The organism is Amycolatopsis sp., from assembly GCF_035546795.1.
Lineage (GTDB): Bacteria > Actinomycetota > Actinomycetes > Mycobacteriales > Pseudonocardiaceae > Amycolatopsis_E.
This window is the reverse complement of record NZ_DASZWC010000055.1, coordinates 1-112556: the sequence shown is the minus strand read 5'-3', so window position 1 is coordinate 112556 and position 112556 is coordinate 1. Positions and strand designations below refer to the sequence as shown.

120 protein-coding genes and 1 rRNA gene (1 of these 121 running past the window's edge) are annotated in these 112556 nt (G+C 69.7%); 58 read left to right on the top strand and 63 right to left on the bottom strand.

Annotation, left to right across the window (positions count from 1 at the left end; genetic code table 11):
- From VHD82_RS28745 to VHD82_RS28735, 3 genes are all read left to right on the top strand, one after another.
- Positions 1–827: part of a magnesium transporter MgtE N-terminal domain-containing protein coding region (locus tag VHD82_RS28745; RefSeq protein WP_414637588.1), annotated on the top strand (this coding region is incomplete at its 5' end). Its footprint begins 515 nt before the window's first position; the window shows 827 of its 1342 annotated nt.
- Positions 820–1338: a DUF1003 domain-containing protein gene (locus tag VHD82_RS28740; protein ID WP_325710862.1), complete on the top strand. Its 519-nt coding sequence runs from the start codon at positions 820–822 to the stop codon at positions 1336–1338. The genes VHD82_RS28745 and VHD82_RS28740, both read left to right, overlap by 8 nt.
- Before the next feature lie 9 nt (positions 1339–1347).
- Entirely contained in the window at positions 1348–2493 is a 1146-nt protein-coding gene (locus VHD82_RS28735; protein WP_325710859.1) for an Mrp/NBP35 family ATP-binding protein, read from the top strand.
- A gap of 459 nt (positions 2494–2952) precedes the next feature.
- Here VHD82_RS28735 and tatB read toward each other — a convergent pair whose 3' ends face one another.
- The 4 genes from tatB to sigE all read right to left on the bottom strand — a co-directional run bounded on the left by tatB (position 2953) and on the right by sigE (position 6303).
- Positions 2953–3354, bottom strand: a complete 402-nt coding sequence (gene tatB, locus VHD82_RS28730; protein ID WP_325710856.1) for a Sec-independent protein translocase protein TatB — start codon at positions 3352–3354, stop codon at positions 2953–2955.
- A 50-nt stretch (positions 3355–3404) separates the two neighbouring features.
- Entirely contained in the window at positions 3405–4934 is a 1530-nt protein-coding gene (locus tag VHD82_RS28725) for a S1C family serine protease (protein WP_325710852.1), read from the bottom strand.
- A gap of 80 nt (positions 4935–5014) precedes the next feature.
- Positions 5015–5683 (bottom strand): hypothetical protein, encoded by a 669-nt coding sequence (locus VHD82_RS28720; protein ID WP_325710849.1) that lies wholly within the window; start codon positions 5681–5683, stop codon positions 5015–5017.
- The gene (gene sigE / locus VHD82_RS28715; protein WP_325710846.1) at positions 5680–6303 is read right to left on the bottom strand and encodes an RNA polymerase sigma factor SigE; all 624 of its coding nucleotides are present in this window, start codon (positions 6301–6303) and stop codon (positions 5680–5682) included. The genes VHD82_RS28720 and sigE overlap by 4 nt, the downstream gene beginning before the upstream one ends.
- Positions 6304–6477: 174 nt before the next feature.
- Between sigE and VHD82_RS28710 the strand changes: the two genes are divergently transcribed.
- On the top strand, positions 6478–7119 hold the full coding sequence (locus tag VHD82_RS28710; RefSeq protein WP_325710843.1) for an O-methyltransferase: 642 nt from the start codon (positions 6478–6480) through the stop codon (positions 7117–7119).
- Here the strand turns inward: VHD82_RS28710 and VHD82_RS28705 are convergent.
- Positions 7069–8304 carry an MFS transporter gene (locus tag VHD82_RS28705; protein ID WP_325710840.1) on the bottom strand — a complete coding sequence of 412 codons (1236 nt, stop codon included), beginning with the start codon at positions 8302–8304 and terminating at the stop codon, positions 7069–7071. The two genes, VHD82_RS28710 and VHD82_RS28705, sit on opposite strands and share 51 nt — an antisense overlap.
- A 35-nt stretch (positions 8305–8339) precedes the next feature.
- On the opposite strand from VHD82_RS28705, the gene VHD82_RS28700 reads away from it, so the two are divergent.
- On the top strand, positions 8340–9284 hold the full coding sequence (locus tag VHD82_RS28700; protein ID WP_414637587.1) for a LysR family transcriptional regulator: 945 nt from the start codon (positions 8340–8342) through the stop codon (positions 9282–9284).
- Here the strand turns inward: VHD82_RS28700 and VHD82_RS28695 are convergent.
- Together VHD82_RS28695 and VHD82_RS28690 are read right to left on the bottom strand one after the other, a co-directional pair.
- Entirely contained in the window at positions 9275–10702 is a 1428-nt protein-coding gene (locus tag VHD82_RS28695; RefSeq protein ID WP_325710834.1) for a leucyl aminopeptidase family protein, read from the bottom strand. The genes VHD82_RS28700 and VHD82_RS28695 overlap by 10 nt on opposite strands.
- Before the next feature lie 74 nt (positions 10703–10776).
- Positions 10777–10944, bottom strand: a complete 168-nt coding sequence (locus VHD82_RS28690) for a DUF3117 domain-containing protein (RefSeq protein WP_081617745.1) — start codon at positions 10942–10944, stop codon at positions 10777–10779.
- A gap of 175 nt (positions 10945–11119) precedes the next feature.
- Between VHD82_RS28690 and VHD82_RS28685 the strand changes: the two genes are divergently transcribed.
- Positions 11120–11914: an enoyl-CoA hydratase-related protein gene (locus VHD82_RS28685; protein WP_325710830.1), complete on the top strand. Its 795-nt coding sequence runs from the start codon at positions 11120–11122 to the stop codon at positions 11912–11914.
- A gap of 270 nt (positions 11915–12184) precedes the next feature.
- Here VHD82_RS28685 and VHD82_RS28680 read toward each other — a convergent pair whose 3' ends face one another.
- The 8 genes from VHD82_RS28680 to VHD82_RS28645 all read right to left on the bottom strand — a co-directional run bounded on the left by VHD82_RS28680 (position 12185) and on the right by VHD82_RS28645 (position 14920).
- Complete coding sequence (locus tag VHD82_RS28680) at positions 12185–12580, bottom strand: hypothetical protein (RefSeq protein ID WP_325710827.1); 396 nt, start codon at positions 12578–12580, stop codon at positions 12185–12187.
- A 78-nt stretch (positions 12581–12658) separates the two neighbouring features.
- Positions 12659–12820 carry a hypothetical protein gene (locus VHD82_RS28675; RefSeq protein ID WP_325710823.1) on the bottom strand — a complete coding sequence of 54 codons (162 nt, stop codon included), beginning with the start codon at positions 12818–12820 and terminating at the stop codon, positions 12659–12661.
- A complete protein-coding gene (locus tag VHD82_RS28670; RefSeq protein WP_325710820.1) occupies positions 12817–12999 on the bottom strand; it encodes a hypothetical protein in 183 nt (60 codons plus the stop codon). Before VHD82_RS28670 ends, VHD82_RS28675 begins: the two co-directional genes overlap by 4 nt.
- Positions 12972–13217 (bottom strand): hypothetical protein, encoded by a 246-nt coding sequence (locus VHD82_RS28665; RefSeq protein ID WP_325710817.1) that lies wholly within the window; start codon positions 13215–13217, stop codon positions 12972–12974. Before VHD82_RS28665 ends, VHD82_RS28670 begins: the two co-directional genes overlap by 28 nt.
- A gap of 55 nt (positions 13218–13272) precedes the next feature.
- The gene (locus tag VHD82_RS28660) at positions 13273–13839 is read right to left on the bottom strand and encodes a DNA-3-methyladenine glycosylase I (RefSeq protein WP_325710814.1); all 567 of its coding nucleotides are present in this window, start codon (positions 13837–13839) and stop codon (positions 13273–13275) included.
- Complete coding sequence (locus VHD82_RS28655) at positions 13836–14291, bottom strand: SRPBCC family protein (protein ID WP_325710811.1); 456 nt, start codon at positions 14289–14291, stop codon at positions 13836–13838. The genes VHD82_RS28660 and VHD82_RS28655 overlap by 4 nt, the downstream gene beginning before the upstream one ends.
- Positions 14288–14590: a DivIVA domain-containing protein gene (locus VHD82_RS28650; RefSeq protein WP_325710808.1), complete on the bottom strand. Its 303-nt coding sequence runs from the start codon at positions 14588–14590 to the stop codon at positions 14288–14290. The genes VHD82_RS28655 and VHD82_RS28650 overlap by 4 nt, the downstream gene beginning before the upstream one ends.
- Positions 14591–14647: 57 nt before the next feature.
- The gene (locus VHD82_RS28645; protein ID WP_325710805.1) at positions 14648–14920 is read right to left on the bottom strand and encodes a hypothetical protein; all 273 of its coding nucleotides are present in this window, start codon (positions 14918–14920) and stop codon (positions 14648–14650) included.
- 126 nt (positions 14921–15046) lie between these two features.
- Between VHD82_RS28645 and VHD82_RS28640 the strand changes: the two genes are divergently transcribed.
- Positions 15047–15718 (top strand): lysophospholipid acyltransferase family protein, encoded by a 672-nt coding sequence (locus VHD82_RS28640; RefSeq protein WP_325710802.1) that lies wholly within the window; start codon positions 15047–15049, stop codon positions 15716–15718.
- On the opposite strand, the gene VHD82_RS28635 is transcribed toward VHD82_RS28640, so the two are convergent.
- The 3 genes from VHD82_RS28635 to dapE are packed head-to-tail and all read right to left on the bottom strand — an operon-like array spanning position 15719 to position 18137.
- Positions 15719–16285, bottom strand: coding sequence for a TIGR00730 family Rossman fold protein (locus VHD82_RS28635; protein ID WP_325710799.1), 567 nt, complete (start codon positions 16283–16285; stop codon positions 15719–15721).
- The gene (locus VHD82_RS28630; protein WP_325710795.1) at positions 16286–17053 is read right to left on the bottom strand and encodes a TIGR00730 family Rossman fold protein; all 768 of its coding nucleotides are present in this window, start codon (positions 17051–17053) and stop codon (positions 16286–16288) included. It lies immediately after the preceding gene.
- Between the two features lie 16 nt (positions 17054–17069).
- Positions 17070–18137: a succinyl-diaminopimelate desuccinylase gene (dapE, locus tag VHD82_RS28625; protein WP_325710884.1), complete on the bottom strand. Its 1068-nt coding sequence runs from the start codon at positions 18135–18137 to the stop codon at positions 17070–17072.
- Between the two features lie 88 nt (positions 18138–18225).
- Here dapE and VHD82_RS28620 point away from each other — a divergent pair, with 88 nt between their 5' ends.
- Complete coding sequence (locus VHD82_RS28620; protein WP_325710790.1) at positions 18226–18660, top strand: hypothetical protein; 435 nt, start codon at positions 18226–18228, stop codon at positions 18658–18660.
- 24 nt (positions 18661–18684) lie between these two features.
- The gene (gene dapD, locus VHD82_RS28615; RefSeq protein WP_325710787.1) at positions 18685–19668 is read left to right on the top strand and encodes a 2,3,4,5-tetrahydropyridine-2,6-dicarboxylate N-succinyltransferase; all 984 of its coding nucleotides are present in this window, start codon (positions 18685–18687) and stop codon (positions 19666–19668) included.
- Between the two features lie 12 nt (positions 19669–19680).
- On the opposite strand, the gene VHD82_RS28610 is transcribed toward dapD, so the two are convergent.
- Complete coding sequence (locus VHD82_RS28610; RefSeq protein WP_325710785.1) at positions 19681–21057, bottom strand: FAD-dependent monooxygenase; 1377 nt, start codon at positions 21055–21057, stop codon at positions 19681–19683.
- Positions 21058–21126: 69 nt separating this feature from the next.
- On the opposite strand from VHD82_RS28610, the gene VHD82_RS28605 reads away from it, so the two are divergent.
- Positions 21127–21723, top strand: a complete 597-nt coding sequence (locus tag VHD82_RS28605; protein WP_325710783.1) for a TetR/AcrR family transcriptional regulator — start codon at positions 21127–21129, stop codon at positions 21721–21723.
- Between the two features lie 42 nt (positions 21724–21765).
- On the opposite strand, the gene dapC is transcribed toward VHD82_RS28605, so the two are convergent.
- A complete protein-coding gene (gene dapC, locus VHD82_RS28600; protein ID WP_325710781.1) occupies positions 21766–22860 on the bottom strand; it encodes a succinyldiaminopimelate transaminase in 1095 nt (364 codons plus the stop codon).
- Positions 22857–23177: a ferredoxin gene (gene fdxA, locus VHD82_RS28595; protein WP_325710779.1), complete on the bottom strand. Its 321-nt coding sequence runs from the start codon at positions 23175–23177 to the stop codon at positions 22857–22859. Before fdxA ends, dapC begins: the two co-directional genes overlap by 4 nt.
- 118 nt (positions 23178–23295) lie before the next feature.
- Here fdxA and VHD82_RS28590 point away from each other — a divergent pair, with 118 nt between their 5' ends.
- Genes VHD82_RS28590 through VHD82_RS28570 form a run of 5 tightly spaced genes read left to right on the top strand, consistent with a single transcriptional unit; the run spans position 23296 to position 27232 of the window.
- Positions 23296–24024: a GNAT family N-acetyltransferase gene (locus VHD82_RS28590; protein WP_325710776.1), complete on the top strand. Its 729-nt coding sequence runs from the start codon at positions 23296–23298 to the stop codon at positions 24022–24024.
- On the top strand, positions 24021–25016 hold the full coding sequence (gene cofD, locus VHD82_RS28585; protein WP_325710773.1) for a 2-phospho-L-lactate transferase: 996 nt from the start codon (positions 24021–24023) through the stop codon (positions 25014–25016). Before VHD82_RS28590 ends, cofD begins: the two co-directional genes overlap by 4 nt.
- Entirely contained in the window at positions 25009–26346 is a 1338-nt protein-coding gene (locus VHD82_RS28580; protein WP_325710770.1) for a coenzyme F420-0:L-glutamate ligase, read from the top strand. Before cofD ends, VHD82_RS28580 begins: the two co-directional genes overlap by 8 nt.
- Positions 26343–26870, top strand: coding sequence for an NUDIX hydrolase (locus tag VHD82_RS28575; RefSeq protein ID WP_325710767.1), 528 nt, complete (start codon positions 26343–26345; stop codon positions 26868–26870). The genes VHD82_RS28580 and VHD82_RS28575 overlap by 4 nt, the downstream gene beginning before the upstream one ends.
- A complete protein-coding gene (locus VHD82_RS28570) occupies positions 26867–27232 on the top strand; it encodes a GntR family transcriptional regulator (RefSeq protein ID WP_325710764.1) in 366 nt (121 codons plus the stop codon). The genes VHD82_RS28575 and VHD82_RS28570 overlap by 4 nt, the downstream gene beginning before the upstream one ends.
- Here the strand turns inward: VHD82_RS28570 and VHD82_RS28565 are convergent.
- Both VHD82_RS28565 and VHD82_RS28560 read right to left on the bottom strand, forming a co-directional pair.
- Complete coding sequence (locus VHD82_RS28565; RefSeq protein WP_325710761.1) at positions 27217–28113, bottom strand: DNA-3-methyladenine glycosylase 2 family protein; 897 nt, start codon at positions 28111–28113, stop codon at positions 27217–27219. The genes VHD82_RS28570 and VHD82_RS28565 overlap by 16 nt on opposite strands.
- Entirely contained in the window at positions 28114–29178 is a 1065-nt protein-coding gene (locus tag VHD82_RS28560) for an NDP-sugar synthase (protein WP_325710759.1), read from the bottom strand. It lies immediately after the preceding gene.
- A 141-nt stretch (positions 29179–29319) separates the two neighbouring features.
- Between VHD82_RS28560 and VHD82_RS28555 the strand changes: the two genes are divergently transcribed.
- Positions 29320–29676, top strand: a complete 357-nt coding sequence (locus tag VHD82_RS28555; protein WP_325710755.1) for a hypothetical protein — start codon at positions 29320–29322, stop codon at positions 29674–29676.
- Between the two features lies 1 nt (position 29677).
- On the opposite strand, the gene VHD82_RS28550 is transcribed toward VHD82_RS28555, so the two are convergent.
- The 3 genes from VHD82_RS28550 to VHD82_RS28540 form a co-directional block, all read right to left on the bottom strand.
- Positions 29678–30538, bottom strand: a complete 861-nt coding sequence (locus VHD82_RS28550) for a glycosyltransferase family 2 protein (protein ID WP_325710752.1) — start codon at positions 30536–30538, stop codon at positions 29678–29680.
- A 278-nt stretch (positions 30539–30816) separates the two neighbouring features.
- Positions 30817–31965: a glycosyltransferase family 1 protein gene (locus VHD82_RS28545; protein WP_325710749.1), complete on the bottom strand. Its 1149-nt coding sequence runs from the start codon at positions 31963–31965 to the stop codon at positions 30817–30819.
- Between the two features lie 42 nt (positions 31966–32007).
- A complete protein-coding gene (locus VHD82_RS28540; RefSeq protein ID WP_325710746.1) occupies positions 32008–33045 on the bottom strand; it encodes a glycosyltransferase family 1 protein in 1038 nt (345 codons plus the stop codon).
- Between the two features lie 19 nt (positions 33046–33064).
- Here VHD82_RS28540 and VHD82_RS28535 point away from each other — a divergent pair, with 19 nt between their 5' ends.
- Genes VHD82_RS28535 through VHD82_RS28525 form a run of 3 tightly spaced genes read left to right on the top strand, consistent with a single transcriptional unit; the run spans position 33065 to position 37577 of the window.
- Positions 33065–33973, top strand: coding sequence for a glycosyltransferase family 2 protein (locus VHD82_RS28535; RefSeq protein ID WP_325710743.1), 909 nt, complete (start codon positions 33065–33067; stop codon positions 33971–33973).
- A gap of 33 nt (positions 33974–34006) precedes the next feature.
- Positions 34007–36502 (top strand): glycosyltransferase, encoded by a 2496-nt coding sequence (locus VHD82_RS28530; RefSeq protein WP_325710741.1) that lies wholly within the window; start codon positions 34007–34009, stop codon positions 36500–36502.
- Positions 36495–37577 carry a glycosyltransferase family 1 protein gene (locus VHD82_RS28525; RefSeq protein WP_325710738.1) on the top strand — a complete coding sequence of 361 codons (1083 nt, stop codon included), beginning with the start codon at positions 36495–36497 and terminating at the stop codon, positions 37575–37577. The genes VHD82_RS28530 and VHD82_RS28525 overlap by 8 nt, the downstream gene beginning before the upstream one ends.
- Here the strand turns inward: VHD82_RS28525 and rfbD are convergent.
- Both rfbD and rfbB read right to left on the bottom strand, forming a co-directional pair.
- A complete protein-coding gene (rfbD, locus tag VHD82_RS28520; RefSeq protein ID WP_325710735.1) occupies positions 37556–38443 on the bottom strand; it encodes a dTDP-4-dehydrorhamnose reductase in 888 nt (295 codons plus the stop codon). The two genes, VHD82_RS28525 and rfbD, sit on opposite strands and share 22 nt — an antisense overlap.
- 4 nt (positions 38444–38447) lie before the next feature.
- On the bottom strand, positions 38448–39440 hold the full coding sequence (gene rfbB / locus VHD82_RS28515) for a dTDP-glucose 4,6-dehydratase (RefSeq protein WP_325710732.1): 993 nt from the start codon (positions 39438–39440) through the stop codon (positions 38448–38450).
- Positions 39441–39564: 124 nt separating this feature from the next.
- Here rfbB and VHD82_RS28510 point away from each other — a divergent pair, with 124 nt between their 5' ends.
- From VHD82_RS28510 to VHD82_RS28500, 3 genes are read left to right on the top strand one after another with little or no spacing between them, the layout of a single operon-like run.
- A complete protein-coding gene (locus tag VHD82_RS28510) occupies positions 39565–40875 on the top strand; it encodes an LCP family protein (RefSeq protein WP_414637586.1) in 1311 nt (436 codons plus the stop codon).
- A gap of 39 nt (positions 40876–40914) precedes the next feature.
- Positions 40915–42186 carry an LCP family protein gene (locus VHD82_RS28505; protein WP_325710729.1) on the top strand — a complete coding sequence of 424 codons (1272 nt, stop codon included), beginning with the start codon at positions 40915–40917 and terminating at the stop codon, positions 42184–42186.
- 16 nt (positions 42187–42202) lie between these two features.
- Entirely contained in the window at positions 42203–42901 is a 699-nt protein-coding gene (locus VHD82_RS28500; RefSeq protein WP_325710725.1) for a TIGR03089 family protein, read from the top strand.
- A gap of 1 nt (position 42902) precedes the next feature.
- Here VHD82_RS28500 and VHD82_RS28495 read toward each other — a convergent pair whose 3' ends face one another.
- Together VHD82_RS28495 and VHD82_RS28490 are read right to left on the bottom strand one after the other, a co-directional pair.
- Entirely contained in the window at positions 42903–43331 is a 429-nt protein-coding gene (locus VHD82_RS28495; RefSeq protein ID WP_325710722.1) for a DoxX family protein, read from the bottom strand.
- Positions 43332–43555: 224 nt separating this feature from the next.
- Positions 43556–44728, bottom strand: a complete 1173-nt coding sequence (locus VHD82_RS28490) for an acyl-CoA dehydrogenase family protein (protein WP_325710719.1) — start codon at positions 44726–44728, stop codon at positions 43556–43558.
- Positions 44729–44823: 95 nt separating this feature from the next.
- On the opposite strand from VHD82_RS28490, the gene VHD82_RS28485 reads away from it, so the two are divergent.
- Positions 44824–46464, top strand: a complete 1641-nt coding sequence (locus VHD82_RS28485) for a class I adenylate-forming enzyme family protein (RefSeq protein WP_325710716.1) — start codon at positions 44824–44826, stop codon at positions 46462–46464.
- Positions 46465–46937: 473 nt separating this feature from the next.
- Here VHD82_RS28485 and purE read toward each other — a convergent pair whose 3' ends face one another.
- From purE to VHD82_RS28460, 5 genes are all read right to left on the bottom strand, one after another.
- Positions 46938–47411: a 5-(carboxyamino)imidazole ribonucleotide mutase gene (gene purE / locus VHD82_RS28480; RefSeq protein ID WP_325710878.1), complete on the bottom strand. Its 474-nt coding sequence runs from the start codon at positions 47409–47411 to the stop codon at positions 46938–46940.
- Positions 47412–47435: 24 nt separating this feature from the next.
- The gene (locus tag VHD82_RS28475) at positions 47436–48629 is read right to left on the bottom strand and encodes a 5-(carboxyamino)imidazole ribonucleotide synthase (protein WP_325710713.1); all 1194 of its coding nucleotides are present in this window, start codon (positions 48627–48629) and stop codon (positions 47436–47438) included.
- A 6-nt stretch (positions 48630–48635) separates the two neighbouring features.
- Positions 48636–49781: a glycosyltransferase 87 family protein gene (locus VHD82_RS28470; protein WP_414637585.1), complete on the bottom strand. Its 1146-nt coding sequence runs from the start codon at positions 49779–49781 to the stop codon at positions 48636–48638.
- A complete protein-coding gene (locus VHD82_RS28465; RefSeq protein ID WP_325710710.1) occupies positions 49756–51078 on the bottom strand; it encodes a glycosyltransferase 87 family protein in 1323 nt (440 codons plus the stop codon). Before VHD82_RS28465 ends, VHD82_RS28470 begins: the two co-directional genes overlap by 26 nt.
- A 70-nt stretch (positions 51079–51148) precedes the next feature.
- Entirely contained in the window at positions 51149–52000 is an 852-nt protein-coding gene (locus VHD82_RS28460) for a GGDEF domain-containing protein (protein WP_414637584.1), read from the bottom strand.
- 192 nt (positions 52001–52192) lie between these two features.
- Between VHD82_RS28460 and VHD82_RS28455 the strand changes: the two genes are divergently transcribed.
- From VHD82_RS28455 to VHD82_RS28445, 3 genes are read left to right on the top strand one after another with little or no spacing between them, the layout of a single operon-like run.
- A complete protein-coding gene (locus VHD82_RS28455) occupies positions 52193–54388 on the top strand; it encodes a sigma-70 family RNA polymerase sigma factor (protein WP_325710707.1) in 2196 nt (731 codons plus the stop codon).
- Positions 54389–54437: 49 nt separating this feature from the next.
- Positions 54438–54986, top strand: coding sequence for a GtrA family protein (locus tag VHD82_RS28450; protein ID WP_325710704.1), 549 nt, complete (start codon positions 54438–54440; stop codon positions 54984–54986).
- Between the two features lie 37 nt (positions 54987–55023).
- Positions 55024–55587, top strand: coding sequence for a GtrA family protein (locus VHD82_RS28445; RefSeq protein WP_325710700.1), 564 nt, complete (start codon positions 55024–55026; stop codon positions 55585–55587).
- On the opposite strand, the gene VHD82_RS28440 is transcribed toward VHD82_RS28445, so the two are convergent.
- Complete coding sequence (locus VHD82_RS28440) at positions 55584–56873, bottom strand: ATP-binding protein (protein ID WP_325710697.1); 1290 nt, start codon at positions 56871–56873, stop codon at positions 55584–55586. The genes VHD82_RS28445 and VHD82_RS28440 overlap by 4 nt on opposite strands.
- Positions 56873–57565 (bottom strand): response regulator transcription factor, encoded by a 693-nt coding sequence (locus tag VHD82_RS28435; protein WP_325710870.1) that lies wholly within the window; start codon positions 57563–57565, stop codon positions 56873–56875. Before VHD82_RS28435 ends, VHD82_RS28440 begins: the two co-directional genes overlap by 1 nt.
- A 47-nt stretch (positions 57566–57612) precedes the next feature.
- Between VHD82_RS28435 and hisN the strand changes: the two genes are divergently transcribed.
- Positions 57613–58398, top strand: coding sequence for a histidinol-phosphatase (gene hisN, locus VHD82_RS28430; protein ID WP_325710694.1), 786 nt, complete (start codon positions 57613–57615; stop codon positions 58396–58398).
- Between the two features lie 58 nt (positions 58399–58456).
- The gene (locus VHD82_RS28425) at positions 58457–58975 is read left to right on the top strand and encodes a DinB family protein (RefSeq protein WP_325710691.1); all 519 of its coding nucleotides are present in this window, start codon (positions 58457–58459) and stop codon (positions 58973–58975) included.
- Here VHD82_RS28425 and VHD82_RS28420 read toward each other — a convergent pair.
- The 7 genes from VHD82_RS28420 to VHD82_RS28390 all read right to left on the bottom strand — a co-directional run bounded on the left by VHD82_RS28420 (position 58962) and on the right by VHD82_RS28390 (position 64354).
- Positions 58962–59240, bottom strand: coding sequence for a hypothetical protein (locus VHD82_RS28420; protein ID WP_325710688.1), 279 nt, complete (start codon positions 59238–59240; stop codon positions 58962–58964). The two genes, VHD82_RS28425 and VHD82_RS28420, sit on opposite strands and share 14 nt — an antisense overlap.
- On the bottom strand, positions 59237–61150 hold the full coding sequence (locus VHD82_RS28415; protein WP_325710685.1) for a TNT domain-containing protein: 1914 nt from the start codon (positions 61148–61150) through the stop codon (positions 59237–59239). The genes VHD82_RS28420 and VHD82_RS28415 overlap by 4 nt, the downstream gene beginning before the upstream one ends.
- A gap of 3 nt (positions 61151–61153) precedes the next feature.
- Positions 61154–61474: a hypothetical protein gene (locus VHD82_RS28410; protein ID WP_325710682.1), complete on the bottom strand. Its 321-nt coding sequence runs from the start codon at positions 61472–61474 to the stop codon at positions 61154–61156.
- Positions 61471–61890: a YbaB/EbfC family nucleoid-associated protein gene (locus VHD82_RS28405; protein WP_325710678.1), complete on the bottom strand. Its 420-nt coding sequence runs from the start codon at positions 61888–61890 to the stop codon at positions 61471–61473. Before VHD82_RS28405 ends, VHD82_RS28410 begins: the two co-directional genes overlap by 4 nt.
- Positions 61891–62025: 135 nt before the next feature.
- The gene (locus VHD82_RS28400) at positions 62026–62961 is read right to left on the bottom strand and encodes a hydroxymethylglutaryl-CoA lyase (protein ID WP_325710675.1); all 936 of its coding nucleotides are present in this window, start codon (positions 62959–62961) and stop codon (positions 62026–62028) included.
- A 1-nt stretch (position 62962) separates the two neighbouring features.
- Positions 62963–63505, bottom strand: a complete 543-nt coding sequence (locus VHD82_RS28395) for a PH domain-containing protein (protein WP_325710868.1) — start codon at positions 63503–63505, stop codon at positions 62963–62965.
- A gap of 36 nt (positions 63506–63541) precedes the next feature.
- Positions 63542–64354, bottom strand: coding sequence for a biotin--[acetyl-CoA-carboxylase] ligase (locus VHD82_RS28390; RefSeq protein WP_325710673.1), 813 nt, complete (start codon positions 64352–64354; stop codon positions 63542–63544).
- 81 nt (positions 64355–64435) lie between these two features.
- On the opposite strand from VHD82_RS28390, the gene VHD82_RS28385 reads away from it, so the two are divergent.
- On the top strand, positions 64436–65572 hold the full coding sequence (locus VHD82_RS28385; RefSeq protein WP_325710671.1) for a C40 family peptidase: 1137 nt from the start codon (positions 64436–64438) through the stop codon (positions 65570–65572).
- Positions 65573–65601: 29 nt separating this feature from the next.
- Entirely contained in the window at positions 65602–65802 is a 201-nt protein-coding gene (locus VHD82_RS28380; protein ID WP_325710669.1) for a hypothetical protein, read from the top strand.
- Positions 65803–65898: 96 nt separating this feature from the next.
- On the opposite strand, the gene VHD82_RS28375 is transcribed toward VHD82_RS28380, so the two are convergent.
- The gene (locus VHD82_RS28375) at positions 65899–68865 is read right to left on the bottom strand and encodes a BTAD domain-containing putative transcriptional regulator (RefSeq protein WP_325710666.1); all 2967 of its coding nucleotides are present in this window, start codon (positions 68863–68865) and stop codon (positions 65899–65901) included.
- Positions 68866–68940: 75 nt separating this feature from the next.
- Here VHD82_RS28375 and VHD82_RS28370 point away from each other — a divergent pair, with 75 nt between their 5' ends.
- The 3 genes from VHD82_RS28370 to VHD82_RS28360 are packed head-to-tail and all read left to right on the top strand — an operon-like array spanning position 68941 to position 70882.
- Positions 68941–69810 carry an alpha/beta hydrolase gene (locus VHD82_RS28370; RefSeq protein ID WP_325710663.1) on the top strand — a complete coding sequence of 290 codons (870 nt, stop codon included), beginning with the start codon at positions 68941–68943 and terminating at the stop codon, positions 69808–69810.
- A gap of 42 nt (positions 69811–69852) precedes the next feature.
- Entirely contained in the window at positions 69853–70425 is a 573-nt protein-coding gene (locus VHD82_RS28365; protein WP_325710659.1) for an XRE family transcriptional regulator, read from the top strand.
- 37 nt (positions 70426–70462) lie between these two features.
- Positions 70463–70882 carry a PaaI family thioesterase gene (locus tag VHD82_RS28360; protein ID WP_325710656.1) on the top strand — a complete coding sequence of 140 codons (420 nt, stop codon included), beginning with the start codon at positions 70463–70465 and terminating at the stop codon, positions 70880–70882.
- On the opposite strand, the gene VHD82_RS28355 is transcribed toward VHD82_RS28360, so the two are convergent.
- The 3 genes from VHD82_RS28355 to VHD82_RS28345 all read right to left on the bottom strand — a co-directional run bounded on the left by VHD82_RS28355 (position 70879) and on the right by VHD82_RS28345 (position 73458).
- Positions 70879–72063: a serine hydrolase domain-containing protein gene (locus tag VHD82_RS28355; RefSeq protein WP_325710653.1), complete on the bottom strand. Its 1185-nt coding sequence runs from the start codon at positions 72061–72063 to the stop codon at positions 70879–70881. The genes VHD82_RS28360 and VHD82_RS28355 overlap by 4 nt on opposite strands.
- Before the next feature lie 6 nt (positions 72064–72069).
- Entirely contained in the window at positions 72070–72816 is a 747-nt protein-coding gene (locus VHD82_RS28350) for a DUF899 domain-containing protein (RefSeq protein ID WP_325710650.1), read from the bottom strand.
- An 87-nt stretch (positions 72817–72903) separates the two neighbouring features.
- A complete protein-coding gene (locus tag VHD82_RS28345) occupies positions 72904–73458 on the bottom strand; it encodes a peroxiredoxin-like family protein (RefSeq protein ID WP_325710647.1) in 555 nt (184 codons plus the stop codon).
- Between the two features lie 72 nt (positions 73459–73530).
- Here VHD82_RS28345 and VHD82_RS28340 point away from each other — a divergent pair, with 72 nt between their 5' ends.
- Together VHD82_RS28340 and VHD82_RS28335 are read left to right on the top strand one after the other, a co-directional pair.
- Positions 73531–74148 (top strand): TetR/AcrR family transcriptional regulator, encoded by a 618-nt coding sequence (locus tag VHD82_RS28340; RefSeq protein ID WP_325710644.1) that lies wholly within the window; start codon positions 73531–73533, stop codon positions 74146–74148.
- Positions 74149–74235: 87 nt separating this feature from the next.
- A complete protein-coding gene (locus VHD82_RS28335; protein ID WP_325710641.1) occupies positions 74236–74667 on the top strand; it encodes a hypothetical protein in 432 nt (143 codons plus the stop codon).
- A gap of 4 nt (positions 74668–74671) precedes the next feature.
- Here the strand turns inward: VHD82_RS28335 and VHD82_RS28330 are convergent, their stop codons facing one another.
- Positions 74672–75082, bottom strand: coding sequence for a DUF2000 domain-containing protein (locus tag VHD82_RS28330; protein WP_325710635.1), 411 nt, complete (start codon positions 75080–75082; stop codon positions 74672–74674).
- 63 nt (positions 75083–75145) lie between these two features.
- Between VHD82_RS28330 and VHD82_RS28325 the strand changes: the two genes are divergently transcribed.
- The 5 genes from VHD82_RS28325 to VHD82_RS28305 are packed head-to-tail and all read left to right on the top strand — an operon-like array spanning position 75146 to position 79133.
- Positions 75146–75949, top strand: a complete 804-nt coding sequence (locus tag VHD82_RS28325) for an AraC family transcriptional regulator (RefSeq protein ID WP_325710632.1) — start codon at positions 75146–75148, stop codon at positions 75947–75949.
- A 33-nt stretch (positions 75950–75982) separates the two neighbouring features.
- Positions 75983–76288, top strand: coding sequence for a metalloregulator ArsR/SmtB family transcription factor (locus VHD82_RS28320; protein WP_325710629.1), 306 nt, complete (start codon positions 75983–75985; stop codon positions 76286–76288).
- A gap of 3 nt (positions 76289–76291) precedes the next feature.
- Entirely contained in the window at positions 76292–77215 is a 924-nt protein-coding gene (locus VHD82_RS28315) for an SRPBCC family protein (protein WP_325710626.1), read from the top strand.
- Positions 77216–77264: 49 nt separating this feature from the next.
- Complete coding sequence (locus VHD82_RS28310; protein WP_325710623.1) at positions 77265–78905, top strand: acyl-CoA carboxylase subunit beta; 1641 nt, start codon at positions 77265–77267, stop codon at positions 78903–78905.
- Positions 78906–78914: 9 nt separating this feature from the next.
- The gene (locus tag VHD82_RS28305; RefSeq protein WP_325710620.1) at positions 78915–79133 is read left to right on the top strand and encodes an acyl-CoA carboxylase subunit epsilon; all 219 of its coding nucleotides are present in this window, start codon (positions 78915–78917) and stop codon (positions 79131–79133) included.
- A gap of 39 nt (positions 79134–79172) precedes the next feature.
- On the opposite strand, the gene VHD82_RS28300 is transcribed toward VHD82_RS28305, so the two are convergent.
- On the bottom strand, positions 79173–80405 hold the full coding sequence (locus VHD82_RS28300; protein ID WP_325710617.1) for an MFS transporter: 1233 nt from the start codon (positions 80403–80405) through the stop codon (positions 79173–79175).
- A gap of 58 nt (positions 80406–80463) precedes the next feature.
- Between VHD82_RS28300 and VHD82_RS28295 the strand changes: the two genes are divergently transcribed.
- The 5 genes from VHD82_RS28295 (at position 80464) to VHD82_RS28275 (ending at position 85448) form a co-directional block, all read left to right on the top strand.
- Entirely contained in the window at positions 80464–81120 is a 657-nt protein-coding gene (locus VHD82_RS28295; protein WP_325710614.1) for a GntR family transcriptional regulator, read from the top strand.
- Between the two features lie 132 nt (positions 81121–81252).
- Entirely contained in the window at positions 81253–81876 is a 624-nt protein-coding gene (locus VHD82_RS28290) for a PadR family transcriptional regulator (RefSeq protein WP_325710610.1), read from the top strand.
- Positions 81860–83314, top strand: coding sequence for an MFS transporter (locus VHD82_RS28285; protein WP_325710607.1), 1455 nt, complete (start codon positions 81860–81862; stop codon positions 83312–83314). The genes VHD82_RS28290 and VHD82_RS28285 overlap by 17 nt, the downstream gene beginning before the upstream one ends.
- 101 nt (positions 83315–83415) lie before the next feature.
- A complete protein-coding gene (locus VHD82_RS28280) occupies positions 83416–84039 on the top strand; it encodes a nucleoside triphosphate pyrophosphatase (RefSeq protein ID WP_325710604.1) in 624 nt (207 codons plus the stop codon).
- 80 nt (positions 84040–84119) lie between these two features.
- Complete coding sequence (locus tag VHD82_RS28275) at positions 84120–85448, top strand: dicarboxylate/amino acid:cation symporter (RefSeq protein WP_325710601.1); 1329 nt, start codon at positions 84120–84122, stop codon at positions 85446–85448.
- Here the strand turns inward: VHD82_RS28275 and VHD82_RS28270 are convergent, their stop codons facing one another.
- Positions 85449–86081 carry a hypothetical protein gene (locus VHD82_RS28270; protein WP_325710598.1) on the bottom strand — a complete coding sequence of 211 codons (633 nt, stop codon included), beginning with the start codon at positions 86079–86081 and terminating at the stop codon, positions 85449–85451.
- A 189-nt stretch (positions 86082–86270) separates the two neighbouring features.
- Between VHD82_RS28270 and VHD82_RS28265 the strand changes: the two genes are divergently transcribed.
- The 7 genes from VHD82_RS28265 to VHD82_RS28235 all read left to right on the top strand — a co-directional run bounded on the left by VHD82_RS28265 (position 86271) and on the right by VHD82_RS28235 (position 91832).
- Positions 86271–88064, top strand: a complete 1794-nt coding sequence (locus tag VHD82_RS28265; RefSeq protein WP_325710595.1) for an acetyl/propionyl/methylcrotonyl-CoA carboxylase subunit alpha — start codon at positions 86271–86273, stop codon at positions 88062–88064.
- Positions 88065–88095: 31 nt separating this feature from the next.
- Entirely contained in the window at positions 88096–88611 is a 516-nt protein-coding gene (locus VHD82_RS28260) for a DUF1707 domain-containing protein (protein ID WP_325710592.1), read from the top strand.
- 9 nt (positions 88612–88620) lie between these two features.
- Positions 88621–88992 carry a DUF1707 domain-containing protein gene (locus VHD82_RS28255; RefSeq protein ID WP_325710589.1) on the top strand — a complete coding sequence of 124 codons (372 nt, stop codon included), beginning with the start codon at positions 88621–88623 and terminating at the stop codon, positions 88990–88992.
- A 4-nt stretch (positions 88993–88996) separates the two neighbouring features.
- The gene (locus tag VHD82_RS28250; protein ID WP_325710586.1) at positions 88997–89530 is read left to right on the top strand and encodes a GNAT family N-acetyltransferase; all 534 of its coding nucleotides are present in this window, start codon (positions 88997–88999) and stop codon (positions 89528–89530) included.
- Positions 89531–89911: 381 nt separating this feature from the next.
- The gene (locus tag VHD82_RS28245) at positions 89912–90595 is read left to right on the top strand and encodes a hypothetical protein (protein ID WP_325710583.1); all 684 of its coding nucleotides are present in this window, start codon (positions 89912–89914) and stop codon (positions 90593–90595) included.
- Between the two features lie 181 nt (positions 90596–90776).
- Positions 90777–91070: a hypothetical protein gene (locus tag VHD82_RS28240; protein WP_325710581.1), complete on the top strand. Its 294-nt coding sequence runs from the start codon at positions 90777–90779 to the stop codon at positions 91068–91070.
- 138 nt (positions 91071–91208) lie between these two features.
- Entirely contained in the window at positions 91209–91832 is a 624-nt protein-coding gene (locus VHD82_RS28235; RefSeq protein ID WP_325710579.1) for an AMP-binding protein, read from the top strand.
- A gap of 158 nt (positions 91833–91990) precedes the next feature.
- Here the strand turns inward: VHD82_RS28235 and VHD82_RS28230 are convergent, their stop codons facing one another.
- Complete coding sequence (locus VHD82_RS28230; RefSeq protein ID WP_325710577.1) at positions 91991–93745, bottom strand: glycerol-3-phosphate dehydrogenase/oxidase; 1755 nt, start codon at positions 93743–93745, stop codon at positions 91991–91993.
- Between the two features lie 183 nt (positions 93746–93928).
- Here VHD82_RS28230 and VHD82_RS28225 point away from each other — a divergent pair, with 183 nt between their 5' ends.
- A complete protein-coding gene (locus VHD82_RS28225; protein WP_325710574.1) occupies positions 93929–94678 on the top strand; it encodes an MIP/aquaporin family protein in 750 nt (249 codons plus the stop codon).
- Between the two features lie 12 nt (positions 94679–94690).
- Entirely contained in the window at positions 94691–96196 is a 1506-nt protein-coding gene (glpK, locus tag VHD82_RS28220) for a glycerol kinase GlpK (protein ID WP_325710572.1), read from the top strand.
- A 118-nt stretch (positions 96197–96314) separates the two neighbouring features.
- On the opposite strand, the gene VHD82_RS28215 is transcribed toward glpK, so the two are convergent.
- From VHD82_RS28215 to VHD82_RS28195, 5 genes are all read right to left on the bottom strand, one after another.
- A complete protein-coding gene (locus tag VHD82_RS28215) occupies positions 96315–96953 on the bottom strand; it encodes a hypothetical protein (RefSeq protein WP_325710569.1) in 639 nt (212 codons plus the stop codon).
- Between the two features lie 61 nt (positions 96954–97014).
- Positions 97015–97776, bottom strand: coding sequence for a VOC family protein (locus tag VHD82_RS28210; RefSeq protein WP_325710566.1), 762 nt, complete (start codon positions 97774–97776; stop codon positions 97015–97017).
- A gap of 72 nt (positions 97777–97848) precedes the next feature.
- Positions 97849–98418: a class F sortase gene (locus VHD82_RS28205; RefSeq protein ID WP_414637583.1), complete on the bottom strand. Its 570-nt coding sequence runs from the start codon at positions 98416–98418 to the stop codon at positions 97849–97851.
- Complete coding sequence (locus VHD82_RS28200) at positions 98412–98888, bottom strand: hypothetical protein (RefSeq protein ID WP_325710563.1); 477 nt, start codon at positions 98886–98888, stop codon at positions 98412–98414. The genes VHD82_RS28205 and VHD82_RS28200 overlap by 7 nt, the downstream gene beginning before the upstream one ends.
- Positions 98889–98978: 90 nt before the next feature.
- Positions 98979–100382 (bottom strand): NAD(P)H-quinone dehydrogenase, encoded by a 1404-nt coding sequence (locus VHD82_RS28195; protein ID WP_325710560.1) that lies wholly within the window; start codon positions 100380–100382, stop codon positions 98979–98981.
- 145 nt (positions 100383–100527) lie between these two features.
- Between VHD82_RS28195 and VHD82_RS28190 the strand changes: the two genes are divergently transcribed.
- Complete coding sequence (locus tag VHD82_RS28190) at positions 100528–100980, top strand: gamma-glutamylcyclotransferase (protein ID WP_325710557.1); 453 nt, start codon at positions 100528–100530, stop codon at positions 100978–100980.
- A 191-nt stretch (positions 100981–101171) separates the two neighbouring features.
- On the opposite strand, the gene VHD82_RS28185 is transcribed toward VHD82_RS28190, so the two are convergent.
- From VHD82_RS28185 to mutA, 5 genes are all read right to left on the bottom strand, one after another.
- Positions 101172–102467 carry a M20 family metallopeptidase gene (locus VHD82_RS28185; protein ID WP_325710554.1) on the bottom strand — a complete coding sequence of 432 codons (1296 nt, stop codon included), beginning with the start codon at positions 102465–102467 and terminating at the stop codon, positions 101172–101174.
- Positions 102468–102627: 160 nt separating this feature from the next.
- Positions 102628–102954, bottom strand: a complete 327-nt coding sequence (locus tag VHD82_RS28180) for a hypothetical protein (RefSeq protein ID WP_325710551.1) — start codon at positions 102952–102954, stop codon at positions 102628–102630.
- Between the two features lie 59 nt (positions 102955–103013).
- Positions 103014–103997, bottom strand: a complete 984-nt coding sequence (gene meaB / locus VHD82_RS28175; protein ID WP_325710548.1) for a methylmalonyl Co-A mutase-associated GTPase MeaB — start codon at positions 103995–103997, stop codon at positions 103014–103016.
- Positions 103998–106160 (bottom strand): methylmalonyl-CoA mutase, encoded by a 2163-nt coding sequence (gene scpA / locus VHD82_RS28170; RefSeq protein WP_325710545.1) that lies wholly within the window; start codon positions 106158–106160, stop codon positions 103998–104000.
- Positions 106160–108019 carry a methylmalonyl-CoA mutase small subunit gene (gene mutA, locus VHD82_RS28165; RefSeq protein ID WP_325710542.1) on the bottom strand — a complete coding sequence of 620 codons (1860 nt, stop codon included), beginning with the start codon at positions 108017–108019 and terminating at the stop codon, positions 106160–106162. The genes scpA and mutA overlap by 1 nt, the downstream gene beginning before the upstream one ends.
- Before the next feature lie 193 nt (positions 108020–108212).
- Here mutA and VHD82_RS28160 point away from each other — a divergent pair, with 193 nt between their 5' ends.
- The 3 genes from VHD82_RS28160 (at position 108213) to VHD82_RS28150 (ending at position 112342) form a co-directional block, all read left to right on the top strand.
- Complete coding sequence (locus VHD82_RS28160) at positions 108213–109820, top strand: serine/threonine-protein kinase (protein WP_414637589.1); 1608 nt, start codon at positions 108213–108215, stop codon at positions 109818–109820.
- 63 nt (positions 109821–109883) lie between these two features.
- Positions 109884–110675 (top strand): purine-nucleoside phosphorylase, encoded by a 792-nt coding sequence (locus VHD82_RS28155; protein WP_325710536.1) that lies wholly within the window; start codon positions 109884–109886, stop codon positions 110673–110675.
- 17 nt (positions 110676–110692) lie between these two features.
- Positions 110693–112342 (top strand): phospho-sugar mutase, encoded by a 1650-nt coding sequence (locus VHD82_RS28150; protein WP_325710533.1) that lies wholly within the window; start codon positions 110693–110695, stop codon positions 112340–112342.
- 88 nt (positions 112343–112430) lie between these two features.
- On the opposite strand, the gene rrf is transcribed toward VHD82_RS28150, so the two are convergent.
- A 5S ribosomal RNA gene (gene rrf, locus VHD82_RS28145) occupies positions 112431–112547 on the bottom strand.
- Between the last annotated feature and the right edge of the window lie 9 nt (positions 112548–112556).

The following is a 112556-nucleotide window of genomic DNA, read 5'->3' as shown; positions in this document are numbered from 1 at the left end:
GCGGCCAGCTGTTCCAGGTGGAGTGGAACGAGGTGGACGGCCTCGCCCTCACCGAGCGCAACCAGGGCACGGACGCGTTGCTCGCCACGCTGGCCGACCTGCGCGCCGCCGACGTCGCCGCGGCCCTGAAGGACATGACCGTCAAGCGCCGCACTGAGGTCGCCGCCGCGCTCGACGACGAGCGGCTGGCCGACGTGCTGCAGGAGATGGAGGAGGAGGACCAGCTGGCCCTGCTCCGGTCGCTGGCCGACGAGCGCGCCGCGGACGTCCTCGAGGCCATGGACGACGACGACGCTGCCGACCTGCTGGGCGAGATGTCGACCGCCGACCAGGAGCGCCTCCTCGAGCTGATGGAGCCGGAGGAGGCGGCGCCGGTCCGCCGGCTGATGACCTACGCCGACTACACCGCCGGCGGCATGATGACCTCCGAGCCGGTGATCATGCTGCCGGACGCCACCGTCGCCGAGGCCCTCGCCCGGGTGCGCAACCCCGAGCTCTCCCCCGCCGTCGCCGCCCAGGTGTACGTCGTGCGGCCGCCGCAGGCCACGCCCACCGGGCGCTTCCTCGGCACCGCGCACCTGCAGCGGTTGCTGCGCGAGCCGCCGTCGGCGCTGGTCTCCGGGCTGTGCGAGAAGGACACCGGGACGCTGCGTCCCGACACGCCCCTGGACGAGGTGACCCGGCACCTCGCCACCTACAACCTCGTCGCCGCCCCGGTGGTCGACGACCACGACCGGCTGCTGGGCGCGGTGTCGGTCGACGACGTGCTCGACCACCTGCTGCCCGAGGGCTGGCGCGACCGCGATCGGGCCGAGCCGCATGGCTGAGAGCCGGGCCCGCCTCGACCAGCCGCGGGTCGAGCGGCGGGGCGTGCGGCTGCGGGTCGACCCGGAGGCCTTCGGGCAGTGGACGGAGAAGTTCGCCCGCTTCCTCGGCACCGGGCGGTACCTCGTCATCCAGACGGCGATCATCGTGATCTGGGTCGTCGGCAACGCGATCCCCGGCATCCCGCACCCGGACCAGTACCCGTTCCTGTTCCTCACCCTGGCGCTGTCGCTGCAGGCGAGCTACGCCGCGCCGCTGATCCTGCTGGCGCAGAACCGGCAGGACGACCGGGACCGGGTCTCGCTGGACGAGGACCGCAATCGCGCCGCGCAGACGAAGGCGGACACCGAATACCTGGCGCGTGAACTGGCGGCACTACGCATCGCTGTCGGCGAGGTCGCCACGCGTGACTACCTGCGTGGGGAGCTCGACAAGCTTCGTGAAGATCTGAACACCAAGCCCCGTAAGCAGAAAGCGAACCGTGCGCAGCCCGAGCCGATAACCGGTCCGTAGCATGGGGCTATGACCAGCACGCAGCAGATCCCCAGCGTCGAGGACGTTCGCGCCGCGCTCGGCAGCGTCTACGACCCGGAGATCAAGAAGCCGATCACCGACCTTGGCATGGTCAAGGACATCGTGGTCGGCGAGGACGGACTCGTCACGGTCGGGGTTTATCTCACTGTCGCGGGCTGTCCGCTCAAGGACACCATCACCAAGGAAACGACGGCCGCCGTCGGCAAGCTCGACGGGGTGCGCGAGGTCCGCGTAGAGCTCGACGTGATGAGCGACGAGCAACGCACCGAGCTGCGAAAATCCCTGCGTGGCGACGCCGAGGAGCCGGTCATCCCGTTCGCGCAGCCCGGTTCGCTCACCCGTGTGTACTGCGTGGCCTCGGGCAAGGGCGGGGTCGGCAAGTCGAGCGTGACGGTGAACCTCGCGGTGGCGATGGCCGAGCGCGGGCTGTCCGTCGGCGTGGTCGACGCCGACATCTACGGCCACTCCGTGCCGCGCATGCTGGGCGCCCGCGAGAAGCCCACCAAGGTCGAGAAAATGATCATGCCGCCGCAGGCGCATGGCGTGAAGGTCATCTCCATCGGCATGTTCACCCCCGGCAACACCCCGGTGGTCTGGCGTGGGCCGATGCTGCACCGCGCGCTGCAGCAGTTCCTCGCCGACGTGTTCTGGGGCGATCTGGACATCTTGCTGCTCGACCTCCCGCCGGGCACCGGTGACATCGCGATCTCGGTGGCCCAGCTCATCCCGAACGCGGAGATCCTCGTGGTCACCACCCCGCAACAGGCCGCCGCCGAGGTGGCCGAGCGCGCGGGCGCGATCGCGATGCAGACCCGGCAGCGGCTGGCCGGCGTCATCGAGAACATGTCGTGGCTGGAGACGCCTTCCGGGGAGCGGATGGAGATCTTCGGCTCCGGCGGCGGGCAGACGGTGGCGGATTCGCTGTCGAAGTCCACGGGTTCGAAGGTGCCGCTGCTGGGTCAGGTCCCGCTGGACCCGCGCCTGCGTGAGCAGGGTGACGAGGGCACGCCCATCGTCCTGGCCGAGCCCGAGGCCCCGGCGTCGACGGTGCTGAAGAACGTGGCGGAGAAGCTGTCGGTCCGGGCACGCGGACTGGCGGGGATGATGTTGAACGTGAGCCCGAAGGGGCGGTAGGGGTTTTCGCTCCGCACCTCCGCTCGCTCCGCCGAGGCTGCCCCTCCGGGGGCGGCCAACGGCAGGCACTTGGACCCCTCCCTGCCCCGTCGCACCCAGCCCGCGCGTAAACACTGAAAAGCGAAGGGCCCCAACGCAATGGGCCAGTCTCGGGCCCGGCGGCCGCACGCTGTATCGGCCAATCGCGAAACCCGGCGACCCGACCCGGCGACCGCGCGACTAGGCAAGCTGGGCACGCTGCGACAGCAACGGACGCGCGCAGAGCGCGCTTGGGCTCCCCTCCCCACCCCGATCCTTGAGTGTTCGGGGCGGCGAGGCCGCGTCAAGGCGGGAAAGATGCCTTGACCCGACCACGCGACCGCAAGTGCGGCTGGGGATCGGGGCGGCGAGGGGAGGCTGGCCGGGGAGAAAGCCGTTGCGTTGCTCGGCGGCGGTATGTGGGTGGTGCTGCCCGGAAGATCAGGTGGCGTCCGGGTCCACGGGGGGCTTCTCCCCTGGCTTCAGGGCCTCCTGTTCCGGCTTCGCCGACACTGCGGGGAAGCCGTTGGGCTTACTGCTGCCGCCGCTGGTTCCGTTGAGCCCCAACGGATCCGGGTCACCGTCGAAGAGGTGGTTGGTGATCGCCCGGCGGGGGTCGAAGTTGCGCAGCTGACGCAGGTCCTCGAGCGGTTTGCGGAACTCTTCGAACTCCGGGCCCATCTCGTCCCGCAGTTGCTGCCGCGCACCGGCGGCGAAGTCGCGCACCTTCTTCATGCTCTTGGCCGCCCACGAAGCGGCCTCGGGCAGGCGTTCCGGGCCGAGGATGAACAGACCGGCGACGATGAGAACGAGAATCTCGCCCCAGCCAACGCTATCGAACACCAGTCAAACCTCCGCCTCGGTGCACGCCCGTGCGCGCCCAGCCTACCCCGCTAATCCGAACCCAGGGTTACGTCGACGACAAGAGGCCTGCCCTGCCGGACAAGCTGAACCGGCACCACTTCGCCGATGTTGTGCGCCCGCACGGCGACGGTCAGTTCCGCGGCGTTGCGCACCATCCGGTCACCGACCTTCGTGATCACGTCGCCCTCGGCGATACCCGCCTTGGCGGCCGGGCCACCGTCGGCCACGTTGACCACCTGCGCGCCTTCCGACGTGTCGGCCGCGACCGAGGCGGCGTTGATACCGATGTCGGCGTGCTTGACCTGACCGTTGCTGATCAGGGTGCGGGCGATCTTGACCGCGTCGTCGGCGGGGATGGCGAATCCGATGCCGATGCTGCCGCCCTGGTCGGAATCGGTGGTGCCGGTGCGGATCGCGGAGTTGATGCCGATCAGCGCACCGGTGGAATCCACCAGCGCGCCGCCGGAGTTGCCGTGGTTGATCGGGGCGTCGGTCTGGATGGCGTCGTAGGTGATCGGGGGGCCGCCGTTCTCGCTCTGCGCGGTGATCGGCCGGTGCAGCGCGCTGACGATGCCGGAGGTCACGGTGTTCTGCAGGCCCAGCGGCGAACCGATGGCGATCACCGAATCCCCGGGCTCCAGGTCCGCGGACCTGCCGATCTGAATCACCGTCGGATTGGCCACCCCGACCTTGATCACGGCGAGGTCGGTCGTCGGGTCGGTGCCGACGACCTTCGCGCCGGTGCGAGTGCCGTCGCTGAACACGGCAGTGATCTTCGCCTGCGGATCGTCGGTGGCCAGCGAGACCACGTGGTTGTTGGTGATGGCGTAGCCGTTCGGGTCGATCATCACGCCCGAACCGACGCTGCCGGACTCGCCCGAGGTCACCTCGATGGACAGCACCGCGGGCGAGACGCGCTTGGCGATGTCGGCGATCGAGCCGGGCGCGCGCTCCTTGCCCGCCTCGGCTTCGGAGATCGTCGCGCTGCCGGTCAGCGAGTTGCCGGTGCTGGCGATCCACCAGCCGACCAGGCCGCCGACCGCGCCGATCAGCAGGCACACCACGCCGAGCAGGCCCAGCGCGACGGGCTTCACCCGACGGCCGAACAGCAGCTCGGGCAGCGAAAGCAACGGGCCCTTCGGCCGCTCGTCGCCGTCCTTCTCCTCGTCCTCGGCTTCCAGCGCCGGACCGCCCAGTACCGCGGCGGCGCCAGGGTCACGCCACGGATCGGCGGACTTGGCCCATAGCGGGGACTCCGGCCCGTCGGCCGCGCGCTGGCCCGTGTCGTCACCGGGGCGCTGCAGGCGGACGTTCTCCGCGCCCGGCGGACGGCCGAAGGCCTCGGCCAGCGACTCCGGGGCGGGTGGCTTGGTGATGATCTGCTCGCCGTTGCGTTTACCGGGCGAATAGAGCTTGTCGAAAGCGCCGTCGACCCCGTGCGGCCTGCCGAAAGTGGCGGCTTGTCCGGGGTCGACCGCGGGCCGGTCCAGCGGCCTGGGCTGCAGCCGCGGTTCGCGCGGCGCGCCGGAGTTCTCCTCAGGCGTGTTCGGCTGGCTCATCGTTCCCCGGGATAGACGGACTGCAACACTCGGCGTGACCCTACGCCACGGATTCTTCCGTCAGGCCAGTGAAGCAGGCGTCAGTGATGTTCCATGACGGGGGTGGCCGCCGACGTGGTGGTGGTCGTCGTCGGGGTCACTCGCTGTTGACCGCCGAGCTGGGCGCCCAGCAGACCGGGCGGAGTGCCGCCACTGGGCTCGGGGCTGACCTGCGCCGTGCCGCCTCCGCTGGAGGTGGCGACGAGCGCGAGCGCGCTCAGCACGATGCCGGACACGACGACACCAGCGCCCTGCGCGGCGCGTTTGCGCACCGAAGCGGACCGGTGCGAGTTCAGGACGGCCGAGCCACCACCGAGCGGGGTGCTCGTGCCGAGAGGTGCCGACGAGCCGAGCCCGGCGGGCATGCCACGCAGCCCGGCGACGCGCTCGGGACGCTGGACGGCGACCAGCTGCCCGTCCTCGGTGACCGCCAGGTTGTCCGGGGTCATCGGCAGATCGGTGTGGTCCGGTATCGCTCGCAGGCTCGCCAGGAACCCGGCGGACATATGCGGCACGGCCGGTGCGTCCTGCACCGCCGACCGAGCTTGCCGCTGTGCCTTCACGTCGGAAGCGCAGAGTGGACAACGGGCGATATGCGAAGCGGCCCGATCCCGCGCACCCAGCGACAGCTCGCCGTCCACGAAGGCGACGACGGCGTCGGGAAGCAGGTGCGACTCGGGAAGCAGGCCCCGGCCGCGAGGATCGGTCATACGGAAGCCTCCACGGATTCCTCCTTCAACGCGCGACGCCTCTCGAGCGAAGCGCGCAAAGACTGCCGGCCACGGTGGATCCGGCTGCGCACGGTACCGAGCTTGACCCCGAGGGTGGCGCCGATCTCCTCGTACGAGAGACCTTCGACGTCACACAGCACCACCGCGGCACGGAACTCCGGCGGCAGCTCGTCGAGCGCGGCCTGCAGCTCCGGGTCGAGATGGGTGTCGCTGTAGACCTGCTCCGGGCTCGGGTCGTCACCGACTATGCGGTCGGTGTCCTCCGGCAGCCCCTCCATCCGCACCCGCGAACGGCGGCGCGCCATGTCGAGGAAGAGGTTCGTGGTGATGCGATGCAGCCAGCCCTCGAAGGTGCCGGGCTTGTATGAGGCCAGCGAGCGAAACACCCGGATGAAGGTCTCCTGGGTGAGGTCCTCGGCGTCGTGGGTGTTACCGGTCAGGCGGTACGCGAGCCGGTAGACCCGGTCGGCGTGCTCTCGCACGACCTCGTCCCAGGACGGCGGCGTCCAAGCGGCCTCGTCCACCTTCACCGGGCGGCCTTCGGTCGCGGGCTCGTCGTTCAGCGGGGTCTTCTGCATCGGCGGGGAAGGCACCTCCATCAGGCTGTTCTCCCTACTGCTCTACCCAACGTGGATCGGCCACGCCGTGTTCCCTGTCGAGACGTAGCTTGACCGAACTCCTTATGTGTCTAGTGAGATCGGTCTGAGAGGCACCTGAGAGAAGTGTGCACGTCTTGCACGAGTTTGGCGACGACCAGCGCTAACCTTTCCGGCGTGACCTCCGAGACGCACGCGGGGGTGGCTACTGGTGTCGAAGAGCACACCGGCCATCCGCCCGACGACGACGCGCTGCTCGCCGCCCGTGACCGTGCGGAGGAGCTTGGCTGCGTGCCGCTGGGCGCCCAGGCCGGGGAGGCGCTGTGCTTCCTTGCCACCTGCCTGCGTGCGCGGGCGGTGGTCGAGATCGGCACCGGCACCGGGTCGAGCGGGCTGTACCTGTTGCGCGGGATGGCGCCCGAAGGCGTGCTCACGACGATCGACATCGAGCCCGAGTACCACCGCACCGCCCGCAAGACCTTCCGGGAGGCCGGGTTCGCGCCGGGCCGCACCCGGCTGATCACCGGCCGTGCGATGGAAGTGCTGCCGCGATTGACCAGCGGCGGGTACGACCTGGTGTTCGTGGACGCTTCGCTGGCCGAGTACCCGGGCTACTACGACCACGGCGTGAGCCTGCTGCGGCCGGGCGGGGTGATCGCGTTCCATGGCGTGCTCGGGCCACAGGCCGAAAACCCCCGTCGGGATCCGGGCATGGTGGCCGCGCGCGAGCTGGCGCGCGGTCTGCGTGAGGACGACAGGCTGGTGCCGTCACTGCTTCCGGTCGGCGGCGGCCTGCTCGTCGCCGCGATGCGGTCCTGACACGGTTCGCACCACGACGACGGCCCCGGCCAGCCACGCGACGGCGGCGGCAACGAGCCAGGTCCAGCCGGCTCGCGCGAAGATCACCGATCCGACGGTCCCGCCGAGGCTGCTGCCCAGGTAATACATGAGCGTGTAGGTGCCGGACGCCTGCCCGCGCGCGTGTTCCGGCGCCTCCGCGGCGGCCCAGCTGTTCGCGACGGCGTGCGCGGAGAAGAAGCCGCCGGTCAGCACGACGAACCCGAGCACGACCACGGGCAGCGAGTCGGACAGCGTCAGCAGGATCCCGATCGCGGTGACCGTCAGCGAAAGCACCGACGCGCGCATCCGCCCGAACCGGCCGACCAGCCGCGCGACTGTCGCCGAGGAGACCGAGCCCATCGCGTACGCGAGGAAGACGAGCGAAGCGATGGCGGGCGACAGGTTCAGCGGCGCCCCGGTAAGCCGGAAGCCGGCCGCGTTGTACATCGCCACGAAAGCGCCCATCGCGAGAAGCGCGACGGCGTACTGAGCAAGCAGCACGGGTTTGCTCAGCGCCGCCCGAACCCCGGCCAGGACGCCGCGCAGCTGCTGCCCGGCGCTCGGCTTCAGTCTGTCTTCGCGGCGCGAAGGCGGTAGGGCGAACACGGTCAGCAGCGTGAAGATCGATCCGACGATCCCGACGACCACCAGCGCGCCGTGGTACCCGAAGGGCTCGGCACTGAACCCGGCGGCGAGCCGGCCGAGCATCCCGCCGACCGAGTTCCCCGCGACCATCGCGCCGACCGCGGCCGCGACCCCGGTCCTGCCCAGCCGCTCCACCAGATACGCGGCGGCGACGCCGGGGAAGCCCGCGATCGCGACCCCCTGCAACGCACGCAGCACCAGCAAAATCGGGAACGAGGGCGCGAGCGGCAGCAGCAACCCGAGCACGGCGGAGGCGATCACCGACGTGAGGATCACCGGTCGCCGCCCGATGATCTCCGAGAACGCGGCGATGGGCAGGACCGCGATCGCCAGTGCGCCGGTGGCCACGCTGACCGCGAGCGACGCGCTGCCGGGATCCAGGTGATATTGCGCGGCGAGCTGGGGCAGCACGGGCTGCGGCGCGTACAGCAACGCGAACGAAGAGATTCCGGCGGCGGCTACGGCGATCTTGACGCGCCGGGTCTCGGCGCGGACGGGAACAAGCAGGTCAACGGACACATCTCGAACGTAAGACGCGCAGATCGATACGTCTAATGCGGAAATATGCCAAAATCGATACGGTGGCGCATGAATCTGATTCGCGGCTCACCGACCAGCGGCTGGCTCATCACCTGGCCCCCAACCTCGCCCTGCTGGCCACCCTGAGTGAAACCGGCAACATCACCCGCGCGGCCGAGCTACTGGGCGTCCCGCAGCCCACCGTCAGCCGCCGGCTCGGCGCGCTCGCCGAACTGGTCGGCGCGCCGGTGATCGAACCGGTCGGCCGCGGCATCCGGCTGACCAGGGTGGGCGCGATCCTCACCGAAAGCGCGGGCCGGGCGCTGGGCACCGTGGAGTCCGGCGCGCGACAGGCCCGCGAAGAGATCGAGCCCGCCACCGGGCATGTCGTGTTCGGCTTCCTGCATCTGCTGGGCCGGCGGCTGGTGCCGAATCTGCTGCGCGGGTTCCGGCAGCGCCACCCCGGCGTCCGGTTCACCCTCGTGCAAGGGTCCCGTCAGCACATCCTCGACCAGCTCGCGGCCGGGGAGATCGACCTCGCGCTTGTCGCCCCGATGCCCACCGACGACCCGGATCTCGAAGCCACCGCCCTCGACGAACAGGAGTTGCTGCTGTCCGTGCCGAAAGGGCATCGCCTCGCGGAGCGTAAACGCATCCGCTTCGAGGAACTCGCCGACGAACAGTTCGTGACCCTGGAGCACGGCTACGGACTGCGCCAGATCGCAGACCGGCTCTGCGCCGAAGCCGGCTTCGAGCCGAAGATCGCCTTCGAGGGCCAGGAGTCGGACACCGTGCGCGGCCTTGTCGCGGCGGGCTTCGGCATCAGCCTGCTCCCCCGCGTCGGGCCCGCGCCCGCCGGAGTCGTGGAGATCCCGCTCTCGCCCGGCGTGAGCCGCACGATCTGCCTCATCTGGCACGCGCACGGACACCTCACGCCGACAGTGCGCGCCTTCCGGGACTACGTCCGCGCTCAGGCGTAGGAAGCAGCCAGCTCCACAAGCGTGCGGGCCGCGAAGCCGGTCGCGCCGGGCACCACGTCGGCGTAGGTGCTCTCCGCGCGCGCCGGGCCGGCAATGTCGAGATGCGCCCACGGCATGCCGTCGACGAACTCGCGCAGGAACAGCGCCGCCGTCACAGCGCCAGGGCCGCCGGGCGCCTGCCGGACGTCGGCCAGCTCTCCGCGCACCGCGTCTGCGTGCGCCTCCAGCAACGGCATCCGCCACCACGCTTCGCCGACCCGCTCGCCCGCGGCCAGCAGCCGCTGCGCGAGGTCGTCGTCGGTGGCGAACAGGCCGCCGGTGCGCGTCCCCAGCGCGACCTTCATCGCGCCGGTCAGCGTCGCGACGTCGACCACCGCGTCCGGGCGGAACCGGCGGATGCCGTAGACCAGCGCGTCGGCCAGCACCATCCGGCCCTCGGCGTCGGTGTTGCTGACCTCGGTGGTGATTCCGCCGTAGTGGCGCACCACGTCGCCCGGGCGGTACGAGCTGCCGGACACGTGATTCTCCGCCGCCGGGACCAGCGCCGTGACCCGGACCGGCAGCCGCGCGGCGGCGATGGCACGAGTCGCCGCGATCACCGCCGCACCACCGGCCATGTCTGTGCGCATCAGGTGCATACCGGCCGCCGGCTTGATGGACAGGCCGCCGGTGTCGAACGTGATTCCCTTGCCCACCAGCAGCAAATGCCGCGAAGATCCGCGCGGCCGGTAGGTCAGCTCGATCAGCCGCGGCGGGCTCACGGAGCCGCCGCCGACCGCGAGCACCCCGCCGAAACCCTGGTCGGCAAGCCACCGCTCGTCGCGGATGGTGGCCTGCAGCCCGGGCTGGCCACCGGCGACCCGCTCGGCGGTGTCGGCGAGCCAGGCCGGGTTTTTGATGTTGGACGGAGTGTTGGCGAGATCGCGCGCCAGTGTGGCGGCCTCGGCCAGCCCGCGCACGCGGCCGAGCAGCTCTTCGTATTCGGGTATCGCGCGCTCATACGGCGTGAGCAGGCGCAAGGTCTGCAGCCCCGGCTTGGCGCCCTCCGCGCTGACCTTGAACCGGTAGCCGCCGAGCAGCGCGCCGGTGGCGAACTCGGCCACGTCCTCGCCGCGCACCTCGCCACCCAGCTCGACCTGCGCGGTGCGCACCGGGTCTTCCTCGATCGCGCGCACCAGCGCCGCGCCCGCGGCACGCCAGTCCTTCGGCGCGCCGTCCCCGATCCCGACAACCCACCGCACGGGCCCGGCCGCTTCCCGCACCTCACCCGTCTTGCCCGGATGCCGGATTCCGGCGATTTCCACCGGTTCCGGCGCGGCGGGCACCAGCACGGCAGTCGGCGCGCCGCGCCGGGGCACGTCGGCCACCTCGAGATCGAGCAACCGACTGGGTAAGGCAGGCAGCGGGAACCGCGCCATCAGGCAACCTCCGAGCGGGGACGGCGAAAACCGGCTGACGCGTCGTCAGCCGGTGAAGTGGTCGGAACGCAGCGTCAGCTCGTGGCCTCCTGCAGAGCAACCCCCAGGTCCTTGGCCTCCTCGGCCGACAGCTCGACGACGAGTCGCCCGCCACCCTCGAGCGGAACGCGCATCACGAGGCCCCGCCCCTCCTTAGTCACCTCGAGGGGACCATCTCCGGTCCGGGGCTTCATGGCCGCCATAGCGTGCTCCCTCCGTCTCAACCGGCGCGCCCGGGTCGCGCTTGCCTAAGCCAACCGGGTGTCGTGCGCCATTCTCCCTCATCAACATGGGCGCGCGAACGCGGACCGATCTTTTCGTGTTTGCATAGGTGCTGGTATGCGGCTCGCGAGGGCCCCGAAAGCCAGGAGGAGACCAGTGACCACCGAGGAAGTGCTGTTGATCGCCGACGCCGACGGCGTACGGACGCTCACGCTCAACCGCCCCAAGGCCTACAACTCGCTCACCGTCGAGCTGAAGGAACGCCTGCTCGCGGCGCTGCGCGAGGCGGCGGCCGACCCCGAGGTGCGGGCGGTGGTGCTGACCGGCACCGGCAAGGCGTTCTGCGCGGGCCAGGATTTGAAGGAGCACGTCGGGCTGCTGCAGGCCGGCGACCCGTCGCCGCTACGGACCGTGGCCGAGCACTACAACCCCATCGTGCGGACGCTGGTGGACATGCCGAAGCCGGTGATCGCCGCGGTCAACGGCCCGGCCGCCGGTGCCGGCGCGGCCTTCGCCTATGCCTGTGACCTGCGTATTTCGGCGCGGTCGGCGAACTATCTGATGGCCTTCGCCAACGTCGGCCTCGGCCCGGACTCGGGCGCGTCGTGGACGCTGCAGCGGCTGGTCGGCTACGGCCGGGCGACGGAGCTGATGATGCTGGCGCGCACGGTCGACGCGGAGGAAGCGTTGCGGCTGGGTCTGGTCGGCGAGGTCGTGGCCGACGAGGAGCTGGCCGAGCGGGCGCACGCGGTGGCCAAGAAGCTCGCCGCGGGGCCGACCGTGTCCTACGCGAAGATCAAGGAGGTGCTGACGACGGCAGCGGAAAGCAGTCTGGAGGAAGCGCTTGCCGCGGAGGACGCCGCGCAGACGGCGCTCGGCGGCACCGCCGACCACCGCGAGGCGGTCGAGGCGTTCGTGGCCAAGCGCAAGCCGGAGTTCCAGGGCAAGTAAGCGCTTCCCCTCGCCGGCCCGCCAACGGCGGTGGCGAGGAGGGCGGCTTGGGTCCTGGTCGAGACAGCGAGCTTGGCCAGGACCTTGCCGGCGTGCACCCTGCACCGTGCGCTCGGCCAGACGCGGCCGGGCGGCGATGTCGCGCGCTCCCGCGGGGTCAACGTCTCGGCCGACGACGCCGAGCGCGCGGCGGTGGCCACCAGCTCCTCGCCCGTCGAATCCTTCAGGTCGACGTCCACCTCGGCCCTGGAGTCGAGCAGTTCCGGCCCGCTACTGGTCAGGCGGCGCGCGCCGGTGGTGTGCGCTCGCGATTGCCGCGGTCGGGGCGGCGATGTTCCCGCCGAAGGGGGCGTTCGACGGGACACTGCTCGGGGTCGCCGCGTGTGGGATGGCCTGGCTGCTGGGGCCGGATGACCGCCGAACGGGGTTGCACGACACCTCGCCCAGACGACGGCGGTCAGGTTGGTGCAGGCCGAAACCCCGCGCGCGGTCGGCGACCTCAGCGACGCCGACGGCGCGCGGCTGGACACGCTGGTCGCCGCCGGGCGTGGCGCGCTCACACTGGTCCGCCGCACCCTCGACACGTTGCACGAGGACGACGAGCCGCCGCCCGATCTGGCCGACGTGCCGGCCCGGCTGCGGGCCGCTGGGCTGCTGCTCGACCACGACCCGGACCCGAGCGAGCTCACCGGCCCTGCGCGCGGTCGGCGACCTCAGCGACGCCGACGGTCCCGGCGTCCGGCTTCAGCTGAGAATGATCATCGCGGCGGAGGTCGAGATCGTCGCCCGCAACGCCACGAAAGCCGTGCCGGGCAAGGAATACGGGCTCGCGAGCCTCGCCGGGCAGGCGCGAGCCATGGGCGGGGCGCTCGAATTCGGGCTCGCCGAGCGCGAGTGGGTGGTCACCGCCCGCTTTCCGCGAGCAGCTGGGAGACCGTCACGAACCGGTATCCGCGCTGCTTGAGCTGGTCGACGATCGGGCCGAGCGCGGCCCGGCCGGGATACATCCCGTGCAGCACCACGGTCGAACCCGGCCGGACGTGCTGCACGGTGTAGCTCACGGTGGCCGCGGCGCCGGCGTCCACCACCGGATCGGGTTCGGTTCGACGTCCCAGGTGATCGTCTTGCGGTTGCGCGCGGCGAGGTAACGGGGCAGCGCGAACAGCTTCTTTCCGTTGGGCGGCCGGAAAAGGATCTCGCCGAAGAACGACCGCGAGCCGGCGATGCGCAACCCGGCGAAACCGAGCCCAACCGCCACGACGACGGTCCAGTTCCGGGCGCGACGGGACGCGAGTAGCTGCATCCCGCGAACCCTGCCGGGCCGGGGGACGCACCAGAAGCCGCGAAGGTTCTAGTACCTAAGTCGCGCGGAAGCAGCCCTCGAGGTGATCGTCGACCATGCCCGTGGCCTGCATCAGCGCGTAACAGGTTGTCGGCCCGACGAAGGCGAAGCCGCTTTTCTTGAGCGTGCGCGCCATCGCCTTGGACTCGTCGGTGATCGCCGGGACGTCCTCCATCGCGCGAGGCCGGGCGCGACGGCCCGACGGCGCGAACGACCACAGCAGCTCGTCGAGCGGCGTGTCCAGCTCCAGTACTGCGCGCGCGTTGGTGATCGCGGCGTTGATCTTCGCGCGATTGCGGATGATCGAGGCGTCGGCGAGCAGCCTGGCCACGTCGTCGTCGCCGAACTCCGCCACCTTCTCCGGCACGAACGCGGCGAACGCGCGGCGGAAACCCGCGCGCTTGCGCAGGATCGTGATCCACGACAGGCCCGACTGGAAGGCCTCCAGGCAGAGCCGCTCGTACAGCTCGTCCCGGCCGTGCAGCGGGACACCCCATTCGGTGTCGTGGTACTCGGCGTAGTCCGGCGCGCTGTTGCCCCACGGGCACCGGGCGACGCCGTCCGTGCCGACCGTCGCGCTCATCTGCCCCCGATCGAATAGTTCTCGGCGAACCGAGCGAACCTGCGCAGCGATTGCCGCACCCCCAGCGAAAACGCGGGCCTAGCCACCGGCCAGCCGAGCCTGCCGAGCGGCCCGAACGGCAGTTCCAGGCTCTCCGACCAGACGAACGCCGACGACTGCGGCCCCTTCACGTGCACGTGGAACGCCCCGCTGCCGCGCACTATCCGGCCGAGGTGACGCACCGTGCAGCGCACCGGCGGCTCCCACGCGGTGATCTCCATCGTGTCGGTGAACCCGAGCCCGCGCAGCCCGGTGAACGCGGTCAGCTGCGAGCCGACACTGCGCCCGTCACCGGAGGCGACCCTCACGTCGGTACCCAGCATCCACTCGTGCTGGCGCGGCCAGTCGGTCAACGCCAGCCAGGTCGTACCCGCCGGCGCGGCGACATCGACCGAAAAAACCAGATCGGTCATCCCGTCGTCTCGCGTTCGGCCTCCAGCTCGGCGACCCGCGCGCGCAGACCGTCGATCTCGCCGCCCAGTCTGCGGATCACCCAGTCGACCTCGGACATCTTGTAGCCGCGCAGCACCAGCTGGAAGCGCACCTTCTGCACGTCTTCGCCGGTGATGTCGCGGACCGGGAGCCGCGTGGGCGAACTGCCGGGCGGCAGCGGCGCGAGCTCTTCACCGCGCCCGAACACGACGGCGGCCAGCAGGAACACCACCGCCGCGACAAGCAGCATGACTACGAGGTAGATCAGGGCGGTCGTCACGACACGATTGTGGCAGCCGCGCGTTGAACCGGCGTTTCCTGGCGCTGTTCCGGCTGGTCAAGTCGTGTTTCGCGGACCGGGACGAGTGCGCCGGGCGAGGAACACGCCGACCAGCCCGACAAGACCGAGGCCCAGCACGAAGACCCCGATGGCCTTGCGGACCGCGCGGGCGTGATCACAGCCCGCGGCGTAGGCGGAGTCGATCGTCCAGCCGTTTCCGCAGGCCACGGCCGCGTCACCGGCGGCGTGCACGGGAATCGCGAACAGCACGAGGAAAGCCACGAGGCACAGCCCCGAGACGACGAGGACGAACGTCCGGACGCGCACCATCAGATCGTGGCACAGCCGGGCCCTTCGCGCCCGTGTTCGTTGCTCCGGTCCGACGAAGTGCTCACACCTGCCTGGCTCCCCCGCGGTGACGGTGCCATGCTGGAATCGGAGTCGTCTGGAGGAGTCTTGTTACATCTGTTGATCCGGCTCGTGCTGGCACCGCTGGCACGGCTGATCTACCGGCCGGAAGTCCACGGCACGGAGCACGTGCCGCTGACCGGGCCGGTGATCATCGCGGCGAACCACCGCGCCGCGGTGGACACCGCACTGATCCAGTTCGTCACCCCGCGCCCGGTTTCGTTCCTCGGGAAGGCGGAGTACTTCACCGGCAAGGGGCCGAAGGCGCGGCTGATGGCGGCGTTCCTGCGGGCGCTGCACTACGTGCCGGTGGAGCGCGGCAACGCGATGGCCGGCATGGCCGCGCTGGAGGCCGCGCGAAAGGTCCTCGACGGCGGCGACGCGTTCGCGATCTACCCCGAAGGCACCCGCTCCCTCGACGGACGGCTGCACCGCGGGCACACCGGGGTCGGCGCGCTGGCGCTGGCCACGCGGGCGCGGGTGGTACCGGTCGCGGTGACCGGGACGGAGCGGATGCTGCCGATCGGCAAGAAGATCCCGCGGCCGGCGAAGGTCATGGTGCGCTTCGGCAAGCCGCTCGATTTCTCCCGTTACGACGGGATGGAGTCCTCCCCCGCGATCCGCCGGGCCGTCACCGACGAGATCATGTACGCGATCCTGGAGCTCTCCGAGCAGGAGTACGTGGACCGCTATCACAAGCGCCCCAACGAAGCGGCCTGATCAGGTCCACTTCGCGACGGTGGGCGGCTCGTAGGTCGCGAAGGCGTCGAGCAACGCGGCCGGATCCGAGCCGGTCAGCAGGAAGTCGCGGTGCTCGGGGCGGAGGAAGCCCTCGGTGACCATGTGGTCCACGAACTGCCGCAGCGGCTGGTAGTAGCCCGCCACGTCGACCAGCCCGATCGGCTTCGAGTGCAGCCCGAGCTGCGCCCACGTCCACACCTCGGCCAGCTCCTCGAGCGTCCCGGCGCCGCCGGGCAGCGCCAGGAACCCGTCGGACAGCTCGGCCATCTTCGCCTTGCGCTCGTGCATGTCCTCGGTGACGTGCAGCTCCGTCAGCCCGGCGTGCGCGATCTCGGCGCGCATCAGGTGCTTCGGGATCACGCCGATCACCTCGCCGCCCGCCGAGAGCGCCGCCTGGGCGACCGTCCCCATGATCCCCACGCTTGCCCCGCCGTAGACGAGCCCGATCCCCCGGTCCGCGAGCAGTTTCCCCAGTATCTCGGCCTGTTCGACGTACACCGGGTCCTTGCCGGCCGACGAACCACAGAACACACAGATTCGGCGCATCTAGTGGGTGTCCTCCCAAGCCTTGTAGGCCTCCTGCACCACGCGCACGGCATCGTCGATGTCGTCGGTCACGTGCAACAGGGCCAGGTCCTTTTCGCCGATTTTCCCTTCGGCATAAACGGTTCCCTTGATCCAGTCGTACAGCCCGCCCCAGTAGGACCGTCCGAAAAGGACCACCGGGAACTTCGTGACCTTCTTGGTCTGCACCAGTGTCAGCGCCTCGAACAGCTCGTCGAGGGTGCCGAACCCGCCGGGCAGGCAGATGAACGCCTGGGCGTACTTGATGAACATCGTCTTGCGGGTGAAGAAGTACCGGAAGTTGACCCCGAGGTCGACCCACGGGTTCAGGCCCTGCTCGAACGGCAGCTCGATGCCCAGTCCGATCGACAGCCCACCGGCCTCGGACGCGCCGCGGTTGACCGCTTCCATCGAACCGGGGCCGCCACCGGTGATCGCGGCGAAGCCGGCCTGCGCGAGCGCCGTGCCGATCTTCCTGCCCAGCTCGTACTCGGGATGGTCACGCGGGGTGCGCGCCGAACCGAACACCGTCACCGCGCGCGGCACCTCGGCGAGCGCGCCGAAGCCCTCCACGAACTCGGCCTGGATGCGCAGCACGCGCCACGGGTCGGTGTGCACCCAGTCCGTCGGCCCGCGCGAGTCGAGCAGCCGCTCGTCGGTCGTCGTCGCTTCCACCCGCCGGCCACGCCTGAGCACCACCGGGCCCCGGTGCTTCTCCCGCGGGTGCTCCGGGTATTCCGTTTCGTCCATTGTCACCTCCGCGAGCCTATAGAGCCCCGAGAAACTCCCGCAGCACCCCGGCCACCTGTCCGATTTCGGCCGCGTGAACGTGTTCTTGCCTGGTGTGCGCGAGCGTCGGGTCGCCGGGGCCGAAGTTCACCGCCGGCATGCCCAGCGCGGCGAAGCGGGCGACGTCGGTCCAGCCGAGTTTGGCCGCCGCCTTCCCGCCCGCGGCCTGCACCAGCTCGGCCGCCGCCGGCGCGGACAGGCCGGGCAGCGCGGCGGGCGAAAGGTCCACAACGGACAGTTCGAAGCCGTCGAACACCTCGCGCACATGCTTTTCCGCTTCTTCGGCCGAACGGTCCGGCGCGAACCGGAAGTTGACGGTCAGCACCGCCTCGTCCGGCACGACGTTCCCGGCGACGCCGCCGGACACCCGCACCGCCTGCAGCCCCTCCCGGTAGCGCAGGCCGTCGATCTCGACGTCGCGCGCCCGGTATCCGGCCAGCCGCCGCATCGGCTCGGCGAGGGCGTGGATCGCGTTGACGCCCATCCACGCGCGGGCGGTGTGCGCGCGGGCGCCGGTGCAGCGCAGTTCGACGCGCATGGTGCCCTGGCAGCCTGCCTCGATCACGGCGTTCGACGGCTCGCCGACGATGGCCAGGTCACCGGCGAGCCACTCGGGCAGCTCCCGCTCGACGCGGCCGAGCCCGTTTCGCGTCGCTTCGACCTCTTCGCAGTCGTAGAAGACGAAAGTGAGGTCGTGCCGGGGCTCTCGCACGGTGGCGGCCAGGTGCAGGAAGACCGCGTCGCCGCCTTTCATGTCCACCGTGCCGAGCCCGTGCAGCACGTCCCCTTCGCGCCGGACGGGCAGATTGTCGTTCACCGGCACCGTGTCCAGATGCCCGGCGAGCACGACCCGCGACGGACGGCCAAGGTTCGTGCGCGCGAGCACGGAATGCCCGTTGCGGACCACTTCCAGGTGCCCGGCCTGCTCGGTCAGCGCTGCCTGCACGGCGTCCGCGATCGCCTGCTCCTCGCCGGAGACGCTCTGGATGTCCACCAGCGCGCAGGTGAGGTCTACCGGGTCGGCGTGCAGGTCGAGAGTCATGATTTCGAGATTAGTCGCGACGCGGAGCGTCTCCGTTGAGGGCGGTGGTGGGCGAGGGGCTGGCCTTAGCGGCGGCGCGTACGGTGACACCGTGCGTACCCGAAAGACCCTGGCCGTCCTCGCCCTGGCCCTCCTGCTGGCGGGCTGCGGTGGCGAGGAAGCCGGTCCGACGCCCACCGGTGGCGGCGGTCAGGCGACCACGCCCGACGCGCTGGCGACGAAGCTGCGCGCGTACACCGTCGACGAGTGCTTCACCTCGCCGGGCAAGGAAACCCCGAAGGGCTGCGAGAAGTACGTCACGGAGCTGGGCGGCACGGTCGGCATGGTCCGCGAGCAGGCGGGCACGAAACACCCCGAGCTGAACACACTGGCCGACTCGCTGGACAAGGCCGTCGCCGCCTACCGGGGACCGCACTGTGAATCGGTCACCACGCCGGGTAATCCCTGCTCACAGGCGCTGAGGGACATCGCGAACGCGGTGCGCGACATCAAAGAGGTCATCGACACCCAGGTCGCCACCGGCTGAAACGCACTCGGTTACGGTTAGGCCGTGAGCGAAGCGACCCCGAACCCCGAGACCACCGGCGCCACCGGCGTCGGGCTGGCCACCATCGCCTCCGACGGCGCCGTGCTGGACACCTGGTTCCCGCATCCGAAGCTGGGCGAGCCGGGCATCGCCGGGACGGAACAGCTCTCCCGCGAACAGGCCGTGGAGGCGCTCGGCGAAGCCGCGGCCGGGCTGCTCGGCCCGGACACCGACCGCGGGGTCGAGGTCGTCGCGGTGCGCACGAGCATCGCCCGGCTGGCCGACGCGCCCGCCGACACGCATGACATCTACCTCCGCCTGCACCTGCTCTCGCACCGGCTGGTGCAGCCGCACGGGCAGAACCTGGACGGCATGTTCGGGCTGCTGTCGAACGTGGTGTGGACCAACCACGGCCCCTGCCCCGTCGAGGGTTTCGAGGCCACCCGGCTGCGGCTGCGCTCGCGCGGCAACGTGACCGTGTACAGCGTGGACAAGTTCCCGCGGATGGTCGACTACGTGCTGCCCAGCGGTGTCCGCATCGGCGACGCGGACCGGGTCCGGCTCGGCGCGCACCTGGCGAGCGGCACGACGGTGATGCACGAGGGTTTCGTGAACTTCAACGCCGGCACGCTCGGCGCTTCGATGATCGAGGGCAGGGTGTCGGCCGGGGTCGTCGTCGGCGACGGCTCGGACGTCGGTGGCGGCGCGTCGATCATGGGCACGCTTTCCGGCGGTGGCAAGGAAATCATCTCCCTCGGTGAGCGCTGCCTGATCGGCGCGAACGGTGGCGTCGGCATCTCGCTGGGCGACGATTCGGTGGTCGAGGCGGGGCTGTACGTCACGGCCGGCACGAAGGTCGTCGTCGAGGGCCGCTCGGTCAAGGCCCGCGAGCTGTCCGGGATCTCCAACGCCCTGTTCCGCCGCAACTCCGCCAACGGCGCGGTGGAGGTCGTCCCGCGCGCGGGCACGACGGTCGAGCTGAACGCGGCGCTGCACGCCAACGACTGAGCCCGTAGCAGCTCAACCCAGGTAGCCGTCAGGCCGGACGAACACCTTCGCGCCGTCTGTCGCGTCGTACGCGGCGAAGGCGTGGCCTTCGGTGTCGACGACGTACGGGCCTGCGCAGGTCTGGCCGGGACGGAGCACGGCGTACGAGTACGGCGCATCCGGTGCGGGTGCACCGAAAACGAGCTGTGTCGCGTGCGGGCCGCGGAACAGTTCGAACAGCCGGGTCGGGTTGCCGTCGGCGTCGGTCACCGGCGCGTCGGGCGCGCGGTCGCCGGAGACGAGCTGTCCGGCGGTGGTCCGGTAGCTGATGTCCAGCTGCCGGGTTTCCTTTCCGCGCTCGTGTGCCTTCTCGTCGCCGTCCTTGTAGCGCTCCATCAGTTCCGTGCTCACCCCGAGCACCCGGGCCGCGACGCCGCGCCGCTCGGTCTCGTAGGTGTCGAGCAGGTCGGACGAACCGTCCGCCAGCTTCCAGCCCAGGTTGTACCCGTCCTGCACCCCGGTGTTCAGGCCCTGGCCGCCGGTAGGCGGGTGGACGTGCGCCGCGTCGCCGGCCAGGAACACCCGGCCCTCACGGAACCGCGCGGCGAGCCGGATGTTCGGCCGCCACACCGTGGACCACGCCAGCCTCGTCAACTTCACGCCCGCGCCCAGCGCGTCCAGCGTGCCCTGCAAGATTTCCAGCGAGGCCACACTGTCCTCTTCGGACAATGGCGCGCCGAACTGGAACAGCCCGTCCGTGCTGGGCAACGGGCTGAGCACGACGCCGGACATCGGGTTGTCGTCACGAGCGAACCAGTATCCGTACTCGTGGTCGAGCCCGTCGGCCGCGACGTCACCGAGCAGCATCCGGACCGACTCGTCCGTGGTGCCCTCGAACGGGATCCCCAACGTCTTGCGCACGACACTGCGCCCGCCGTCGGCACCCACCAGGTGCGAGGCGCGCACCGTCTCGCCGGTGGAGAGCCGCGCGGTGACCCCGTCCTCGTCCTGCTCGAACCCGGTCAGCTCCGTGCCCAGCTCCACGCGTACGCCGAACTCGGCGAGCCGGTCCCGCAGGATGCCCTCGGCCTGCGACTGGCCCAGCACCCACGCGTTCGGGTAGGGCACATCCGGCGTGGGCGCCTCCGGCTCGGCCATCCGCCGATCCATCACGTGCTTGCCGTCGAGGTGTACGCGAATCTCCGGCAGTGACCGGCCCGCCGCGAACACGGCGTCCAGCACCCCCAGATCCTCGAACACCTCCAGCGTTCTGGGCTGCAACCCGTCCCCGCGCGAACCCGCGAAAAACTCTGTCGCCTTGTCGATAATCCGCACCTCGACGCCACGGCGGGCGAGTTCGATGGCCAAGGTCAAGCCGGTCGGTCCGGCCCCGGCGATCAATATCGTCATGACTGAACTCCAATTCAGTGAACTTGGATTCAGAATGTCGCACTGCTAGATTCCTGTCAAGGAGGTGCCGTGAAACGCAGCGAGAAGGCGGCCGAGACCGAAGCGGCGCTGAAAGCGGCGGCCAGGCGCGTCTTCGCCGAACGCGGCTACCTGAACACGAAGATCACGGACATCACGGCCGAGGCAGGCCGCGCGGCGGGTTCCTTCTACAACCACTTCGCGGGCAAGGAAGAACTCCTCGAAGCGCTGCTGGCCGACATGTCCGCCGAGAGCGACAGCGCGGCGTCCGAGGCCGAGCACAAATCCGACTTCACCGACCCGGACGCGATCCGCTTCCACGTGGCCGCGTACTGGCGCTTCTACCGGAAGCATGCCGCCACCCTGCGCGCGCTGGAAGAGGCGGCGCTGGTGAGCGAGACGTTCGCCAAGACCTTCGCGAAGTTCGGCGAGACCGAGATGGCCGACGTGCTCGGCCACATCCGGTACATCACCGACGCGGGCATGACCCTGCCGACGACACCACGATCCAGCCTGAACCTGATGTACGGCATGGTCGACAGCTATGTGCGGCACTGGCACAAGGTCGGCGCCGAACTCACCGACGACGAGGCGATCGAGGCACTCACCCGGTTCGTCTACCGGGGCCTGACCGGCCGGGACTACTAGCCCGCACCACCACCCTCGACGGAGGGGCTACGCGCCGCTCGCCTAGCCCAGACGGTCGGCCGCGGCGGCCACTCGCTCGTCGGTGGCCGTGAGGGCGACGCGCACGTGCTTGCCGCCACGCGGGCCGTAGAAAGTGCCTGGCGCGACCAGGATCCCGCGCTCGGCGAGCCAGTTCACCGTCTGCCAGGCGTCCTCGTCCCTGGTGGCCCACAGATACAGCCCGGCCTCGGAATCGTCGATCCGGAAGCCGTTGTCCTGCAACGCCTTCTGCAGGGTCAGCCGGCGGCGGGCGTAGCGCTCGCGTTGCACGGCAAGGAAGTCGTCGTCGGCCAGTGCGACCGTGATGGCCTCCTGCACCGGACGGGGCACGATCATCCCGGCGTGCTTGCGCACTTCGAGCAGCGACGCGACGAGCGCCGGATCGCCGGTGACGAACCCGGCGCGGTAACTGGCCAGGTTGGCCGATTTGGACAGCGAGTGCACGGCGAGCAGACCGGTGAGATCACCGCCGCTGACCGACCGGTGCAGGATCGAAACGGGCTCGCCTTCCCAGCCCAGCGCCAGATAGCACTCGTCGGAAACGACGACCACGTCCCGCGCCCGCGCCCATTCGACCACCTTGCGCAGGTGGTCCACACCCAGCACCTTGCCGGTGGGGTTGGACGGGGAGTTCAGCCAGACCATCGACGGCCGCTGCGGGCCGAGCGCGAGCAGACTGTCCGCGCGCAGCACGGAAGCACCCGCCAGCAGCGCACCGACCTCGTAGGTCGGGTACGCCAGCTCGGGGATGACCACCGTTTCGCCGGGACCGACGCCCAGCAGCCGCGGCAGCCAGGCCACCAGCTCCTTGGAACCGATGGTGGGCAGCACCGCGGCCGGGTCGATGCCGTCGACGCCGTGCCGTCGGCGCAGCGCCGTCACCGCGGCGGCCCGCAGCTCCGGCGTGCCGTGCGTGGTGGGGTATCCCGGGATGTCCGACACCGAGGCCAGCGCCGCGCGGATCGGCTCCGGCACCGGGTCTACCGGCGTGCCGACCGACAGGTCGACCGCGCCGCCCGGATGGGCCTGCGCGGCCGCCTTCGCCTCCGCGAGGGAATCCCAGGGAAAGTCCGGCAGGGCTGAGACCGCGGACCTCATTCGCCCTGTGGGGGCAGGTCCTTGATCCACTGCGGGTCGTCCGGGGTCTTGCCGACCTTGGACGCGCCGCCGGGGGACCCGAGCTTGTCGAAGAAGTCCACGTTGGCCTTGGTGTAGTTCGCCCACTCGTCGGGGACGTCGTCCTCGTAGTAAATGGCTTCGACCGGGCAAACCGGTTCGCAGGCGCCGCAGTCCACGCACTCGTCGGGGTGGATGTAGAGCATCCGCTCGCCCTCGTAGATGCAGTCGACTGGGCACTCGTCGATGCACGCCTTGTCGAGCACGTCGACGCAGGGCTCGGCGATCACGTAGGTCACTGCGTTCTCCTGCTGTGTGAATGAGATCCAGCTACGACCTCGGACATTACGCGTCCTTGGCGGGGCGTTTGAAGGTAAGGGCACCCTTATAGCCACTCGCGTAAGGACAATGTGACCCGTGGACCCCACCGAGACGCTCGAACTGTTGTGTGCCGACGCCTGGCAGCCCGTCACCGGGTACAAGCTCGGTGACTGGCGGTTGCGCGCGGCCGATGGCTTCACCGGCCGGGCGAACAGCGCGCTGGCCGTCGGCGACCCCGGCGTGCCGGTCGGCGAGGCTCTGGATCGAGTCTGTGAATTCGCCCACTCGCACGCCATTCCACCGGTGCTCCAGGCGGTCGTGGACAGTGCGACCGAGCGCGCGGTGGCGGCTTCCGGCTGGGTGCCGAACACCCGCCACGCGGCCGGGCATCTGGTGTCCGTACTCGTCGGCCCGCTCGGCGAGGGCAGCGAGCGCGCGGAGATCCTGCCCGGGCCGACCGCGTCGTGGTGGGAACTCGCGGCGGGCAGCACGGAACCGTCCCCGGCGCAGCGGCACGTACTCACCACGGGCGAGATCGGGTACGGCGTGGCAGAGATCACGGCGGGCGCGGTGCGGGCCGCGGTGGTCGGCGACGTGCTGCACATCGCCCGGCTGGCGGTGCGGCCCGAGCACCGCAGGCGCGGTCTGGCCAGTGCGTTGATGGCGGCCTGCGGACCGTGGGCGGCGGAGCGCGGCGCGGCGCGGTGCGCGCTTCAGGTGGCGGTCGGCAACGAGGCCGCGCTCAAGCTCTATGCGGCGCTCGGGTTCCGGGAGCACCATCAGTACCGGTACTGGGTTCCGGCGTGCGAGGATCGCTCCCTGTGAAGGTTGTCGTAGTTGTCGGCGGGGTGGGCGGCGCCCGCTTCCTGCTCGGCGTGAAGGCCGCGCTCGGCCTGCCCCCCATCGGTCCGGGCGAATCCGCGCACGAGGTCACCGCCGTGGTGAACACCGGCGATGACGTGTGGATGCACGGCCTGCGGATCTGTCCCGATCTCGACACGTGCATGTACACCCTCGGCGGCGGGATCGACACCGAACGCGGCTGGGGTCACCAGGGTGAGACGTGGGTGGTCAAGGAAGAGCTGGCCGCCTACGAGGCCGAGCCGAGCTGGTTCGGCCTCGGCGACAAGGATGTCGCGACCCATCTGATCCGCAGCCAGATGCTGCGCGCGGGCTACCCGCTTTCGGCGGTCACGGAGGCGTTGTGCGCCCGGTGGAAGCCCGGCGTGAAGCTGCTGCCGATGACCGACGACCGGGTGGAGACCCACGTGGTGGTCGACGATCCGGAGGAGGCGGGGCAGCGCAAGGCCCTCCACTTCCAGGAGTGGTGGGTGCGCTACAAGGCGGGCCTGCCCGCGCATTCGATCGTGCCGGTCGGCGCGGACGAGGCCAAGCCCGGTCCCGGTGTGCTGGAGGCGATCGGCGAGGCGGACGCGGTGCTGTTCGCCCCGTCCAACCCGGTCGTCTCGGTCGGCACGGTGCTCAGCGTGCCGGGCGTGCGCGACGCGCTGCGCAAGACCGCGGGCGGCGTGGTCGGGGTGTCCCCGATCATCGGCGGGAAGGCCGTGCGGGGCATGGCCGACGAGTGCCTGACCGCGATCGGCGTGGAGACCTCCGCCGAAGCCGTCGGCGTGCACTACGGCTCGCGGCAGACCTCCGAAGACGGGCTGCTCGACGGGTGGCTGGTCGCCTCCGGCGAGAGCGTGCACGTGCCAGGGGTCGCCGTGCGCGCGGTGCCGTTGCTGATGTCCGATGTGGACGCGACCGCGGCGATGGCGCGGGCCGCGCTCGAACTGTCCGGAGTGGACATTGACTGAACATTCCGCGGACCGGCTGGAGATCCTGCCGGTCGAGGGCCTCCCGGAGTTCCGGCCGGGAGACGACCTGACCGGCGCGATCGCCGCCGCCGCGCCCTGGCTGCGCTCCGGCGACGTGCTCGTGGTGACCAGCAAGGTCGTGTCGAAGATCGAGGGCAGGCTGGTGCGCGTGCCGACCGATCCACAGGAGCGGGACGCCGCCCGGCGCGCACTGGTCGAGCAGGAGGCGGTCACGGTCATCGCCTCCTTCGGCCGGACGATGATCACGCAGAACCGGATCGGCGTGGTGCAGGCCGCGTCCGGAGTGGACGGATCGAACGTGCGCGGCGACGAGATAGCCCTGCTGCCGGCGGATCCCGACGCCTCCGCGCTGGCGCTGCGCAACGGGCTGCGCGAACGGCTCGGGGTCGAGGTCGCGGTCGTCATCACGGACACGATGGGCCGCGCGTGGCGCGTCGGGCAGACCGACGCCGCCATCGGTTCGTCCGGGCTCAAGGTGCTGCACTCCTACGAGGGCGAGATCGACCCGCAGGGCAACGAGCTGCAGGTCACCGAGATCGCGGTGGCCGACGAGGTGGCCGCCGCCGCGGACCTGGTGAAGGGCAAGCTGCGCGCGACCCCGGTCGCCGTGGTCCGCGGAATGTCCCTTGTGGACGACGGTTCGACGGCGCGGAAGCTGGTGCGCCCGGTCGAGGAGGACATGTTCCGCCTCGGTGTGAACGAAGCGATCGCGCAGGGCCGCCGAGAGGCCGTGCCCGCCCGCCGTTCGGTGCGGCGGTTCAGTGACCAGCCGGTGGATCCGGACGCGCTGCGCCGGTCGATCGCCGCCGGGCTCACCGCGCCCGCGCCGCACCACACGCACCCGGTCCGGTTCGTCTGGCTGCGCGAGGCCGGGCTGCGCCGCAAACTGCTCGAAGCGATGCGGGAATCCTGGCGCGCCGATCTGCACGCCGACCAGTTCACCGACGAGCAGATCGCGAAACGCGTCGGCCGCGGGGACATCCTGTTCGAGGCACCCGAAGTAGTGCTGCCGTTCCTGGTGCCCGACGGCGCGCACACCTATCCCGACGAACGCCGGAACGACTGCGAGCGCACCATGTTCACGGTCGCGGGCGGCGCCGCCGTGCAGGGTTTGCTGGTCGCGCTGGCGGCCGAGAAGCTCGGCTCCTGCTGGATCGGCTCCACCATTTTCGCCGCCGACCTGGTACGGGACGTGCTGGGGCTGGCGGAATCCTGGCAACCCCTCGGTGCGGTCGCGATCGGTCATCCGGCCGAGCCCGCCGCGCCGCGTGAGCCGCGCGAGCCAGGGGAAGGACTGCTGGAACTGTGAGCCTGCACGCGGACGCGACGTCTACTTTGGACAAATGGCGGCCGGATTCGGCGTCGCAGGAGGCCTTGCGCCAGGCCTTTCTCGGTTTCCTCGCCGCGCGCGAGGACGCGTGTGCCCGCTCGTGCGAGCCGGGGCACCTGACAGCCTCGGCCGTGCTGCTCGACGCCGACCGCGAGCACATCCTGCTCACGCTGCACCCGCGCGTCGGACGGTGGCTGCAACTCGGCGGGCACTGCGAAGCGACGGACGTTTCGCTGATGGCCGCGGCATTGCGGGAGGCGCGCGAGGAATCGGGCATCGACGAACTGCACATCGAGCCGGAGCCGGTACACCTCGACGTGCACCCGGTCACCTGCTCGCTCGGCCTGCCCACCCGGCATTTCGACGTCCGCTACGCGGTGGTCGCGCCGCGGGGCGCGCGGCCGGTGCGCAGCGACGAGTCCGACGATCTGCGTTGGTGGCCGGTGGGCGAACTGCCCGCGGGTTCGGCGGATCTCGCGGAACTGGTGGCGTCGGCGCGATGATCGTCAGCATCGACCCGGACTCTTCCGTGCCGCCGTTCGAGCAGGTGCGTTCCTCGCTGGCGCGGCAGATCAACGACGGCGCGCTCGCGGTCGGCACGAAACTGCCGACGGTGCGGCAACTCGCGGCCGACGTGGGCATCGCGCCGAACACGATCGCCCGCGCCTACCGGGAGCTGGAAGAGGCGGGGTTGATCGAGACCCGTGGCCGCGCGGGCAGTTTCGTCGGGTCGACCGGCGACGAGTCCCGCCGCCTGGCCCGCGAGGCAGCCGCGACCTACGCCGCCACGTGTCGTTCGTTGGGACTGTCGGCCGCGGATTCGCTTGCCATCGCCAAAGCGGCGCTGGCTCACATCGCGCGGTAGTCGCGGATCGCGTAGCGCGGCCCGAAACGTGGCCGGGTGAACCCGGCCGCTTCGAGATACCGCACAGCGCGCTGCCGTTGTGGCGAATAGGGGGCCAGCACCTCGGCCATCCCCGCGTCGTCGAGCGGCTCGCCGAGCAGCGCGTACCCGACGACCGACGGGATGTGGAAGTCGCCGAAGCTCACCGCGTCCGCGTCACCCCAGGCGCGTTGTGCCACCTCGGCCGCCGTCCACACCCCGATGCCCGGCACCTTGCGCAGCAGCGCACGCCCCTCCGCACCACGGAGTTCGGCCGCGCGCTCCAGCCGCTGCGCCACTTGCGCGGCGAAGATCAGCGCCCGGCGACGGCTCAGGTCCACCCCGGCCCTGTGCCATTTCCAGTCCACAATGGACATGATCGCGCGCGGGGTCGGCGGGACCCGCATCCCGGCCGGGGCCGGTCCCGGCGCCGGCTCGCCGAACCACCGGCACAGCTCCCGCCAGGATCGCCGCGCCTCATGGCCGGTCACCTTCTGTTCGAGCACCGCCGGGATCAGCACGTCCCACACCCGGCCGGTCGCGCCGAGCCGCAGCCCGGGCAGGTTGTGCCGGGCACGGGCGACCTGCTCGTGATGCGCGACGAACTCGCTGTCGTCGTCCTCCGCGCCCAGCAGCCTCGGCACCCCGTCGAGCAACCTGTCCGCGCCCGCGCCCCAGGCCTGCGCCTCGACCTCGCCGTCGGCGAAGCGCCGCAGCGCCAGCGTGCCCGGCCCGTCCGGGGTGTTCGCCGTCAACCAGGTGACACCGGCCTCGTCACTGCGCAGGCACGGGTCGCCCTTGCCCCGGCGCAGTGGGCTCACCACAGCGCCGAGGTCCAAAGTGAACTGAGGCCGGTACCGCATTCAGCAGTCGCTGGAGAACCGGATCGAGTTGTCGGCGATCGTGGCGTCCGGCCATACGCGCGCACCGTTGAGCAGCTCACAACCCGCGCCGACGCTGGCCCCGTCGCCGAGGACCACGCCGCGCAGCACCGCACCCTTGCCGACCTTGGCTCCCTTGCCCAGCACGGATTCCTCGACCACGGCGTCCTCGGCGACCGAAACGCCGTCGAAGACCACCGAGCCGGAAATGCGCGCGCCGGCGGCGATCTCGGCACCCGCGCCGATCGTGGCACCACCGGTGATGGTGGCGCCGGCGACGTTCGCGCCCGCCAGCACCAAGGCTTCACCGACCGGGCCCGGTAGCGCCGACGTGGGCGCTATGCCGCGTACGAGATCCGCCGAACCGCGTACGAACGCTTCCGGCGTGCCGACGTCCAGCCAGTACGAGGCGTCGACGAAGCCCTGCACGTGCGCGCCTTCGGCGAGCAGGCCGGGGAACGTCTCACGTTCCACGGAAACCCGGCGGCCCGCGGGAATGGACCCGACGACCGAGCGGCGGAACACGTAGCAGCCCGCGTTGATCTGATCCGTCGGCGGGTTCGGGGTCTTCTCCAGAAACGCCGTCACCCGGCCGTTTTCATCCGTGGGCACCGAGCCGAACCGGCTCGGGTCCTCGACCCGCTGCAGGTGCAGGGTGACGTCCGCGCCGGAATCGTGGTGGGCTTGCAGCAGCGCGCCGAGATCCGCGCCGGAGAGGATATCGCCGTTGAAGATCACGGCGTGTTCACCGCGCAGGTGGTCGTAGACGTTGCGGATCGCGCCGCCGGTGTCCAGCGGCTCGTCCTCCACCACGTACTCCAGCTCCAGGCCGAGCGACGACCCGTCGCCGAAGTACTCCTCGAAAACCTCGGCCCGGTAGGACGTACCCAGCACCACGTGCTCGATCCCGGCCGCCCGGACGCGGGACAGCAGATGAGTCAGGAACGGCACGCCGGCGGTGGGCAGCATGGGTTTGGGCGCCGACAACGTCAGCGGGCGCAGCCGGGTTCCCTTACCGCCAACGAGCACTACCGCGTCGACTGTCACAACTTCCCTCCGTTATTACACACCGCGCGCGCGACAAGCCGTGGGAAACGCTGACGGCGACGCCCTGGAGGGCCTACCCTAGACAGCACACGGGTGGCCCCGGTCGGAGAGGGCCTCGGGTCGAGTCGGGAGGCCGAGCGGATGGACCCCCGCGATCGAGCGGATGCGTTGTTGGCCCGGGCACGGGCGCGCGGCGCTTTCGTTGTCACGCCTGAGGACGCGGTCTCGCCGATGGACGCGTCGAACACCCAGCAGATCCCGCGCTCACTGGTCAACCAGATCGACCGCGACGAGGACCCGGACAGCACCGCGGTGGTGCCGGCGTCGGTGATCGACTCGGTGCAGGGCAGCCTCGCGGCCGAGAAGCCCGGCACCATGGTCGGCATGGCCCCGGTGGCGCCGCCCGAGCCCGAGGAGCAGGAGGTCGGCGGGCTCATCCCGACCACTACCAAGCACACCGGCCGATCCGACCTTTCCCGCCGCCTCGAAGGGCTCTGAGCTACTGGCCCCTGGTCTCGAGCTTGAGGCGCAAAGCGAGGCCGAGCTTGATCGCGGCGAGCAACGGTTTCCAGGCGAGGCCACGGTGGCGGTCGGCCAGGTACCGGTACGCGCTCGCGTGGTGCGCGGCCAGCATTTTCTTCGGTGCCCGGGAAGTCGCGGTGCCGCCGACATGCGTTACCGCGGCCGAAGGGGCGTAGACGTTGCGCCAGCCCGCGCGCCCGATCCGGTCGCCGAGGTCCACGTCCTCGAAGTACATGAAGTAGCGCGGGTCGAACCCATCCACCGAGTCGAAGGCCTCGCGCCGGAACAGCTGGCACGAACCGGAAAGCCAGCCGGAGGTGCGCTCGACGGGGGCGCGTTCCTGCCGGTAGGCGCGGGTCCACGGGTTCGCGGGCCAGATCTTGCCGAAGACCGCGTGCCCGATGCCCCGGCCGATCGACGGCAGCAGGCGGGCGGAGGGGTAGACGGTGCCGTCGGGCTCGCGGATCAGCGGGCCGAAGGCGCCGCCACGGGGCCAGCGCCCGGCAACGTCCAGGAGTACGTCGAGCGAGCCCGGGTCCCATTCCAGGTCGGGATTCGCCACGACGACCCAGCCGTAGCTCTCGTCGAGTTCGGCCACTCCACGGTTGGCGCCGCCGCCGTAGCCAAGGTTCTCGCCGATGCGCAGCAGGTGCACGTTTTTGCGGCGGGCGGCCTTGTCGAGCGCTTCGTCGTCGGAGTCGTTGTCGGCGAGCACCACGCGGACGTCGCGCGTGGTCGCCTTCTCGAGCGTGTCGAGGAAACGTTCCAGGTCGTCGCCGGGGAAGTAGGTCACCACGACCACGGCGAGCCCATCGCCATAACGTGTCGGCTCGGTCACCCGGCTCATTGTGCCGGGTCCCTGCGCGACAGCGGACGCGCGGGTGGTGGTCGGTGAGGTCCCGATCTTCGGAGCTCCCCGACGCGATCGCCTGGTGCTATGGGCCCGGCGGTGGCCGGCGCCGTCACGTGGAGTCAGCGATCAGCGCGGTGACCAAGCTCTGAACAGCGCGAAGCCCGCAACACGACCGTCCGGACGCACCACGGGCTCACTTCTCGCCCCTACGGGGCCTCGCGCTGCCGGCGGTACCGCAGCCGATCGCACGCTGTCCATTTCGATCACTTCCGGCGGTGTGCGCGCCACGCCTTCCCGTATGCCTCGCGATGCTTCTCCGCGCTGGTGGCCCACGAAAACTCCTTCGCCCGGCGTTGGGCGGCGGCGGCGAGGACGGACCGGCGGGACGGGTCGTCGAGCAGGTCCGACAGCGCCGCCGCCACATCGCCCGCACCGACCCCGCAGTACGCCACCGCATCGCCGCCGACCTCCGGCAGCGACAAGCGCCGCGTCGTCAACACGGCCGCGCCGCACGCCATGGCTTCCAGGACCGGCAGGCCGAAGCCCTCACCGAGGCTCGGGTACGCCACCAGCTCCGCACCGCCGAGGAAACCCGCCAGCGTGTCGAACGGCAGGTACCCCGCACGGATCACCCGCAGCCGCAGGGGCGCCGCGTCCAGGGCCTTCTCCACCTGCGTGTCCCAGCCCGGCTGCCCGGCCAGCACCAGCGCGGGCGGGTTCGGCCGGTTCTCCACCGCTTTCGTGAATCCCCGGATCAACGCCGGCACGTTCTTCCGTGGCTCCAGCGCCCCGAGGAACGCCACGTATGGCGTGCTCCCCAACCCGATGGCCGCCCTCGCCGCGCGAATTTCGTCCGGCGAGGGCGGATGAAAACGTTCGACGTCCACGCCGTGCTCGATGATCTCCAGTGCGCGCGGGCGGGCTTTCGTCACACGCGCGAGTTCGTTCGCCGTCGCACTGCTGGGGACGACGCACAGGGTCGCGCGCCGCAGCGCCGCCATGGTCCAGCCGCGGAAGAACCGCGCCTTGACCGAGGAATGCAGCACCGCGTCGGTGAAGAAGGTGGCGTCGTGCAGCGTCACGACGGAAGCGGCGGGGCTGGCCAGCGGCATCGTGTAGTGCGGCGAGTGGACCACGTCCACCCCCAGCCTGCGGGCGAGCATCGGCAGCGTGGTCTGCTCCCACGCCAGCCTGGCCGTCCTGGTGACGGTGGACGATCCGGCGGGCACGATCCGCGACCCCGGGGCGAGCCCGTGGTACAGCCGCGCGTCCCGCGGTTGGCAGACGACGGTGGGCGGCGCCCCGTCGGCATCCAGAGCCTGTGCGAGCGAGTCGACGTAGCGCCCTACTCCCCCACGGTCCGCGGGCACGGCGGTGGCATCGATCAGGACGCTCGGTTCGCCTCTTCCCACCCGTGCAGAGTACGACCGTTCGAGGTCCGCTTGGTCAGGAACTCACAATCTCGCGTCGTGGTGAATAGTCCAGACGGCCTCGGCGGCACGCTGCCACGAGAACTCCGCCGCTCTCGCCCGCCCGGCCGAAGCGAGCTTCGCCGCGAGCTCCGGCGAAGCGATCACCTCGCGCAACGCCGTGGCCAGCGCCTTCGCGTCTCCCCGGGGTACGGTCCGTCCCGCGCCGCCGGCGACTTCCACCAGTGCCGGAGCATCCGAGTGCACCACCGGAACTCCGGCCGACATGGCCTCCAGCACGGGCAGCCCGAAGCCCTCCGCGCGACTCGGCGCCGCGAGCACCGTCGCCCGGCGAAGCACGGTCGCCAGGTCCTCATCGGACAGCCGGCCGAGCACCCGCACCCCGTTCCGGCGCGGGTCGATCCCGCCCCAGCCGGGCTGTCCGGCCAGCAGCAGCGGCACGTCCAGCTCCGCCATCGCGTCGAGCAGCACGTCGATTCCCTTGCGCGGCTCGATGGTGCCGACCGCCAGTACGTAACGTTCCGGCAGGTCCAGCACCGATCCACCGCCTCGGAGAACCTCCGCGACGCCGTGCCCGGCCACCTGCACGGGCACCCGCACCGGCACCTGGCGGCGCAGGTCCTCGGCCACGGCCTTGGTCGGCACCACGATCCCGGCCGCACGCCGCGCCGCACGGGTGATCATCTGCCGGTGCCATGAAACGCCGCGCGGGGTGAGGGTCTCCGGATGCGTCCACGGCACGGTGTCGTGCACTGTCACCGATACCCGCCCCCGCGGCGGCGCGAGCGGGGTCGGCGCGTGCACCGCGTCGCCGCCCGGCCAGTACGGCAGGCCGAGCTGCCAGGCGGCGACGAGTGCGCGCGGCGGCAGCGGCAGAACCCGCAGCGGCACGCCTTCGACCTGCGCTTTCGACACGTCGGCGCGCCGCGCGACGACGCTGGACACCGACCAGTGCGCCGGCGCGGTCTCGGCCAGCGCGCGTAGCAGTTCGGCGGTGTAGCGGCCGGTACCGCCGGGTACCGGGGCCAGCAGCTGCTCGGCGATCACCACGAGTTCGGGCACGGGTCGTATTGTGCTCACCGTGCCCGAGCCCAACACCACCGTGGTCGTCGTGACCTGGCGCGGCGCCGAGCACATCACCGCCTGTCTCGACTCGCTCGCCGCCCAGGATCGTCCACATCGGACGCTGGTGGTGGACAACGCTTCCGACGACGGCACCGCGCGGCTGCTCGCGGCGCACCCGTCCGCGCCCCGCGTGCTGCGGCTGCACCGCAACCGCGGGTACGCAGGCGCGATGGCCGCCGCACTGTCCGTTGTAGACACCCCGTTGATGGCCTGGCTGAACGACGACGCGGTGGCCGAGCGTGACTGGCTGGCCCGGCTGGAAGACGGGCTCGGCGAAGCGGCGGCCGCGGGAGCGAAGCTGGAGCTGGCCGACGGCACCCCGCAGTCCCTCGGAGTGCGGCTCACCGCGGACGGGCACGGCGCCGACACCATCGAGCCGCCCGCGTTCGGTTTCTGCGGCGGCGCGGCTCTGTTGCGCACCAACGTCCTGCGTGCCGTCGGCGGGGTCCCGGCGAGCTTCTTCTGCTACTACGAGGACACCGACACCGCCTGGCGCCTGCGACTCGCGGGCCACGAGATCGCCACCGTGCCCGAGGCGCGCGTGACGCATCGTCACGGCGCCAGCACGCGGCCCGGGTCCGTGCCGTTCCACCTGTGGAACGAGCGGAACCGCCTGCTGACCCTGCTCCGCTGCGCGCCAGCCCACGTCGCCGCCCGGGAACTGGCCCGGTTCGCCGTGCTCACCGTCGTCCTGCCGCTGCGCGAGAACGCGCCCGACGCGGCGAACTTCCGGCTGTCACTGCGGTGCCGGGTGCTGGCCGAAGTCGCGCTCCGGCTACCGGTGACACTGCGTGCCCGCCGGCGGATCGGCCGTCGCTCGACGATCGGGCGAGGCCAGATCTGGAGGAACTGGACACCCCGTTAGGCTCTCCCGAAGCGGCAGCAGGGAGGTCCGGCGTTGGCAGAGGCAGTACTTCCGCTGGTCTCGGTGATCGTGGTGAACTACCGCGGCGCGGAGGACACGATCACCTGCCTGCGCGCGCTCGCCGGCGAACTGGACTACCCCCGGCTGGAAATCCTCTGCGTGGACAACGCCTCCGGCGGGGACGACTTGGCCAGGATCAAGGCCGCCGTCCCCGAGGCGAAGGTCATCGCCAGCGCCGAGAACCTCGGTTTCGCCGGAGGCTGCAACCTCGCCGCGAAGCAGGCCAAGGGCACTGTGCTGGCCTTCCTGAACAACGACGCCCGCCCCGACGCGGGCTGGGCGCGCGCGGCGGTGGCCACTCTGACGGCGGAGCCGACGGTGGCCGCGGTGGCGAGCAAGGTCGTCGACTGGGCAGGCACCGGCACCGACTTCGTGGACGCCGGGCTGACGTGGTTCGGCATGGGCTACAAGCGGCACGCGGGCAGCGCCTTGGCCGACGTGCCCCGCGAAGAGCACGAGACGGCGAAGGACGTGCTGTTCGCCACCGGCTCGGCGATGTTCGTGCGCGCCGCGGTGTTCGCCGAGCTCGGCGGGTTCGACGAGCGGTTCTTCATGTTCTACGAGGACGTGGACCTCGGCTGGCGGCTGAACCTGCGCGGCTGGCGGGTGCGCTACGTGCCGGAGTCACTGGCCTACCACCGGCACCACGCCACGATGTCCGAAGTGGACGCCCCGGACACCGGCCGCGAGACTTTCCTGTTGGAGCGCAACGCGCTCGCCGCACTGTACAAGAACGTCTCCGACGAGACGCTGGCGAAGGTGCTGCCCGCGGCGCTCGCGCTCGCCGTCCGCCGCGCCACCGCGCGCGGTGAAATCGACGCCACCCAGCTGGACCTGGGCAAGGGCGTCGGGCCGGTGGACACTTCGCCGGTGCCGGTACCGCGGACAGCGCTGGCCGGGTTCCTCGCGATCGACCAGTTCGTGGAGCTGATGCCGTCGCTGGCGGAGTCCCGCAAGGTCGAGCAGGCCGCGCGGGTGCGCACCGATGCCGACCTGATCCCGTTGCTGCGCAAGGCTTTGGAGCCCGCGTACCCGTTGCCGCGGTATCTCGCGGCGCACGAGATCCTGGTCGAGGCGTTCGGCATCGAGCAGGTCTACGGGCAGCGCCGGAAGATACTCGTGATCACCGGCGACGCGATCACCGAGCGGATGGCTGGCCCGGCGATCCGTGCGTGGAACATCGCCACGGTGCTCTGCGGCGAGCACGATGTGCGGCTGGTGACGGTCAACCCGCTGGCCGCTCCCCCGCCCGCGCCGTTCCCGGTCTCCGCCGCCCGCAAGCGTGACCTGTCCGAGCCCATCGACTGGGCCGACATCGTGATCCTGCAGGGGCACGTGCTGGAGATGGCCCCGGCGCTGAAGGATTCGCACAAGATCGTGGTGTGCGACCTGTACGACCCGATGCACCTGGAGCTGCTGGAGCAGGGCAAGAGCGCACCGGACGACAAGCGCGCGGCCGATCTCGCCGGCGTGACGAAGGTGCTGGACGCGCAGCTGGAGCGCGGGGACTTCTTCCTCTGCGCCTCCGAGCGGCAGCGGCATTTCTGGCTCGGTCACCTCGCCGCGCTGGGCAGGCTTTCCCCGCGGCTCTACGACGCGGACCCCACAACGCAGTCGTTGCTCTCGGTTGTCCCCTTTGGACTGTCGGCCGAGCCACCGGCGCGCAGCGGCCCGGGGTTGCGGGCGTCGCTGGGGCTGGCCGAGTCCGATCACGTGGTGCTGTGGGCGGGCGGGGTGTACAGCTGGTTCGACCCGCTCACCCTGATCCGCGCGATGGACCGGCTGCGCGCGAAGCGTGCCGACGCGCGGCTGGTGTTCCTCGGCATGAAACACCCCAATCCCGAGGTAGCCGAGATGGACATCGGCGCGCGCACGGTGCAGCTGGCCGACCGTCTCGGGCTGACCGGGAAGCACGTGTTCTTCAACGAGCAGTGGGTGCCCTACGGCGAGCGGCAGAACTGGCTACTGGACTCCGACTGCGGCGTCACCACGCACTTCGAGCACGTCGAGACCACCTTCGCCTTCCGCACCCGGGTGCTGGACTACCTGTGGGCCGGACTGCCGATCGTCACCACCGACGGGGACGCGTTCGCCGATCTGGTGCGCACCGAAAAGCTCGGCGTGGTGGTGCCGGCCGAGGACGAGGAAGCGCTTTCCGAAGCGCTGGAACGGTCGCTGTACGACACCGAGTTCATCGCCGCCTGCAAGGAGCGGATCGCGGTGGTGGCGCGGCGGTACGCGTGGCCGCAGGCGCTGGCGCCGCTGGTGGAGTTCTGCCGTGACCCGCGTCCGGCGGCCGACAGGCTGCCCGGCTCGGCCGATCTCGTCGTCTCGGATCCCTTGCGGGGCACCGAAATGATCCGCCGTGACGTCGCGCTGGTGCGCGAGTACCTCGCCGACGGCGGCCCGAAGGAGCTGGCCAAGCGGGTCGCCGGCCGGGTGCTGAAAGTGGCGCGCCGCCGTGGCTGAAGCTCCGCTGAAAGTCCTGCTCGACGGCACTCCCCTGCTCGGCAACCGCACCGGCATCGGGCGTTACACCGCGTCGCTCGCCGAAGAGCTGGCCTCACGGTCCGATGTGGACATGCGTGCGGTGGCCTTCACACTGCGTGGCTGGCGCCGGCTGCGGCACGTGCTGCCACACGGCGTGCGCGCCCGCGGGATGCCGGTCGCCGCCCGGTTGCTGCGCAAGAGCTGGCTGCACTCGAAGTTCCCGCCCGTCGAGCTGTTCGCGGGGCGCACGGACGTCGTGCACGGTACCAACTTCGTGCTGCCCGGGATGCTGCGGGCAGGCGGCGTGCTGACCATCCACGACCTCGCCTTCCTGGACGCGCCCGAGGAACTGGCGCCGAGCGACAGCGAGCTTCCCCGGCTCGTGGGCCGCGGCGCCGCGCAAGCGCGCGTTGTCTGCACGCCGACGGCCGCGGTGGCGGACGCGGTCGCGTCGCGGCTGCGCGTGCCGCGCGAGAAGATCGTGGTCACGCCGCTCGGGGTGGACGCGTCGTGGTTCACCGGCCGCCCGCCGAACGACGAGATGCGACAGCGGCTGCGGCTGCCGTCGGAATACCTGTTGTTCGTCGGCGCGGCCGGCCCGCGCAAGGGGCTGGACTGGCTGCTCAAGGCACACGAAGCCGATCCCGGACTACCGCCGCTGATCTTCTCCGGGCCAGGCCCGTTCCCGAGGACCGAACGGTCGAGGCACGCCGGTTATCTGTCCGATGTGGACTTACGGCACGTGGTGGCCGGGGCCTCCGCGCTCGTGCTGCCCTCGCGTGACGAAGGCTTCGGGCTGCCGGTACTCGAAGCGCTGGCCTGCGACGTCCCCGTGGTGTGCACGGACATCCCGGCTCTGCGCGAGATCTCCGGCGGCTACGCCCGGCTGGTCCCCTACAGCGACGTGGACGCGCTGACCGCAGCCCTGCACGAGGCCGTCGAGGAGCCGCGAGTCGCGTCGATGTCCGTCGCACGACGGGCGCACGCGGCGAACTTCACCTGGCGCCGCTGCGCCGACGCCACCGTCGACGCCTACCGTCGCGCGGCGAAGTAGCCGCTCAGCGCCTCGCGCCAAGGGCTCAACGGGGTAAGCCCGGACTCGGTCCAGGATCGGTTGGACAGCACCGAATACGCCGGACGCGGAGCCGGGCGCGGGAACTCTTCGGTGGTGCAGGGCCGGACACGTTCGGGATCGGCGCCGAGCTCCTCGAAGATCGCCCGCGCGAAGCCGTACCACGTGGTCTCGCCGCCGCCGGTGCAGTGCAGGATGCGCCGCTCCGGCGCCCGGCCTTCGGCGATGAACCGGCCCAGCTCCAGCAGACCGGCCGCCAGCTGCGCCGACCACGTCGGCGCCCCATGTTGATCGTCCACAACAGACAGTGTCTCGCGCTCGCTTTCCAAGCGCACCATGGTTTCCACGAAGTTCGAACCGCCGAGCCCGTACACCCACGACGTGCGCACGACCCACGCCCGCGCGCCCGAGCCCAGCACCGCGTCCTCGCCCGCGGCCTTCGTACGGCCGTAGGCACTGCGTGGGCCCAGGTCATCCTCCGGCTCGTACGGACGCTCGGCGTCGCCGGGGAAAACGTAGTCGGTGGACACGTGCACCAGCGGCACCCGGCGCGACGAGCAGGCCGCCGCCAGCACGCGCGGCGCGTCCGCGTTGACTGCGAACGCGCGCCGCTCATCGGCCTCGGCCGCGTCGACGGCCGTGTACGCCGCGGCGTTGATCACCACCGGCGCACGCCCCGCCTTACGTGCGTCTTCGGCCAGCGTGCCGACCGCGCCGATCACCGCACCCGCGCTGGTCAGGTCCAGCTCGGCCGAACCCGGCGCGACGATCTCCACGTCGGCCGAGGCCAGCGCGGCCAGATCGCGGCCGAGCTGACCGCCACCGCCGGGTACCAGCACACTGAGCATCGGATCACTTCCCTGCGAGCGAGGCACGGTCCTTCAACGGTTCCCACCACGACCGGTGCTCGCGGTACCAGCTCACCGTGCCGGCGAGCCCGTCGTCGAAGGACACCCGCGGACGGTAACCCAGCTCGGTGGAGATCTTGGTGATGTCGACCGAGTAGCGGCGGTCGTGTCCCTTCCGGTCCGGCACCTGCTCGACGCTGTCCCAGTCCGCGCCCAGCGCGGCGAGCAATCGTTCGGTGAGCTCGCGGTTGGTCAGTTCGGTGCCGCCGCCGATGTTGTAGATCTCCCCCGCGCGACCACTCTCGGCCACCAGCTGGATGCCCCGGCAGTGGTCGTCCACATGCAGCCAGTCGCGGACGTTCAGCCCGTCACCGTAGAGCGGGACCTTCAGCCCATCGAGAAGGTTGGTGACGAACAACGGGATGACCTTCTCCGGGAACTGGTACGGACCGTAGTTGTTCGAACACCGGGTCACGCACACCGGCAGCCCGTGCGTGCGATGGAAAGACCGCGCGAACAGATCCGAGGACGCTTTCGAGGCGGAGTAAGGGGAATTCGGCTCCAGCACGTGGTCCTCGCGCCACGAGCCGGACTCGATCGAGCCGTACACCTCGTCGGTGGACACGTGCACGAACTTCCCGACGCCCGCGTTCAGCGCACCCTGCAACAGGGTCTGCGTGCCGAGCACGTTGGTGAGCACGAAATCCGCCGAGCCGAGGATGGACCGGTCCACATGCGACTCCGCGGCGAAGTGCACGACCAGGTCGACCCCGCTCATCAGCTTCGCCACCAGCTCGCCGTCGCAGATGTCGCCGCGCACGAACTCCAGCCGCGGGTTTTCCGCCACCGGCGCCAGATTGGCCTCGTTGCCCGCATACGTGAGCTTGTCCAGGACCACGATCTCGGCGTCGGCCAGTGCCGGATAGGCGCCCGAGATCGCCTGGCGCACGTAGTGCGACCCGATGAACCCGGCACCGCCGGTCACCAAAACCCGCATCACTGTCCTGCCTTTCGCACTCGGGTGCTTCGCTTCACCAGGCAACGGATGGCCACCCGGAAGCGTCTTCCTACCGGGAACAGTAATCTGAAGGCAATCACGAAATGGGGTCGGGAGGACGAGCGTGACCGACGGGGCCACCACCCGCCTGGACGCCGCGGAAGAGGACGCGATCCCGTGGCCGCCGCCGCCCGTTCGTTCCCGGCGTCGGCGTCGCCGCTGGTTCGGCGCATTCGCGCTGCGCAGCGGGAAAACGCTGGTCAGCGTCGTGTCGATCGCGGTGCTGTTGCTGACCTGGTACGGCTGGCAGTTCATCGGCGACCCGAACGACGGGCTGGCCACCAGCGCCGTCTTCGACGACAACCAGCTGCACGCGGTGCCGCTGGACGGGGCGGTGGACATCCTCCTGGTCGGGATGGACAGCCGCACCGACGCGCAGGGCAACCCGCTGCCGCGTGAGGTGCTGGACATGCTGCACGCCGGGGATTCCGACGGTGAGAAGCAGACCGACACGATGATCCTCGTGCACATCCCGCAGGACGGCAGGCGCGCGGTCGCGATCTCGTTCCCCCGTGACTCCTGGGTGGAACTGGCGGGCGGGTTCGGCAAGCACAAGCTCAACGGCGCGTTCGTCTACGCCTACAACGACAAGTTCCGCCAAGCGCAGCAGCAGGGCGCCGACGTGGCCGAAGCGGACCGGCAGGCCAAGGTCGCCGGCCGCAAGAACCTGGTCGCCACGCTGGAGAACTTCATGGGCAAGCCGGGCATGATCGACCGGTACGCGGAGGTCAACCTGGCCAGCTTCTACGAGGTGACCAAGGCGATCGGCGGCGTCGAGGTGTGCCTGAACGCGCCGGTGAAGGAGACCAAGTCCGGGGTGGATCTGCCCGCCGGGCGGCAGGTCGTGCAGGGGGTGCAGGCGCTTGCCTTCGTGCGGCAGCGCTACGACCTGCCCAACGGTGACCTGGACCGGATCGCGCGGCAGCAGGCGTTCCTGTCCGGGCTGGCCACGAAAGTGCTTTCGCGCGACGTGCTGGCGAACCCGGCGAAGGTCTCCGAAGTGATCGGCGCGGTGAAGAAGTCCGTGGTGCTCTCGGACAACTGGGATCTCGGCGAGTTCGCCGCCCAAATGCGCGGGCTGAACAGCGGCAACGTGGAGTTCCGCACGATCCCGGTCGTCGGTGAGGCCACGATCGGCGGGGCGGACGTGCTCCGGGTGGATCCGGCGCAGGTGCACCAGTTCGTGGATTCGCTGACGGCGGATCCGGGCAGCGCCACCACGACCACCACCACGCCGTCGGCCACGACAACGTCCGCTTCGTCACCGCCGCCATCCTCCAGCCGGAGTAGCTCGAGTGCGACGAGCGCCACCACGACCGCCACTTCCAGTGCGGCTCCACCCATTACCGGTGGTGAAGTGCCCTGCGTGAACTAACCTGATGCGAGGCCGGGGCACGCGGGGGGAGATTCGGGCTTGGACGAGGAAGAGGACGCGGCACCACCCAAACCGACGCCGTATCCGCGCGATCGTGGTGCGGCGGAAGAGGTGGTTTCCGATGAGCACGCCGCGGACGGCGAGGTCCCGGAAGAGGAAGAACTCGTCGCCGAGGAGCCGCGCCGGAGGCGGCGGCCGGGGCGGATAGCGAGGCGAGCGGTGGTGGCGCTGGTTTCGGTCGTCGCGCTGGTCGCCACGGGCTATGCCTACCTGACCTACCACCAGGTGCAGGGCGACCTGCACACCACGGACATCCTGAGCCAGCCCGGTGACGACGCGAAGGCGCCGCCCGCGGACGACGGAGCCGAGGACATCCTGCTGGCCGGTGTGGACGCCCGCACCGATCAGCAGGGCAACCCGCTGCCGTTGTCAGTGCTCAAGGAACTGCGCACGGAGCAGACCGGCGCGATCAACACGGACACGCTGATCATCCTGCGGGTGCCGAAGAACGGCGGGAAGCCCACCGCGATCTCCATCCCGCGTGACACCTGGGTGGACACCCCGTCCGGCGGCCAGGCGAAGATCAACTCGGTGTTCGGCATGGCGAAGGCGGCCGCGGCCAACCAGTTGCGCGCCCAGGGCGAACGAGATCAGGCCGAGCTGGAACGGGATTCCGACCAGGCCGGACGCAAGGCACTGGTACAGACCATCCAGGACTTCACGCAGGTGCGGATCGACCACTACGCCGAGGTGAACCTGCTCGGGTTCTACCTGATCACCGAGGCGCTCGGTGGTGTGCAGGTGTGCCTGAACCACGCCACGGAGGACAAGGACTCGGGCGCGGATTTCGCCGCCGGCCTGCAGACTGTCACCGGTGGCGAGGCGCTTTCCTTTGTGCGGCAACGGAAGAACCTGCCGCGCGGCGACCTGGACCGGATCGTCCGGCAGCAAGTGTTCCTCGGTTCGGCGCTGCACAAGGTGCTCTCGGCCGGCGTGCTGACGAATCCGGGCAAGCTCAGCGACCTGACCGACGCGCTGCACCGCTCGCTGATCCTCGACCCGGGGTTCGACCTGCTGCAGTTCGCGGACAAGGCGAAGAACCTGGCTTCCGGTGACGTCCGGTTCGACACGATCCCGACGATCACCATCAACGGCCGCAGCCCGGACGGGCAGAGCATCGTGCAGGTGGACCCGGTCGCGGTGCAGCGGTACATCGCCAGTCTCGCGGTGCAGCCTTCCGGCGGTGGGGCCGCCGCGCCGGCCGCTCCGCTCGCTCAGCGCACGGTGAGCGGCGTGACCTGTGTGAACTGACGGTATCTTGAGGGCCATGAGCCTCACCGAACAGTTGCTGGCCACCACCCAGCCCGCCAAGCCGATGATCACGCACTACGACGACGCGGCCGGCACCCGCGTGGAACTTTCGGTGGCCACCATGGCGAACTGGGCGGCGAAAACGGCAAACTGGCTGGTGGACGAGTTCGATGTCGAGCCGGGTGACGCGGTCGCGGTGCGGCTGCCGGCGCACTGGCAGACAGCGGCCGTGCTGCTGGGCGCCTGGTGGTGCGGCGCTCGCGTGGTCGAGCAGGCGCAGGGTTCGCGTGTGGCGTTCGTCGCGCCCGGTTCGCCGGGTACGGGCGCCGAAGCGACGGCCGTCGTGGCGCTGGACCCGTTGGGACGCGGGCTTTCCTCGCCGCCCACCGACGGCGCGCTGGACTACCTGTCGGAAGCCAGGCTGTCGGGCGACGTGTTCCGCCCGATGTCCCCGATCCCCGGTGATGCGCCCGCGTTTGAATCGTCCACTGTAGACGCCGTACTGAGCGAAGCACGTTCTCGCGCCGAGAAAGCCGGGATCACCGCCGCCGACCGCGTACTGTCTACATTGGACTGGACGATCCCGGACGGGGCGGTCGGCGGGCTGTTGACCCCGTTGTCCGTCGGCGCGCACCTGGTGCAGGTGACCGGGTCGACGGACAAGCTGGCCGACCGCCGCCGCGCGGAGAAGACGACGGTCGACCTGCTCGGCTGAGTCAGGCGGTGGCCGGCTCGCGCTTACGCGCCAGCGGGCGCCAGAACACGAAGTGGTCCACCGAAAACCGGCCGCCGTTGAAGCCCAGCGCGATAGCCGCGGCGGCGAGGACCAGCACGAGCTCGTAGCCGCCCGCGCCGGTCAGACCCTTGTCGATGTGCACGTAGAAGATCGCGCCGATCAGGTCGACCGCGTACGCCACGGCCAGCACCGGTGACGCGAAGCCGATCATGAACGCGACCGCGCCGATGGTCTCGACCACGATGAAAAAGAGCGCGGTGAGCGTCGGCAGCGGGATGCCCATGCTTTCCGTCATGTGGCCGACCCCGCTGACGCCCATGTTCCACTTCTGGATTCCGTGGGCCAGCGGCACCGCCCCCACCCCGATGCGGCCGACGCGGGCCGCCACATCCTGCACGCGTCCGTACATCGCACGTCGACCGGTCGTGACTGACCCGCAGAAGATGATCGATGTAGTCATCACGCTCTATGCCGCGCCCCGAGGGTGCGAACGCGAAGTGGTCGTACGCCCGCTTTGTCCGGGCAGCCCGTGCACCGACACCAAGCGCTCGACTGGCGACCGATCGAAGTCTTCTCGCTGCACTTTTAAAGGAGCGCCCACCACGGACGCTCCGCTCGCGCGGGCAGCTCGACTCAGCCCTTCAACAGGGACCGGGCCATCACCATCCGCTGGATCTGGTTGGTCCCCTCGTAGATCTGGGTGATCTTCGCGTCGCGCATCATGCGTTCGACCGGGAAGTCGCGGGTGTAGCCGGCGCCGCCGAAGAGCTGGACGGCGTCGGTGGTCACGGACATCGCGATGTCGGACGCGTAGGCCTTCGCGGCGCTGGCCATGAACCCCGCGCGCGAATCGCCGCGTTCGGTGGCCGCGGCGGAGGCATAGATCAGGTGCCGGGCGGCCTCGATCTTCGTGCCCATGTCGGCGAGCATGAACTGCACGCCCTGGAAATCACCGATCGACTTGCCGAACTGCTTGCGCTCCTTCACATACGCGACCGCGGCGTCGAGCGCGCCCTGTGCGATGCCCAGCGCCTGCGCGCCGATCGTGGGGCGCGTGTGGTCCAGCGTGCGCAGCGCCGTCTTCAACCCGGTGCCGGGCTCGCCGATGATGCGCTCGGCCGGGATGGTGCAGTTCTCGAAGTAGATCTCGCGCGTCGGCGAACCCTTGATGCCGAGCTTCCGCTCCTTGGGCCCGACCGAAAAGCCCGGGTCGTCCTTGTGCACCACGAACGCCGAGATGCCGTTGGACTTCTTCGCCGCGTCCGGGTCGCTGACCGCCATCACGGTGTACCAGGTGGACTCGCCGGCGTTGGTGATCCAGCACTTCGTCCCGTTGAGCACCCAGTGGTCACCGTCGAGACGGGCGCGGGCGCGCATGGACGCGGTGTCCGACCCGGCCTCACGCTCGGAAAGCGCATACGACGCGGAAACGGCGCCCGAAGCGATGGACGGCAGGACGAGCTTCTTCAGCTCTTCCGACGCCGACAGGAGAATGGGCTGGGTGCCGAGCTTGTTCACCGCGGGGATCAGCGACGCGGAGGCGTCCACCCTGGCGACCTCCTCGATCACGATGCACGCCGCGATCGCGTCCGCGCCCTGACCTTCGTAAGCCTCCGGGATGTGCACGGCGTTGAAGCCGGCCTTCGCCAGCGCGTCGCGCGCCTCGACCGGATACCGCTCCTGCTCGTCCACGTCAGCGGCGTGCGGAGCGATCTCCTTCTCCGCCAGCGCGCGGACGGCGGCCCGCAGCTCTTCGTGCTCCTCGGGCAGCTGGTACAGCCCCGGACCGTCAGACACCTGCGTCATCCTCCTCGTGCGGCATTTCTTCACCGTCGATGTTAGTGCTCGTTTACTAGGACATCCTTGTGTTCTCTGCCGCAGTTACGCCCTACAGTAGAGTGATGTCGATCACTTTTCCGCCCGAAATGCCTTCTTCGCTCGACTATCCCGAAGTTCCCGTCGGCGCGATCGTCGCCGGTGCGGCGGCTCGCTACGGCGACCGGACGGCGTTCGCGCACGGCGACGACAAACTCAGCTACACCGACCTGTATACCGACGCCTGCCGCTTCGCGAACGCATTGCTGGCACATGGCATCCAACCGGGTGACGTGGTCGCCATCCACATGCCGAACAACCTCGCCTACCCCGTTGCCTACTACGGGATTCTGCTCGCGGGCGCCACCTTCACCCCGGCGAACCCGCTGCTGCCGCCCGCCGACCTGGCAGCGCAGCTCGCCGACTCCGGCGCCGTCGCGGCGGTGACGTTCGGCCGTGCCGCGCAAGCGCTTGCGGCGGTCCAGGATCAGACGAACGTGCGGCTGGTGATCGGCGTGCGCGCGGAGACCGAGCACCGGTTCGGCGCATTCCAGGCGGATCAGCCCTCGAACCGGCCGGATGTGGCGATCGACCCGCACACCCGGCTCGCCCACCTCGCCTACACCGGCGGCACCACCGGCCGGTCCAAGGGCGTGGAGCTGCCGCACCGCAACGTCATCGTGAACTCGCTGCAGTACGCCTGCTGGGGTAGCGGCTCGGTGCCGGAGCTCGACGAGCACGGCAACCTGCGGCTCAATCAGGTCGGCAGCGAGGCGGAATGGCCGGGCAGGCTCGGCACGGGCACCGGCATCAACCTCACCCCGTGGTTCCACGCCATGGGCACCATCGGCGGGCTCAACGTGCTGCTGCTCGGCGGCGGCAGCACGACGCTGCACGACGGTTTCGATCCGGTGCACTACCTCGAAGACGCCGAGCGACTGCAGATCACCGGGATCGGCGGCGCGCCCGCGTTGTTCGCGGGTTTGATGTCGTGCCCCGACTTTTTCACCCGCGACCTGTCGTCGGTGCGCTCGATCAGCTCCGGTGCCGCTCCCATGCCACACGAGATGATCAAGACGCTGCGAAAGCGCTTTCCGGACGCGGTGATCGCCGAGGGGTACGGGCTCACCGAAGTCACCATGGGCGCCACCACTGCCCCGAGTTTTCGTTCCGGCACAAGGAAACCCGGCACGGTCGGGGTGCCCGTGTTCGATACCGAGGTCAAGATCGTGCCCGCGGAGGGCGGCGAGGAACCACTGCCCGCCGGCGAGCAGGGCGAGGTGTGCATCCGGGGCCCGCAGGTGATGATCGGCTACCACAACCGGCCGGAGGAGACAGCCAACGTGCTCGTGGACGGTTGGCTGCACACTGGCGACATCGGTCTACTGGACAAGGAAGGGTACTTGTCTATTGTGGACCGCAAGAAGGACATGTTGCTCTACAAGGGTTACAACGTGTACCCGCGCGAGCTGGAAGAGCTGCTGATGGCACAACCGGGCATCGCGTCGGCAGCCGTGGTCGGCCGCAAACGCGCGGACGTCGGCGAGCTACCCGTGGCGTTCGTGGTCCGCTCGGACGATTCGGTCACCGAGCAGGCGATCATCGACGCGGTCAACGAGAACGTGCTGCCGTACAAGCGAATCCGCGAACTGCATTTCGTCGATGCGATTCCTGTTTCGGCAGCGGGCAAGGTACTGAAACGAGAACTGCGACAGCAGTTGAACTAACCCAGCCACCCGCCACCCGGCACCCGGCACCGCAACCCACGCGACCACCCCGCCCACACCCGCCACCGAACCGATCCTTAGCGCCTTCAGCGGTCGCTGTGCCGTGTCAAGGCATCTTTCCCGCCTTGACGCGGTGCGGCGACCGTTGAACACTGCGCGATCGGGGAGGGGGTGGGTCACAGAGCGCGCTCTGCGCGCGGCCGTTGCTCTTGTCTCGCAAGGGAAAAAGATCTCCTCGCCGGAGGGGCTGGCTCAAGGATGCCCAGGGGCCCGTAGCTCGGCCGCCGGTTTTCGAGGTGGGCGAGTTGTGTGGTCATCCCGTCGCCCGCGGAAGCGGTATCACTTCACCCCGGGCCCGCAAGCTTTGCGCACTCGGCTGCGCGCCGGGTAAGAGGGTTGCGGGCCCGGGCTGAAGTGATAAAAGCCAGGGCAGGCGACGGGATGACCACCCAACTCTGTGGGTTCTCCGGAGCCTACCGCCCCAACTTCTCCTGCAGCGCGGCATCCTTGTCCAACACCAGCTGCCGCAGATCCGCCTGGAAAGCCGCCATCCGGTCGCGAAGGCCCGCGTCACCCGCGGCCAGGATGCGCACCGCCAGCAGGCCCGCGTTCCGTGCCCCGCCAACGGAAACCGTCGCGACCGGGACACCGGCGGGCATCTGCACGATCGACAGTAGCGAGTCCAGACCGTCCAGGTACTTCAGCGGCACGGGCACGCCGATCACCGGCAGCACGGTCGCCGAGGCGACCATCCCGGGCAGGTGCGCCGCCCCGCCCGCACCGGCGATGATCACCTTGATCCCACGCTCGGCGGCCGAAGTCGCGTAGTCCAGCATCCGCTGGGGGGTGCGGTGCGCCGAGTAGACACCCACCTCATAGGGCACCTCGAACTCGTCCAGCGCCTGGCCCGCGGCCTCCAGCACCGGCCAGTCCGAGTCGCTGCCCATGATCACGCCGACGGTTGCCAATGGTCACTCCCTGCCGTGGATGTCGTAGCCGTCCGGCCATTCCGCGTGGGACAGCCAATGCGCGGACAGCGTCGCCCGCCTGCGCAGATCTTCCATGTCCGCGCCGACGAAGTTCACGTGCCCCAGCTTCCGGCCGGGCCGCTCGCCCTTGCCGTAAAGGTGCACCTTCGCCTCGGGGAACCGCGCGAACAGATGGTGCAGCCGCTCGTCCGGGCCCATCTCCGGCAGCACCGGGGCGCCGAGGACGTTCGCCATCACCGTGGGGCCCAACAGTTCCGTCGAGCCGAGCGGGTAGTCGAGCACGGCCCGCAGGTGCTGCTCGAACTGCGAGGTGCGCGAACCGTCCATGGTCCAGTGGCCCGAGTTGTGCGGGCGCATCGCCAGTTCGTTGATGATCAGGCCGCCGTCGGTCTCGAACAGCTCCACCGCGAGCACCCCGACGACGTTGAGCGCGTCCGCGATCCGCAGCGCCAGTTCCTGCGCCTCGTGCACCCGGCGCGCGGTCAGCCCCGGCGCCGGCGCGAGCACCTCGGTGTTGATCCCGTCCTTCTGCACGGTCTCCACCACCGGCCACGACGCGCCCTGCCCGAACGGCGAGCGGGCGACCAGTGCGCACAGCTCGCGCCGCATTTCGACCCGGCGCTCCACCATCAGCGACGTGCCCGCCGCGAGCAGTTCCGGCACCAGCGCACGGGCTTCGGCGTCCGAGTCGAGCATCCAGACGCCCTTGCCGTCGTACCCGCCGGTGGCCGCCTTGAGCACCACCGGCCAGGACTGCTCCGCGCCGAACTTCAGCACATCGTCCACATCGGACACTTCGGCGAAGGGCGGGCACGGGTAGTCCTCGGCCGACAGCCGCTCGCGCATGATCAGTTTGTTCTGCGCGAAGGCCAGCGAATCGGGACCCGGCCGGATCGGGGTGTCGTCGTTCATCGCGAGCGCGAGCAGGTGCTCCCCCGGCACGTGCTCGTGGTCGAACGTCAGCACGTCCACCGTCTTCGCGAACGCGAGCAGCGCCTCGAAGTCGGTGTGCGCGCCGATGGTGACGTCCGCGGCGACCATGGCCGCCGCGTCGTCCGGGTTCGCCGCGAGCACCCGCAGCGACTGGCCGAGCGCGATGGCGGCTTGATGGGTCATTCTCGCGAGCTGGCCGCCACCGACCATGCCGACGACGGGGAGACCGGTACGACTGTCCACGGAAAGTCAGAATACGGGGCGACGCAGCTCACGGACCGTGAGGCCGAGGATTGCGGCCGCCGCGGCGAGCACGTAGGCGTTCCCGGGGATCGACAGCCCCAGGCCCCAACCGAACTCCGTGGTCCCGCCGTTGGGCACGAGCATCACCACGCAGCTGGCGAAGAACAAGAACACCACGCCGGCCCGGATCCGCTGGCCCTCCACCCACAGCAAGAACACCAGCGGCACGGCCCAAACCCAATGGTGCGACCAGGAAACCGGCGAAGCGAGCAGCCCGAGGAACGCCGTCACGAGCAACGCGGCCAACCGCTGCCCACGCTGGTGGAACCGCCGGACGAGCCAAACCGCGGGCACGGCCAGCACCGCCGCGGTCACCAGCGCCAGCTTCCCCGACCACGAAGCGTCATCCGACGCGCGGCTGATCAGCCCGTTGAGCGATTGGTTGAAGATCCAGTGCACCCCGCCGATCCGGTCCGGATCGAAGGCCGCCTGCGTCCAGTACTGCCACGCGTCGTGCGGCATCAGCAGGAACATCAGGCCCTGCAGCACGACGAACGTGCCCAGCGCCCGCAGCCCGTCCCGCCACCGGCCGGTCACGAACAGATGCGCGACGAAGATCAGCGGCGTCAGCTTCACCGCCGCCGCGACCCCGGTCAGCACGCCGGACCAACGCGAACCCGCCAGCACCAGCACATCCAGCACGACCAGCGCCATCAGGATCAGGTTGATCTGGCCGAGGAACAGCGTCTTCCACACCGGCTCCAGCACCAGCGCGAGCACCGTCAGCCCGGCGACCTTCGACCAGCTGTGCAGGCAAACCCGCACCACAACCGCCAGCGAGACGACCGAAGCCGTGGTCACCAGACCCCAGGCGAACCCCGAGGGCAGCGCCGCGAGCGGCACGAACAACAACGCGGCCGCGGGCGGATACGTGAACGGCAGCGACACCCACTCCGGCAAGGTGCTCAGCCGCGTCAGGTCGTAGAGCGGATCGCCGTGCAGGAACGTCAGCGCGCCCGCGCGATACACGGCGCTGTCCGCACCCAGCCGCCAATCGCCCAGCCAGTCCCAAATCCCCACCGCGAGGGCCGCCAGCACCAGCACGGCGACCGGCAGGCGCCAGCGGTCAGCCGGAAGTCGTCTGGTCGACACGGCGCCGCCGCAGCAGGAACCAGCGCGCCACGAGCACCGCGGCGAGGACGAGCGGCATCAGGATGTAGGCGTTGCCCAGCACGCCCTGCCAGAACTTCCAGTGCAGTTCGATGTTCCGCCCGTTCGGCAGCACCAGCAGCACGCAGCTGATGAACACCGCGATCACCGCGCCGGTGCCCAGCCATCTGCGCCAGGCCGTCGCCGGGGTGGTCTGCGGCAGCCGTGAAATCAGCAGCACGACCAGCGGCACCGCCCAAACCCAGTGGTGCGACCAGGAAATCGGCGACGCGAGCAGCCCGAAGAACGCCGTCACCAGCAGCGCGGCCAGCGCCTGGCCGCGGCGGTGGAAGCGCAGCATCAGCCAGATGGCCGGAATGGCGAGCAGCGCGCTGATCCCGATCGCCGCCTTCGACGCCCACGGCGCGAGGTCGGTGATCCGGTTCATCAGGCCGTTCAGCGACTGGTTGCCCGCCCAGTGCACCGGCCCGATGCGGCCGGTGTCGGAGATCGTCTTGGTCCAGTAGCGGATCGTGTCGTCCGGGATCAGCAGCAGCATCAGCAGCTGCATACCGAGGAACGTGACCAGCGCGCGGAGTGCGTCCTTGCGCTTGCCGGTGAACAGCAGGTGCGCGACGAAGACCAGCGGGGTGAGCTTGACCGCGGCCGCGATCCCGATCAGGATGCCGCCGCCGCGGGCACCGCGTGCGGTGAACACGAGGACGTCGACCACGACCATCGCCATCAGGATGAGGTTGATCTGGCCGAGGAAGATCGTCCGCCAGACCGGCTCCAGGCCCAGCATCAGCACCGAGAACACCAGCGTCGCCCTGGCCGGCGAGGACCACCAGCGCGGGCCCGCCGCGGGCTTGGGCAGCGAGCCGATCGCCACCCGGATCACCAGCGCCATGGCCAGCACCGAAATCGCGGTCAGCACACCCCAGGCGACCTGCGTCGGCACCACGGCGAGCGGCACGAACAGCAGCGCCGCAGTCGGAGGGTAGGTGAACGGGAGCAGCGCCCACCACGGCTCCGGCGCCAGCGTGCTGGCGTCGTAGAGCGGATCGCCGTGCAACAGCGTCAGCGCGCCGGCGCGGTATACCGCGCTGTCTACACCGAGCCGCCAGTCCAGCAGCCAGCCGACCACCCCGACGGTGATCGCCAGCACCGGTACCACGGACAACAGCAGCATGGATCTCGGCCGCATCGACAACCGGGCCAGTGACGTCCGGAGCGCCAGGCGTGGATGCGACGGCCGCGAAAGCGGCTCGCTGCCGGTGGCAGGCACAGACTGTGTCACCCCACCAGGAAATCACGAATAGTCGACGGGCTGTGCGGCAAGTCCCTGATATGCGGGTTTTCGATCTTGGTCAGGACCGGGAGAGGCGCCGGAGCAGCGCACATGCCGCCCCGTGCGAACCGGGCAGCCGGACCAGCCGGATCCGCGGGGTGCCCATCTCGTCGAACTGCTCGTCCACCGACAGCCGCTCGTGCAGTGCCCGGCGCAGGTCGACGGCCTTCGTCGAGATGTGCCCGTCGCGCGGCAGCACGGCGGCGATCGTGGACGGGCCGAGCGTCGCCATGCTCTCGCCACCGTCGAGCACCGTGCGCAGCCCTTCGGCCAGCAGGATCATCCCGGTCGCCCGGCGCCAGCCGGACACCTCGGACAGATCGAGGCCGACGACGAGCAGCGTGTACTGCTCGTTGACGTCCCGGCCGAGATGGCGGTACAGCTCACCGAGCCGGGTCCGCAGGTAGGCCACCGTCGGTAGCCCGGTCAGCGGATCGACCACTTCGATGTTGGCGAGCTGGTCCATCGCGACGTCCGCCCAGGCGAGCGCGGTCACCCTGAGCATCCGCGACGGGGTGGCGTCGATGTCCGGGGAGACGAGCCCGTCGTGGGCGTTCGGATCCGACAGCACCGCGTGCAGTGCGGCCAGGTCGGCGAGCACCTCGAGCAGTCCGGCACCGGCCGCCGCGCGGGCCCTGGCCAGTCCGGCCAGTGCCTGTTCGGGGTCGCCTCCGCGCAGCACCACGGCGCACACCGAATCGACCTCCGGCAGCGTCCAGTCACTGGGGAAACGCCAACCCGAGGCCAGACTGGCGGTGCGCCAGCGGGACCGCAGCGCGCGCAGCTCCGGGTCCTGGCCCGGACTGGTGAGCGCGCCCCGTGGCCACCCGCTCTGGTACGCGGACGAGCCCTCGTCGGCCGGGACTTCCACTCTCGACCGTCCTTTCCTCATCGCCTTGTGCCGGTGAGACGCAGCGGAACCACCGGCGTGACGACGTTTTCCGAAGGGAAGGGTGAATTTACTGCGCTCTCCGGGTCATCCCTTACCCCACGGGGTGACCCTTCGCCTAGGGTCCGTCACACTGATCGTTACGCGATGTAGGTGCTGGCCAGAAGGAGAGCAGTGTCCACCGTTCCCGCGGACTTCGAGGGCAAGAGCGACGCTGAGCTGATCACAGCAGTCCGCGGCGGGGATCTGGCTGCTTACGGCACCTTGTACGAGCGGCACGTCGCGGCCGCGTACAACCTCGCCCGCCAGCTCGCCCGCTCCACGGCCGAGTGCGATGACCTGGTGTCGGACGCGTTCTCGAAGGTGCTGGACACGCTGCGTGGCGGCAAGGGCCCGGACGCGGCATTCCGCGCGTACCTGCTGACCACGCTCCGTCACACCGCATACGACAAGACCCGCAAGGAAAAGAAGCTCGACCTCAGCGACGACATGAGCACGCTCAGCGGCGGCAGCGGCCCCGCCGCCGAGGCGCTGACGGTCCAGTTCTCCGACACCGCGGTCGCCGGGCTGGAACGCACGATGGCGGCCAAGGCGTTCGCCCGCCTGCCCGAACGCTGGCAGGCCGTGTTGTGGCACACCGAGATCGAGCAGCAGACGCCCGCCGAGGTCGCGCCGCTGCTGGGCCTGACGCCGAACGGCGTTTCCGCGCTGGCCTACCGCGCGCGTGAGGGCCTGCGGCAGGCGTATCTGCAGGTGCACCTGGCCGAGACCTCCGCCGAGCGCTGCCGGGCGGCGGCGGACAAGCTCGGTGCCTGGACCCGCGACGGACTGTCCAAACGCGAACGCGCGCAGGTGGAGAACCATCTCGACGAATGCGACCGCTGCCGTGCGCTGGCCGCGGAACTGGCCGATGTCAACGGAGCGCTGCGCGCCGTCGTCGCGCCGATCGTGCTCGGTGGTTCGGTGTTCGCGTACCTCGCGGCCGGCGGGGCCAAAGCGAGCGCGGCCACCACGGCGGTCGCCGCGGCGAGTTCCTCCGGGGCAGCCGCCGGCGCGGCCGCCGCCGGGCCACGGCAGTTCATCGGGGTCGCGGCCTCCGGGGTCGCGATCGCCGCCGCGGTGGCCACGGCATTGGCTTCGAGCGGCCAGCAGGAAATCCCGACCGCGGCGGCACAACCGGCGCCGCCCGCACAGGTCGCTCCCGCGGCGCCCGCGCCCGTCATCCCCGCGCCTGCCGCGCCCGCTCCGCAGCCGGCACCGCCCGCCGCGCCCCAGGTCGTGCCCGCCCCCGCGCCGATCACGTCGGTGCCCACACCGCCACCACCACCGGGCCCGCCGCAGCTGACGGCGCAAGGCCCGGCGGGTGGGGTCGAACTCATCCCGGGTGGCGGTCCCGTCGCGGTGCCGATCACGGTGCGCAACGACGGCCAGTCGGTCTCCGATCCGGTGGTCGCCTCGCTCAACCTGCCGAGCGGGATCCGGGCCGTCGGCCCGGGTGGCGGCGGTGGCGGTGTCGGCAGCAGCCGTGGATTTTCGCTGCAGCAGGCCGATTCCACCGCGTCGGCGAGCGTGGACTGCCCGGCGGGTACCGGCACGGTGACCTGCCGGACCGGCCGCGGTTTGCAGCCGGGCGAAAGCGCCACGCTGACGTTCCGGCTGATCGCGGACGAGAACGCGCAGCCGGGCGAAGTGACCGGCTCGGTCAGCGCGGGCAGCGCGATCCGCGTGGCGGTGAACGTCCCGGTCGCCGTGAAGCAACTGGCCGACGGCGTGGCGCTGGACGTGCGCGCGGAGTGGGGCGACCCGTGGCCGTGGCTGCACCCGTCGTGGGTCACCGTCGACGTCACCAACAACGGCCAGACCACCAAGCCGGTCACGGTCACCGTCGACCAGCCGGCGCATCTGACGCTCGGCGCCTTCCAGGCCACCTGCACCACCGGTGAAACCACGAGCTGTACGAGTACGAAACCGCTCGCCCCGAACGAACACCTGCGCCTGTGGTTCGCGGTCGACGGCGACGGCCACCACGCGCGGCCGGAACGCCGGTCGATCACCGTGACGGCGGCGCTGGGCACGGCCACCGCGAGCCGGACCGTGAACATCGACTGCTGGTACGAACCATTCTGCGACGGTCCGCCGCTGCCCCCGCAGCCGATCCTGCCGACCACGACGCCGAGCGAGTCGCCCACCACGACGACGACCACGCCCTCACCGACCACGACCACGACCACCACCACGCCGTCCACCAGCAGTTCGACCACGACGACCACGTCCTCGTCGGTCACCCAGACCACGACGAGCCCGAGCAGCCCCACAAAGCCGGTGAAACCGGGCAAACCGTGGTGGTGGCTGCCGTGGATTCCGTGGTGATCCCGGTCCGGCGAAACACGGAAAAGCGCGGCGAGTAGCGTCTCGCCACATGGCCGGTATTCACACCCTGCTCAGGTTGTTGCCGGCACCGTTGCGATCGGTGCTGATCAAGCACCGGGAGATGTTGAAGTTCGCCGTGGTCGGCGGGACGTGTTTCGTCATCACGACCGTGGTCAACTACGCGCTCAAGCTGACGGTGCTACGGAACAACCCAGTCACGGCGTTGATCCTCGCCGTACTGGTGGCGACGGTGGTCTCGTACGTGCTTTCCCGGGAATGGTCGTTCCGCACCCGCGGCGGCCGGGAACGGCAGCACGAAGCGGCGTTGTTCTTTCTCATCAGCGGTATCTCGGTCGGCCTGAACTCGGTCCCGCTCGCGATTTCGCATTATCTGCTGGATCTGCGCACCCCGGATGTCGGCGTGGTGACGCAGGAAATCGCGGATTTCGTCAGCAGCATGATTCTCGGCACGCTGGTCGCGATGGTGTTCCGCTGGTGGGCGTTCAAGAAGTGGGTGTTCCCCCAGGCGGACGCGCGGCCGAGGGTGGTCCGGACCGCCGTCGTGGAACCCGACGAACCGGGCGAACAAGCCGCCTGATACCGGACGCTTCGGCGAACCTACGTACACTGCGGCAGTGACCGTTGTGGAAAGCGTGCTCTCCCACACTCCCGAACCCCTGCGTTCGGTACTGATCAAGCACCGGGAGATGCTGAAGTTCGCGATCGTCGGCGGCACGACCTTCGTCGTCGACAACGGTATCTGGTACATCCTCAAGCTGAGCGTGCTGGAGTCGAAGCCGACCACGGCGAAGGCGATCGCGATCATCGTCGCCACCATCGTGTCGTACGTGCTGAACCGGGAATGGTCCTTCCGCACCCGGGGCGGCCGTGACCGGCACCATGAGGCCGCCCTTTTCTTCGTGGTGAGCGGGCTGGCCGTGCTGGTGAACCTGATTCCGCTGTACCTCTCGCGTTACGCGTTCCACCTCGAGACGCCGTTCGTGTCCCGGTGGGTGCAGGAAACGGCGGACTTCGTCAGCGGTTCGATCATCGGCATGTTGCTGGCGATGATCTTCCGCTTCTGGGGATTCAAGAAGTGGGTCTTCCCGGCCGACCTCGGCCAGCGCCGCCGCGACGTGGGGCGCCCGGAGGGGACCGCAGAGGTCAAGCCCCTGCGCCCGAAGCAGCCGAACGCCTAACGCGGCACGCGCTCGGAGGGCCAGCGCACTTCGCGCACGTCACCAGGGCTGGGCACCCGCAGGAACAGACTGAACACGGCAGGCCGGCGGCTGGACAGTTCCAGCCGTCCGCCGTCGGCTTCGGCCAAAGCCCGCGCGAGAGCGAGGCCGACGCCGGTGGAGCCGCCGCCGGAGAAGCCGCGCTCGAAGACGTGCGGCACGAGCTCGTCCGGGATGCCGGAGCCGTTGTCGCTGACCTCCACCACCACGGTGCCCTCCGCGTCACCTCGGCGCGCGGCCAGCGTGACGGTGCCCGCGCCGTGGCGAAGCGCGTTGTCCAGCAGCACACCGACAACCTCGCGAAGGCGGCCGGGCGTGGCGCGCGCGATCAGGCCGTCTCCGATGCGAAGCCGCAGATTCCGGCCCTCCGCGCGAAGCAGCTGACGCCACTCCTGCGCGACTTCGGGTAGCGCGGTGGCCAGTTCGACCGGCTCGGCATCGACCTCGCTGGCCGCGCGGGCCGCTGCCAGCAGTTCCTCCAGCGCCTCCGACAACCTGTCCGCCTGCTCCTGCGCGGCGCGGGCCTCGTCGGCGATGTCCTTGTCGTCCACGATCGTCAGCGATTCCAGGCGCAGCTGCAGTGCCGTGAGCCTGCTTCGCAACTGGTGCGAAACGTCCCCGACCAGCTGCCTTTCCCGCTGGACGAGCTGGGCGAGCGCCGAACCCGACGTGTCCAGCGCCTCGGCGACCATGTCCAGCTCGCCGACGCCGTAGCGGCTCGGGTCCGGCCGGAAATCCCCGCCGCCGAGCTTGGCCGCGCGCTCGGCCACGTGCCGCAGCGGCTTGGCGAGCCGTCGCGCGGTGACCGTGGCGACGACCGTGCCGATGCTCACCGACAGCACCACGAGCAGCAACACGGCGAGGGTCACGGTGGTCTGCCGGGACCGCAACGGGCCACCCGGGATGGACAGCTCGAGCGTGCCGTCCCTTGCCAGCTGCACACTCGCGTTGACCACGTCGTTCCCGGGATCCGAGCCCTCGGTCAGCTCCGGCTTGCCCGGCAGCTGCACGGTCAGCCTGCCGCCGGGCGGGATCGCGACCGCGACCGTGGCCAGGTCGGCGTTGCTGAGCTGCCCGTCGGCCAGATCGGTGTCGAGGGTGGCCGCGATCTGCGAAGCGCGGGCGCTGAGGTCCTCGGTGGTGATGCTGTCGACCAGCTTCCACGCGGTGACCCCGAGCGGAATACCCAGCGCCGCCGCGGTGACCGCGACGGCGAGCAGGATGGCGAGCAGGATCCGGCGGCGCACTAGTCGGTGTTGAAGCGGAAGCCAACGCCGCGCACGGTCGCGATGCGGCGCTCACCGTCGCCGGAGTGCACCACCGCGCCCTTGCCGTCGCTGGTGACCGAAAGCTTGCGGCGCAGCCAGGACATGTGCATGTCCAGCGTCTTCGAGGTCTTGGACTCCAGCTCGTTCCACACCTCGGCGAGGATCTCGTCGCGGCTGACGACCTGACCGGCGCGGCTCATCAGCACGCGCAGCAGCTCGAACTCCTTGTTCGCCAGCTGGATCTCACGGCCCTCGACGGTCACCAGCCGGGCGCCGAGGTCCATTCGCACCCCGGCCGCCTCCAGCACATCGGGGACCCGCCGGCGCAGCAGCGCCCGGATGCGGGCCAGCAACTCGGCCAGCCGGAACGGCTTGGCCACGTAGTCGTCGGCTCCCGCGTCGAGACCGACCACGAAGTCGACCTCGTCCGTGCGGGCGGTGAGCATCAGCACCGGCAGCTCGGTGCCGCTCGCCCGCAGTCTGCGGCAGACCTCCAGCCCGTCCATCCCGGGCAGGCCCAGGTCGAGCACCAGCAGGTCGACGCGATGCTGCCCGGTCGCGTCCAGTGCCGCCGGGCCGTCGCCGACTACCTCGACCTCGTAGCCCTCCCGCTGCAACGCACGGGACAGCGGTTCCGCGATCGCCGGATCGTCCTCGGCCAGTAACACCATGCTCACCTGGCCAACTCTACGACCGCAGGGCGTGAAACCATCGTCGCGTGCCGCGCTACACAGCTGATCTCACCCTGGCAGGGCGTCTTGCCGACACCGCCGACGCGATCACCACCGCGCGGTTCCGCGCGCTCGACCTGGACGTCCGGAGCAAACCGGACCGAACCCCGGTCACCGACGCCGACACGGCGGTGGAGGACGCGATCCGCGAGACCCTCGCCGCGGAGCGCCCGGCCGACGCCGTGGCGGGTGAGGAGCGCGGCGGCGCGGACTGGGCGAGCGGGCGGGCCTGGGTCCTTGACCCGATCGACGGCACGAAGAACTTCTCGCGCGGCGGGCCGGTCTGGGCCACGCTCATCGCGCTGGTCGAGGACGGCACGCCGGTCGTCGGGATGGTCAGCGCCCCGTTGCTGGGCCGTCGCTGGTGGGCGAGCGCGGGCGAAGGCGCGTGGCTGCGCGACAGCACGGGTTCGCGGCGCATCTCGGTTTCGGGCGTGTCGGAGCTGTCGGACGCGTATGTGTCCACAACGGACCTGAACACGTGGACCGAGTACCACTCGCGCGAGGCGTACCTGAAGCTGACCGAGTCGTGCTGGGAGACCCGCGCGTTCGGCGACTTCTGGCACCACTGTCTGGTCGCGGAGGGCGCGATCGACCTGGCCGCGGAGCCGATCGTCAACCCGTGGGACGTCGCCCCGATGCAGGTGCTGCTCACCGAGGCCGGCGGCCGGTTCACCGATCTGGCCGGAGTGCCGGCCTTCGACACCGGCTCGGCGCTGTCGTCCAACGGGCTCCTGCACGACACGGCGCTGGCGATCCTGCGGAAAAACTGACGGCTCCGTGCAGAAGTTCTCACTGGTCCGCGAGCGCGGGACGGCCGATGATGGACGCATGATCACGCCCGACACCAAGGACTGGACGTGGGTGCTGCGGCAGCCCTGCGCCGAATGCGGCCTGGACACCACGAGCTTCGACCGCGAAGACGTGCCGAACCTGTTGCGCGACAACGCGAAGGCGTGGCGGGAGGTGCTGGCGCGGGACGACGTGCGCCGAAGGCCGGACGAGCAGACCTGGTCGCCGCTGGAGTACGGCTGCCACGTGCGTGACGTGTGCCGCCTGTTCCTCGTCCGCCTCGAACTGATGCTCACCAAGGACGATCCGTCGTTCGCGAACTGGAATCAGGACGAAACCGCGGAAAGCGAGCGTTACGCGGAGCAGGATCCGCAGCGCACGGCGGACGAACTCGAAGCAGCCGCGGAGAACCTCGCGGCCGCCTTCGCCGCGGTGTCAGGAGATCAGTGGCAGCGCACCGGAAACCGCAGCGACGGGGCGCGGTTCACCGTCGAATCCTTCGCGCGCTACTTCATCCACGACCCGATCCACCATCTGCACGACGTCACGCGGGCGTAGGCAGCAGGCCGACAGCGCCCCGCGCGACCTGCGACCAGGCCAGCCGCCCGAAGAGGTAGTGGCACGCGACCTGTTCGTTGGTGAACCGCGCCCAGTCGTACCGGTTGCCCTGCTCGCGCCAGAACACCTCCCACACCGGCGAGCCCTCTTCGGATTCGTCGACCCGCAGCAGGCACCAGGCGTTGTCGGCCTCCGCGCCGATCGACACCACCTCGTGCGGGACCCCGATAGCCGCCAGCCAGCGCAGGATCGACTCGACGTTCACTCGCCCTCCTCGAAGGTCACATCGGCCAGGTAGCCAAGGGTGACCAGTTCGTCGGCCGAGTAGACCGACCGGTATCTGATCCCGCCGCCCGGCTGGGCGAACCAGCCGGCCGAAACCGCCCGCCACATCGGCAGTTCGCGCAGCACCTCGTAGCGCCGGTAACCGGCGGCGAGCGCCGCGGGCGGCAAGGACCGCTTCGAGAACAGCGTGCCCTGCGGCGCGAAAACCCGGCCACCGGTGCTGCCGAACCTGTCGAGCTGCGTGCCCTCCGACAGCAGCGTCGGCTCGCCGGGCTCGCGGCCGCCCTCGGGGTACAGCTCCCCCGGCGGCCACGCGTACTCCGGCACCGAATCGCGCATCCCCACCAGAAACCGCCGGTCCCAGTCGCGCTCGTGCAGGCCACCGAGCGGATCGTGGTGCGCGACGAGATCCGCGGGCGCTTCCGCCGCGGGTGTCGGCAACCGGCCATAACCCTCGCGCACCTTCGCCAGCGCGTCCGCGGAGTCGATCAGCTCCGACTGCGGATGGTCGTGCGGCGGAAAGCGCAGGCCGGGCGCGTAGTCGAAATCCGGGGGCGGCGGCGGGAGCTGCCGGGCCGGACGGTCGGCGGCCACCGGGAGGTGCCCGAGCGGGAACATGTGCACCCGGAACAGGGCCACGATGGACTCCCGCTCCTGGCGGGGCGAGCCGAGCGGCGGCGCGTCCACGGGCGGCGGCGGGACATACGGCTGTTGCGGAGGTTGTTGCGGCGCATAGGGAATCGGCTGCGGCCGGTACGGCAGCCGCGCACCGGCCGGCGGGGCTCCGCCGGGCATCGGGCCGCCCGGTGCAGGCGGCGGAGCGATCGGCGCGGGCCCACCGAACTGCGGCGGCTGGACGGGGTAACCGGGCTGAGGCGGGGCGACCGGCTGGGGTGGGGCGACCGGTTGCGGCGGCAAGGGCGGGGGCGAGTACGACGCCCCGGTGAATCCGGAAGCGACCGTGCCGCTCTGCACATGCGGGGCGACCGGCGCGTGCGGCTGGGCGGCGGGGATTCCGGTGGCCGGTGTGGGCACGTCCTCGAAACCGCCCGAGTGCAGGAGACCACCGTACTGTGGCGCGGGCTGCGGGGGCGGGAGCTGGATCGGGCCCGTCCCGGCGTCGGCACCCGGCGGTACCGGCGCCGGGCCTATCGCGTCGATCGTGGCGGGATCGGACACCGGACGCGCGGCTTCGGGACCTGGCACGGGAAGTTCGGCCGGCCGTCCGTCCGCGCCCACCAGCACCGTCGGCGCCGACTCGCCGGGCACCGATTGGTCCACAGTGGACAGTAGGTGGCCGGGCAGCCCGGTGACCGTGCCGAGCAACCCGGCCTGCCCGTGTTCGCCGTGCGTACCGGGGTTCGGGTCGACCGGGAGTCCGCCGGGCGCGGCGCCCTCCGGGCCGACCGCGCCGACGAGCCCGGCGGTCAGCGAGGTCAGGTTCGTGGCCGTGCCCTGCAGGATCGTGTCCACCCCGAGCAGCGCGCCGGGATGCCCGGCCGAAGCCGCCGCCTGCGCCGCGTCCTGGTTCTTCGCCGCGTCGACGAGCTGCCGGACCATCTCCACCTTCGCCGCCCCGATCTGGTCTGCCGCGCGGTCCAGCCGATCCGCCGCCTCACCGGCCCCGCGCACCGCGTGGGTCAGCTCGCCGTGCTCGGGATGCACGAACCCCGCCCACATCCCGTCCGCCGCATCCGCTGCCGGCCCGGTCAGCGCGCCTACGGCCGCAGCGGCCGTACGATCCGCGTCACCGGCCAGCGCCTGCAGCTTTCCCTGCGCGTCGCGCCACGCGTCCGCCTGTGCGCGCAGCTTGTCCTCGTCGGCCTGTGGCCAGGACAAACCGGTGGCAGCCGCGACGTCGACCAGCTCCTTCGGCAGCTCGATACCCATGCGCTATTCCCCAGTCACCGCGTTGGTGATCGAATCCCCGGCCGCGGTGTCACCGGCCCGGTACTGCTTTGCCGCGTCGGCGAACGTGCCGCCCACTTCGCCGAGCCCACCCGCGAGACGGCGAACCCGCTCCGCCGTCTCGGCCGCCGGTTCGGCGTGCGCGGCGGCGAAACTCCGGCCGACCGGATCGTCGCCCCAGGCTTTTTCGGCGCCTTCGAGCGCGCGGCCGAGATCGGCCGCGATCTGCCCGGCTCGTTCGACGAGACCGTCGAACTCCTTCGCCCGCGCGGCAAGCCGCTCGACGTCGGCTTCGAACCCGCTCAACTCCGCACCCAGCTCTGGTTCTCGAAGCTGTCGTCTTCCACGGGCCGCTGCCGCGGCGCGATCTCGGTGGGTTCGAGATCGCCGGTGCCCAGCAGCAGCGCCTGCGGATCGGTGCCGGCAGGCAGCGCCGGGGCGAGTACCTGCCCGGCCGCGGTCAGTGCGCGCGCCGTCGCCTCCCCGGTGGCGCGCACGATCTGCTCGGACAGTTCCGCAGGCTGGTAGCGGCGGTATGCCCCGGGCGCGATGACCAGCCCGATGAGCGTGCCGCGCGGCCCGACGGTGACCGTGACCAGGCCCTCCGCGTCACTGGCGGAGGCTTTGATGGCGGCGAGCTCGCGCTGGACCGAGGCGAGATGTTCACGGCTGCGCCGGTAGTCGGCGAGCAGCTCGTCCACCTGTGCGCGGTGCTCGGGCAAGGCACCCCTCCTCGGTAGTCGGCGGTCGGCTTGGAGTCGGACGCAGCCCGCTCCGGCCTGGTTCCCCGGTTTTGCGAAAAGAGTGCCTCAAGCGCTGCGGATCCGCACGAGGGCCTGGCAGCCGTTCGACGATCCTCAGCCCGCCAAGGCCTTGACCACTCGGGACGGGCTCGGCCTGCCCAGCCGCTCGGCCATCCAGACGCTGGTGCGGACGAGCGCGTCCAGGTCGACCCCGTGCTCGATGCCCAGCCCCTCCAGCATCCACAGCAGGTCCTCGGTGGCCAGATTCCCGGTGGCCGATTCGGCGTACGGGCAGCCGCCGAGCCCGCCGGCGGACGAGTCCACTGTGGACACGCCGCAGCGGAAGGCGGTCAGCGTGTTGGACAGCGCCTGGCCGTAAGTGTCGTGGAAATGCACCGCCAGCCTGTCCGCGGGCACCCCGGCCTTGTCGAACTCCGCGAGCAGGCCCTCGACCTGGCCGGGCGTCGCCACTCCGATCGTGTCGCCGAGGGAGAGCTGCGTGCAACCGAGGTCCAGTAAGCGCTTACCGGCGCGCACGACCTGCTCGGCGGGCACCGGCCCCTCCCACGGGTCGCCGAAGCACATCGACAGGTACGCGCGCACGTTCAGCTCGCTCGCACCGGCCATGACCGCTTCGAACATCTCGAACTGCTGCTCCACCCCGGAGTTCAGGTTGCGCCGCGCGAACGTCTCGGTGGCGCTGCCGAAGATCGCGATGTCCGGGCACGACGCGTCCAGCGCCCGCTTGAGGCCGCGCTCGTTCGGCACCAGCACCGGGTACCGCACGCCTTCGCGCCTGTTCAGCCCGGCCAGCAGCTGCTCGGCGTCGGCCAGCTGCGGTACCCACTTCGGCGAGACGAAGCTGGTGGACTCGATCGTGGTCAGGCCGGCGTCGGCCAGTCTGTCGATGAACTCCAGCTTGACCTCGACCGGCACGATCGTGTCCTCGTTCTGCAGCCCGTCGCGGGGCCCGACCTCCCAGATCGTCACCCGCGCCGGCAGTCCCGAACCCGGGACCCGTTGCGGCAGGCCGATTTCCCTGGTGCCCATGTCAACGCCTGCCCCGCTGCTGCGGATGCCCGTCGGCCGGGCCGAAGTCGTCGTACGGGTTGTCGTTGACCTCGCGATAGATCACCGTGTGCACCCGCTCGACCGCGGGGATGTCGTCGAAGCGCAGCGGCTCGTCCGAGGCGGACTCGATGATCAGCGTGCCGCAGCCGAAGATCCGGTCGACGAGGCCGTGCTCGAACTGCACGCTGTTGATCCTGGTCATCGGGATGTCGATGCCGGTGCGCTTGATCACCCCTTCCCGCGCGATGAGCCGGTCGGTGGTGACGATGAAGTGCGTGGTGCGCCACCGGATCAGCGGGGCGAGGAACAGCCAGCAGACCAGCAGCACGCCGACGACCGCGATGGCGATGAGCGCCACATTGTCCCACGGCGTGGCCAGCCCGCCGGTCAGCGTGGACAGCCACACCCCGAGGCCCACGGTCACGATCAGCCAGAACACCGGCCAGATCAGCATCTTGAAGTGCGGATGGCTGTGCACAATGACCTGCTCGTTGGTACTGAGCAGGTCCTCGGGATAGGCCACTTCGAACACGCTCCGATTCTTGGTGTGCTGCTGCGCTCAACCTACCGTCCGCAAGTGCACCACGTCCCCCGCGAACACGGAATGGCGCCGGCCGTCCGGAGTGGCGACGACCAGCTGCCCGTCGTCGTCGACGTCGGCGGCGACGCCCGTCATCGAACTGTCGCCGGGCAGCAGCACTTTGACCTGTTTGCCCACGGTCTCGCACCGCACCCGGTACTCGTCGAGCAGCCCGGCGCGAGCCAGGTTGCCACCCGCGCGCCGCCACCGGGATTCCCGTTCGGCGAACGCGGACAGCAGCAGCGCCGCGATCTCGGTCCGGTCCGTGGTGTTCGCGCCGTTCTCTTCCAGCGACGTCGGCGCCAGGCCACCGGCGGCGGGCTGCACGTCCTGGCCGAGCGGCCGCACGTTCAGGCCGATGCCAAGCACCACGGCGAGTTCCTCGGCGGAAAGAGCCTCGGCGAGGATTCCGGCGCATTTGCCCCGGTCAGGCCCGGCGAGCACGTCGTTCGGCCATTTCAGCGCGGCGTCCACGCCGAGCGCGTCGGTCAGGTCGAGCACGGCGAGCCCGGCGACCAGTGACAGCGAACCCAGCTCGGCGAACCCGACGCCGCGTGGGCGCAGCAGCACGCTCAAGTAGATGCCGGTGCCGGGGGGCGAACTCCACACGCGGGCCCGGCGGCCGACCCCGGCGGTCTGTTCCCCGGCGATCAGCACGCTGCGGTCCGGGGCGTCCCGGACCGCGGCCTCCCGCAGGTCGGCGTTGGTGGAACCCGTGCTGGCCACCACGTCCACCGCCGCGTACGGGCCGACAAGCCTCGCCCGCAGCCGAGTGGCATCGATCTCGTTCATACCGGGAGGTTAATAACCTGCGAATGATCCACTCGTTGGATATGGGTGGACTCGCGCGAAGAATCTCCTAGTGTTGGGGCGGTGACCATCCGTAAATGGGGGCGTGCGGCCGCCGGCCGGGCGCTGATCGCGCTGATCATGGTGGGTGCGCTGGCGACGAGCGCGTGGCTGCTGGTGCGGTCCCCGTCGCAGGCCCCCTCCACTGTGGCCGCGGTACCCGTCGACCAGCAACCGGCCGGGAACGCCGCGAGCGCGGCCGGGCCGTCGGTGCTCGAAGTGAGCGCGCCGGTGCAGGCGCAGGCGCCGCAGGAGCAGGGCAAGAACGATCTGGAGCAGTGGGCCGCCGGGCTGAGCGGCGCGCTGGACATCCCGGAGCGGGCGCTGATCGGTTACGCCAACGGAGAGCTGACGTTGCGGAAGGAACAGCCGGACTGCCATCTGTCGTGGGTGACGCTGGCCGGGATCGGCAAGGCGAGTTCGAACCACGGACGCTACAACGGCGATTCGCTCAACGCCGACGGCGTCGCGGCGAAGCCGCTGGGCGCGGTGCCCTTGCAGGGCGCGGCCGGGGAAGCCGCGAGCGAGCAGCGCAGCGGTCCGATGCAGCTGACCCAGGCGGAGTGGAAGAAGGCCAAGGGCACCGGCAATCCGCAGGACATCGACGACGCGTCGATCGCCGCCGGGCGCGTGCTGTGCGCGGGCGGGACCGATCTCGAGGCCGGGCAGAGCTGGTGGAACGCGATCGACAGCTACCGCAACTCGGACCTGTTCCGGCAGCAGGTACTCGGCAACGCCCAGTTGTACGCGGCGCTTTCGCTGGCCCCGGAAGCGGCTTCTTCGCCGTCCACCCGCGCGGTGCGGTTCGCGCTCGACCAGCTCGGCCTGCCGTACGTGTGGGGCGGCAACGGCCCCGACTCGGGCGCGGCGGGCTTCGACTGCTCGGGCCTGACCAAGGCGGCTTACGACAGCGCCGGGGTTTCGCTGCCCCGCACGGCGGATTCCCAGTTCCGCACCGAGCCGCCCGTGCCGTCCGGCGCAGCGCCGAAGATGGGTGACCTGGTGTTCTACGGCAGTCCGGCCACCCGGATCCACCACGTCGGGCTGTACCTCGGGAACGGGCTGATGATCAACGCCCCGACGACCGGGATGGCCGTGCAGATCGCGACGTACCACATCGCCGGGGACGATTACGCCGGCGCGGGGCGGCCGGCCAACTGACCGTCATTGCATCCGAGCCCGAGGTTCGGATGGTGCGACGGGTTGATCTGGAGGGTGCCGCGCAGCTGGTGCTGGCGTCCGGGGTGCGGCATCTCAACGAATCCACGGCGGTCTTCGAGGCGATGCTGGAGAGCTGGGAACGCCAGCAGCGGAGCCGGTTCCTGCGGGCGGAGACGATCGCGCCGCGCGTTCGGCTGTTGCGCCGGTTCGCCGAGTTCACGGGCCTGTAGCCGTGGCAGTGAGGTCCGGGCGAGCTGGCGGCGTTCACGACTGAACTGGTGTCGGGGCCGCGGCCGTCGGCGCACTCGACGGCGCGCGGCTAGCAGCTATGCCGCCGGGTCCCGGCCCAGCGCGACCGCCAGCTCGGCGAGGTAATGCGCGACGGGCCGCAGCGTCAGCAGCCCGCTACCGGCACCGGCCAATTCCCCCGCCGCCGGAAGCAGTTCATCATAAAGACGCTCCATTGTGGACACATCACCGCGCTCGATGGCGTGCATCGCCTGCAGGCAGGTCCGGGCCTCATAGAGCAGATCGCGCGGCGAGTCCGGGATCGACTCACCTGGGCGGCACCAGTCGGTGTACACGCCGAAGTCCGCGTCCAGATCCGGCGGCAATCCGCGTCGAACCTGGTCGCAGTACAAGGCGAACGCCAGGATCCCATTGTCCAAACCGGACATCCCGCTGCCGGAGAGACGAGCGGCCGCCGCCCGGTACGCCGCTTCGGCCGGCTGCCCGGCCACCGCGGTCCGCAACGCCCGGTACCACTGCGTGAAAACCCCGGCGAGCGGGATCCGGTAGTCCTCGCCGAGCCTGTCCACAGCCGTGGCATGCCGGTCCGCCTCGGTGAACTCGGCGAGCGCGGAGTGCGCCTGAAGCAGGATCAGATGGCCGAGAACTTCGAAGCCCACCAACGAATTCCGCTGCGCCAGCTCGACGAGTTCGGCACCGATTCGCGCGCGTTCGGGCGCGAGGCCGGCGCGTTCGAAGGACTGCATGAACCGCGCGTTGAGGGCGAACGCGAGCGCGGCCGGGTCGTTCAGCCCACGTGCGATGGTCTCCGCTTCGCGCGCCGCGGCCCGCGCCCGCTCACCGCCGGTGTTACGCAGCTCCAACGCCAACGTGGCCAGCAACCGCGCGCGGGTCGCGCCGGTTGTCTCCGGTAGCACGCGCTCGGCGAGCGCCACGATTCGCGCGGCGAGGGCGGGGGCGTCGTTTTCGGTCCAGATCGCCGGCACGTCGAAAGCGCTGAGCACACGGGCGGTCAGCGCGGAATCGCCCAGTTGCCCGGCCAAGGTCAGCGCCTCCGCGCGATGCTGCCGCGCTTCGCTCAGAGCGCCGGTCACGGCCAGCGCGCGAACCGAACCCATGATCAGTTCGAGTCGTTCCCGTACGTCACCGGAGTGATCGTGGGCGAGGGCAGCCGCCCACCATCGCGCGGCTTCGTGCATCGCGAACTGGCGCTCGGCCTGCTCGGCGGCGGCGCGCGCATAACCTGCGGCGCGCGGGCTCTCGGCGAGCGCGAAGTGATGCGCCAGCGTTTCGACGTCGTCCGGCCGCAACCGTTCGATGGCCTGCCCGACCGCTTCGTGCCGGCGGGCACGGCGCGAGCGGGACAGGTCCTGATACAACGTGTCGCGCACCAGCGCGTGCGCGAACTGGAACCGTCGCGGCCCGCGCTCGACGAGCAAACCCTTGCGTACAGCCATTTCCACTGCGTCCAGCGCATCGCCGGGCAGCAGTTCGAGGTCGAACTCCGTGCCGATCACCGCCGCCTGCCGCAGCAACTCCGGCACCGGCTCGGGCAGTTCCGCGACCCGGTACCGGACGACGTCGCGCACCCCGGCGGGCACCGACGAGAGCTCGCCCCCGGCGTCCAGCAGCCGGGCGAGCTCCCTGATGTAGAACGGGTTTCCGCCGCTGCGTTGATGAATCGCCGCCGCGGTCGCGGCATCCACCTGCTGCCCGGTCGTCGCGCGCACCAGGTCGGCGACGGCCGTCTGCGGCAGGCCGCTGAGGTAGATCCGAGTGGGCTCGGCGCGGGCGACGCGGCCCAGCAGCGCGGCCAGCTGCGGCGAGATGTCCGTGGTCCGGTAGGTCCCGACGATCAGCACCGCGCGCTCGCTGACGACAGATGCCAGTAACGCCAACGTTTCCTCGCCCGCCCAGTGCAGATCGTCCAGCACGACGAGCAGCGGGGCGTGCACGGCGAGCCACTCGGCCACCGCCCGATGCCAGCGGAACCGGGCCGCAGCGGGGTCCTCCCCCGGCTCGGGCACGGGCGCGGGACCCGGCAGGCTGTCAAGTATCCGCGTCCACGGCCAGGCGGCAGGCAGCCCTTCATGGTCCGGATTGTCGCCCCACACCGTTGTCCAGCCTTGGGTTTGGAGCTGTTCCGCGAACGCCGTCGCGAGCGCCGTCTTGCCCGCGCCCGCCTCGCCCGCGATCAGCACCAGCCCCGGCCGCGGTCGCGCGGCGACTTGGGCCAGCTGTCCCAACTCTTCGGACCGGGCGACCAAGCTGTGCTTGGGCGCCTCGACCGCGTTCAGCCTCGGGGCCTGTTCGAGGATGTCCGACTCCAGTTCCCGCAGCTCAGAGCCGGGGTCGACGCCAAGCTCGGCGACCAAGACCTGCCGGGCACGACGCAGCGTCTCCAGCGCGTCGCCCTGGCGGCCGGCCCGATACCGCGCCAGCGCCAGCAGACGCCAGGCGTCCTCGCGCCACGGATGCACGTCGACGTGCGCTTCGAGATCGGGCACCGCCTCGGCCGCGCGGCCCAGCTCCAGCAGCGCCTGCGCGCGACGTTCCACGGCAAGCAGGCCTAGCTCGTCCAGCCGCGAGATCTCCGCGCGCGCCCAGTGCTGGTCCGCGAACTCGGCGTAGGCCGGGCCACGCCAGCGAGCCAGTGCATCGTCCACTTGCGACAGTGCGGCGGCGGCCCTGCTCCGCGCCAGCAAGCGCCCGGCCTCTGTCACCGCTTCTTCGAACCGCCAGGCGTCGACATCCTCGGCGCGCAGGGCATAGCCGGGAGCTTCCGTCACCAGCAGCCGGGCGGGCGCGCGCGGCGGACGATCAGGCTCGAGCACGCGGCGCAGCGCGCCGACGAACGTCTGGATGGCGCCGACCGCTCCGTCCGGCGGCCGCTGCCACAGGTCGTCGACCAGGGTGTGCACCGGAACGACCCGGGCACGGGCGATCAGTAGCCGCGCCAGCACCGCCCGATGCCGGGGCCCCTGGAGGTCGACGAGCCCCCGCTCGTCCTCGGCCACCAGCGGGCCAAGCACCCCGAACCGCACAGCTTCCTCCCTGCCGCGAACTGTACTCAGCGAACGCTGATCCGTTGCTGATCGCGGTCCCCCAGACTGGCGAACATGCAGCTCAACGGATTCGACTACCAGCGGGTTCCGGTCGCCGACGGCGTCCACCTCAACGTCGCCGCCGCCGGTTCCGGCGAACCGATCGTGCTCCTGCACGGCTTCCCGCAGACCCACCTGATGTGGCGGCACGTCGCCGCCGATCTCGCCACCGACCACACCGTGCTGTGCCCGGACCTGCGCGGGTACGGCGACAGCGACAAGCCCGCCGACACCGGGCAGACCTACGCCAAACGCACGATGGCCGCCGATGTGGTGGCCCTCGCCCGCGCGTTCGGCTTCGAGCGGTTCGCGCTCGCCGGGCACGACCGCGGCGCGCTGGTCGCGATCCGCGCCGGACTGGACCACCCCGACGCGATCACCCACCTCGCGTCGCTCGACGTGCTGCCGACACTGGACATGTGGGACGTGCTGCACGGGGCGAGCGCCGCCGTGGCCTTCCACCTGTATTTGATGGCGCAACCACCAGGGCTGGCCGAGCGGATGATCTCGGCGGTACCGGACGAGTTCTTCGGCTACTTCCTCGACGCGTGGACCCAGCACTCCGATGCGATCCCTGCCGACGTGCGGGCCGAGTACCTGCGCGCGTCCCGCGAAGCGGTGACCTCCATCGTGGCCGACTACCGGGCCACCGCGACGATCGACATCGAGCACGACACCGCCGACCGCGAGGCCGGCAACCGGCTGCGGATGCCGGTGGCGGTGTTGCAGCAGGACTGGGGCGCCGCGCTCGGCTACGACGCGACCACGCTCTGGCGCGCCTGGGCCGAAAACCTCGAGCACGCAACGGTTTCCTGCGGGCACTTCATGGCGGAGGAAGGCCCGGCGGAGGTGCTCAAGGCGCTCCGCGACCTGCTCGCGCGTTGATGCCGGTTTGACAAACGGACTTGCCGATCCTGCAATGGTGTCGTGGAAGAACTGGACACCGTGCTGGACGCGGTCGGCCCCCGGCTGCGCGCACTGCGCAAAAAGAACAACATCACGCTCGCGGATCTGTCCAAGGCGACCGGCATCTCGGTGAGCACGCTTTCGCGGCTGGAGTCCGGCAGCCGCAAGCCGACCCTGGAACTGTTGCTGCCGCTGGCAAAGGTGCACCAGGTGCAGCTCGACGAGCTGGTCGGCGCGCCGCCCACCGGGGATCCGCGGGTGTATCCGCGGCCGATCCACCGGGACGGGATGACGTTCATCCCGCTCACCCGGCGGCCGGGCGGGGTGCAGGCGTTCAAGCACATCCTGCCCGGTGGCCGCCAGCAGCCGGACCCGCGCACGCACGAGGGTTACGAGTGGTTGTACGTGCTCAACGGCACGCTCCGGGTGGTGCTCGGCGACCAGGACTTCGAGCTGCGGCCCGGCGAAGTCGCGGAGTTCGACACCCATCTGCCGCACTGGTTCGGCAGCGCGAACGCCCGCCCGGTGGAGTTCCTCAGCCTCTTCGGCCCCCAGGGCGAACGCATCCACATCAAGGCGCGCTCCCGCTCCTGAACACCCGCCGTTCACCCGCGGCTGCCACAGTCGGGGCATGCTCCTGACTGGTGAAGCCCTGACCGCCCGCGCATCGCAGGCGCTCGCCGTGCCGCTGCAGGCAGAGGTCGGCGTCCGACTGCTCGACGAAAGCGACCCTCCGGCCGGCGTGTGGTTCACGGTCGACGGGCTCGCCTACAACGGTTTCGGCGGAGTACACGCGGCCGCCTTGCAGACCGCGCTGGAAGTGGCCGCGTACCTGGCGTTGCTGCCGCAACTGACGGTGGACGAGCACGCGATCACGCACGCCCTGTCCACCCAGCTCATCGCGGGCGCGCCCGTCGGCGAGCGCGTCGAGGCGCGCGGCACGCTGGACCGGCGCGGCAAGCGGACCGCTTTCCTGTCGGTGGTCGCCAGCTGTGACGGGCGCACCGTCGCGCGCGGGCAGCTGACCAAGTCGGTGGTCCCGTTCGGCTAGTCGTCGATGGCCTGGTAGACGCCTGTCCAGAAGTCGCGGAAATGCGGGGAGAACTGCGGGAAACCCGCGCGCTGCGAGAACATCAGCGCGACGAGGTCCTCGCTCGGGTCGGTCAGCCAGGACGTGCCGAGCCCGCCGTCCCAGCCGAATGTGCCGGGCACCGCGGCGATGTCCGTGCGCGCGGTGACCACGGACATGCCGAAGCCCCACCCACGCGAGTCGAAGTAGCCAGGGAAGAACCCGGACGCCGCTTTCTGCGCCGCGGTCAGCTGGTCCGTGGTCATCAGCTCCACCGTGGGCCGGGCGAGGATCCGCTCCCCGCCGTGCTTTCCCTTGTGCAGCAACATCGAGCCGAACGCGAGATAGTCGTCCACGGTGGACACCAGCCCGCCCCCGCCGGACTGGAATTCCGGCACCTCGGCCCACTGCCCGTCCGGCTCGTCGTACACGACGCCGTCCATCCAGTAGCTGGTCGCGAACCGTGACGCCTTGTACGGCGGGACGCCGAAATGCGTGTCGCGCATGCCGAGCGGTTCGAACAGCCGCTCCCGCAGGAAACCCTGCAGCGACTGGCCGGTCGCCCGGCTGATCAGCACCCCGAGCAGGTCGGCGCCGGTGTGATAGAGCCACCGCTCACCCGGCTGGTACATCAGTGGCAGCTCCCCCAGCCGCCGCAGCCACTCGTCGGGTCCGGGCACATTCGCCGGCGCGGGCGGGCCGACGGCGACCTGTGCCTCCTCCGCCGCGCGCAGGATCGGCGGCACTTCCCCAGCGGCGGTGAGCTGGCCGAACCCGAGCCGGAACGTGAGCAGATCCCGCAGCGTGATCGCCCGCCGGGCGGGCACGGTGTCGTCGAGCGGCGCGTCGATGCTGGTCAGCACCCGTCGGTCGGCGAGTTCGGGCAGCAGGTCGTCCACCGGGTCGTCGAGGCGCAGCCGGCATTCCTCGACCAGGATCATGGCGCCGACCGCGGTGACCGGTTTCGTCATCGAGCTGATCCGGAAAATGGTCTCCCGCTGCATCGAAACGCCGTCGACGGCCTGTTTGCCCAGCACGTCCACATGCGTTTCCCCGTGCCGGGCGACGAGCGTGACGAGCCCGGGCAGCTCACCCCGTTCGACGTGCCCGGCGAGTACGTCGTGCATCCGGTCCAGCCGGGTTTTGGCCAAGCCGCTGTGCATCGCCGGTCACTCCGCGAAATCGGGAGTCGCCGAGCGGACGGCCCTGGCCCTGCCCTTCGGTTCCTCCCATTCCTCCTGCCTGCCCAGCGCGGTCAGGTCCAGAAAGTAGTAGGAACCGCCTGTCATCTCGCCGCCGCGCGCGTACACGGAGTTGGTGTGGAACACGTCGTCGCCCACGCGCAGGAAACAGCTGCAACCAGGGCGTTCCAGCGGCTGGTCACCCTCGACGTAACCACCCGTGCCCGCGGCCCGGTGCTCCTCCGCGGTGCGGAAGTTGTATTCCACCGGCGCGACCGACTCGTCCAGCGTGACGTGGAAGTCGTAGTTGAAGTCGCTGCCGTAGGAGGAGTAGAAGGCGAAATTCCAGTCCCGGCTCGCCCGGTACGCCTCGATCTTCGGGTACGGCGCACGGCCGACGACGGCCAGCGACGTGTCCCGGGCCGCGAGATGCGCGAGGAGCCCGGGCGAGATCTCGTCACTGGCCGCCGTGCAGCTCGGGCAGCCCGCGTCCCAGTCCGGCGCGAACATGAAGTGCTGCACGATCAGCTGACTGCGGCCGTCGAACAGGTCGGTCAGCCGGACCTTGCCTTCGGGGCCTTCGAAAACGTAGTCCTTGGTCACCGCGACCATCGGGAGCTGCCGCCGCGCGGTGTTGAGCTTGTCGCGCGCACGCGTCAGCTCCTTCTCGCGGCCCAGCAGCTCCTTCCGGGCGACCAGCCATTCTTCCCGGGAAACGACCTGCGGCAGGCTCATTCCGTGCTCCTTCTTCGACGGGGTCCTGCCAAGGCCGACCCGGCGGGAGCACGAAACTCATCGGTCGCACGGGAAGTTTTTCGGCGACTACGCTTCGGGAAGGCGGGCGAGGGCGAGCAGTTCGTCGACCGGCCACTGGTCGTTGGCGTGCTCGCCGTACTTCGCGGCGAGCACGCGACCGTCCGGCGCGATCAGGAAATCGGCGGGCAGCCCGAGCCTGCCGCCGGTCGGTTTCCCGGCGGGGAAAGGATCCCGGCGCAGCAGGCCGGTGAAGATCCCGCGCACGATCCCGCCCCAGGCCCGCGGGTCGAGCAACGCCCGTGGCGCGGACTCCACCCCGAACTCGACGTAGTTCCGCTTGTCCGGATCGGGGATCACCGCGAACGGAAGTTCGGCCACGTGGTGGCGGAGTTCGTCGGCCGGGGCGTGGAAGAACACCACCTCGCGCACCCCGGCGGCGGCGATCTCGTCGTGCCGCCGGGCCACCGAGCGCAGGTGGAGATTGCAGATCGGGCAGCCGGCGAACCGCCGGAACTGCAGGTGGACGAGCCGGCCGGGGTCGGGAAGCGACACCGGCTCACCGGTGACGGAGATCAGTTCCCTGGTTCTGACAACACTTCCTGGCACAAGCGTGGCGGTCATCGAAGCCCCCTTCGTAGGCGTACAGCGCACGCCTACGAAGTTATGCGCGTATGTTGTACGCTGTCAACCGCCATGCCGCGCCCCCGCTCTCTCACGCACAGTCAGATCGCCGTCGCCGCACTGGCCGTACTGGATCGCGACGGCCTCGACGGTCTCTCGATGCGTGCCGTGGCAAAGGAACTGGGCGTCGGCACGATGTCGCTGTACCGCTATGTCACCGATCGCGGGCAGCTCGAAGGCCTGATCGTCGACGTCGTGTTGCGCTCGGTGCCGCTCGATCTCCCCGCGAAAGCGTCCCCGCACCGACGGCTCGTGCTACTCGCCGAACGAGTCCGCGAAGCCGTCGGCGCGCATTCCGCCGTGGTTTCCCTGCTGCTCACGCACCGGCATTTGTCCACCGGTTCCCGGCAATGGGGCGAGGTCGTCCTCAGGGTTCTCGCCGACGCCGGTTTCACCGGGGAAAAGCGGGTGATCGCATTCCGTGCGTATTTGAGTTACCTCATGGGCGCGATGCGGACCGGATATTTCAGTCCGCTTTCCGGCACCGGCACGGATGTGCTCACCGAACTGCCCGAGGACGAGTACCCGGTACTGGCGGAAACGGCCCGACACGCCCGTGGAATCACGGCGAGCGAGGAATTCCGGCAAGGTCTGGACCTGCTGCTGGCCGGGTTCGGGCTGACCCCGTAGCGGCCCCGCACAAATGGGACTCGACCAGGGAATCCGTTGGTGCGGCCAGGCGAGCCTTCGGTCGGCGGCGCACCGGAAACTCTGTCCATGAAACTGAGAATCCTCGCCCGCGTGCTGACCCCGATCGCGGCGATCGGCCTGGTGCTCGCCACGGCCGGCGCCGCCGAAGCCACGATCAAATATCCTGTCAAGACCGTGACGAACGGTTTCTGCATCGCGAAACTGCAGATCGACACCGACCACAGCGGCGGGCACGACTACGCCAAGGGCCTGTTCAGCGTCGACTCCGGCATTTTCGGCGATCGGCACTGCTACGGCTGGCTGGAAACCAACGAGGGCAGCGGCTACAAACGAGTGTCCTATGTGTACAAGACCGACGCCGCCGACAAGAGCGACGCCACCGGTTGGCACTACGACGGCAGCGGTTACCGTTCACGCGTGTGCGTGTACTACACGTATCCGGTGATCCGGGTGAACGATCCCGGCGTGAGCGAAACGGTCTGCAGCGGTTCCTACTGACCCGTCACGGATGCAGGGAAAGTCCTTTCAGCGCCTTGTCCACCGCATTCCGCGAACCGTGCACGGCGATACCGGTCAACGCGAGTTTCTCGGTCGGCACGGCGCGCACCGCGGCCCGGTTGTCGTCGTCGTTGTCGGTGGCGAATAGTTCCTCCGTATACACGGCGACAGCCAGGTTCCGGTCGACAGCCTTTTGGTGCGCGGCGCGCAATGCGTCGGCGCCCGCCGCGTAAACCAGCACCGGCTGCCCGAACATCGGCAGATACCCCTGCCCGGACGCGTCCTGGTAATCGGCGCCGACGGTTTCCGGGAATCGCGCGGCGACTCCGCTCACGAGGAATGCGGTCACGTTGAGCCGTTGCCAGCCCGCCAGGTCGTCCCGGACCACCACGGCGATCTTCGTCTTGCCCTCCATGCCGCACAGCCTGCCGCCCGCGCCTGGCTGCCGTCTTGAACGCTCGTGCGGGACACTGAACCCGTGCGGCACAACGACTGGGCGAAGTACTGGCGCGCGCCGGACCGCCGGCTGGAGTCGATGCACGCCCATTTCGAGCAGCACGTCTACCACCGGCACAGCCACGAGACGTATTCCTTCGGCGTGACCGAGACCGGCGCGCAGGCGTTCACCTGCCGTGGCGCGGCACGCACGAGCGCGGCCGGAATGGTGATGGCGCTCAACCCGGACGACCCGCACGACGGACAGTCCGCGGTGGCGAACGGGTTCACCTACCGGATGATCCACATCGGACCGGAGCTGATCCGCGGCGCGCTCGACGACGCGGCCGACGGCGCCGTCGGGCTCCCGTTGTTCGTCGAACCCGTGCTGAAGGACCCCGTCCTCGCCGACGCCCTTCGCGCTCTGGACAACGCCTTGCGTGGCGAAGGCCGCCTGGCGCAAGACGAAGCGCTCAGCGCGACGGTGCGCGCGCTCGTACGTCGTGGTTCCACCCGCCCCGTCCGCGAGCGGGTGTTGCCCACCGAAGTGCACCGGGCGCGCGAACTCCTCGAAGACGCGTACGCGGAGGACATCAGCGCAGAGCGCCTCGCCGCCGAAGTCGGCTGTAGCCGCTTCGCGCTGCACCGTGGCTTCGTCGCCGCCTACGGCCTCGCGCCGAGCGACTACCAACGCCAGCTTCGCCTCCGCGCTGCGCGCCGGTTGCTGATCGACGGCCACTCCCCCGCGGAGGCCGCGGCGGCGTCCGGCTTCGCCGACCAGAGCCATCTCACCCGCTGGTTCAAGCGCTACTACGGCGTCACCCCTGGCCGGTTCCGAAACCCTTGACAGGCTATATGCCGAACCGGTTATATTCCTGAAGTGGCATCAACGTTCGAAGTGCTCGCCGAACCACGGCGGCGCGAAATCCTCGACCTGCTCCGCACCGGTGAACGCCCGGTCGGCGACCTGGTCGAACAGCTTGAGCTGACCCAGCCCGCGGTCTCCAAGCACCTGAAAGTGCTGCGCGAGGCCGGTCTGGTCGAAGTCCGCCACGATGCGCAGCGCCGGTGGTACCGGCTGTGCCCGCAGCCGCTCGCCGAGCTGGACGCCTGGCTGGCGCCGTACCGCGCGCTGTGGACGGCGAGTTTCGACGCACTCGAACGGCACCTCGACGAAGGGACCTGAGTCATGGACGCGAAGTTCGAACCCGCCGGGAATGTGCTGCGCTTCGAGCGCCGCTTCCGGCATCCGGTGGAGAAGGTGTGGCGGGCGATCACCGAACCCGCCGAGCTGGCGCACTGGTTCCCGGCGCGGGTCGAAACCGACCTGCGGATCGGCGCGCCGATCCGGTTCACGTTCCCGGACGCGGCCCCGATCGACGGCAGCGCGCAGGGCGAGATCCTGGAACTGGACCCGCCGAAGGTCTACGCGTTCACCTGGAACCGCGACGTGCTGCGGTTCGAACTGGTGCCGGACGGCGCGGGTTGTGTCCTCCACTTCTCGCAGTCGCTCGGCGGCGGCGAGCTCGGCGCGCTGTCCGCCGGCCGCAATGCCGCGGGTTGGGACCACTGCCTCGGCGCGCTGCTGGCGCGTCTCGAAGGCCGCGAGTCCGAGCCGTTCACCGAGTGGCTGCCCGCGATGGAGCACTACATCGACGTGTTCGGCATCGGTGCCGGCCGGTTCGCCGAAGGCGAGCTCGGCTTCGCGCGCGATCTGGTGTGGAAGCCGCTGGAAGACATCTGGCAAACCCTCGTCGAAGGCGGCGAACCTCAGCCCGGCGGCGAGCCGCCGTTGCGCGCCACCAACGGTCACGTCGAAGCAGGCGCCGTCACCAAGGTCGAAGCGCCACGACTGCTGGAGTACGAATGGCTCCACGAAGGAGAGCCGGCCGGCGTCGTGCGCTTCGAGTTCTTCGCCGACCCCGACCTCGGCAACCGCGTGGAGCTGCACCAGACGCTCCCGGCGCGACTGGCGGAGTTCGCCCCCACCGCGCTGGCCGCGTGGCATACGCACCTCGAGCTGTTTTTCGCCGCCGTGCACGGGGAGGTGCGCTGCCCGTGGCCGGCGGACCGCATGGAAGCGCTGCGAAAGCAATACTCCGGGCAGGGATGAGTCTGACGCCACACGCGAGGCGGGTTGTCAGTGGTTAAGCTGCGGAATCATGAGCAGCGCGACGGAGCCCATCGGGACGCCACCGGCGACCGAGCCGGACATTCACACCACGGCCGGGAAGCTGGCCGATCTGTATCTGCGCTACAACGAGGCAGTGCACGCGGGTTCGGCGCGTGCGGTGGAACGGCAGCACTCGAAGGGCAAGAAGACCGCGCGTGAGCGGATCGACCTGCTGCTGGACGAGGGTTCGTTCGTGGAGCTGGACGAGCTGGCGCGGCACCGGTCGACGAACTTCGGGCAGGAGAAGAACCGCCCCTACGGCGACGGCGTGGTGACCGGCTACGGCACCATCGACGGCCGCCCGGTGGCCGTGTTCAGCCAGGACGTGGCGGTGTTCGGCGGTTCGCTCGGCGAGGTCTACGGCGAGAAGATCGTCAAGGTGATGGACCTGGCCATCAAGACCGGCCGTCCGATCATCGGCATCAACGAGGGCGGTGGCGCGCGCATCCAGGAGGGTGTCGTTTCGCTCGGCCTCTACGGTGAGATCTTCCGCCGCAACACCCAGGCTTCGGGTGTCATCCCGCAGATTTCACTGATCATGGGCGCGAACGCGGGCGGGCACGTGTACTCCCCGGCGCTGACCGACTTCGTGGTGATGGTCGACCAGACCTCGCACATGTTCATCACCGGCCCCGACGTGGTCAAGACGGTGACGGGCGAGGAGGTCAGCTTCGAGGAACTGGGCGGCGCCCGCACCCACAACACCAAGTCGGGCAACGCGCACTACCTCGGTTCCGACGAGGAAGACGCCATCGCCTACGTCAAGGAACTGCTGTCCTACCTGCCCTCGAACAACCTCTCCGACCCGCCGGTGTTCGACTCCCCCGAGCCCACCGAGGGCTCCATCGCCGAAACGGTCAGCGACACCGACCGCGAACTCGACGCGCTCATCCCGGACTCCCCGAACCAGCCCTACGACATGCACGAGGTCATCACCCGCGTGCTCGACGACGGCGACTTCCTCGAAGTCCAGGAACTGTTCGCCCCCAACGTCCTCGTCGGCTTCGGCCGCGTCGACGGGCACGCCGTCGGCGTCGTGGCCAACCAGCCCACCCAGTTCGCCGGCTGCCTCGACATCGACGCGTCCGAAAAGGCCGCGCGGTTCGTGCGCACCTGCGACGCGTTCAACATCCCCGTCCTCACCTTCGTCGACGTGCCGGGCTTCCTGCCCGGTACCGACCAGGAGTGGAACGGCATCATCCGCCGCGGCGCGAAGCTCATCTACGCCTACGCCGAAGCCACCGTCCCGCTGGTCACCGTCATCACCCGCAAGGCATACGGCGGCGCCTACGACGTCATGGGCTCCAAGCACCTCGGCGCCGACCTCAACCTCGCCTGGCCCACCGCGCAGGTCGCGGTCATGGGCGCCCAGGGCGCGGCCAACATCGTGCACCGCAAGACGCTCGCCAAGGCCGCCGACGAAGGCAAGGACGTCGAGGCCCTGCGCGCGCAGCTGATCCAGGAGTACGAGGACACCCTGCTCAACCCGTACGAGGCTGCCGAACGCGGCTACGTGGACTCGGTGATCGCGCCCGCGCACACTCGCGGCCACATCACCCGCGCCCTGTCCATGCTCCGCGACAAGCGCGAGACGCTGCCGCCCAAGAAGCACGGCAACATCCCGCTGTGAGGCACTGCGATGACTGACGAAAAACGACCATTTCTCCGTATCGTCAAAGGGAATCCGGACGACGCCGAGCTCGCGGCGCTGACCGCGGTGCTCGCCGCGGCGGCCTCCGCGCCCGCTGCGGCGACGGCTCCGCTCCGGCGTTCGGAATGGGCGAACCGCGCGCGAACGCTGCGGCAGCCGTTGCAGCACGGGCCGGGCGCCTGGCGCGCATCCGGACTTCCGCGCTAGAGAACGAAAAAAACGGCCCCGCCATCGGCGGGGCCGTTTTCAGGCCACGGGTTCGAGCACCTTTTGCGGCCGCACCCCGGCGTGCCCGTGCAGGCGGAACAAACGGAACGTCCCGGCGACGGCCAGCACCAGCACGACACCGAACGCCAGCCGGTGCGCGAGCGCGTCGCCGCCCAGCACGTCGATCAGCACACCGACGCCGAGCTCGGCGACGACGGCGAAACTGAAGCCGCCCATGTTCGCGATCCCGCTGGCGATGCCGCCCCGGTGCCCGTGGTTCGAGGTGCGGGCCAGATCGAAGGCCAGCATGCTGACGCCACCGGCCGCGCCGATGAGGAACAGCACGGGCGCCAGCACCACCTGCGGCAGCGGCCCTGGCACGGCGACCAGGACGACCCAGCACAGCGTGCTCACGGCGGCCGCCGTCGCGACGAGCGTGCCGCGAAGATCGGGCCGTCGCGAACCGATCTGCCCGGCCGCGGTGCTGACCAGCACGAACCCGATCACCACGACAGTCAGCAACGCACTGGCGCCGCCGGGGGTTCGTCCCTGGGCGCTGACCAGGTACGGCTGGCCGAGCACGGCGGTGAAGGAAACGAAGGTGCCCATCAGCGTGAAATGCGTCCACATCGCATGTCGGGTGCCCCGGTTTTTCCAGGCGTGGCGCAGACTTTCCCGCAATGGTTCGCTGGTGACCACCGGCGCGACCTCGCGGTGCGGGCTTTCCCGTAGCAGCAGTGCGACGACGACCAGCAGGACAGCGGTGACGATGCCGGCGGCCAGGAACGACGTCGTCCACCCGAAACTCCTGAGCAGCGCGGTCAGTGGCGCGGTGGCGATGAGCTGACCGAGCCCGCCGATCATCCCGGTCAACGCCGACACGAGGGCGAAGCGGCGCCCGGGAAACCAGTTGTGCGCGAGCCGGACGACGTTGACGAACAGGAACGCGTCCCCGGCGCCGATCAGCGCGCGGCCGGTCATGGCCAGTGGATATGCCGTGGCGAGCGCGAAAACGGTCGAGCCGGCGGCCATCAGTGCCATCCCGGCGAGCAACAACCGCCGCGGCCCGAACCGGTCCGCGCCCGCGCCGACCGGCACCTGCAGCGCGGCGTACAGGACCATCTGGACCACGGAAAACGCGGCGAGCCCGGTGGCGTCGATCGAGAAGCGTTCCTGCGCGGTGAGGCCGGCGACCGACAGGCTCATCCGGTGGAAGAGCGCGGTCAGGTAGCAGAGGGCACCCAGGCCCCACATGAACCACGCCTTGCGCACAGCGTTCCTCCTGTTGCATCTATCTTGTATCTATCAGGGTCGCCGTTACGATGCGCGCATGTCAACGAGGGACCGCTCACAGGGTTCGTCCAGCGATCGCGCCTATCGGTGGACGAAGGACCGGATCCTGGACGGACGCTTCGAGGGCGGCAGGCTGATCAGCGAAGGCGAGGTCGCCGACGAGATCGAACTGTCCCGGACCCCGGTACGCGAAGCCTTCCTGCGACTGTCGGCCGAGGGCTTGTTGCGGCTGTACCCGAAGCGCGGCGCCCTCGTCGTGCCCGTCTCGGCGAGCGAAGCGGAAGACATCGCCGAAGCGCGGATCTTCCTGGAGCGTCACGCGGCCGCGAAGGTGATCGACGCCGGCAACGCGCGCGAAGTCGCTTCGGCGATGCGCGCCGTGCTGGAGCGGCAGAAGGCGTTGTCGTATCCCGAACAGGCCCCGGAGTTCACCGCGCTCGACCGGGATTTCCACGCCACCCTGGTGCACGCCGCGGGCAACGCCCTGTTCGACGAGTTCTATTCGAGCCTGCGCGATCGGCAGCTGCGAATGGTCCACACCGCGCTCCGCCGCGACCGCCCCGATCGCCCGCGCATCATCCTCGGCGAGCACGCCCGCATCTGCGAACTCCTCGAGGCCGGCGACGGCGAGGCTCTGCACACCCTCATCGCCACGCACATCACCGCGGTGCGCAATCAGCTCCCCGCGGTTTGACGGCCGATAAAACCCCAGGTAATCGCGCGATCTCGCACGGCAACCACCGTACGAACCCCTCGACAATCGCCTAGCCCGCGCCGTATAGTCCACGTGGAATAAACGACGTGGATCATCATGGAGGTACAACGCATGGGGCGCGCGAAGCTCACACCGATGGCGATGGCCGTCCTTGAGCTGCTGCACGAGAGACCCATGCACCCCTACGAGATGAACCAGCTCCTGCGCGAACGGCACGTGGAAAACCGGGTCAACGTCAAGCCCGGCTCGCTCTACCACACCGTCGACCGGCTGCTGGCCGACGGACACATCGAGGTGGTCGAGACCCAGCGCGAAGGACGCCGCCCCGAACGCACCGTCTACGCACTCACCGAACAAGGCCGCGACGCCTTCGTCGAACGCGCCGTGACCATCCTGCGCACGCTGGCCGCCGAGCGTCCGGAGTACGCCACCGGGCTGGCCTCACTGAACGACCTCGACAAGGACGTCGCACTGGCCCAGCTGCAGGACCGGGTGCTGCTACTGGAGGTCGAGGTCGCCGGGCACGCCGCGATCCGCAAACGGCTCGCCGACGAGCAGGTCCCGGAGATCTACTGGATCGACTGGAAGTACACCGCCGCGTCCTGCGAGTTCGAGCTGAACTGGACCAAGCAGCTCGTCGCCGACATCCAGTCCGGGCGCCTGGAATGGCAGCACCCCAAAAGACACTCCCACGAACTCGAGCTGATCAAGGACGACGATGACAAGGCAAGCTAACCCCTGGGCCGCGCTTTCCGCGCTGTGCCTGGGTTTCTTCATGATCCTGCTGGACACCACCATCGTGTCCATCGCGATCCCCGGCATGGTGCGCGGGCTGGACACCAGCCTGAACTCGGTGGTCTGGGTGCTGTCGGTGTACCTGCTGACGTACGCCGTGCCGATGTTGTTCACCAGCCGCCTCGGTGACCGCTTCGGCCCGAAGCGCGTGTTCCTGGCCGGGCTGTTCGTGTTCACCGCCGCCTCGCTGTGGTGCGGTCTGTCCGGCACGGCCGAGATGCTCATCGCGGCGCGCGCGGTGCAGGGTCTCGGCGCGGCGCTGATGACCCCGCAGACGCTGGCGTTCATCACCCACCTGTTCCCGCCGGCGAAGCGTGGCCCGGCGATGGGGCTGTGGGGCGGCGTCGCGGGCCTGGCCACGATCGCCGGCCCGCTGCTGGGCGGTGTGCTGGTGGACAGCCTCGGCTGGGAGTGGATCTTCTTCGTGAACGTGCCGGTCGGCGTGCTCGCGATCGCGCTGACACTGCTGCTCGTGCCGGACTGGCAGCCGAAACAGTCGCATTCCTTCGACATCCCCGGCATCCTGCTGTCCGCGGCCGGGATGTTCCTGCTCGTCTTCGGTATCCAAAATGGACAGCAGTACGACTGGGGCAGGGCCTGGGGCCCGATCACCGTCTTCGAGATCATCGGCGCCGGGGTCGTCCTGCTCGTGCTTTTCCTGGTGTGGCAACGATTCAACACGCGGGAGCCGCTGCTGCCGCTCCGTGTGTTCAACAACCGTAACTTCTCCGCGGGCAGCGTCACGGCCACCGCGATCGGGTTCGCGATGACCGGCATGTTCGTCCCGCTGGTGGTCTACATCCAGGACGTGCTGGGGATGTCGCCGAGCAAGGCCGGCCTGCTGACCGCGCCGATGTCCTTGCTGTCCGGCATCATCGCGCCGTTCATCGGCAGGCTGTCGGACCGGGTGAACGCCAAGTACCTGGTGATGTTCGGCTTCACCGCGCTCGCCGCCGGCCTGATCATCATCACCGTCCAGGCGGAGTCCACCACGGACCCATGGGCGCTGGTGCCGGCGTTGCTGGTGTGCGGTCTGGGTACCGGCTGCGTTTTCGCGCCGATGAGCAACGTGACGATGAGCTCGGTCGACCGCTCGCTCGCGGGCGCGGCTTCGGGCATCTTCAACACCGCGCGACAGGTCGGCGGCGTGCTCGGTTCGGCCGCGATCGGCGTACTGCTGCAAGCCCGGATCACCGCGAACATGGCCACACAGCACGGAAACGCGCCGGTGGCGCTGACCGACGCGGCCCGCGAGACGCTGATCCTGCCCGCCGCCGTGCTGCTGCTCGGCGCGGTGGCGGCGATGTGGATGAAGCGGGTCGCCCCGCAGGGCGCGCCAACCACCACGACCGAGCTGGCCGCCATCGACCGTTCCTGATCCGACCGGAAATACGCGTTCGCAGCCCGGCTGCTCGTAGAGATCCGTTTCCGCCGTGACTGCAGTCGGATCGGGAACGAACGACGCAGTAGGCTGCGCCGGTGCGTTTCGTGCTGGCCTCCGCTTCCCCCGCCCGCCTCGGTCTGCTGCGTGCGGCGGGCATCGAACCGAGTGTCGTGGTCTCCGGCGTCGACGAAGACGCCGTGGCCGCGTCGCTGACCGACCCGTCCCCCGCCGAACTGGTCAGCGCGCTGGCACTGGCCAAGGCAGAGGCGGTGCTGGCGGAGGTCGCCAGCACCCAGGTGGACGCCGTGGTCGTCGGCTGCGATTCGATGCTCTCGATCGGCGGCGAGATGCTCGGCAAACCGCTGGAGCCGGAGGTGGCGCGGAAGCGCTGGGCGCAGATGGCCGGCGATTCCGGAGTGCTGCTGACCGGCCACGCGGTGTTGCGGGTGGAGAACGGCGAACGCACCGGGCAGGCGGTCGGCAGCCAGGCCACCACGGTACGTTTCGCCACTCCGGCGCCGTCGGAGGTCGAGGCGTACATCGCGACCGGCGAGCCGCTCAACGTGGCAGGCGCGTTCACCCTCGACGGCCGTGGCGGCTGGTTCGTCGAGGGCATCGACGGCGACCCGTCCAGCGTGATCGGGCTCAGTCTCCCGTTGACCAGGCGGTTGCTCGAGCAGGTCGGCGTGAGCGTCGTCGACCTGTGGTCTCCCGCATAGTGGGAACGGGAAGAAAATCCACGTTCGCGGTGTAGACCAATTCCGGTAAGCAAGAAGTTCACAAGCACCGGAGCAACCCCGTGTCCTTCATACGGTCCTATTCGAGACCCAAGGTTTTCGGCCTCATCGTGGTCGCCGCGCTGGTGATCGGCGCGCTGCTCGGCTTCCTCGCCAAGCAGGCCCAGCTGTCCTGGCTGGGCACCACGCTGGAAACGATCGGCACGATCTTCTCGAACCTGCTGCAGGTGACCGTGCTGCCGCTGGTGTTCACCGCGATCGTGCTGGGCATCAGCAGCCTGCGCGGGCTCGGCGGCGCGCGCACCGCGGCCCGGCTCGGCGGGAAGACCGTGCTGTGGTTCGCCACGACCTCGTTCATCGCGGTGCTGCTCGGGATCGTGGTCGGCAAGATCATCAACCCGGGCACCGGGGTTTCGCTCAAGCCGGACGCCTCGACGGTGCAGAAGCTGGCGAGCCGGGACCAGGGTTCGTGGCTGGACCTGATCAACAACCTGGTGCCCAGCAACCTGTTCGAGGCCTTCGCCGACGGCGAGATCCTGCAGGTCGTGGTGATCTCACTCGCGGTCGGACTGGCCGCGTACAGCCTCGGGGACCGCGCCGAGCCGTTCGTGCGGTTCAACAGGGTCGTGTTCGATCTGGTGCAGAAGGTGCTGAGCTGGATCATCAAGCTCGCCCCGATCGGGGTGCTCGGCCTCATCGGCCACGCCTTCGCCACCTACGGCGACAAGTTCGTCCGGCCGCTGCTCTCGCTGATCGTCGCGGTGTACATCGGCACGCTGCTGGTGTTGTTCGTGGTCTACCCGCTGTTGCTGAAGTTCGTCGGCAAGGTGAGCCCCGCGCTGTTCTTCCGCAAGGCGTGGACGGCCATCCAGTTCGCGTTCGTGTCCCGGTCCTCCGGCGCGACGCTGCCGCTGAGCAGGCAGACCGCGGTGAACCTCGGCGTGGACCCTGGTTACGCGAGCTTCGCGGTGCCGCTGGGCACGACGACCAAAATGGACGGTTGCGCGGCCGTTTATCCTGCGGTGGCAAGCATTTTCATCGCGAACCTGTTCGGCATCCACCTCGGTTTCGGCGACTACGTGCTGATCGTGGTCGTCGCGGTGTTCGGCGCGATCGCTACGGCCGGGGTGACCGGCTGGTTCACCATGCTCACCCTGACGCTGAGCACGCTGAACCTGCCACCGGAGGTGATCGCGACCGGGATCGCGGTGATCTACGGGATCGACCCGATCCTGGACATGATGCGCACGGCCACGAACGTGACCGGCCAGATCGCCATCCCGACGTGGATCGCCCGCACCGAAAACCTGCTCGACGACGAGGTACTCAACTCCCACACCCCGCCGCCGCTGCTCGACGACGCGCCCCGCGAACCCGCGCACGCGGCCTGATCACGGGCAGGCGCGCAGATCGCTCGCCTGGAGCCGGACGTTCGGCCAGCCCCGCAACTGCGCGGGGTAGCTGTACTTCTTCGTGCACCCGACGACGCTGCCGTCCAGCCCGTACACCCGGGCCAGCACCGGGTTACTGTCCACAACGGACACTTCCGGGGCGTCCGAGCCGGACACATTGCCCAGCACCACGATGCCCGCGTCGGAGAAGTACGGCTTGTCCACCGATCGCCACGTGCCTGCCCGTTCGATGAACAGCTGCGCGATGCGCCCGCCGTTGAGTGGCGCATCCACCAGGCACGCCGAAACGGACGCCTGGACGCAGCTCAGCGAGCCGGTGGTGAGCCGGGCCCCCAGCTCGGTGATCGTGGTCTGCAGGACCACGGCGCCGGCCTGGAACCGGCCGTTGCCGCCGTGGGCGTCGGCCAGCAGCTCCACCGAGCTGCCCGCCACGCTCTGGGTGGCGACCACACCGCACGGGGCGTTGCCACAGTCGAATCCGTTGGCCGAGATCGAGGTGGTCGGCAACGCGGCTTCGACCCCTGGTACCGACGTGTCCCTTGTCCTCAACTTGCCGACCGCCACCAGAGCGGCGATCGTGACCAGTGCGGCCAGTACGGCCGTGACCACCACGGACCGAGGAGCCCGCCTCGCGCCCACGCGCTTTCCCCTCTCCCCCGGCCCGGTGTGGAAGCCAGGGTAAGCGTGAGCCGCGTCTCTCCGCACGGGGACACCCGCGCCGTAAACTCACCGAAGGCCCGCGGGCGCGCCGCAGGAGGGACGGCCCCGGGCGCAGGCGGAACATCCACATGGAGGTAGGGCGTGCCCGAGCAGGCCAGCGGGAGCCAAGGCGGACCGGTCACCAAGATCCTCGTCGCCAACCGGGGCGAGATCGCGGTGCGCGTGATCAGAGCGGCCAAAGACGAGGGCCTGGCCAGCGTCGCGGTGTACGCCGACCCCGACCGCGACGCGCCGCATGTGCGGCTGGCGGACGAGGCGTTCGGCCTCGGCGGCAGCACGGCGGCGGAGAGCTACCTCGTCATCGACAAGCTGATCGACGTCGCGAAGCAGTCCGGCGCCGACGCCGTGCATCCCGGTTACGGCTTTCTTTCCGAGAACGCCGATTTCGCCCAGGCCGTCATCGACGCCGGGCTGACCTGGATCGGGCCGAGCCCGCAGGCGATCCGCGATCTCGGCGACAAGGTCACCGCGCGGCACATCGCCACCAAGGCCGGTGCCCCGCTGGTACCCGGCACCAAGGACCCGGTGGCGAACGCCGACGAAATCATCGCCTTCGCCAACGAGAACGGCCTGCCGGTGGCCATCAAGGCCGCCTTCGGTGGTGGCGGCCGCGGCCTCAAGGTCGCCCGCACGATCGAGGAAATCCCGGAGCTGTTCGAATCCGCCACCCGTGAGGCGATTTCCGCCTTCGGCCGCGGCGAGTGCTTCGTGGAGCGCTACCTGGACAAGCCGCGTCACGTCGAGGCGCAGGTGCTGGCCGACAAGCACGGCAACGCGATCGTCGTCGGCACCCGCGACTGCTCGCTGCAGCGTCGTCACCAGAAGCTGGTGGAAGAAGCCCCCGCCCCGTTCCTGTCGGACGAGCAGCGCGCCACCATCCACAGCTCGGCGAAGGCCATCTGCAAGGAAGCCGGCTACTCCGGCGCCGGCACCGTCGAGTACCTGGTCGGCGTCGACGGGACCATTTCCTTCCTGGAGGTCAACACCCGGCTGCAGGTCGAGCACCCGGTGTCCGAGGAGACCGCGGGCATCGACCTGGTCCGCGAGATGTTCAGCATCGCCCGCGGCGAGAAGCTGCGCTTCACCGAGGACCCGGAGCCGCGCGGGCATTCCATCGAGTTCCGGCTGAACGGCGAGGACGCCGGCCGTAACTTCCTGCCCGCGCCGGGCACCGTGACCAAGCTGGTGTACCCCGAGGGCCCGGGTGTCCGGGTCGACTCCGGTGTGCACACCGGCAGCGTCGTCGGCGGCCAGTTCGACTCGATGCTGGCGAAGCTGATCGTCACCGGTTCCGACCGGCTGAACGCGCTGGAGCGCAGCCGCCGTGCGCTGGACGAGCTCGTCATCGAGGGCCTCGCCACCGTGGTGCCGTTCCACCGCGCGATCGTGCGGGACGAGGCGTTCATCGGCGACGGCGAGTCGTTCAAGGTGCACACCCGCTGGATCGAGACCGAGTTCGACAACCAGATCGAGCCGTTCGTCGCGCCCGGCGAAGCCGACGAAGAGGCCGAAGAGCGCCAGACAGTCGTGGTCGAGGTCGGCGGGCGCCGGCTGGAAGTCTCCCTGCCCGGTGACCTCGCGCTCGGCGGTGGTGGCGGTGCGGCGGCCGCGAAGGCCAAGCCGCGCAAGCGTGCCGGCGGCACCAAGGCCGCGGTCAGCGGGGACGCGGTGACCGCGCCGATGCAGGGCACGATCGTCAAGGTCGCGGTCGAGGACGGCCAGCAGGTCGAGGCGGGCGAGCTGATCGTGGTGCTGGAAGCGATGAAGATGGAAAACCCGGTGACGGCGCACAAGGCGGGCACTGTGAGCGGTTTGTCCGTCGAGGTCGGTTCCGCCGTCACGCAGGGCTCGGTTCTGCTCGAGATCAAGGACTGACGGGTCCCCTTCTGGGCCTAAAATCACGGACGTGAACCCAGGACCCTCTTCCCCGGAGATCCGGATCAGCGATTCCGACCGGGAGTCCGCGCTCACGGCGCTCGGCGAGCACATGAGCGCGGGGCGGCTGGACATCGACGAGTACGGGGAACGTTCGGCGCAGGTCACCGCGGCCAAAACCCGCGGTGACCTCGCCGGGATCTTCACCGATCTGCCCGCGCCGCATCCGGATTTCGGCGGGCAACCGGCTGCCGGCGCGGCGCCTCGGCAGACGGTCGAATCAGCCAAACCGGCCACCCCCACCACCTGGGCGGAGCGGCCGTTGAACCAGCGGCTCACCGCCGCGGCGATCCCCATCGTGTGGATAGCCGGGCTCGCCCTGTGCATAACCACCGGGATGTGGTGGTTCATCGCGCTGCCGTTCGCACTCACCGCGATCGGGCGCGGGCTGTGGGGCGCCGACTGGGAGCACGAGCAGCGGCGCGACGCGCACCGCCGCGAACTCCGCGACCGGCGTCGCGATTTCCGCGACCGCCGACGCTACTAGTATCAGCGCGTGGGCGCGGATCTGCGGCTCAGCGACGCTGAGCGCAACGAAGCCATCGAGGCGCTGTCCGAGCACGTCCGCACCGGCAGGCTCGACATCGAGGAGTTCGGTACCCGGTCCGCCCGCGCCAGCGCCGCGCGGACCCGCAACGAGCTGGTGCCGCTGTTCGACGACCTGCCCGAGCCACATCCCGCGGTGCTGAAGGTCGTCCGTGCCCGGCAGGCGCCGGGTAAACCCGAGCCGGCGCAACGGTTCGGCGGCACCGCGGTGACCATCGCGGCGATCATCGCCGTGCTGTTGTTCTTCACGGTGGCCAAGGTATGGCTGGTCTTCCTGCTGCCGGCCGTCGTCGCCCTGCTGATCGGAGCGAGGTCCCGGTAGCCCGATGGAACCTGTGGAGATCAACGCGGGTGAGTACTACCTCCGGCAGCTGCGCGCGGACGCGTCGCTCGACGACCGCCCGGCACTGGTGACGGCGTTCGCCGACCCGGAGCATTCCCGCTACATCGTCAACTACAACGTGCGCGACCTCGTCGAAGCCGAGTCCTACGTCAACCAGCGCGCCGCCGAATGGTTCGGCGATGAGCGGTGCTCGTGGGCCATCGCGGAGCCGACCACCGGGGCATTGCTGGGCGAGGTCGGCTTGAAGAGCCTGGACCTGGGAGCACGCACCGCGGAAACGGCGTTGTGGATTCACCCGGACGCACGTGGCCGGGGGATCTCGGTGATCGCGGTGAACGCCGCTGTGCGGTTCGCTTTCGGTGCGCTGGAACTGAAGGAAGTCGCGTACCGGCACCATCCGGACAACCACGCGTCAGCAGCCGTCGCGAAACGCTGCGGCTTCGCCCGCGTGGGTGTCGGCGACGATCCGAATCTGCCCGGCGGGCGCCTGGTCGAATGGATCCGGCAAGCCCTCTGATCCGTCTCACCGGCGTGTTGCTCGCCCTCTGCCTCCGGTGACTGGGACTCCTGGCCATTCCCACCCGAACTTCGTGGCTGGCCGGGTTCCCAGCGTCCAACAGATCTGGCATTCGAAAACAGTCCGCGCATTACGACGTGCCGCCGATTCGCGCGATTCGCGCCCCGCGGATCCGATCGTCGCGCCCACTCCGGAACAGGTCTCGGCACTCGCCGCGCAATTGCGTGCGAACCCCGTCCACAACAGCGCCGGCCGCGCCGACCCGCTCACTATTCCCACCGAGGACCGGCGCAGAAAACCGGGCTCAAGCTCCGGGTCGCGGCCTTTCCTGCGCTCGGCCCAGCACTGGCCAAGGAGTTCCCCGGCGAGACCGTTTTCGTCGTGGTTTCGCCGGCGCGCCCCCGTCGCTCATGCGGAAAGCTTGCCCTGCGGCGGGAAACGGCGCTCACGACAGCCGCGATCGCGGATCTCGCCGCAGCGATTCTCAGTGTCGAGGACGGCCCGCCGGACAGTCTGGCAGCGGCGGCCGAGCGCCGGAGCACGGCCGCCGAACTGCCCGGACGGGCAAGAACTGCCGACGCAATGCGGGATGTTCGTGAAATCGCCACAGGGCTGCGCGCTGTATCCCCGCTGGCTACTTCTCGGGATCGTGGCCGGTCTGGTCGCGTTCGCGCGGTGTTCGGCCCGTGGACGCAACCCAGCGCCCAGGTCAGATCCATTGTGGATGGTCTCCTGCTGGATCGCACGCCCTTGTCCGCTTCGGGCGATGACAACCCGCGGATGTCCCTGTGTCACAAGGTTTCCGAGGCACTGCCCGGAGATTACGTCTGGGTGTACGGACAGGACGACAAAGGTGACTACAAGGGAAACAACTTCGTCGGGGACGACTTCCCGAAGCCGAAGGACAGCACAATCGAGGGCTTCGACGCCCAGGCGGCCAAGTCGTACGGCGAAATTCCCACCAGAAGCGCGATCCCGGACACACTCGCCGGTAAACAACTTGTGGGCGCTCGCCTTGCGCCGACGTCGGGAGTGCGCCGTGGCGCGCCGCCGGCGCTGCGCTGAACTGGACGCCCGGATGAACCGTGTAGCGGGTGCCGTCCACCCGGCGCCGCCGAAGAACTCGGCGGACGCGGAAAAACAGGCGGACGCGGCGAAGCGGTACGTGCTCACCCTCGACCACCTGGGCCGTGGGGGAATACGACGAGGTGACGGACGAGTTGGGCCGGTTGGAGGAGGTGCTGCAGTGATCTGGGTGCTGGTCGCGGTGGCCGCCGTCGTGCTGGCACTCGGCGCGGGAATACCGGTGTTCGCCGGCCGCGGCCGGGCCGGCGACGATGAGGAGATCGTCGCCAGGGCCCGTTACCACCAGCTGGGCCATTACGTCGAAAACCCGGTCGCCACCAACGATCCCGAAGCCGCGGCGTTGCTCCGGCAGGGCCGGGAGCGCTGGGATTCCGCCGGTGCGACGCTCGCCACGGCACGGGCCGCCGCCGAATTCGAACTCGTGGCGCGGATCTGCGGCCAGGGCCTGGCTTGAGTGGCGAGCGCACATGCACGGATCGGCATACCGGGGCCATTCTGATCACTCTGTGCCGGGAGACACAATTACTTTCGCATTCTCGGATCTTGTGATGATCTGGATTCGATACCTGATTCAGCGCCGAACGGGGGAAACGTGGGCGACTCCAGCCTCTTCTTGACCCGCATCCTCGACGTGCTCTGTGATGGCGGCGACAAAATCGCGTTCGCCCACCAAAGCCGGTCGATGAGCTACCGGGAGACCTTTGACACATTGCGGCGACTGCATCGGACGCTGAAAACCGAGGGCATTTCCCCCGGGCAAACGGTCGCGATCACCGGCGGAAACATGCCGGAAACAATTCTGCTGCAGATTGCGGCGCAGTTGCGCGGAGCCAGGGTGGCGCACGTGGAAGGCCAGCCCGCCGGCGAACTGCGTCCCGATCACGTGCTGTCGTCCGATCCCGACGGGCCGCTGCTGCTGGCCGGCACCGGCACCAAGGCGCGGGAGAACGACATCGTGATGCCGCGCGCGGTGGAGACGATCTTCCCGACCGAGGCCGGGAAACTGATCTCCTACAGCGAGATCTACGAAGAGATGGCGCGCATGGTCGAGCCGCATCCGGACGGGCCGCAGCAGGTGCTGCTGATCGCCCCGATGTCGCACCCCATCGGCAACCAGATCACCGTGAAGGCCCTGCTGGCCGGCGACACGGTGGTCCTGCACGAGCGCGCCCCGGAAGCTCTGCAGACCGGCACGGCAACGCCACCGGCCGCCTGAACGCACAAAGAGGCGCGGCTGCTCGATCGAGCAGCCGGGCCTCTCGCTTGTCCAGACCAGCCACGCGGGCTGCCCCACATGGGCGCCACCCGTGTGCGGTAAACCGTGCGGAGTTAGCCCACCGGCTCCATCAGCCACGCCCACGCCTCGAGAGCGAGCTAGCCCACCGGCTCCGTGAGCCGCGCCCGCGCCTCGGGAGCACTGGCGCGCCGGGCGTCGGCGGCTTCGTCGCTCGGCTGGGTCTGCGAGTCACGCTCCGCGGCCACCCGCGCGTTGTAGACCTCGACCTCGTGCGTCACGGTTTCGTCCGACCAGCCGAGCACCTGGGCCATCAGCATCGCGACCTGCAGGGCGCAGTCCACGCCGCGATGCGGGTACTCGATCGAGATCCGGGTCCGCCGTGCGAGCACATCCTCCAGGTGGAGCGCACCTTCGTGGCTGACCGCGTACACCGCTTCCACCGCCAGGTAGTCCGGCGCGTGTTCGATCGGCCGCAGCAGCTCCGGCTTGCCCTCCGCGAGCGCGAGCACCTCGTGCACCAGCGAGCCGTAGCGGTCCAGCAGATGCCGGACCCGGTACGGGTGCAGCCCGTGCTGGGCGGCCAGGTGATCGGCCTGGTTGACCAGCGCGTGGTACCCGTCCGCGCCGAGGAGCGGCACCTTGTCGGTGATCGACGGCTGCGCCCGCACCGGCAGGTCCACGGCCGCGGCGTCCACGGCGTCGGCCGCCATCACCCGGTACGTCGTGTACTTGCCGCCCGCGATGGCGACCAGGCCGGGCGCCACGCGCGCCACCGCGTGCTCGCGGGACAGCTTCGAGGTCTCCTCGCTCTCACCGGCCAGCAGCGGGCGCAGGCCGGCGTAGACACCCTCGATGTCCTCGTGCTTGAGCGGTGTCGCGAGCACCGAGTTCACGTGCTCGAGGATGTAGTCGATGTCGTGTTCGGTCGCCGCCGGATGCGCCAGGTCGAGATTCCACTCGGTGTCCGTCGTCCCCACGATCCAGTGATTCCGCCAGGGAATGACGAAAAGCACGGACTTCTCGGTCCGGAGAATGAGGCCGGACTCCGACACTATCCGGTCCCGCGGCACCACGATGTGCACGCCCTTGCTGGCCTGCACCCGGAATCGGCCGCGGCTGCCGGACAACCGCTGCAGTTCGTCGGTCCACACGCCGGTGCAGTTGATCACCGCGTTGGCGTGGATCTGGGTCTCACGCCCGTCCTCGACGTCGCGCACCCGGACGCCGGACACCCGGTCCGCCTCGCGCAGGAACTCCACCACCTGGGTAGAGGTCCGGACCACCGCGCCGTAATGCGCGGCCGTGCGGGCCACGGTCATCGTGTGCCGGGCGTCGTCGGACTGTGCGTCGTAGTAACGGATTCCGCCGATCAGCGAATCACGTTTCAACGCCGGCACCATCCGCAGCGCGCCGGCTCGCGTCAGGTGCTTCTGGCCGGGCACCGAACGGGCGCCGCCCATGGTGTCGTAGAGGAACAGGCCCGCCGCCGTGTACGGGCGTTCCCATACCCGGTGCGTCAGCGGGTAAAGGAAACTCACGGGCTTGACCAGGTGCGGCGCGAGCCGGGTGAGCATCAGCTCCCGCTCCCGCAACGCCTCCCGCACCAGGCCGAACTCCAGCTGTTCGAGGTAGCGCAGCCCGCCGTGGAACAGCTTGCTCGACCGGCTCGACGTGCCGGACGCCAGGTCTCGCGCCTCCACCAGCGCCACCCGGAGGCCCCGGGTCGCGGCGTCCAGCGCGGTCCCGGCTCCGACCACACCACCACCGACCACCACCAGGTCGAAGGTCTCTTCGCCGAGCCGCCGCCAAGAATGCTCACGCGCGGCCGGCCCCAGTTCCGCCTCAGTCACTCCGGCTTCCCTTCTCGAGCCTGCTGCTATGCCAACCAGCATGGCACGGACCGCCCGTTTCGGTCGGGTACCCACGGGTGTTCCCCGACACCCGATCGGATGTGGTCGGAAGTCCCTTGGATTGCCCGTCGCGGCGAACTAGGTTGAAGTTGATCGTGAATCGGCGATGGTGCCGGAGCTCGCCTCGCCGGTTCTTCACGAAGTGCGATCTTCGGAGGGAGCCGGATGAGTCTGATCGCGATTTTCGTCTGGGAGCTGATCGGTACCGCGGTGCTGATCCTCCTCGGCAACGGCGTCGTGGCGAACGTCGTGCTGCGGAAGAACAACGGGCACCAGGCAGGCACCCTGTTCATCACTTTCGGATGGGCGTTCGGCGTGTTCACCGGCGCCAGCCTGGCCGCGCCGAGCGGTGCGCATCTCAACCCGGCGGTCACGCTCGGGCTCGCGATCTCGGGTGAGACCCCGTGGAAGGACGTACCGGTCTATTGGGCCGGCCAAATGGTCGGCGCGTTCCTCGGTGCGGTGCTGTGCTGGGCAGCCTACAAACTGCAGTTCGACGACCACCCGGAACCGCGGGACACCCTGGGCATCTTCTCCACCGCACCGCAGATCCGGAACAAGGCCTGGAACCTCGTCACCGAGATCATCGGCACCTTCGTGCTCGTCGGCTGGATCCTGCTCAGCCCGACGCTCAAGACGGGCACGGACGGCACCCCGAACTTCGGCAACTCGGCACTGGGCTACGCCGGCGTCTCCTTCGTCGTGCTGGTCATCGGCATCTCGCTCGGCGGCCCGACGGGGTACGCCATCAACCCCGCCCGTGACCTGGGGCCGCGCATCGCCTACGCGTTCGCGCTCCCGATCAAGGGCAAGCGGGACGGCGACTGGAACTACGCGTGGGTCCCGGTGATCGGCCCACTGATCGGCGGCGCGCTGGCCGCTCTGCTCTACCTCGGTGTCCACCACCTCACCTGACTGGGAGAAAACATGACTTCTTACGTCGCCGCGATCGACCAGGGCACCACGTCCACCCGGGCGATGATCTTCGACCACTCCGGCCGGGTCGTCGCCGTGGACCAGAAGGAGCACGAACAGATCTTCCCGCAGGCGGGCTGGGTCGAGCACAACGCGGAGGAGATCTGGAGCAACACCCGCACGGTCACCGCGGGCGCGCTAGCCAAGGCCGATCTGCAGGCCAAGGACATCGTCGCGGTCGGCATCACCAACCAGCGCGAAACCACCCTGGTGTGGGACCGCAACACCGGCAAGCCGGTGTACAACGCGATCGTCTGGCAGGACACGAGGACCGACAAGATCGTCGACGAGCTCGGTGCGCTCGGCGGCGGTCAGGAGCGATACCGCGACAAGACCGGGCTGCCGCTGGCCACCTACTTCTCCGGGCCCAAGGTGAAATGGATCCTGGACAATGTGGACGGTGCGCGTACGCGCGCCGAAGCCGGCGACCTGCTGTTCGGAAACATGGACACCTGGGTGTTGTGGAACATGACGGGCGGCCCGAACGGCGGCGTGCACGTCACCGACCCGACCAACGCGTCCCGCACCCTGTTGATGAACCTCGACACCCTGTCCTGGGACGAGGGCAACGCCGCGGACATGGGTATCCCGCTGTCGATGCTGCCGGAGATCCGGTCGTCCTCCGAGGAGTACGGGAAGGTTCGCGAACGCGGCGTGCTCGCCGGTGTGCCGATCACCGGGATCCTCGGCGACCAGCAGGCGGCCACGTTCGGGCAGGCCTGTCTTTCCCCCGGTGAAGCCAAGAACACCTATGGCACCGGTAACTTCGTGCTGCTCAACACGGGCACCGAGAAGGTCATGTCGCAGAACGGGTTGCTGACCACGGTCTGCTACAAGATCGGCTCGAACGACACGGTGTACGCGCTGGAGGGTTCCATCGCGGTCACCGGTTCGCTGGTGCAGTGGTGGCGGGACAACCTCGGCGTGATCGGCACCGCCGCCGAGATCGAGCAGCACGCGAAGACCGTCGAAGACAACGGTGGCGCGTATTTCGTTCCGGCGTTTTCCGGCTTGTTCGCTCCTTACTGGCGGTCCGACGCACGCGGCGCGATCGTCGGGCTCACCCGGTTCGTCAACAAAGGACATCTGGCGCGCGCCGTCCTCGAAGCCACCGCTTTCCAGTCGCGGGAGGTGATCGAGGCGATGAACGCCGACTCCGGCGTGCCGCTGAAGTCGTTGAAGGTCGACGGCGGAATGGTGGTCAACGAGTTGCTCATGCAGTTCCAGGCCGACATCCTCGGCGTGCCGGTGATCCGGCCGGTGGTCAACGAGACGACCGCGCTCGGCGCCGCGTACGCCGCCGGGCTCGCCGTCGGGTTCTGGGAAAGCGAGGACGACATCCGCAACAACTGGGCCCAGGACAAGGAATGGACCCCGGACATGGACGAAGGAGCTCGCGAAAAGCAGTACCGCAACTGGAAGAAGGCCGTGACGAAGACCTTCGACTGGGTCGAGTGACAGCACGCCGCCGAGCCGCCGCAGTGGCTCGGCGGCGGCACTGCCGCCCGCTCCCGGTGCGTGGAACTCCTTACCCCGCAACAGAAAACCGAGCGTCAGCTCTCAGTTTCCCACTGCGTCAGTAAACCGCCTCAGACCCGTCACCAGTCTCCGGCGCACCCTTCGGCAACACCTTCACCTGCGGCCCGGACGAACCCGAACCCGTCTTCCCAGTTCCCGATCCGGTTCCTGTCGAACCGCACCGAACCATCGCCGCGGGCGCCACAGCGGCCGTGGATTCGGTCGGTTCCGTTGTTTCCGTGGTCGGCTCTTGCGAACTCGCCGGCGGCTCCGTTGTCTCCGTCGGCTCGCTCGGCTTCGTGGTGGTGGTCGGCGACGTCGGTTTGGTGACCGGCGGCGTGCAGACAATCGTGAATTCCGCGGTCGCCGTACCGTCACCGAACGGGCCGCCACTGCCCCAACACGGGAAACTAGCCGTGTACGTCCCTGGTGTGTCACCTGCCTTTCCCTTGCCCTCGTAATACGGATTCGAAACCAGGTTCAGTGTCACCGCGCCCGTGAGCCCGGGCGAGGTGACCGAACCATAATGGCCGTAGCACAACGCCTTGAACTCCAGCGTCTGCCCCGGCAGCACTGTTGTCGGGCTGACGTGCAGCTCCGGCGGCGGCGCCGTCGCACTCGCGATCGGCGCGGAAAGCACGCCACCCGTCAAGGCCAGCAGTGCGGCCCCCGCGAAAATCCCCTTCTTGTTCACCACGCACCTCCCAAGATGTGTTCCCTGACATGGAAAACACACCTGAAAGGGCGCGGTGGTTGTCTCAGCCGGTCACCGAAATGACATTGAATGCGACGCCTTGGTCATCGGCGACCTGCGCCATCCGGCCGTACGGGCTGTCCATCGGCTCACGGGAGACCGACCCGCCCAGCTCGACGATCTTCGCGACCGAAGCGTCCGTGTCGGCCACGCCGAAATACGTCGACCAGTGCGAGTCGCCTTCCGAGATCCCACCGAGCCCGCCGATGGGCCTGCCATCAAGATCCAGTGTGGCGTAAGAGAAGTCCGCGTTCGAGATATCGCCGAGGTGGTAGCCGAAAACCTGACTGTAGAAGGCTTTCGCTCGATCGAAGTCCCGGTTCATGCACTCGTTCCAGACCAGTGTGCCGGGTACGTTCACGTGCTGCAAGCCGACGTTCTCCTTCGCCTGCCACAGACCGAACGCCGCGCCGGCCGGATCCACCACCATCGCCATCCGGCCCGAGTCGCCGACATCCCCGGGCGGCATGAGCACCTGCCCGCCGGCCTCGGTGATCCGGGCGGTCGTCTTGTCCACGTCGGCGGCGGCGAGGTACGTGGTCCACACCGAAGGAACCTGTTCCATCCCAGGGGGTTTCGGGCCGAACGCGGCGACACTTCTCCCCTCGAGCAGCGCTATCCGGTAATGGCCGTACTCCTCACCCTGGTCTGCTGTCTCCCAGCCGAACAGCTCGCCGTAGAACCGGTCGGCCCGCTCCGGATCGGCCACCATCAGGTCGACCCAGCACGGGGTTCCTTCGGGCCACGGGGTGTCGCGGAAGGTCATTTCGAGCTCCTGTCTTCGTCGGTGCTGTGCTTGCGGTCACCAGTGTGGCACCGGGCACCGACAAAAACGGGACTACTCGAGGACCGCGTACACGATGATGTTGTCGCGGTAACTGTGCGCGCTCCGGTCGAAACTCCCGCCGCACGTGATGAGGCGCAACTCCGGGTCCGCGGTGTCGCCGTAGACGGCATCCGTCGGGAAGACGTCCTTGTCGATCTGCTCCACCTTGGTCACCTTGAACCGCGCGACGGAACCGTCCTTTCTGGACACAACGACCTCGTCACCGGCCGCGAGTTCCTTGAGACGCCAGAAAATTCCCTTCTGTTTGTTCCCGTCGACATGGCCGAGAATCACGGCCGGGCCGACTTCGCCCGGCGTCGGGCCGTACTGGTACCAGCCGGCCTCCAGCGGCCGGCTGACCGGCGGCACCTGGATGGTGTTGTCCGCGTTGAGCCCCAGCGGGACGAGCGTGGAATGCGCGTCGATCTTCGCGATATCCACACTTTCGGGTTCAGCTCGGGGCATTCCGATCGGAACCGGAGTACTACTGGTTGCAGGCGCCGATGGTGACCGAACCGGTTGCGCGGCACAGCCACTCACGAGCACGAACGTCAGCAAGAGCAGTAACCAGCGCCTCACCACGAGCCGTCCCCGGTCTGCGGCGCACCGGACGGAATCTTCGCGGTTTGTGACGCCTTTTCCTTTGCCAGCACGGTGAAATGCACGGTCACCGGCGTGCCTGCACAGTCGAACGAAACAGGATAGGAGCCCGATGGCACATCACGAATCACAGTCTCGCCGAAGAGCGCCCATGGCTGGTGCCCCTCAGCGTTGCGTCCCAACGGTTCCGTCACGCGCAGCGCCGCCGACGTCAGCGGGCTTGCCGTCCCTTCACAGGCGGCGGCAACGGAAACCTTCCAGCCCGGCTGCCCGCTGTAGGCGGACAACTTCAGCCACACCGGCAACGGCTGCGGGGAGGGCTCGGTCGTGGTCGTCGTCGTGGTCGTTGCCGGACTGGACGAAGGTGGCTCGGTGGTCGTTTCGGCCGACGCGAGCGGGGACAGTACGAACAGTCCCGGCAGGACAGCGGCGACAGCGATGGAAGTTTTCATATCGGCCTCACGGCGGTTTGGGACCCTGATGTCGACAAGGCGCTTTTCGCGGGCCGTCCGTTGCCCGCCGACATCAAACCGTGACGGCGATCAGTCCAGGTCGTCGTGCCGCATCAGCTGACGGCCTGCCTCCGTGATCGACCCCGAAAGCGACGGGTACACCGAGAACGTGAGCGCCAGGTGCTCCACGGTCAGCTGGTTCTGCACGGCCAGCGCAATCGGAAGGATGAGTTCACTGGCACTTGGCGCAACGACGACACCACCGACGACCACACCAGTGGCGGGGCGACAAAACAGCTTCACGAAACCGTGCCGCAGCCCCTCCATCTTGGCGCGGGCGTTCGTGGCCAGCGGCAGCATGATCGTGCGGGCGGGCACCTCGCCCGAGTCGATCGCCTGCTGCGAAATGCCGACGGTCGCGATTTCGGGGTGGGTGAAGACGTTCGCCGCGACAGTCTTCAGCTTGATCGGGGCGACGCCTTCGCCGAGTGCGTGCCACATCGCTATCCGGCCCTGCATGCTGGCGACGGACGCGAGCATCAGCACACCGGTGCAGTCGCCGGCCGCGTAGACGCCGGGCACGCTGGTGCGGGAGACACGGTCGACGCCGATGAAACCGCCGGGGCCGGGCTCGATGCCCACCCGGTCCAGCCCGATGTCGGCGGTGTTGGGAATCGAGCCCACGGTCATCAGGGCGTGACTGGCCTCGATCACCCGGCCGTCCGTCAGGTGCACGGAGACGCCCTTCTCAGTGCGCTCGACCTTGTCCGCCCTCGCCTGCTTGGCAACGGCCGTTCCGCGCTGGGAGAACACCTCTTCGAGCACTGCGGCGGCGTCGGCGTCCTCGTGCGGCAGGACGCGGTCACGGCTGGACACGACGGTGACCTTGACGCCCATCTCGGTGTACGCGGAGGCGAACTCGGCACCCGTCACACCCGAACCGATCACGGCGAGGTGCTCGGGCAATTCCTTCAGGTCGTACAGCTGACGCCAGTCGAGGATGCGCTCGCCGTCCGGCACGGCGCCGGGGAGCACCCGCGGGGTCGCGCCGGTCGCGACCAGCACCACGTCGGCGTCGAGGATTTCAGGCTCACCCGATCGAGGGTTAACCAGGACTTTGTGTGTGGCGAGGCCGGGCTCGTCGTCGTGGAAGCGCGCCTCGCCGATGATCACCCGGACGCCCTCGCGCTGGACGCGCGCCCGGATGTCGGCGGACTGGGCGAGAGCCAGGCCCTTGACCCGCCCGTGCACCGTGCGCAAGTCGATCCGGGTCTGCACGAGATCGGTCGCGATGCCCAGCTCACCGAGGCCCTGCATGCTGGCCCGGGCCCCGGAAGAGGCGATGAACGTCTTCGACGGGACGCAGTCGTAGAGCACGCACGCGCCGCCGAGCCCGTCGCGCTCCACGACCGTGACGTTCGCACCGTGCTGAGCGGCCACCAGTGCCGCCTCGTAGCCGGCCGGGCCACCGCCCATGATCACGATCCTGGTCACGACATCCTCCTACTCACCGGGCTCACACCCACCTTAAGAGGGGGCGCCTCTGCTACGTCCGGTCGGGTGAGCCCCGGTTATCCACACCACCGACCCGCCAGCACCCTCGACTGAAACGCTCCGGGTTGCGGCTACTCTGTTGGCCGTGCCGTTGTATGCCGCTTACGGGTCCAACATGGAACCCGCCCAGATGATGGAGCGCGCTCCGCACTCGCCGATGGCGGGGACGGGCTGGCTGGAAGGCTGGCGGCTCACGTTCGGCGGCGAGGACATCGGCTGGGAAGGCGCGCTGGCCACGATCGTCGAGGACCCGGCTTCGCGGGTGTTCGTGGTGCTCTACGACGTGATCGCCGTCGACGAGGCGCTGCTGGACCGCTGGGAGGGCGGCGAACTCGGGCTGCACAACAAGATCCGGCTACGCGTGCAGACGATGGACGGTTCCGTGGTGGCATGGTTCTACGTGCTCGACGCCTATGAGGGCGGCCTGCCGTCGGCTCGCTATCTCGGCGTCCTCGCGGACGCCGCCGAAGCCGCCGGTGCCCCAACCGACTACGTCGACGACCTCCGCACCCGCCCCTGCCGCGGCATCGCTACCTGACGCCTCGCGCACATCGAGCCGCCATATTTTCGTGCCTCGTGCCGGCGGCATCGGGCGTGAAATCACCGCAGAAAGCCGATTCGGGTTACCTGGCGCCCATTCTCATGGGACCGGACATCGTTGATCCCGGGAAGGGGACCGAGGGGCGCAGGTGGGGACCGGAGCGCCCCGGGAGCCCGGGCCCGGGGACGTCAGGCGAGAGCGGCCAGGGCGGTGTGGATCATCACCCGGACACCGACCGCCAAGGCACGCTCGTCCAGTTCGAACGTCGGGCGGTGCAGGTCGCGCATCTCACCTTCGCCGGACCACACGCCGAGCCGGAAGAAGGCACCCGGCACGTGCTCCAGATACCACGCGAAGTCTTCGCCGCCGGACGACTGTTCCGTACCTGCCAACGCATCCTCGCCCAGCGCCGCTTCGGCACCGGCGCGCAGCAGCGCCGTGCTCTCCGCGTCGCCGACGACGGGCGGCACTCCGCGCCGGTAGTCGAGCTGGAACCCGACTCCCGTCGGCGCGAGCAGCGACTCCACCGACGAAGCGACCAGCGGCTCCAGCGACTTCCACACCTCGTGGTCGGCCGTGCGCAGCGTGCCGCGCAACGCACCGTCCTGCGGGACAGCGTTCGCGGCCTGGCCGGCGTGCACCGCACCCCACACCAGAACGGTGCCGGAACGCGGATCCACTCGCCGCGAAAGCAGTGAAGGCAGTGAGGTGATCACCACACCCAGCGCGTGCACGAGGTCCGCGGTCAGGTGCGGCCGCGAAGTGTGCCCGCCGGGCGAGGTCAGCCGCAGTTCGATCAGGTCCGCGGCCGAGGTCAGCGCACCGACGCGGGAGCCGATCTGGCCGACCTCCAGCCGCGGGTCGCAGTGCAGGCCGAAAATGCGGTCGACGCCCTCGAGCCCGCCGGCGGTGATCACGTCCAGCGCGCCGCCGGGCATGACCTCCTCCGCGGGCTGGAAAATCAGCCGGACCCGGCCTGGCAGCTCTGGCGCGGACGCCAGTGCGGTCGCGACGCCGAGCAGGATCGAGGTGTGCGCGTCATGCCCGCAAGCGTGCGCGGCACCTTCCACAGTGGACGAATAAGGCAGCCCGGTCGCCTCGGTGAGCGGGAGCGCGTCGATGTCGGCCCGCAGCGCCACACAGTTGGGGCCGCTGCCGACATCGCAGATCACGCCGGTGCCGCCGGGGAGCACCTTCGGCTCCAGCCCGGCCTTGCGCAGCACGGCGCAGATCAGATCAGTGGTCGCGTACTCACGCCGCGAGAGCTCGGGATTGGCGTGGATATGCCGGCGCCAGGCCACGATGTCGGCCCCATTGCGCTCGAGCCAGTCGTCCAGCCAGAACGGTCCTCTGCCCGCACCGAGGTCGGTCACAGGTGCCATGCTGACGCCGTCCGCGGTGATCAGCGCGTCCCATGCCCCGATCGAGGCATGGCCGCTTTCGCGGTCGCGGGGAATCTCCCGTCGTGAGTCCAGCACGGTCACACCGAACCTCCATTTGCAAAAAGCGTGTAACCCATTTGCCGCAATCCTGCACCATGCATCCGGCAAGGCACCGCTTCAGCGGGCTCCTCGGGGCTGGCCGGTAGTGGATCTGCGTTGAACGGCAGCGGGGATTTCGGCCCACCTGTATCCGGGGACCGGTTCACTTACCTTTCGCCTGGTCGGCGGACTTCTTACGCTTCTTGCGGCGGAGGCTGCGACCCCAGATGACGACCACGAGGAGTATCACCGCGATCACGCCGACGACGATTTTGCTCTTGGTTTTCTGCGCGTTCGCGCGCTCGTTGTCGGCGGGGTCGATGGTCGGGCCGGGCGCGGTGGTCTGCTCGGCGATCGGATGCGCGGAAGCGGCGGCCACGGAAACCGAAGCGACGGCCGGCGTGGCGGCGACGGCGACCGCGGCGGGCGCGGTCAGCGAGCACAGCAGACCCAGCATCAGCGCGAGCGACATCCTGCGCAGCTTGCTCATCCCCATCGCCTCCCTCGACAAACCCCGGGAAGACAGTGTGCCTGGTGACGAACGTTAAGTCACGCTCCGAAAGCATCGAGGATACGTTGCGCGGCCAGCGTCGCGGTCAATTCACCGTTTCGGACCGCGCTCTCCACCTCCGGCACGATCCCCCGTACCCCGGGGTGTTCGGCGAGCCGCCCGAGCAGTTGTTCGCGGACCATCGACCAGGTCCAGTCGACCTGCTGCTGCTTACGTTTGGCGTCCAGCTCGCCGCTCTCGGCCAACTGCTCGCGGTGGCGTTCGATCTGCTGCCATACCGTGTCCAGGCCGATGTCGTTGAGCCCGCTGCAGGTCAGCACGGGTGGCGTCCAGGAGGCGTCGGGGCCGTAGATCATCCGCAGCGCCCCGGCGAGCTCGCGCGCGGCCCGCTTCGCGTCGCGCTCGTGTTCGCCGTCCGCCTTGTTCACCGCGATCACGTCGGCGAGTTCCAGCACGCCCTTTTTGATGCCCTGCAACTGATCACCGGTGCGCGCCAGTGTGAGGAACAGGAAGCAGTCGACCATGTTCGCCACGGTCACTTCGGATTGGCCGACGCCGACGGTCTCCACGAGCACCACGTCGTACCCGGCGGCCTCCATCAGCACGATGGTTTCCCTTGTCGCACGGGCGACTCCGCCGAGCGTGCCGGACGTCGGCGAGGGCCGGATGAACGCCGCGGGGTCGACGGCCAGCCGCGCCATCCGCGTCTTGTCGCCGAGGATGGACCCGCCGGTGCGGGTGGACGACGGGTCGACGGCCAGCACCGCGACCCGGCTGCCCGCCTCGGTCAGGTCGGTGCCGAGCTGGTCGATGAACGTGGACTTGCCGACCCCGGGCACGCCGGTGATGCCGACGCGGCGCGCCCCGCCCGCGTGTGGCAGCAGCTCGACCAGCAGCTCCTGCGCCTGTTTGCGGTGGTCGGGCCGGTTCGATTCGACGAGCGTGATCGCCTTCGACAGGGTGCCGCGGTCGCCCGCGAGCACCCCTTTGGCATAGGCCCCGACGTCAACCTCGCGCGCCACTCAGGCCCGCTCCAGCTGATCCAGCAGGTCGACCGCCGCGTCCGCGATGACCGTGCCGGGGCCGAAGATCGCCGCCGCGCCGGCCGCCCGCAGCTCGTCGTAGTCCTGCGGCGGGATGACCCCGCCGACCACGACCATGATGTCCGGCCGGTCGAGTTTGGCCAGCTCCTCGCGCAACGCGGGCACCAGCGAGAGGTGCCCGGCCGCCAGCGACGACACACCGACGACGTGCACGTCGGCTTCGATCGCCTGCCGCGCCACTTCGGCCGGGGTGGAGAACAGCGGGCCCACATCGACATCGAAGCCGAGGTCGGCGAACGCGGTCGCGATCACCTTCTGGCCGCGGTCGTGCCCGTCCTGCCCCATCTTGGCGACCAGGATGCGCGGCCGCCGCCCTTCCGCCTCGGCGAAAGCGTCGACGCGTTCCCTGGCCTTGTCCACGTTCTGGGATTTCCCGACCTCATCGCGGTACACCCCGGAGATCGTACGAATCTGCCCGGAGTGGCGGCCCCAGACCTTCTCCAGCGCACCGGAGATCTCGCCGACGGTGGCCTTCGCCCGTGCCGCGTCGACGGCCAGTTCCAGCAGGTTGCCCTCGCTGTCGGCCGCCGCCGTCAGCCGCCGCAACGCGTCTTCGACCGCGTCGGAGTCGCGTTCTTCGCGCAGCCGCCGGAGCTTCTCCAGCTGCTGGGCGCGGACGCCGGCGTTGTCCACCTTGAGCACGTCGATCTGCTCGTCGTCGGTGACGCGGTACTTGTTCACCCCGATCACCGGCTGCCGCCCGGAGTCGATGCGCGCCTGCGTGCGCGCCGCCGCCTCCTCGATGCGCAGCTTGGGGATGCCGGCGTCGATCGCGCGCGCCATGCCGCCCGCGGACTCGACCTCGCTGATGTGCCCCCACGCCTTGCGGGCCAGGTCGTAGGTCAGCCGCTCGACGAACGCGCTGCCGCCCCACGGGTCGATCACGCGGGTGGTGCCGGATTCCTGCTGCAGCAACAACTGCGTGTTCCGCGCGATGCGTGCGGAGAAATCCGTCGGCAGGGCCAGTGCCTCGTCGAGCGCGTTGGTGTGCAAGGACTGCGTGTGCCCCTGGGTGGCCGCCATGGCTTCGACGCAGGTGCGTACCACGTTGTTGTAGACGTCCTGCGCGGTCAGCGACCAGCCGGACGTCTGGCAGTGCGTACGCAGCGAAAGCGACTTCTCCGATTTCGGCTCGAACTGTTTGACGAGCTTGGCCCACAACAGCCGGGCCGCGCGCATCTTCGCGACCTCCATGAAGAAGTTCATCCCGATGGCCCAGAAGAACGACAGCCGCGGCGCGAACTTGTCGATGCCGAGCCCGGCGTCCATCCCGGCACGGATGTACTCGACCCCGTCGGCGAGCGTGTACGCCAGCTCCAGGTCGGCCGTCGCGCCGGCTTCCTGCATGTGGTAGCCGGAAATGGAGATCGAGTTGAACCGCGGCATCCGCTGCGAGGTGTAGCCGAAGATGTCGGAGATGATCCGCATCGAGGGCTGCGGCGGATAGATGTAGGTGTTGCGGACCATGAACTCCTTGAGGATGTCGTTCTGGATGGTCCCGGCCAGCTGTTCGGGCTGCACGCCCTGTTCCTCGGCGGCCACGATGTAGAGCGCCATCACCGGCAGCACGGCGCCGTTCATGGTCATCGACACGCTCATCTTGTCCAGCGGGATGCCGTCGAAGAGCTGGCGCATGTCGTAGATCGAGTCGATCGCCACGCCCGCCATGCCGACGTCGCCTGCCACCCGCGGGTGGTCGGAGTCGTAGCCGCGGTGGGTGGCGAGGTCGAACGCGACGGAAAGCCCTTTCTGCCCGGCCGCGAGGTTGCGCCGGTAGAAGGCGTTGGACTCCTCCGCTGTGGAGAATCCGGCGTACTGGCGGATGGTCCACGGCTGGTTCACGTACATCGTCGGGTACGGCCCGCGCAGGAAGGGGGCGATTCCGGGGTAGGTGCCCAGGAAGTCCACTTCGGACAGATCGTCCGCGGTGTACACGGGTTTGACCCCGATGCCCTCCGGTGTCTCCCAGACCAGCGCGTCGGCGCCCTTGCCGGTGCTCGCGTGCAGGGCGTCGGCCCAGGCGGCGGCGTCCGCCGGCTCGGGGATGCCGAGCTTGACCTCGGAGAAGTCGGGGATGGCCATCAGTTCACTCCCAGCGTTTCGAGGGTGCTGGTCAGTACCGCGAGCGCGTCACAACCGGTGTAGGCGTAACCGCTGATCCCACGGTAGGACTCGGCGGGCTTCCCGGCGAGGAGCACTGTTTTCGCCCCCGCTTCGTGCAGCGCGGCCGCGACGTCGTTGGCCTGCTCGCCGTAGGACTTGTCGCTGCCGCAAAGGCAGGCGACCGTCGCGCCGCTCTCCCGGAACGCCGCCACGACGTCTTCCACCGCGCCCGGGTTCACCGGCTCGATCCCGCCGGCCTGCAGCAGGTTCGAGGCGAACATGGCACGGGCGGTATGCGACGCGAGCGGGCCGAGCGTGGCGAGGAAAACCTTGGGCCGCTCGCCGGTCTCGGCAAGGTAGGCGTCGGACCGGTCTCGCAGCTGTTCGAAAGCCTGTGCGTACCTGACCTTCGGCAGTCCGCCACCGTCCACTGTGGAGGGAAGCGGGTCGCGCTCGATGCGTTTCTCGGTCAGGTTGGGGAACTCGCTCACCCCGGTGATCGGGTCCTTACGGGTGGCCAGTCGCTTCGAGCGCTGGGCCCACGTGTCGGCGAGCCGCTCGCCCAGCGCGCCGGACTCCAGCGCGGCCTCGATCCCGCCTTGCCGCTCCAGCTCGGTGAACTCGCGCCAGGCGGCGTTGGCCAGCGCGTCGGTGAGGTTCTCCACGTACCAGGATCCGCCCGCCGGATCGATCACCCCGGACAGCTTGGACTCCTCCAGCAGGATCGCCTGGGTGTTACGCGCGATGCGACGCGAGAAGCCGTCGGGCTGGCCGATCGCCGCGTCGAACGGCAGGACGGTCACCGCGTCCGCGCCACCGACGCCCGCCGCGAAGCACGCGACGGTGGTGCGCAGCATGTTCACCCACGGGTCGCGCTGAGTCAGCATCGCCGTCGACGTGACGGCGTGCTGCTTCATGCCGTGTGGCGCTGCACCGGAGACTTCGGCGACGCGCGACCAGAGTCGGCGCGCAGCGCGCAGCTTCGCGATGGTGAGGAACTGGTCGGCTGTCGCCGCGAAGCGGAATTCGAGCTGCGCGGCCGCTTCGTCGACGGAGAGCCCAGCGTCGGTGAGCGCGCGCAGGTACGCGACGCCGGCGGCGATCGACGCGCCCAGTTCTTGTGTGTCCGAGCCACCTGCCTCGTGATACGGCAGCCCGTCCACGACGATCGTGCGCAGCTTCGGGTACTTCGGCGCGAGCCGCGCTGCCAGCGCGGCAGCGGGGGCGATTTGGTGCGCCTCGCCAGAGCGCGCACGCAGGGTGATCGGGTCCGCACCGAGGTTACCGACGACCTCGCTGTCCGGGATGTTCTTCTCGGCAAGCAAGTCCAGCAGCGCGTTCGCCGCGGCTTCGTAGTGCTCTCCCGCTTCGAGGACCACGGGCGCGAGATCGAGGTAGACCTCGTTCAGCGCGTCCGCCAGCCTGTCCAGTGGCAGTGCGTCACCGTCCACGCGCAGCCAAACCGAGCCTGCGCCGTGCTCCAGATCGGCCAGCACGGCCTTGTTCGTCACCGCCGGGTCCGGATGGGCATGCAGCACGCGCACCTCCCAGCCCGTGCCCACCGCGCCCTCGGGTTTCGCCCCGCGGACGAACGGCGAAAGCCCCGGAAAACCGGCGGGCGGCGCCTGGTCCTCCGCGGTGTACAGCGGCCGGATCTCGATGCCGTCGTAGGTTCTGCTGGTCAGCAGGCTCTCGGGAGCGCCGGTGAAATCCTCCGGTAAGGCCCCGCTCTTCTTCAGCACCCCGGCCACGAGCTGCTGCCAGTCGGCGCGTTCGGGCGCGGCGAACTCAGCGGCGAGCGCGAGCTCATCGGGCCCCGTTGTCCCAGCCTGACTCATAACTACCGATGGTAAGAGGAGCGCAACCGCAGCGAATGTGACCCTGCTCGCGGTAGGTGGTATGCGCGGGGTACGGGTGTCCCGCAACAACAGCGCGTGCATCCGCAACAATGTCCCGGTGTCCACCGCGAGCGAAGAGCCCCGCGTCATAGCCGGCCGTTACCGGCTGCGGTCGGTGCTGGGCTCCGGATCGATGGGCACCGTGTGGTCGGCCTACGACGAATTCCTGCAGCGACCGGTCGCGGTCAAGGAGATCCGGCTGCCGCCAGGGGTCACCGCGGGGCAGGCCGACGAACTCCGTGAGCGCACGTTACGCGAGGCCAGGGCCATCGCGGTGCTGTCTCATCCGAACGTGATCGTGCTGCACGACGTGGCCCGTCAGGACGGCGAACCGTTCGTGGTGATGGAGCTGCTGCAGTCGCACAGCCTGGCCGAACTGGTCCGCGAGCACGGCCCACTGTCGGTGGAACAAGCCGCCGCGGTGGGTGACGCGGTCGCCGCCGCGCTGGAGGCGGCGCACGACGCGGGGATCACACACCGTGACGTGAAACCGGGCAACGTACTCGTCGCCGAGGACGGCCGGATCAAGCTCACCGACTTCGGGATCGCCCGCAACGTCTCCGAGGCGACCATGACGAGGACCGGCATGACGCTCGGCTCCCCCGCGTACATGTCGCCGGAAGTCGCCTCCGGCAAAGCGGTCACCCCGGGCGCCGATCTGTGGGGTCTCGGCGCGACGCTGTTCAACGCCGTCGAGGGGCACCCGCCCTACGACGCGGACGGCGACCCGATGGAGACGATGGGCAAGGTCGTCAAGGGCGAGGTGCCGCGGCCGACACCCGGCCCGCTGGCCCCGGTGATCGCCGGCCTGATGGCGAAGGAACCGCGCGACCGCATGCCGCTGCGCACGGTCCGCCAGCAGCTGTATCCGCTGATCACCAAGGCCCCGCGCACCCTGTTCACCGCCGAGATGTTCCGGCAGGCCTCCGGCCGTCGCGCCGAGGCGACCGACACCCGCGAGATCGCGCCCGCCGCCCCGCCGGTGCCGAAGCCCGGCGAGGTCAGTCAGGAGCTCGCGGCCGACCCCGGGCCGCTGCCCTTCATGACGGGTCCGACGGCGCCCCGGCCTGCCCCTGCCAGCCGCAAGGTGACCACGACGGCCATCCTGACCAGCGTCGCGATCCTGTTGTTCCTCGTCTCCGCCGCAGGCGGGTTCGTGGCCGCGCGGGTCATCGGTGCCGAGCCGATCAGGCCACCGCAGCCGGAGAATCCCGCGGTCACCAACGAGCCACCGCCCACGAAGTTCCAGAACCGCACCGGCGACGCCTCGAGCGTCAAGGGCGACAAATCGGCCACCTTCACCGTGGACGTGCCCCAGGACTGGACACGCTTCACCGGCTCCGGGGTCGGGGACAACCTGCCGCCGTCGACGCTCGTGCGCTGGGTCTCGCCGGACGGCTCGCAGATGCTCGCGGTGGACCACATCCCCGGGTACTTCCCGAACTACACCATCGACCAGTACGTGAAGGGGCTCGCCGGCAGCCGCGGGCCGGGCACGTTCACCCAGGTCGACTCCGACCGGCTGACCGACGGCCGCGACGGGATCGAGATGACCTACCGGACGTTCGACCAGGGCTCGGCCGGCAGCACCGCGAAGGTCAGCCGGACCACGTTCGCGCAGATCTTCCGGGTCGGTACCGGCCTGTGGGCGGTCAGCGTGACCGTGCCGACCGAGCAGGAGAACTCCGCGAAAACCGAGCTGTACCAACGCATCTCGCCGACGTTCAAACTCACCGGCTGAACCGCCGCGCCGCCATCGGCGACTCGCGGTCCGACCCCCTGGGTGCGCCGTTAGTCTCGACGCATGAGTGAACAGGACTTGGCAGGCGCGGCGGCGGCGACCATCGCCAAGCGCACCGGGATCGAGCGCCACGACATCGCCGTGGTGCTCGGTTCCGGGTGGCGGCCCGCCGCGGACGTGATCGGCTCCGACAACGCGGAGATCCCGCTCGAGGAGCTGCCAGGGTTCGAACGTCCAGAGGCGATCGGGCACGGCGGCACCGTCCGCTCGCTTGACGTCGACGGCAAGCGCGCGCTGGTGCTGCTCGGCCGCACGCATCTGTACGAGGGCAAGGGAATCGGCCGCGTGGTGCACAACGTGCGCACGGCGGCCGCGGCCGGGGCGAAGACGGTCCTGCTCACCAACGCCGCCGGTGGTTTGCGCGAAGGGTTCCACGTCGGGCAGCCTGTGTTGATCTCCGATCACCTGAACCTGACCGCGACTTCGCCGATCGTCGGCGCGAACTTCGTCGACCTGGTGGAGTTGTACTCGCCCCGGCTGCGGAAGCTCGCGCGGGAAATCGACCCGTCGCTGGAGGAAGGTGTCTACGCGGGGCTGCCCGGCCCGCATTTCGAGACCCCGGCGGAGATCCGGATGCTGCGCACGATGGGCGCGGACCTGGTGGGCATGTCCACGGTGCTGGAGGCGATCGCGGCCCGCGCGGCCGGGGTCGAGGTGTTCGGGCTCTCGCTGGTGACCAACCTGGCGGCCGGGATGACCGGTGAACCGCTGAGCCACGAAGAGGTGCTCGAAGCCGGCCGCGCGTCGGCGCAGCAGATGGGCGCGCTGCTTCGTGAACTGGTGGCACGCGCCTGAAGCCGTAGGCTTGGCCGGTGAGTGAACGGCTGACCCCCGCCTTGCGAGACAGGGCTTTCCGCTGGATCGCCGATGACGTGGACGCGCGGACGCGGAACGAGTTGCAGGCGGTCGTCGCCGATGCGCTGGGCGGTCGGCCCGGCGCCGTGGCCGAACTCGCCGACAGGATGAACGGACCGCTGGAGTTCGGCACGGCAGGGCTACGCGGCCCGGTCCGCGCCGGCCCGAACGGGATGAACACCGCCGTCGTCGTGCGGACCACCGCAGGGGTCGCGGAGTGGCTGACCCGGCACGGAAAGTCCGGCGGGATAGTGGTGATCGGCCGGGATGCCCGACACGGTTCCGAGGATTTCGCCACCGCGGTAGCGGAAGTGCTCGCCGCCGCCGGTTTCGAAGCCCGGCTGTTACCCGGCCCGTTGCCTACGCCGGTACTGGCTTTCGCGGTGGGGCACCTCGGTGCGGTCGCCGGTATCCAGGTCACCGCCTCGCACAATCCCCCGGCGGACAACGGATACAAGCTCTACGACGAGAGCGGTTCGCAGATCGTGCCCCCGTCCGATGGAGAGATAGAGAGCGCGATCGCCGCCGCGCCGGGCGCGGTGAGTGTGCCGCGCAGTCCGGGTTTTCGCGTGGTGGGCAGCGATCTGCTGGACGCGTATCTCACGCGTGTCGGGGCACTTCCCCGGGGTTCGGCCCGACAGCTGCGGATCGCGGCGACGGCCTTGCACGGTGTCGGCGCCGAGGTGCTCACGCAAGCATTGGCGCGCGCCGGATTCACCGACGTACACCTGGTTTCCGAACAGTCGACGCCGGATCCGGATTTCCCGACGGTCTCGTTCCCGAACCCGGAGGAGCCGGGCGCCACGGATCTGTTGCTGGCCTTGGCTTCCCGAGTGGATGCGGATGTGGCCATCGCCTTGGACCCGGACGCCGACCGGTGCGCGCTCGGCGTGCCCGGCCCGGACGGATCGTGGCGAATGTTGCGCGGCGACGAGACAGGCGTCCTACTCGGCGAGCGCCTACTGTCCACATCGGATAGCGTGAATCCCTTGGTAGCAACGACGATCGTGTCCTCGTCGATGCTGGGCTCGATCGCGGCAGCACATGAGGCCCGCTACGCGGAAACGCTGACCGGGTTCAAATGGCTGACCCGCGCCGGCGACGGTTTGTTGTACGCATACGAGGAAGCGCTGGGCCTGTGCGTTAATCCCGAGTTCGTCCGTGACAAGGACGGGATCGCCGCGGCCGTGGTCGCGTGTGATTTCGCAGCGACGCTGAAGGCCGCGGGCCGCACGCCGCTGGACGTGCTGGACGAGCTCGCGTTGCGGCACGGCGTGTACCTGACCGACCAGTTTTCGTTGCGTGTCACGGATTTGAGTGTCCGCGAGAAGGTGATGTCGGCCTTGCGCGCGGCGCCGCCTCGTCAACTGGCCGGCATTGACGTCGCGACAGAGGATCTGCTGCCCGAAACCGATGCGCTACGGATCACCGGTGCGGGGTTGCGGGTGGTCATCCGTCCGTCCGGCACGGAGCCGAAATTGAAGAGCTATCTGCAGGTGACGGAACCGGTCGCAGATTCACTGGGCACCGCTCGTTCTGCTGCGAGCGAACGGCTTTCCGCGTTGCGCGCGGACGTGGAAGCACTGACGACCGCGCCGGCGGAGTGAGCCGAAATGACCCGGAAAAAGCGAAAGCCCCGGGGTTCCAGGAGAATTTAAGCCATTCTCAACCGGAACCCCGGGGTTTTCAATTTTAGTTCGGCGGTGTCCTACTCTCCCACAACCCTTCGGTTGCAGTACCATCGGCGCTGGCGGGCTTAGCTTCCGGGTTCGGAATGGGACCGGGCGTTTCCCCGCCGCCATGACCACCGAAACACTACGA

Excerpts from the sequence above, each read along its gene's own strand:
- VHD82_RS28740 (WP_325710862.1), top strand. The coding sequence starts at position 820 with ATGGCTGAGAGCCGGGCCCGCCTCGACCAGCCGCGGGTCGAGCGGCGG.
- VHD82_RS28735 (WP_325710859.1), top strand. The coding sequence starts at position 1,348 with ATGACCAGCACGCAGCAGATCCCCAGCGTCGAGGACGTTCGCGCCGCG.
- VHD82_RS28725 (WP_325710852.1), bottom strand. The coding sequence starts at position 4,934 with ATGAGCCAGCCGAACACGCCTGAGGAGAACTCCGGCGCGCCGCGCGAA.
- VHD82_RS28720 (WP_325710849.1), bottom strand. The coding sequence starts at position 5,683 with ATGACCGATCCTCGCGGCCGGGGCCTGCTTCCCGAGTCGCACCTGCTT.
- sigE (WP_325710846.1), bottom strand. The coding sequence starts at position 6,303 with ATGGAGGTGCCTTCCCCGCCGATGCAGAAGACCCCGCTGAACGACGAG.
- VHD82_RS28700 (WP_414637587.1), top strand. The coding sequence starts at position 8,340 with ATGCGGAAATATGCCAAAATCGATACGGTGGCGCATGAATCTGATTCG.
- VHD82_RS28695 (WP_325710834.1), bottom strand. The coding sequence starts at position 10,702 with ATGGCGCGGTTCCCGCTGCCTGCCTTACCCAGTCGGTTGCTCGATCTC.
- VHD82_RS28690 (WP_081617745.1), bottom strand. The coding sequence starts at position 10,944 with ATGGCGGCCATGAAGCCCCGGACCGGAGATGGTCCCCTCGAGGTGACT.
- VHD82_RS28665 (WP_325710817.1), bottom strand. The coding sequence starts at position 13,217 with ATGCAGCTACTCGCGTCCCGTCGCGCCCGGAACTGGACCGTCGTCGTG.
- VHD82_RS28660 (WP_325710814.1), bottom strand. The coding sequence starts at position 13,839 with ATGAGCGCGACGGTCGGCACGGACGGCGTCGCCCGGTGCCCGTGGGGC.
- VHD82_RS28655 (WP_325710811.1), bottom strand. The coding sequence starts at position 14,291 with ATGACCGATCTGGTTTTTTCGGTCGATGTCGCCGCGCCGGCGGGTACG.
- VHD82_RS28645 (WP_325710805.1), bottom strand. The coding sequence starts at position 14,920 with ATGGTGCGCGTCCGGACGTTCGTCCTCGTCGTCTCGGGGCTGTGCCTC.
- VHD82_RS28635 (WP_325710799.1), bottom strand. The coding sequence starts at position 16,285 with ATGCGCCGAATCTGTGTGTTCTGTGGTTCGTCGGCCGGCAAGGACCCG.
- VHD82_RS28630 (WP_325710795.1), bottom strand. The coding sequence starts at position 17,053 with ATGGACGAAACGGAATACCCGGAGCACCCGCGGGAGAAGCACCGGGGC.
- VHD82_RS28610 (WP_325710785.1), bottom strand. The coding sequence starts at position 21,057 with ATGACGATATTGATCGCCGGGGCCGGACCGACCGGCTTGACCTTGGCC.
- dapC (WP_325710781.1), bottom strand. The coding sequence starts at position 22,860 with ATGAGGTCCGCGGTCTCAGCCCTGCCGGACTTTCCCTGGGATTCCCTC.
- VHD82_RS28570 (WP_325710764.1), top strand. The coding sequence starts at position 26,867 with ATGATCGTCAGCATCGACCCGGACTCTTCCGTGCCGCCGTTCGAGCAG.
- VHD82_RS28565 (WP_325710761.1), bottom strand. The coding sequence starts at position 28,113 with ATGCGGTACCGGCCTCAGTTCACTTTGGACCTCGGCGCTGTGGTGAGC.
- VHD82_RS28555 (WP_325710755.1), top strand. The coding sequence starts at position 29,320 with ATGGACCCCCGCGATCGAGCGGATGCGTTGTTGGCCCGGGCACGGGCG.
- rfbD (WP_325710735.1), bottom strand. The coding sequence starts at position 38,443 with ATGCTCAGTGTGCTGGTACCCGGCGGTGGCGGTCAGCTCGGCCGCGAT.
- rfbB (WP_325710732.1), bottom strand. The coding sequence starts at position 39,440 with ATGCGGGTTTTGGTGACCGGCGGTGCCGGGTTCATCGGGTCGCACTAC.
- VHD82_RS28500 (WP_325710725.1), top strand. The coding sequence starts at position 42,203 with ATGAGCCTCACCGAACAGTTGCTGGCCACCACCCAGCCCGCCAAGCCG.
- VHD82_RS28495 (WP_325710722.1), bottom strand. The coding sequence starts at position 43,331 with ATGTACGGACGCGTGCAGGATGTGGCGGCCCGCGTCGGCCGCATCGGG.
- VHD82_RS28490 (WP_325710719.1), bottom strand. The coding sequence starts at position 44,728 with ATGACGCAGGTGTCTGACGGTCCGGGGCTGTACCAGCTGCCCGAGGAG.
- VHD82_RS28485 (WP_325710716.1), top strand. The coding sequence starts at position 44,824 with ATGTCGATCACTTTTCCGCCCGAAATGCCTTCTTCGCTCGACTATCCC.
- purE (WP_325710878.1), bottom strand. The coding sequence starts at position 47,411 with ATGGGCAGCGACTCGGACTGGCCGGTGCTGGAGGCCGCGGGCCAGGCG.
- VHD82_RS28450 (WP_325710704.1), top strand. The coding sequence starts at position 54,438 with ATGGCCGGTATTCACACCCTGCTCAGGTTGTTGCCGGCACCGTTGCGA.
- VHD82_RS28435 (WP_325710870.1), bottom strand. The coding sequence starts at position 57,565 with ATGGTGTTACTGGCCGAGGACGATCCGGCGATCGCGGAACCGCTGTCC.
- VHD82_RS28425 (WP_325710691.1), top strand. The coding sequence starts at position 58,457 with ATGATCACGCCCGACACCAAGGACTGGACGTGGGTGCTGCGGCAGCCC.
- VHD82_RS28415 (WP_325710685.1), bottom strand. The coding sequence starts at position 61,150 with ATGGGTATCGAGCTGCCGAAGGAGCTGGTCGACGTCGCGGCTGCCACC.
- VHD82_RS28400 (WP_325710675.1), bottom strand. The coding sequence starts at position 62,961 with ATGGGCACCAGGGAAATCGGCCTGCCGCAACGGGTCCCGGGTTCGGGA.
- VHD82_RS28390 (WP_325710673.1), bottom strand. The coding sequence starts at position 64,354 with ATGAACGAGATCGATGCCACTCGGCTGCGGGCGAGGCTTGTCGGCCCG.
- VHD82_RS28380 (WP_325710669.1), top strand. The coding sequence starts at position 65,602 with ATGGTGCGACGGGTTGATCTGGAGGGTGCCGCGCAGCTGGTGCTGGCG.
- VHD82_RS28370 (WP_325710663.1), top strand. The coding sequence starts at position 68,941 with ATGCAGCTCAACGGATTCGACTACCAGCGGGTTCCGGTCGCCGACGGC.
- VHD82_RS28360 (WP_325710656.1), top strand. The coding sequence starts at position 70,463 with ATGCTCCTGACTGGTGAAGCCCTGACCGCCCGCGCATCGCAGGCGCTC.
- VHD82_RS28355 (WP_325710653.1), bottom strand. The coding sequence starts at position 72,063 with ATGCACAGCGGCTTGGCCAAAACCCGGCTGGACCGGATGCACGACGTA.
- VHD82_RS28350 (WP_325710650.1), bottom strand. The coding sequence starts at position 72,816 with ATGAGCCTGCCGCAGGTCGTTTCCCGGGAAGAATGGCTGGTCGCCCGG.
- VHD82_RS28345 (WP_325710647.1), bottom strand. The coding sequence starts at position 73,458 with ATGACCGCCACGCTTGTGCCAGGAAGTGTTGTCAGAACCAGGGAACTG.
- VHD82_RS28340 (WP_325710644.1), top strand. The coding sequence starts at position 73,531 with ATGCCGCGCCCCCGCTCTCTCACGCACAGTCAGATCGCCGTCGCCGCA.
- VHD82_RS28335 (WP_325710641.1), top strand. The coding sequence starts at position 74,236 with ATGAAACTGAGAATCCTCGCCCGCGTGCTGACCCCGATCGCGGCGATC.
- VHD82_RS28330 (WP_325710635.1), bottom strand. The coding sequence starts at position 75,082 with ATGGAGGGCAAGACGAAGATCGCCGTGGTGGTCCGGGACGACCTGGCG.
- VHD82_RS28315 (WP_325710626.1), top strand. The coding sequence starts at position 76,292 with ATGGACGCGAAGTTCGAACCCGCCGGGAATGTGCTGCGCTTCGAGCGC.
- VHD82_RS28310 (WP_325710623.1), top strand. The coding sequence starts at position 77,265 with ATGAGCAGCGCGACGGAGCCCATCGGGACGCCACCGGCGACCGAGCCG.
- VHD82_RS28305 (WP_325710620.1), top strand. The coding sequence starts at position 78,915 with ATGACTGACGAAAAACGACCATTTCTCCGTATCGTCAAAGGGAATCCG.
- VHD82_RS28295 (WP_325710614.1), top strand. The coding sequence starts at position 80,464 with ATGTCAACGAGGGACCGCTCACAGGGTTCGTCCAGCGATCGCGCCTAT.
- VHD82_RS28290 (WP_325710610.1), top strand. The coding sequence starts at position 81,253 with ATGGGGCGCGCGAAGCTCACACCGATGGCGATGGCCGTCCTTGAGCTG.
- VHD82_RS28285 (WP_325710607.1), top strand. The coding sequence starts at position 81,860 with ATGACAAGGCAAGCTAACCCCTGGGCCGCGCTTTCCGCGCTGTGCCTG.
- VHD82_RS28250 (WP_325710586.1), top strand. The coding sequence starts at position 88,997 with ATGGAACCTGTGGAGATCAACGCGGGTGAGTACTACCTCCGGCAGCTG.
- VHD82_RS28230 (WP_325710577.1), bottom strand. The coding sequence starts at position 93,745 with ATGCTGGTTGGCATAGCAGCAGGCTCGAGAAGGGAAGCCGGAGTGACT.
- VHD82_RS28225 (WP_325710574.1), top strand. The coding sequence starts at position 93,929 with ATGAGTCTGATCGCGATTTTCGTCTGGGAGCTGATCGGTACCGCGGTG.
- glpK (WP_325710572.1), top strand. The coding sequence starts at position 94,691 with ATGACTTCTTACGTCGCCGCGATCGACCAGGGCACCACGTCCACCCGG.
- VHD82_RS28210 (WP_325710566.1), bottom strand. The coding sequence starts at position 97,776 with ATGACCTTCCGCGACACCCCGTGGCCCGAAGGAACCCCGTGCTGGGTC.
- VHD82_RS28200 (WP_325710563.1), bottom strand. The coding sequence starts at position 98,888 with ATGAAAACTTCCATCGCTGTCGCCGCTGTCCTGCCGGGACTGTTCGTA.
- VHD82_RS28180 (WP_325710551.1), bottom strand. The coding sequence starts at position 102,954 with ATGAGCAAGCTGCGCAGGATGTCGCTCGCGCTGATGCTGGGTCTGCTG.
- scpA (WP_325710545.1), bottom strand. The coding sequence starts at position 106,160 with ATGGCCATCCCCGACTTCTCCGAGGTCAAGCTCGGCATCCCCGAGCCG.
- mutA (WP_325710542.1), bottom strand. The coding sequence starts at position 108,019 with ATGAGTCAGGCTGGGACAACGGGGCCCGATGAGCTCGCGCTCGCCGCT.
- VHD82_RS28160 (WP_414637589.1), top strand. The coding sequence starts at position 108,213 with ATGGGCACCGTGTGGTCGGCCTACGACGAATTCCTGCAGCGACCGGTC.
- VHD82_RS28155 (WP_325710536.1), top strand. The coding sequence starts at position 109,884 with ATGAGTGAACAGGACTTGGCAGGCGCGGCGGCGGCGACCATCGCCAAG.